The 114,468-nt window shown below is 36.4% G+C and carries 122 protein-coding genes, 3 pseudogenes, 4 riboswitches and 2 other annotated features (2 of these 131 cut by a window edge); of the genes and pseudogenes, 92 read left to right on the forward strand and 33 right to left on the reverse strand.

What is annotated here, in order from left to right:
* From QRE67_RS06385 to phaQ, 6 genes are all read right to left on the reverse strand, one after another.
* Positions 1 to 797: the 5' portion of a TerC family protein gene (locus QRE67_RS06385; RefSeq protein WP_286124062.1), read on the reverse strand. The gene continues 1 nt to the left of window position 1, outside the view; 797 of the gene's 798 nt are visible here — the first part of the coding sequence; its start codon is at positions 795 to 797; its stop codon straddles the left edge of the window (only 2 of its three bases are visible, at positions 1 to 2).
* Positions 798 to 1,094: 297 nt separating this feature from the next.
* On the reverse strand, positions 1,095 to 2,414 hold the full coding sequence (locus QRE67_RS06390; protein WP_286124063.1) for a TrkH family potassium uptake protein: 1,320 nt from the start codon (positions 2,412 to 2,414) through the stop codon (positions 1,095 to 1,097).
* 234 nt (positions 2,415 to 2,648) lie between these two features.
* Positions 2,649 to 2,834 carry an alpha/beta-type small acid-soluble spore protein gene (locus QRE67_RS06395; protein WP_020061915.1) on the reverse strand — a complete coding sequence of 62 codons (186 nt, stop codon included), beginning with the start codon at positions 2,832 to 2,834 and terminating at the stop codon, positions 2,649 to 2,651.
* A 184-nt stretch (positions 2,835 to 3,018) separates the two neighbouring features.
* Entirely contained in the window at positions 3,019 to 3,462 is a 444-nt protein-coding gene (locus QRE67_RS06400; protein WP_286124064.1) for a MaoC family dehydratase, read from the reverse strand.
* A 101-nt stretch (positions 3,463 to 3,563) separates the two neighbouring features.
* Entirely contained in the window at positions 3,564 to 4,088 is a 525-nt protein-coding gene (gene phaP, locus QRE67_RS06405) for a polyhydroxyalkanoic acid inclusion protein PhaP (RefSeq protein ID WP_286124065.1), read from the reverse strand.
* A 42-nt stretch (positions 4,089 to 4,130) separates the two neighbouring features.
* On the reverse strand, positions 4,131 to 4,583 hold the full coding sequence (gene phaQ, locus QRE67_RS06410) for a poly-beta-hydroxybutyrate-responsive repressor (protein WP_286124067.1): 453 nt from the start codon (positions 4,581 to 4,583) through the stop codon (positions 4,131 to 4,133).
* Positions 4,584 to 4,781: 198 nt separating this feature from the next.
* Between phaQ and phaR the strand changes: the two genes are divergently transcribed.
* From phaR to QRE67_RS06435, 5 genes are all read left to right on the forward strand, one after another.
* Positions 4,782 to 5,252 (forward strand): polyhydroxyalkanoic acid synthase subunit PhaR, encoded by a 471-nt coding sequence (gene phaR / locus QRE67_RS06415; RefSeq protein ID WP_286124068.1) that lies wholly within the window; start codon positions 4,782 to 4,784, stop codon positions 5,250 to 5,252.
* A gap of 151 nt (positions 5,253 to 5,403) precedes the next feature.
* Positions 5,404 to 6,147 (forward strand): acetoacetyl-CoA reductase, encoded by a 744-nt coding sequence (locus QRE67_RS06420; protein WP_286124069.1) that lies wholly within the window; start codon positions 5,404 to 5,406, stop codon positions 6,145 to 6,147.
* Positions 6,148 to 6,230: 83 nt separating this feature from the next.
* Positions 6,231 to 7,316, forward strand: a complete 1,086-nt coding sequence (gene phaC / locus QRE67_RS06425) for a class III poly(R)-hydroxyalkanoic acid synthase subunit PhaC (protein ID WP_286124070.1) — start codon at positions 6,231 to 6,233, stop codon at positions 7,314 to 7,316.
* A 93-nt stretch (positions 7,317 to 7,409) separates the two neighbouring features.
* Entirely contained in the window at positions 7,410 to 8,603 is a 1,194-nt protein-coding gene (locus tag QRE67_RS06430) for an NAD(P)/FAD-dependent oxidoreductase (protein ID WP_286124071.1), read from the forward strand.
* 23 nt (positions 8,604 to 8,626) lie between these two features.
* A complete protein-coding gene (locus QRE67_RS06435) occupies positions 8,627 to 9,976 on the forward strand; it encodes a TrkH family potassium uptake protein (protein WP_286124072.1) in 1,350 nt (449 codons plus the stop codon).
* A gap of 33 nt (positions 9,977 to 10,009) precedes the next feature.
* On the opposite strand, the gene QRE67_RS06440 is transcribed toward QRE67_RS06435, so the two are convergent.
* A complete protein-coding gene (locus tag QRE67_RS06440; protein ID WP_286124073.1) occupies positions 10,010 to 10,345 on the reverse strand; it encodes a DUF3905 domain-containing protein in 336 nt (111 codons plus the stop codon).
* Positions 10,346 to 10,515: 170 nt separating this feature from the next.
* Between QRE67_RS06440 and ykzP the strand changes: the two genes are divergently transcribed.
* The 6 genes from ykzP (at position 10,516) to cbpA (ending at position 15,853) form a co-directional block, all read left to right on the forward strand.
* On the forward strand, positions 10,516 to 10,668 hold the full coding sequence (ykzP, locus tag QRE67_RS06445) for a protein YkzP (protein ID WP_286124074.1): 153 nt from the start codon (positions 10,516 to 10,518) through the stop codon (positions 10,666 to 10,668).
* A gap of 117 nt (positions 10,669 to 10,785) precedes the next feature.
* Positions 10,786 to 12,168, forward strand: coding sequence for an IS1182 family transposase (locus tag QRE67_RS06450; RefSeq protein WP_286120780.1), 1,383 nt, complete (start codon positions 10,786 to 10,788; stop codon positions 12,166 to 12,168).
* A 560-nt stretch (positions 12,169 to 12,728) separates the two neighbouring features.
* Entirely contained in the window at positions 12,729 to 12,887 is a 159-nt protein-coding gene (locus QRE67_RS06455; RefSeq protein WP_286124075.1) for an RRXRR domain-containing protein, read from the forward strand.
* A gap of 210 nt (positions 12,888 to 13,097) precedes the next feature.
* A complete protein-coding gene (locus tag QRE67_RS06460) occupies positions 13,098 to 13,880 on the forward strand; it encodes a DeoR/GlpR family DNA-binding transcription regulator (protein ID WP_286124076.1) in 783 nt (260 codons plus the stop codon).
* Positions 13,881 to 14,446: 566 nt separating this feature from the next.
* On the forward strand, positions 14,447 to 15,076 hold the full coding sequence (locus QRE67_RS06465) for a class II aldolase/adducin family protein (protein WP_286124078.1): 630 nt from the start codon (positions 14,447 to 14,449) through the stop codon (positions 15,074 to 15,076).
* A gap of 153 nt (positions 15,077 to 15,229) precedes the next feature.
* A complete protein-coding gene (gene cbpA, locus QRE67_RS06470; RefSeq protein ID WP_286124080.1) occupies positions 15,230 to 15,853 on the forward strand; it encodes a cyclic di-AMP binding protein CbpA in 624 nt (207 codons plus the stop codon).
* 95 nt (positions 15,854 to 15,948) lie between these two features.
* Here the strand turns inward: cbpA and QRE67_RS06475 are convergent, their stop codons facing one another.
* Positions 15,949 to 16,722, reverse strand: a complete 774-nt coding sequence (locus tag QRE67_RS06475) for a divergent polysaccharide deacetylase family protein (protein WP_286124081.1) — start codon at positions 16,720 to 16,722, stop codon at positions 15,949 to 15,951.
* A 604-nt stretch (positions 16,723 to 17,326) separates the two neighbouring features.
* Between QRE67_RS06475 and QRE67_RS06480 the strand changes: the two genes are divergently transcribed.
* On the forward strand, positions 17,327 to 17,608 hold the full coding sequence (locus tag QRE67_RS06480; RefSeq protein ID WP_286124083.1) for an aspartyl-phosphate phosphatase Spo0E family protein: 282 nt from the start codon (positions 17,327 to 17,329) through the stop codon (positions 17,606 to 17,608).
* Positions 17,609 to 17,636: 28 nt separating this feature from the next.
* Here the strand turns inward: QRE67_RS06480 and QRE67_RS06485 are convergent.
* Positions 17,637 to 18,417: pseudogene (locus QRE67_RS06485) on the reverse strand (ATP-binding protein); the annotation flags it as partial.
* Between the two features lie 230 nt (positions 18,418 to 18,647).
* Between QRE67_RS06485 and QRE67_RS06490 the strand changes: the two are divergent.
* The 4 genes from QRE67_RS06490 to QRE67_RS06505 all read left to right on the forward strand — a co-directional run bounded on the left by QRE67_RS06490 (position 18,648) and on the right by QRE67_RS06505 (position 22,386).
* Positions 18,648 to 19,094, forward strand: coding sequence for a MarR family winged helix-turn-helix transcriptional regulator (locus tag QRE67_RS06490; RefSeq protein ID WP_286124084.1), 447 nt, complete (start codon positions 18,648 to 18,650; stop codon positions 19,092 to 19,094).
* A gap of 532 nt (positions 19,095 to 19,626) precedes the next feature.
* Positions 19,627 to 21,321, forward strand: coding sequence for a M3 family oligoendopeptidase (locus QRE67_RS06495; protein ID WP_286124085.1), 1,695 nt, complete (start codon positions 19,627 to 19,629; stop codon positions 21,319 to 21,321).
* A gap of 139 nt (positions 21,322 to 21,460) precedes the next feature.
* Positions 21,461 to 21,994, forward strand: a complete 534-nt coding sequence (locus QRE67_RS06500; protein WP_286124086.1) for a DinB family protein — start codon at positions 21,461 to 21,463, stop codon at positions 21,992 to 21,994.
* A gap of 275 nt (positions 21,995 to 22,269) precedes the next feature.
* Positions 22,270 to 22,386 carry a DUF6254 family protein gene (locus QRE67_RS06505; protein ID WP_286124087.1) on the forward strand — a complete coding sequence of 39 codons (117 nt, stop codon included), beginning with the start codon at positions 22,270 to 22,272 and terminating at the stop codon, positions 22,384 to 22,386.
* A gap of 8 nt (positions 22,387 to 22,394) precedes the next feature.
* On the opposite strand, the gene QRE67_RS06510 is transcribed toward QRE67_RS06505, so the two are convergent.
* A complete protein-coding gene (locus QRE67_RS06510; RefSeq protein WP_286124088.1) occupies positions 22,395 to 23,606 on the reverse strand; it encodes an ATP-binding protein in 1,212 nt (403 codons plus the stop codon).
* A gap of 229 nt (positions 23,607 to 23,835) precedes the next feature.
* Positions 23,836 to 23,879, forward strand: a riboswitch (PreQ1 riboswitch).
* 84 nt (positions 23,880 to 23,963) lie between these two features.
* Here QRE67_RS06510 and queC point away from each other — a divergent pair.
* From queC to queF, 4 genes are all read left to right on the forward strand, one after another.
* The gene (gene queC, locus QRE67_RS06515; protein WP_286124089.1) at positions 23,964 to 24,635 is read left to right on the forward strand and encodes a 7-cyano-7-deazaguanine synthase QueC; all 672 of its coding nucleotides are present in this window, start codon (positions 23,964 to 23,966) and stop codon (positions 24,633 to 24,635) included.
* The gene (queD, locus tag QRE67_RS06520) at positions 24,635 to 25,129 is read left to right on the forward strand and encodes a 6-carboxytetrahydropterin synthase QueD (RefSeq protein ID WP_286124090.1); all 495 of its coding nucleotides are present in this window, start codon (positions 24,635 to 24,637) and stop codon (positions 25,127 to 25,129) included. Before queC ends, queD begins: the two co-directional genes overlap by 1 nt.
* Complete coding sequence (queE, locus tag QRE67_RS06525; RefSeq protein WP_286124091.1) at positions 25,122 to 25,838, forward strand: 7-carboxy-7-deazaguanine synthase QueE; 717 nt, start codon at positions 25,122 to 25,124, stop codon at positions 25,836 to 25,838. Before queD ends, queE begins: the two co-directional genes overlap by 8 nt.
* Before the next feature lie 134 nt (positions 25,839 to 25,972).
* Positions 25,973 to 26,470 (forward strand): preQ(1) synthase, encoded by a 498-nt coding sequence (queF, locus tag QRE67_RS06530; RefSeq protein WP_286124092.1) that lies wholly within the window; start codon positions 25,973 to 25,975, stop codon positions 26,468 to 26,470.
* 46 nt (positions 26,471 to 26,516) lie between these two features.
* Here the strand turns inward: queF and QRE67_RS06535 are convergent, their stop codons facing one another.
* Positions 26,517 to 26,702, reverse strand: a complete 186-nt coding sequence (locus tag QRE67_RS06535) for a YkvS family protein (RefSeq protein WP_000683952.1) — start codon at positions 26,700 to 26,702, stop codon at positions 26,517 to 26,519.
* Positions 26,703 to 26,925: 223 nt separating this feature from the next.
* Between QRE67_RS06535 and QRE67_RS06540 the strand changes: the two genes are divergently transcribed.
* Positions 26,926 to 27,084, forward strand: coding sequence for a hypothetical protein (locus tag QRE67_RS06540; protein WP_286124093.1), 159 nt, complete (start codon positions 26,926 to 26,928; stop codon positions 27,082 to 27,084).
* 107 nt (positions 27,085 to 27,191) lie between these two features.
* On the forward strand, positions 27,192 to 27,794 hold the full coding sequence (locus tag QRE67_RS06545) for a histidine phosphatase family protein (RefSeq protein ID WP_286124094.1): 603 nt from the start codon (positions 27,192 to 27,194) through the stop codon (positions 27,792 to 27,794).
* A gap of 39 nt (positions 27,795 to 27,833) precedes the next feature.
* Here the strand turns inward: QRE67_RS06545 and QRE67_RS06550 are convergent, their stop codons facing one another.
* Complete coding sequence (locus tag QRE67_RS06550) at positions 27,834 to 28,412, reverse strand: GNAT family N-acetyltransferase (RefSeq protein WP_286124095.1); 579 nt, start codon at positions 28,410 to 28,412, stop codon at positions 27,834 to 27,836.
* Between the two features lie 223 nt (positions 28,413 to 28,635).
* Between QRE67_RS06550 and ykzS the strand changes: the two genes are divergently transcribed.
* From ykzS to QRE67_RS06655, 21 genes and pseudogenes are all read left to right on the forward strand, one after another.
* A complete protein-coding gene (ykzS, locus tag QRE67_RS06555) occupies positions 28,636 to 28,830 on the forward strand; it encodes a protein YkzS (protein WP_286124096.1) in 195 nt (64 codons plus the stop codon).
* Between the two features lie 25 nt (positions 28,831 to 28,855).
* A complete protein-coding gene (locus QRE67_RS06560) occupies positions 28,856 to 29,170 on the forward strand; it encodes a hypothetical protein (RefSeq protein ID WP_286124097.1) in 315 nt (104 codons plus the stop codon).
* Between the two features lie 779 nt (positions 29,171 to 29,949).
* Entirely contained in the window at positions 29,950 to 30,309 is a 360-nt protein-coding gene (nrdI, locus tag QRE67_RS06565) for a class Ib ribonucleoside-diphosphate reductase assembly flavoprotein NrdI (protein ID WP_286124098.1), read from the forward strand.
* Positions 30,296 to 31,423 (forward strand): annotated as a pseudogene (locus QRE67_RS06570) (ribonucleotide reductase barrel domain-containing protein); the annotation flags it as partial. The gene nrdI and the pseudogene QRE67_RS06570, both read left to right, overlap by 14 nt.
* A 383-nt stretch (positions 31,424 to 31,806) precedes the next feature.
* A complete protein-coding gene (locus tag QRE67_RS06575) occupies positions 31,807 to 32,757 on the forward strand; it encodes a ribonucleotide reductase barrel domain-containing protein (protein ID WP_353507071.1) in 951 nt (316 codons plus the stop codon).
* Between the two features lie 196 nt (positions 32,758 to 32,953).
* Positions 32,954 to 33,922: a class 1b ribonucleoside-diphosphate reductase subunit beta gene (gene nrdF, locus QRE67_RS06580; RefSeq protein WP_286124099.1), complete on the forward strand. Its 969-nt coding sequence runs from the start codon at positions 32,954 to 32,956 to the stop codon at positions 33,920 to 33,922.
* 504 nt (positions 33,923 to 34,426) lie between these two features.
* Complete coding sequence (locus QRE67_RS06585; protein WP_286124100.1) at positions 34,427 to 35,776, forward strand: APC family permease; 1,350 nt, start codon at positions 34,427 to 34,429, stop codon at positions 35,774 to 35,776.
* Between the two features lie 226 nt (positions 35,777 to 36,002).
* Positions 36,003 to 37,301 carry a Glu/Leu/Phe/Val family dehydrogenase gene (locus QRE67_RS06590; protein ID WP_483298665.1) on the forward strand — a complete coding sequence of 433 codons (1,299 nt, stop codon included), beginning with the start codon at positions 36,003 to 36,005 and terminating at the stop codon, positions 37,299 to 37,301.
* A gap of 18 nt (positions 37,302 to 37,319) precedes the next feature.
* On the forward strand, positions 37,320 to 37,610 hold the full coding sequence (locus QRE67_RS06595) for an SAV0927 family protein (protein WP_286124101.1): 291 nt from the start codon (positions 37,320 to 37,322) through the stop codon (positions 37,608 to 37,610).
* Between the two features lie 51 nt (positions 37,611 to 37,661).
* Positions 37,662 to 37,910: a biotin/lipoyl attachment domain-containing protein gene (locus QRE67_RS06600; RefSeq protein WP_286124102.1), complete on the forward strand. Its 249-nt coding sequence runs from the start codon at positions 37,662 to 37,664 to the stop codon at positions 37,908 to 37,910.
* A 141-nt stretch (positions 37,911 to 38,051) separates the two neighbouring features.
* Positions 38,052 to 40,181, forward strand: a complete 2,130-nt coding sequence (locus QRE67_RS06605) for a sigma 54-interacting transcriptional regulator (protein ID WP_286124103.1) — start codon at positions 38,052 to 38,054, stop codon at positions 40,179 to 40,181.
* A 397-nt stretch (positions 40,182 to 40,578) separates the two neighbouring features.
* Entirely contained in the window at positions 40,579 to 42,051 is a 1,473-nt protein-coding gene (locus tag QRE67_RS06610; protein ID WP_286124104.1) for an aldehyde dehydrogenase family protein, read from the forward strand.
* A 22-nt stretch (positions 42,052 to 42,073) separates the two neighbouring features.
* The gene (locus QRE67_RS06615) at positions 42,074 to 43,456 is read left to right on the forward strand and encodes a putrescine aminotransferase (RefSeq protein WP_286124105.1); all 1,383 of its coding nucleotides are present in this window, start codon (positions 42,074 to 42,076) and stop codon (positions 43,454 to 43,456) included.
* 218 nt (positions 43,457 to 43,674) lie between these two features.
* Positions 43,675 to 44,862 (forward strand): CaiB/BaiF CoA transferase family protein, encoded by a 1,188-nt coding sequence (locus tag QRE67_RS06620; RefSeq protein WP_286124106.1) that lies wholly within the window; start codon positions 43,675 to 43,677, stop codon positions 44,860 to 44,862.
* Positions 44,863 to 44,875: 13 nt separating this feature from the next.
* The gene (locus QRE67_RS06625; protein ID WP_286124107.1) at positions 44,876 to 46,093 is read left to right on the forward strand and encodes an acyl-CoA dehydrogenase family protein; all 1,218 of its coding nucleotides are present in this window, start codon (positions 44,876 to 44,878) and stop codon (positions 46,091 to 46,093) included.
* Between the two features lie 149 nt (positions 46,094 to 46,242).
* Positions 46,243 to 46,620 carry a GntR family transcriptional regulator gene (locus QRE67_RS06630; RefSeq protein WP_286124108.1) on the forward strand — a complete coding sequence of 126 codons (378 nt, stop codon included), beginning with the start codon at positions 46,243 to 46,245 and terminating at the stop codon, positions 46,618 to 46,620.
* Complete coding sequence (locus QRE67_RS06635; RefSeq protein ID WP_286124109.1) at positions 46,620 to 47,318, forward strand: ABC transporter ATP-binding protein; 699 nt, start codon at positions 46,620 to 46,622, stop codon at positions 47,316 to 47,318. Before QRE67_RS06630 ends, QRE67_RS06635 begins: the two co-directional genes overlap by 1 nt.
* Positions 47,315 to 48,106: an ABC transporter permease gene (locus QRE67_RS06640; protein ID WP_286124110.1), complete on the forward strand. Its 792-nt coding sequence runs from the start codon at positions 47,315 to 47,317 to the stop codon at positions 48,104 to 48,106. The genes QRE67_RS06635 and QRE67_RS06640 overlap by 4 nt, the downstream gene beginning before the upstream one ends.
* Positions 48,107 to 48,120: 14 nt before the next feature.
* Positions 48,121 to 49,023: an ABC transporter ATP-binding protein gene (locus tag QRE67_RS06645; RefSeq protein ID WP_286124112.1), complete on the forward strand. Its 903-nt coding sequence runs from the start codon at positions 48,121 to 48,123 to the stop codon at positions 49,021 to 49,023.
* The gene (locus tag QRE67_RS06650) at positions 49,023 to 49,799 is read left to right on the forward strand and encodes an ABC transporter permease (RefSeq protein ID WP_286124114.1); all 777 of its coding nucleotides are present in this window, start codon (positions 49,023 to 49,025) and stop codon (positions 49,797 to 49,799) included. The genes QRE67_RS06645 and QRE67_RS06650 overlap by 1 nt, the downstream gene beginning before the upstream one ends.
* A 693-nt stretch (positions 49,800 to 50,492) precedes the next feature.
* The gene (locus QRE67_RS06655; RefSeq protein ID WP_286125202.1) at positions 50,493 to 51,527 is read left to right on the forward strand and encodes a CPBP family intramembrane glutamic endopeptidase; all 1,035 of its coding nucleotides are present in this window, start codon (positions 50,493 to 50,495) and stop codon (positions 51,525 to 51,527) included.
* Between the two features lie 213 nt (positions 51,528 to 51,740).
* Here the strand turns inward: QRE67_RS06655 and QRE67_RS06660 are convergent, their stop codons facing one another.
* Together QRE67_RS06660 and QRE67_RS06665 are read right to left on the reverse strand one after the other, a co-directional pair.
* A complete protein-coding gene (locus QRE67_RS06660) occupies positions 51,741 to 51,923 on the reverse strand; it encodes a DUF3913 family protein (protein ID WP_286124116.1) in 183 nt (60 codons plus the stop codon).
* Between the two features lie 102 nt (positions 51,924 to 52,025).
* Entirely contained in the window at positions 52,026 to 52,478 is a 453-nt protein-coding gene (locus QRE67_RS06665) for an Lrp/AsnC family transcriptional regulator (protein WP_286124117.1), read from the reverse strand.
* A gap of 123 nt (positions 52,479 to 52,601) precedes the next feature.
* On the opposite strand from QRE67_RS06665, the gene QRE67_RS06670 reads away from it, so the two are divergent.
* The 3 genes from QRE67_RS06670 to QRE67_RS06680 all read left to right on the forward strand — a co-directional run bounded on the left by QRE67_RS06670 (position 52,602) and on the right by QRE67_RS06680 (position 54,116).
* Positions 52,602 to 53,018 carry a carboxymuconolactone decarboxylase family protein gene (locus QRE67_RS06670; RefSeq protein ID WP_286124118.1) on the forward strand — a complete coding sequence of 139 codons (417 nt, stop codon included), beginning with the start codon at positions 52,602 to 52,604 and terminating at the stop codon, positions 53,016 to 53,018.
* A gap of 10 nt (positions 53,019 to 53,028) precedes the next feature.
* Positions 53,029 to 53,607: a cysteine hydrolase family protein gene (locus QRE67_RS06675; RefSeq protein WP_286124119.1), complete on the forward strand. Its 579-nt coding sequence runs from the start codon at positions 53,029 to 53,031 to the stop codon at positions 53,605 to 53,607.
* A gap of 110 nt (positions 53,608 to 53,717) precedes the next feature.
* Complete coding sequence (locus QRE67_RS06680; protein WP_286124120.1) at positions 53,718 to 54,116, forward strand: SseB family protein; 399 nt, start codon at positions 53,718 to 53,720, stop codon at positions 54,114 to 54,116.
* Between the two features lie 237 nt (positions 54,117 to 54,353).
* Here the strand turns inward: QRE67_RS06680 and QRE67_RS06685 are convergent, their stop codons facing one another.
* Positions 54,354 to 55,280: a S66 peptidase family protein gene (locus tag QRE67_RS06685; RefSeq protein WP_286124121.1), complete on the reverse strand. Its 927-nt coding sequence runs from the start codon at positions 55,278 to 55,280 to the stop codon at positions 54,354 to 54,356.
* A 304-nt stretch (positions 55,281 to 55,584) separates the two neighbouring features.
* Here QRE67_RS06685 and QRE67_RS06690 point away from each other — a divergent pair, with 304 nt between their 5' ends.
* Entirely contained in the window at positions 55,585 to 56,664 is a 1,080-nt protein-coding gene (locus QRE67_RS06690; RefSeq protein WP_286124122.1) for an NAD(P)H-dependent flavin oxidoreductase, read from the forward strand.
* Positions 56,665 to 56,699: 35 nt separating this feature from the next.
* Here the strand turns inward: QRE67_RS06690 and dltD are convergent, their stop codons facing one another.
* From dltD to QRE67_RS06715, 5 genes are all read right to left on the reverse strand, one after another.
* Complete coding sequence (gene dltD / locus QRE67_RS06695; RefSeq protein ID WP_286124123.1) at positions 56,700 to 57,872, reverse strand: D-alanyl-lipoteichoic acid biosynthesis protein DltD; 1,173 nt, start codon at positions 57,870 to 57,872, stop codon at positions 56,700 to 56,702.
* Positions 57,869 to 58,108: a D-alanine--poly(phosphoribitol) ligase subunit DltC gene (dltC, locus tag QRE67_RS06700; protein WP_286124124.1), complete on the reverse strand. Its 240-nt coding sequence runs from the start codon at positions 58,106 to 58,108 to the stop codon at positions 57,869 to 57,871. The genes dltD and dltC overlap by 4 nt, the downstream gene beginning before the upstream one ends.
* A 70-nt stretch (positions 58,109 to 58,178) precedes the next feature.
* A complete protein-coding gene (dltB, locus tag QRE67_RS06705; protein WP_286124125.1) occupies positions 58,179 to 59,345 on the reverse strand; it encodes a D-alanyl-lipoteichoic acid biosynthesis protein DltB in 1,167 nt (388 codons plus the stop codon).
* Positions 59,342 to 60,856 (reverse strand): D-alanine--poly(phosphoribitol) ligase subunit DltA, encoded by a 1,515-nt coding sequence (dltA, locus tag QRE67_RS06710; protein ID WP_286124126.1) that lies wholly within the window; start codon positions 60,854 to 60,856, stop codon positions 59,342 to 59,344. The genes dltB and dltA overlap by 4 nt, the downstream gene beginning before the upstream one ends.
* Positions 60,857 to 60,868: 12 nt before the next feature.
* A complete protein-coding gene (locus QRE67_RS06715; protein ID WP_286124127.1) occupies positions 60,869 to 61,015 on the reverse strand; it encodes a teichoic acid D-Ala incorporation-associated protein DltX in 147 nt (48 codons plus the stop codon).
* Positions 61,016 to 61,394: 379 nt separating this feature from the next.
* Between QRE67_RS06715 and QRE67_RS06720 the strand changes: the two genes are divergently transcribed.
* From QRE67_RS06720 to QRE67_RS06735, 4 genes are all read left to right on the forward strand, one after another.
* Positions 61,395 to 62,573, forward strand: coding sequence for an amidohydrolase (locus QRE67_RS06720; protein WP_483298666.1), 1,179 nt, complete (start codon positions 61,395 to 61,397; stop codon positions 62,571 to 62,573).
* A gap of 581 nt (positions 62,574 to 63,154) precedes the next feature.
* Positions 63,155 to 63,601: a flavodoxin gene (locus QRE67_RS06725; protein ID WP_286124128.1), complete on the forward strand. Its 447-nt coding sequence runs from the start codon at positions 63,155 to 63,157 to the stop codon at positions 63,599 to 63,601.
* A 24-nt stretch (positions 63,602 to 63,625) separates the two neighbouring features.
* Positions 63,626 to 64,399, forward strand: a complete 774-nt coding sequence (locus QRE67_RS06730; protein ID WP_286124129.1) for a hypothetical protein — start codon at positions 63,626 to 63,628, stop codon at positions 64,397 to 64,399.
* Between the two features lie 100 nt (positions 64,400 to 64,499).
* The gene (locus tag QRE67_RS06735; protein ID WP_286124130.1) at positions 64,500 to 64,661 is read left to right on the forward strand and encodes a hypothetical protein; all 162 of its coding nucleotides are present in this window, start codon (positions 64,500 to 64,502) and stop codon (positions 64,659 to 64,661) included.
* Here QRE67_RS06735 and QRE67_RS06740 read toward each other — a convergent pair.
* Entirely contained in the window at positions 64,658 to 65,566 is a 909-nt protein-coding gene (locus tag QRE67_RS06740; protein WP_286124131.1) for an aminoglycoside phosphotransferase family protein, read from the reverse strand. The two genes, QRE67_RS06735 and QRE67_RS06740, sit on opposite strands and share 4 nt — an antisense overlap.
* A 173-nt stretch (positions 65,567 to 65,739) precedes the next feature.
* On the opposite strand from QRE67_RS06740, the gene QRE67_RS06745 reads away from it, so the two are divergent.
* Entirely contained in the window at positions 65,740 to 65,901 is a 162-nt protein-coding gene (locus QRE67_RS06745; RefSeq protein WP_286124132.1) for a hypothetical protein, read from the forward strand.
* Positions 65,902 to 65,935: 34 nt separating this feature from the next.
* Here QRE67_RS06745 and QRE67_RS06750 read toward each other — a convergent pair whose 3' ends face one another.
* From QRE67_RS06750 to QRE67_RS06760, 3 genes are all read right to left on the reverse strand, one after another.
* Positions 65,936 to 66,085, reverse strand: a complete 150-nt coding sequence (locus QRE67_RS06750) for a hypothetical protein (RefSeq protein WP_286124133.1) — start codon at positions 66,083 to 66,085, stop codon at positions 65,936 to 65,938.
* 18 nt (positions 66,086 to 66,103) lie between these two features.
* Positions 66,104 to 66,277: a 2-isopropylmalate synthase gene (locus QRE67_RS06755; protein WP_286124134.1), complete on the reverse strand. Its 174-nt coding sequence runs from the start codon at positions 66,275 to 66,277 to the stop codon at positions 66,104 to 66,106.
* Between the two features lie 90 nt (positions 66,278 to 66,367).
* Positions 66,368 to 67,726: an MATE family efflux transporter gene (locus tag QRE67_RS06760; protein ID WP_286124135.1), complete on the reverse strand. Its 1,359-nt coding sequence runs from the start codon at positions 67,724 to 67,726 to the stop codon at positions 66,368 to 66,370.
* 333 nt (positions 67,727 to 68,059) lie between these two features.
* Here QRE67_RS06760 and bacA point away from each other — a divergent pair, with 333 nt between their 5' ends.
* Entirely contained in the window at positions 68,060 to 68,851 is a 792-nt protein-coding gene (gene bacA, locus QRE67_RS06765) for an undecaprenyl-diphosphate phosphatase (RefSeq protein WP_286124136.1), read from the forward strand.
* 28 nt (positions 68,852 to 68,879) lie between these two features.
* On the opposite strand, the gene QRE67_RS06770 is transcribed toward bacA, so the two are convergent.
* Complete coding sequence (locus QRE67_RS06770) at positions 68,880 to 69,434, reverse strand: thioredoxin family protein (protein WP_286124137.1); 555 nt, start codon at positions 69,432 to 69,434, stop codon at positions 68,880 to 68,882.
* 408 nt (positions 69,435 to 69,842) lie between these two features.
* Between QRE67_RS06770 and QRE67_RS06775 the strand changes: the two genes are divergently transcribed.
* The 3 genes from QRE67_RS06775 (at position 69,843) to QRE67_RS06785 (ending at position 73,155) form a co-directional block, all read left to right on the forward strand.
* On the forward strand, positions 69,843 to 70,262 hold the full coding sequence (locus QRE67_RS06775) for a MarR family winged helix-turn-helix transcriptional regulator (RefSeq protein ID WP_286124138.1): 420 nt from the start codon (positions 69,843 to 69,845) through the stop codon (positions 70,260 to 70,262).
* Between the two features lie 545 nt (positions 70,263 to 70,807).
* Complete coding sequence (locus tag QRE67_RS06780; protein ID WP_286124139.1) at positions 70,808 to 70,963, forward strand: imidazoleglycerol-phosphate dehydratase; 156 nt, start codon at positions 70,808 to 70,810, stop codon at positions 70,961 to 70,963.
* Positions 70,964 to 71,811: 848 nt separating this feature from the next.
* The gene (locus QRE67_RS06785) at positions 71,812 to 73,155 is read left to right on the forward strand and encodes a TrkH family potassium uptake protein (protein WP_286124140.1); all 1,344 of its coding nucleotides are present in this window, start codon (positions 71,812 to 71,814) and stop codon (positions 73,153 to 73,155) included.
* 162 nt (positions 73,156 to 73,317) lie between these two features.
* On the opposite strand, the gene QRE67_RS06790 is transcribed toward QRE67_RS06785, so the two are convergent.
* Complete coding sequence (locus QRE67_RS06790; RefSeq protein ID WP_286124141.1) at positions 73,318 to 73,659, reverse strand: imidazole glycerol phosphate synthase; 342 nt, start codon at positions 73,657 to 73,659, stop codon at positions 73,318 to 73,320.
* Positions 73,660 to 74,023: 364 nt separating this feature from the next.
* Here QRE67_RS06790 and ytfJ point away from each other — a divergent pair, with 364 nt between their 5' ends.
* The gene (gene ytfJ / locus QRE67_RS06795) at positions 74,024 to 74,425 is read left to right on the forward strand and encodes a GerW family sporulation protein (RefSeq protein ID WP_353507055.1); all 402 of its coding nucleotides are present in this window, start codon (positions 74,024 to 74,026) and stop codon (positions 74,423 to 74,425) included.
* Positions 74,426 to 74,541: 116 nt separating this feature from the next.
* Positions 74,542 to 74,631, forward strand: a complete 90-nt coding sequence (locus QRE67_RS06800) for a phosphoribosyl-ATP pyrophosphatase (RefSeq protein WP_286124142.1) — start codon at positions 74,542 to 74,544, stop codon at positions 74,629 to 74,631.
* A 385-nt stretch (positions 74,632 to 75,016) separates the two neighbouring features.
* On the opposite strand, the gene QRE67_RS06805 is transcribed toward QRE67_RS06800, so the two are convergent.
* Positions 75,017 to 75,256 (reverse strand): YkuS family protein, encoded by a 240-nt coding sequence (locus tag QRE67_RS06805; protein WP_286124143.1) that lies wholly within the window; start codon positions 75,254 to 75,256, stop codon positions 75,017 to 75,019.
* An 89-nt stretch (positions 75,257 to 75,345) separates the two neighbouring features.
* Complete coding sequence (locus tag QRE67_RS06810) at positions 75,346 to 75,591, reverse strand: DUF3911 family protein (RefSeq protein ID WP_286124144.1); 246 nt, start codon at positions 75,589 to 75,591, stop codon at positions 75,346 to 75,348.
* 416 nt (positions 75,592 to 76,007) lie between these two features.
* Between QRE67_RS06810 and ilvE the strand changes: the two genes are divergently transcribed.
* From ilvE to QRE67_RS06910, 20 genes are all read left to right on the forward strand, one after another.
* Entirely contained in the window at positions 76,008 to 76,904 is an 897-nt protein-coding gene (gene ilvE, locus QRE67_RS06815) for a branched-chain-amino-acid transaminase (RefSeq protein WP_286124145.1), read from the forward strand.
* 76 nt (positions 76,905 to 76,980) lie between these two features.
* Positions 76,981 to 77,209, forward strand: a binding site (T-box leader).
* Between the two features lie 71 nt (positions 77,210 to 77,280).
* Complete coding sequence (ilvB, locus tag QRE67_RS06820; protein ID WP_286124146.1) at positions 77,281 to 78,978, forward strand: acetolactate synthase large subunit; 1,698 nt, start codon at positions 77,281 to 77,283, stop codon at positions 78,976 to 78,978.
* A complete protein-coding gene (ilvN, locus tag QRE67_RS06825) occupies positions 78,975 to 79,487 on the forward strand; it encodes an acetolactate synthase small subunit (RefSeq protein ID WP_286124147.1) in 513 nt (170 codons plus the stop codon). Before ilvB ends, ilvN begins: the two co-directional genes overlap by 4 nt.
* A gap of 27 nt (positions 79,488 to 79,514) precedes the next feature.
* Positions 79,515 to 80,525, forward strand: coding sequence for a ketol-acid reductoisomerase (gene ilvC / locus QRE67_RS06830; protein WP_286124148.1), 1,011 nt, complete (start codon positions 79,515 to 79,517; stop codon positions 80,523 to 80,525).
* A 1-nt stretch (position 80,526) separates the two neighbouring features.
* A complete protein-coding gene (locus QRE67_RS06835; RefSeq protein ID WP_286124149.1) occupies positions 80,527 to 82,047 on the forward strand; it encodes a 2-isopropylmalate synthase in 1,521 nt (506 codons plus the stop codon).
* A gap of 294 nt (positions 82,048 to 82,341) precedes the next feature.
* Positions 82,342 to 83,406 (forward strand): 3-isopropylmalate dehydrogenase, encoded by a 1,065-nt coding sequence (gene leuB, locus QRE67_RS06840; protein ID WP_286124150.1) that lies wholly within the window; start codon positions 82,342 to 82,344, stop codon positions 83,404 to 83,406.
* The gene (gene leuC / locus QRE67_RS06845) at positions 83,406 to 84,800 is read left to right on the forward strand and encodes a 3-isopropylmalate dehydratase large subunit (RefSeq protein WP_286124151.1); all 1,395 of its coding nucleotides are present in this window, start codon (positions 83,406 to 83,408) and stop codon (positions 84,798 to 84,800) included. The genes leuB and leuC overlap by 1 nt, the downstream gene beginning before the upstream one ends.
* The gene (gene leuD / locus QRE67_RS06850) at positions 84,778 to 85,356 is read left to right on the forward strand and encodes a 3-isopropylmalate dehydratase small subunit (RefSeq protein ID WP_286124152.1); all 579 of its coding nucleotides are present in this window, start codon (positions 84,778 to 84,780) and stop codon (positions 85,354 to 85,356) included. The genes leuC and leuD overlap by 23 nt, the downstream gene beginning before the upstream one ends.
* Positions 85,357 to 85,712: 356 nt before the next feature.
* Positions 85,713 to 86,975: an ATP phosphoribosyltransferase regulatory subunit gene (gene hisZ, locus QRE67_RS06855; RefSeq protein WP_286124153.1), complete on the forward strand. Its 1,263-nt coding sequence runs from the start codon at positions 85,713 to 85,715 to the stop codon at positions 86,973 to 86,975.
* Positions 86,951 to 87,586, forward strand: coding sequence for an ATP phosphoribosyltransferase (gene hisG, locus QRE67_RS06860; RefSeq protein WP_286124154.1), 636 nt, complete (start codon positions 86,951 to 86,953; stop codon positions 87,584 to 87,586). The genes hisZ and hisG overlap by 25 nt, the downstream gene beginning before the upstream one ends.
* 13 nt (positions 87,587 to 87,599) lie before the next feature.
* Positions 87,600 to 88,889, forward strand: coding sequence for a histidinol dehydrogenase (gene hisD / locus QRE67_RS06865; RefSeq protein WP_286124155.1), 1,290 nt, complete (start codon positions 87,600 to 87,602; stop codon positions 88,887 to 88,889).
* The gene (gene hisB / locus QRE67_RS06870; protein ID WP_286124156.1) at positions 88,889 to 89,473 is read left to right on the forward strand and encodes an imidazoleglycerol-phosphate dehydratase HisB; all 585 of its coding nucleotides are present in this window, start codon (positions 88,889 to 88,891) and stop codon (positions 89,471 to 89,473) included. The genes hisD and hisB overlap by 1 nt, the downstream gene beginning before the upstream one ends.
* Positions 89,474 to 90,103 carry an imidazole glycerol phosphate synthase subunit HisH gene (gene hisH, locus QRE67_RS06875; protein ID WP_286124157.1) on the forward strand — a complete coding sequence of 210 codons (630 nt, stop codon included), beginning with the start codon at positions 89,474 to 89,476 and terminating at the stop codon, positions 90,101 to 90,103. It abuts the gene before it with no gap.
* On the forward strand, positions 90,076 to 90,795 hold the full coding sequence (gene hisA, locus QRE67_RS06880) for a 1-(5-phosphoribosyl)-5-[(5-phosphoribosylamino)methylideneamino]imidazole-4-carboxamide isomerase (RefSeq protein WP_286124158.1): 720 nt from the start codon (positions 90,076 to 90,078) through the stop codon (positions 90,793 to 90,795). The genes hisH and hisA overlap by 28 nt, the downstream gene beginning before the upstream one ends.
* Positions 90,789 to 91,547, forward strand: coding sequence for an imidazole glycerol phosphate synthase subunit HisF (hisF, locus tag QRE67_RS06885; RefSeq protein ID WP_286124159.1), 759 nt, complete (start codon positions 90,789 to 90,791; stop codon positions 91,545 to 91,547). The genes hisA and hisF overlap by 7 nt, the downstream gene beginning before the upstream one ends.
* The gene (gene hisI, locus QRE67_RS06890; protein WP_286124160.1) at positions 91,544 to 91,849 is read left to right on the forward strand and encodes a phosphoribosyl-AMP cyclohydrolase; all 306 of its coding nucleotides are present in this window, start codon (positions 91,544 to 91,546) and stop codon (positions 91,847 to 91,849) included. The genes hisF and hisI overlap by 4 nt, the downstream gene beginning before the upstream one ends.
* Before the next feature lie 12 nt (positions 91,850 to 91,861).
* Entirely contained in the window at positions 91,862 to 92,185 is a 324-nt protein-coding gene (gene hisE, locus QRE67_RS06895; protein ID WP_286124161.1) for a phosphoribosyl-ATP diphosphatase, read from the forward strand.
* A 174-nt stretch (positions 92,186 to 92,359) separates the two neighbouring features.
* Entirely contained in the window at positions 92,360 to 93,382 is a 1,023-nt protein-coding gene (locus QRE67_RS06900) for a histidinol phosphate phosphatase domain-containing protein (protein WP_286124162.1), read from the forward strand.
* Positions 93,383 to 93,453: 71 nt separating this feature from the next.
* Positions 93,454 to 93,618, forward strand: coding sequence for a DUF4025 domain-containing protein (locus QRE67_RS06905; RefSeq protein WP_286124163.1), 165 nt, complete (start codon positions 93,454 to 93,456; stop codon positions 93,616 to 93,618).
* 161 nt (positions 93,619 to 93,779) lie between these two features.
* Entirely contained in the window at positions 93,780 to 94,751 is a 972-nt protein-coding gene (locus tag QRE67_RS06910) for an NAD(P)-dependent oxidoreductase (protein WP_286124164.1), read from the forward strand.
* A 99-nt stretch (positions 94,752 to 94,850) separates the two neighbouring features.
* Here the strand turns inward: QRE67_RS06910 and pssA are convergent, their stop codons facing one another.
* Together pssA and QRE67_RS06920 are read right to left on the reverse strand one after the other, a co-directional pair.
* Positions 94,851 to 95,558 carry a CDP-diacylglycerol--serine O-phosphatidyltransferase gene (gene pssA / locus QRE67_RS06915; RefSeq protein WP_286124165.1) on the reverse strand — a complete coding sequence of 236 codons (708 nt, stop codon included), beginning with the start codon at positions 95,556 to 95,558 and terminating at the stop codon, positions 94,851 to 94,853.
* A 353-nt stretch (positions 95,559 to 95,911) separates the two neighbouring features.
* Positions 95,912 to 97,798 (reverse strand): LTA synthase family protein, encoded by a 1,887-nt coding sequence (locus tag QRE67_RS06920; protein ID WP_286124166.1) that lies wholly within the window; start codon positions 97,796 to 97,798, stop codon positions 95,912 to 95,914.
* 541 nt (positions 97,799 to 98,339) lie between these two features.
* Here QRE67_RS06920 and QRE67_RS06925 point away from each other — a divergent pair.
* From QRE67_RS06925 to QRE67_RS06980, 12 genes are all read left to right on the forward strand, one after another.
* Complete coding sequence (locus tag QRE67_RS06925) at positions 98,340 to 98,735, forward strand: DUF3888 domain-containing protein (protein ID WP_286125204.1); 396 nt, start codon at positions 98,340 to 98,342, stop codon at positions 98,733 to 98,735.
* A gap of 88 nt (positions 98,736 to 98,823) precedes the next feature.
* Positions 98,824 to 99,005, forward strand: a riboswitch (Lysine riboswitch).
* Between the two features lie 181 nt (positions 99,006 to 99,186).
* The gene (lysA, locus tag QRE67_RS06930; protein WP_286124167.1) at positions 99,187 to 100,503 is read left to right on the forward strand and encodes a diaminopimelate decarboxylase; all 1,317 of its coding nucleotides are present in this window, start codon (positions 99,187 to 99,189) and stop codon (positions 100,501 to 100,503) included.
* Positions 100,504 to 100,623: 120 nt separating this feature from the next.
* A riboswitch (SAM riboswitch) is annotated at positions 100,624 to 100,731 on the forward strand.
* A gap of 71 nt (positions 100,732 to 100,802) precedes the next feature.
* Positions 100,803 to 100,946, forward strand: a complete 144-nt coding sequence (locus QRE67_RS06935; protein WP_003196202.1) for a YezD family protein — start codon at positions 100,803 to 100,805, stop codon at positions 100,944 to 100,946.
* A gap of 83 nt (positions 100,947 to 101,029) precedes the next feature.
* On the forward strand, positions 101,030 to 101,734 hold the full coding sequence (locus QRE67_RS06940) for a phosphoadenylyl-sulfate reductase (RefSeq protein WP_286124168.1): 705 nt from the start codon (positions 101,030 to 101,032) through the stop codon (positions 101,732 to 101,734).
* 43 nt (positions 101,735 to 101,777) lie between these two features.
* Entirely contained in the window at positions 101,778 to 102,914 is a 1,137-nt protein-coding gene (sat, locus tag QRE67_RS06945) for a sulfate adenylyltransferase (RefSeq protein WP_286124169.1), read from the forward strand.
* A gap of 12 nt (positions 102,915 to 102,926) precedes the next feature.
* Entirely contained in the window at positions 102,927 to 103,520 is a 594-nt protein-coding gene (gene cysC / locus QRE67_RS06950) for an adenylyl-sulfate kinase (RefSeq protein WP_286124170.1), read from the forward strand.
* A 14-nt stretch (positions 103,521 to 103,534) separates the two neighbouring features.
* Complete coding sequence (locus QRE67_RS06955; protein WP_286124171.1) at positions 103,535 to 105,157, forward strand: nitrite/sulfite reductase; 1,623 nt, start codon at positions 103,535 to 103,537, stop codon at positions 105,155 to 105,157.
* Positions 105,158 to 105,169: 12 nt separating this feature from the next.
* Positions 105,170 to 105,370 carry a DUF3906 family protein gene (locus QRE67_RS06960; RefSeq protein WP_286124172.1) on the forward strand — a complete coding sequence of 67 codons (201 nt, stop codon included), beginning with the start codon at positions 105,170 to 105,172 and terminating at the stop codon, positions 105,368 to 105,370.
* Positions 105,371 to 105,475: 105 nt separating this feature from the next.
* Complete coding sequence (gene cobA / locus QRE67_RS06965; RefSeq protein WP_286124173.1) at positions 105,476 to 106,252, forward strand: uroporphyrinogen-III C-methyltransferase; 777 nt, start codon at positions 105,476 to 105,478, stop codon at positions 106,250 to 106,252.
* Position 106,253: 1 nt separating this feature from the next.
* Positions 106,254 to 107,006, forward strand: a complete 753-nt coding sequence (locus tag QRE67_RS06970) for a sirohydrochlorin chelatase (protein ID WP_286124174.1) — start codon at positions 106,254 to 106,256, stop codon at positions 107,004 to 107,006.
* Positions 106,981 to 107,595 (forward strand): NAD(P)-binding protein, encoded by a 615-nt coding sequence (locus QRE67_RS06975; RefSeq protein WP_286124175.1) that lies wholly within the window; start codon positions 106,981 to 106,983, stop codon positions 107,593 to 107,595. The genes QRE67_RS06970 and QRE67_RS06975 overlap by 26 nt, the downstream gene beginning before the upstream one ends.
* Before the next feature lie 322 nt (positions 107,596 to 107,917).
* Positions 107,918 to 108,166 (forward strand) — a binding site (T-box leader).
* A 110-nt stretch (positions 108,167 to 108,276) separates the two neighbouring features.
* Positions 108,277 to 109,635, forward strand: a complete 1,359-nt coding sequence (locus tag QRE67_RS06980; RefSeq protein ID WP_286124176.1) for a sodium-dependent transporter — start codon at positions 108,277 to 108,279, stop codon at positions 109,633 to 109,635.
* A 102-nt stretch (positions 109,636 to 109,737) separates the two neighbouring features.
* On the opposite strand, the gene QRE67_RS06985 is transcribed toward QRE67_RS06980, so the two are convergent.
* From QRE67_RS06985 to QRE67_RS06995, 3 genes and pseudogenes are all read right to left on the reverse strand, one after another.
* Complete coding sequence (locus QRE67_RS06985; protein WP_286124177.1) at positions 109,738 to 109,902, reverse strand: hypothetical protein; 165 nt, start codon at positions 109,900 to 109,902, stop codon at positions 109,738 to 109,740.
* 83 nt (positions 109,903 to 109,985) lie between these two features.
* Positions 109,986 to 110,366 (reverse strand): annotated as a pseudogene (locus QRE67_RS06990) (hotdog family protein).
* 307 nt (positions 110,367 to 110,673) lie between these two features.
* Complete coding sequence (locus QRE67_RS06995; protein ID WP_286124178.1) at positions 110,674 to 111,939, reverse strand: murein hydrolase activator EnvC family protein; 1,266 nt, start codon at positions 111,937 to 111,939, stop codon at positions 110,674 to 110,676.
* A gap of 423 nt (positions 111,940 to 112,362) precedes the next feature.
* Here QRE67_RS06995 and gltP point away from each other — a divergent pair, with 423 nt between their 5' ends.
* Together gltP and QRE67_RS07005 are read left to right on the forward strand one after the other, a co-directional pair.
* Complete coding sequence (gene gltP, locus QRE67_RS07000) at positions 112,363 to 113,634, forward strand: glutamate/aspartate:proton symporter GltP (protein ID WP_286124179.1); 1,272 nt, start codon at positions 112,363 to 112,365, stop codon at positions 113,632 to 113,634.
* 64 nt (positions 113,635 to 113,698) lie between these two features.
* The gene (locus tag QRE67_RS07005; protein ID WP_286124180.1) at positions 113,699 to 114,226 is read left to right on the forward strand and encodes a ribonuclease FAU-1 family protein; all 528 of its coding nucleotides are present in this window, start codon (positions 113,699 to 113,701) and stop codon (positions 114,224 to 114,226) included.
* Between the two features lie 144 nt (positions 114,227 to 114,370).
* Positions 114,371 to 114,468, forward strand: a riboswitch (SAM riboswitch); it runs 7 nt beyond the window's last position.

The following is a 114,468-nucleotide window of genomic DNA, read 5'->3' on the forward strand; positions in this document are numbered from 1 at the left end:
TACAGCGCTTTTTCATCCAAATTCTTTTGCTCATGTTGAACAGTTGTATCTTTAGATAAGAACCAACCACCTACACCAATTCCAACTAACACAATCCAGAATCCGATTTTCCATGGAGCTGATTCTGGGAATCCGTGTGGAATAACACCTAAAGCAGGGTGTGCTAATGTATAAACTGCAAGTTTCACACCAACCCAACCAACAATTAAGAAAGCAGCAGTTTCTAATCCAGGTTTGCGTTTTAATAGCTGAACGAAAGCTGATGCAGCAAATCGCATGATTACTAATCCGATAATCCCACCTGTTAAAATGACAAGGAATTGTCCTGTATCAAGTCCACCAACTGTACCAAGATTTGTTTTTGGTAAAGTCACTGCTAATGCGACAGCTGCTAAAATGGAATCAACTGCAAATGCAATGTCAGCAACTTCAACTTTGAATACAGTCCACCAAAAGTTTTCTTGCTTTTTCTTTGCCTCGGTTTCTTCCATTTCTTCAGGTACGTTCTTTTTCACGTATGTTTTGAATAGATGGTTACCAGCGATAAACATTAGGTAAATCGCACCAATTGCCTGCACTTGCCATACATCGACAAGGAAGGAAATGATAAATAATGATCCAAAGCGGAAGACGAAAGCTCCTGCTAATCCGTAAAATAATGCTTTTTTTCGTTTTTCTTCTGGTAAGTGTTTAACCATAATTGCAAGGACAAGTGCGTTATCTGCTGCTAAAATCCCCTCTAGTGCAATTAAAATAAGTAATACCCAACCATACTCCAATAATAATGATACATCCATGTACATTCTCCTCTCATTTGTATAAACTCTAAACAAGTGAAGAAAGCTTCCCCACTGTTTAGTTTCTCCATACTCCAGCCTATCAACGGAGGAATAATTTGGAAGATGCATACAAAAAGACCTTTGCCGTTGATAGGCAAAGGTCTGGCTAGACATATGTAATGACAATGTCAACAAAGCCGGAGGAACAATGTTCCACGTAATGACGACTTTGTTTCCGAGAATATGTTCTCGGACGCTACTCCCCTTTGGAAATATGCTATTGTATTCTCATTATATGGATGATGTTAATGTTTGTCAACCTGTTAAAATATCTTCGTTTGGGTATTTTATCTTTTTTCGTTTTTTACGTGCAAAAGAAAAAGCTAACGTTAAAGGTCCCATTTTTCCAAAAAACATCATGAAAATAATTGTGATTTTTCCAATCACTGTTAATTTTGGGGTAAGTCCCATACTGAGACCGACAGTCCCAAATGCAGAAAATACTTCGAAAGCACTCATTGAAAGGGGAACTTGTTCGGTGATGCTTAAAATTAAAATGGCAAAAAAGATAAATAAAATTGAGATGACTGTAATGGCGAGTGATTTTACAATAAGTTCATCTTTGATTGATTTTTTGAACACGACAATATCATCTTGCTCTTGTAAAAATTTAAGTACCCCTAGCAACATAATTAAAAAGGTTGTTAATTTAATTCCTCCTCCTGTTGAAGCACTGCCGGCGCCGATAAACATAAGGAGCATCATAAGCAAAAGGGATGGTTCTGTTAATTGAGCTATATCTACGGTATTAAAACCAGCTGTACGTGTGGAAATTGCTTGGAAATAAGCAGCCAAACCTTCTTCAAAGGGTGTAAATCCTTTCATAGAAAGAGGGTTATGAAATTCAAATATAAAAATTAAAATCGTAGCAACTATATTTACAATAAGGGTAGAAGAGAGCATAAGTTTGGAGTGCAGTGTAAGACTTTTAAAGTTTCGTTTCCTTTTTATATCCACAACGACAGTAAAGCCAATTCCACCTAAAATAATGAGAGAGGAAATGACGAAATTGACGAGGATACTATGAGAGTGGGACATTAAATTATCACTCCAAATAGAAAAACCAGCGTTGTTAAAAGCAGAAATTGAATGAAAAAAACTATAGTATAATCCACGAAAAACACCGTATTTAGGAATCCATTCGAATGAAAGAAGCATCGTAGCGATGCATTCAATTGTAAAGGAAAAAAGAAATAATGATTTCGCGAGTCGGATAACGCCACCGATATTTGTTTGATTTAACGCTTGTTGTAATAAAAGCCGATTTTGTAGACCGATTTTTCTCCCGAGCATAATGGCAATTAAAATAGCAAAACTCATAATACCAAGACCGCCAACTTGAATGAGTGTTAAAATGACAAGTTGACCAAACAAGGTAAATACTTTTCCGGTATCCACAACGCCGAGCCCAGTAACGGTAAATGCAGAAACCGTTGTGAACAAAGCATCTAGCCAAGAGATAGGAGTTGTAGTGGCAAGAGGAAGTTTTAATAAGCATGTTCCGGTAACGGCTAAAGTAATAAAAGATAAACTAAGGACACGAGGTGGACTCATTCCGATACTGATCCGTTTCATATAATGACACCTTCTTTTTCATTTGCTGTTTATTCCGCTATTTGCGGGTGGTAATACCCCACCTTAAAATTCAGCAAAAAGTAAAGAAACTAGGTGAGGGCTAATAATCAGTGGGGGATGAAGAAAACCACACTAATTAAAGTTTCATTTTATAGTATGTGAAAAAAGTGTGTGTTGTATGTTGACAAAGAAAAGAGGCAGAGTTTATCTGCCTCGAAGCAATAGTGTATAGGATTATCCACGTAATTGTTGCTGCGCTAGGGAAACAAGACGTTTTGTTACTTCGCCACCGACAGATCCGTTAGAGCGAGACGCTGTATTCGATCCTAAATTCACACCAAATTCCTGTGCGATTTCATATTTGAATTGTTCTAGAGCTTGTTCAGCACCTGGAACAAGTAATTTATTTGTTTTAGCCATTGATAACACTTCCTTTTTTGTATTCCAGTTTATCTGGTTTTGGTGGGGAATGGAGAAATAATCCACTGAAAAGTCCATTTTATAAGCTGGTGTAGTTAGTGTATGTGTTATGTTTCTGCTCATACACGGAAGTAATCGGCGAGATTAGAATTTCTTGGATAATAAAAAAAGAGTAGCGTGTTAGCTACTCTTTTTTCAGTATGGTTGCTGTACCTTCTACAACTACCTCTTCCAATTGGTTGTAAACATTTGTTTGTAATGTAATGATTTTCTTATCATCGCGTTTTTTGATGACCTTTGCAACAACACGCAACGTGTCGCCAATTTTCACAGGTGCACGAAAGGATACGTTTTGTGATAAATAAATTGTATTTTTTCCCGGTAATTTTGTTCCCAAAACGGTAGAAATAAAGCTGGAAACGAGCATGCCGTGAGCAATTCGTTCTTTAAATATCGTTGTTTTTGCAAAAGAATCAAGAATATGAATCGGATTTACATCTCCAGTAAGTTTTGCAAACGTGATGATATCCTCATCGGTAATCATTTTTGTTAACGAAGCTTGATCGCCAACTTGAATCTCATCGTAATGAAGCTCCTGAACAGACTGTGCTTCCTGAAATGGATTCATGTTTTCCTCCTTCTTTTCCATATTGAAAAATGTTAGCCATCCTGATGTAATGGGAGGAAGAAAGAGACGAGTCTGTTTTGTAGTAAGTTGCCACATTTTCCTTACTTGATGGAAGTAAATAGATTTTTTGAGTTTTCCTCGAACTTTTTTACGAGGTCCAACTGTGTAGATTTGAATTCGTCCAAAAAACTTTCCAATTGTTTTTGAGCCTCTTCACGTTGTTGTTGCTGTTGTTCGATGAATTGTTTCGTCGTTTCTTCAAATTGTCCACTTGTTTGAGTAAGAATAGACAATGATGTTTTCGATGGAGACAAAGTAAGCTGATGAATATGGTTAGAAAGCTCATTCCATTTTGCTTGCCAATCGTTAATTTGTTCATTTGCAGAATTACCTGTGAATTGTTTCACATATTCTGTATATTGATTGTTAAACTGAGAGGTGAATTGGTGCAGTTCTTTTTCAATTTCATCTACCCCTGCTGTTAATTTATGCAAAGCTTCCTGTTGTTGTTTTAACGTTTCTAAAGTTAGTTGTTCTAATTGTTTCCCTGCTGAAGAAAATAGGGAAAGAGATTGTGACCAATTTTTCCAAAATGCATCGACTAGTTCGTATGGCTTAGTTTCCATTGTTTGACCCCCAAATATTTTTTTGCATATTGTGAACGCAGATCAGTCTGCTGTACCACCAGGTGAAGATGAAGATTTTTTTTCATCCTTTTCTGGAGAAGTAGAAAATGGAAAGAATGCATTGGTGTATAACGTGAAAAATGTCCGCAGCATATTTTGGTAGTGCTCAAAAGAAGTCGCGCATGTTGTTAAATATTGCTCTCCATATTCTGTTAAAGAATAAATTCGTTTTGCTGGACCTCCTTCACTTGTATCCCAAGTGGAAGAAATAAGATTTTCTTTCTCCAATTTACGTAAAGTCCTATAGACATTACCTTGGTCAACAGAAGAAAAGCCAATATCCATTAACATTTGAATAAGCTTGTAACCGTGAAGACTCCAGTCTTTTAGACAGAGAAGTAGGAAAGGAACTAAGAAGTTTTTTGGCATGGAGTTTGGTTGTTTCGTTTGGTTTGTTTCCAAACTTTCTTGTTGTTCTGGTTCATTATGTAGCATGATTGTGCATCACCTCATGAATCAGTTAGATGGAATTTTTTACTTATAAGTGCAATTTACACCTATCTGTTTTTATTGTCAACACATTTGTAAGAATATATAAAAAAATAAAATACATACTTGAAGTTTTATTCAGAATATTAGAAAATAGAGAATAGGTTGAATTGTTTCAAAAACGAATGAAGGAGTGTAGGAGAAGTGATTGATCAAAAATTCGATCCACTACAGGCTTGGAAAGAAGTTTATGAACAGACTGAAACGTTTTGGGGAAAAGCGCTCAATGAAACAATCCAAAAAGAAGAGTATTCTGCATGGATGGGGAGCGTTCTGGATTTAAACTTGTTTTATCAGAAGATGTTGAATGATGTAACGAAGAATTATTTAGAAAAAGTAAACATACCAACAAAAGAAGATATTGCAAGGGTTGCTTCACTCGTTATTAATTTAGAAAATAAAGTTGATAACATTGAAGAATTTTTTGAAGAAAAAACAGATTCTCTTGACCAATCACCTACACTAAAGCGTGATGTAACAAAAGTGAAACAAGATATTCGTACACTGGAAAATAAAATGGATAAAATTTTGGAACTGCTTGAGAAGCAGAATGAAGTGCTAGCAAAATTACAGGAACCAGCGAAAGCGCCGGTGAGAGCAGAAAATAAAAAATAATAGTGAAGTATGTTAATTCGTTTAAAAAGAGGATGGGAGAACCGCTTTTATAAACGATAGCAACATGCAGGTACATTTTGTATGTACGATGTAACGGCATATCATTATGATTCGGCATATAGCTGAAAAATTCAATTAAGGGGGAACAGAAATGGTTCAATTAAATGGTAAAGTAGCGATTGTAACAGGTGGAGCAAAAGGAATTGGTAAAGCAATTACGGTAGCGTTAGCAAAAGAAGGAGCAAAAGTTGTTATTAACTATAACAGCAGTAAAGATGCTGCAGAAAAGCTAGTGAATGAATTAGGTGCAGAAGGTCATGATGTATATGCATATCAAGCTGATGTATCTAAGTTAGAGGATGCAAAGCGCCTTGTAGACGAAGCTGTGAATCATTTCGGTAAAGTAGATATCCTCGTTAATAATGCTGGTATTACAAGAGATCGTACATTTAAAAAGTTAAATCGTGAAGACTGGGAACGTGTAATCGATGTAAACTTAAGCAGTGTGTTTAATACAACGAGTTCAGCACTTCCTTACATATCTGAATCAGAAGCTGGAAGAATTATCAGCATTTCTTCTATTATTGGTCAAGCTGGTGGATTTGGACAAACAAACTATTCAGCAGCAAAAGCTGGTATGTTAGGTTTTACAAAATCGTTAGCACTGGAACTTGCTAAAACAAATGTAACAGTGAATGCTATTTGCCCAGGATTTATTGATACAGAGATGGTAGCAGAAGTACCAGAAGATGTTCGTCAAAAAATCATTTCAAAAATTCCGAAAAAGCGTTTTGGACAAGCAGATGAAATTGCAAAAGGTGTTGTATACTTGTGCCGTGATGGAGCGTATATCACTGGACAACAATTAAACATTAACGGCGGATTATACATGTAATGAAGTAAGAAGAAAGTGCATATCCATAGCAGGAATGCACTTCTTTTTTGAGGAAGAAAATCCATTATAAAGGAGATAGGAAGATGACTACATTCGTCACAGAATGGGAAAAACAATTGGAACTATATCCAGATGAATACCGAAAAGCATATCGTCGTTTTAAAAGAGCAAGTGAAGTTCTATTACGTGAACCAGAACCACAAGTTGGATTAACACCAAAAGAGGTAATTTGGACAAAAAATAAAACGAAGCTGTATCGCTACATTCCAAAACAAGAAAAAACACATTCTGTTCCAATTTTATTAATTTACGCGTTGATTAATAAACCATATATCATGGATTTAACACCAGGAAATAGTTTAGTGGAATATTTAGTAGATCGTGGTTTTGATGTGTATATGCTCGATTGGGGTACATTTGATTTAGAAGATAGTCATCTTAAATTTGATGATTTCGTGTTCGATTATATTGCAAAAGCGGTAAAAAAAGTAATGCGAACTGCGAAAGCGGACGAGATTTCTTTACTTGGTTATTGCATGGGGGGGACATTAACGTCCATTTACGCTGCCCTTCATCCACACATGCCAATTCGTAATTTGATTTTTATGACAAGTCCGTTTGATTTCTCGGAAACAGGGTTATATGGTCCGTTATTAGATGAAAAGTATTTTAATTTAGATAAAGCGGTAGATACTTTTGGAAATATCCCGCCAGAAATGATTGACTTTGGGAATAAGATGCTAAAACCAATTTCAAACTTTGTCGGTCCGTATGTGGCCTTACTTGATCGCTCAGAAAACGAACGATTTGTTGAAAGTTGGAAGCTGATTCAAAAATGGGTAGGAGATGGTATTCCGTTCCCTGGTGAATCCTATCGTCAATGGATCCGCGACTTTTATCAGAATAACAAGTTGGTTAAAGGTGAGCTTGTTATTCGTGGTCAAAAGGTAAACTTAGAAAATATTAAGGCGAATGTCTTAAATATTTCTGCGAAACGTGATCACATTGCACTGCCGTGTCAAGTAGAGGCATTGCTTGATCATATTTCAAGTGTTGATAAACAATATGTGTGCTTGCCAACAGGACATATGTCAGTTGTATACGGTGGTACTGCGGTAAAACAAACGTATCCAACAGTTGGGAATTGGCTTGAGGAACGCTCTAAATAAGTGAAAAACCCAGCTAGTGCAAACTAGCTGGATTTTTTTATGTGAAATAACAAAAAATAGAGAGGTGAAAAAGTAAACTTTAGGAGCATTGTTATGAAGTTAACATTAGGGAAATTGTTTTGGAATGAAGGGGCTTATATGCCTTGTTATCCAGCGCTGGAAAATGATATGATATGTGATGTGCTTATTGTTGGAAGCGGTGAAGCAGGTGCTCATATTGCGTATTTACTAACCACGCTAGGAATGAATGTTATATTAATTGATAAACAGAAAGTTGCAAATGGAAGCACACTTGCAAGTACAGGATTACTACAATTTGTTCATGATAAATCGTTAACATCTTTGATTCATACGTTTGGTGAAGACAAAGGTGTGCGTGCTTATCAACTTTGTTATGACGCATTACAAACATTAGAGCAAGTAATTCCAATGTTAGATATGGATCCTTGTTTTATTCCGAGAGGAAGCCTATATTATGCAAGTCAGAATGCGGATGTTTCATTTCTTCAAGAGGAATATCGTATGTTACAGCGCTACGGTTTTCCAGTTGAATATTTTACGGAATCCGATATTAAGAAACGCTATTCATTTACAAAACCAGCAGCTTTATATACAAAAGGGGATGCGGAAGTAAATCCCTATATATTAACTCACGGTCTTATACATAAAGCGAAGCAACAGGGAACAGCTATTTTTGAAGATACAGAGGTTGTGCACATTAAGTCTGTTCAAAAAGACCTTGTTTGCTATACAAAGGCAGGACAGAAAATTGTAGCGAAGTCGGTTATTATGGCTACAGGATATGAAACACTATTTGGAAAAAAGGAAGTAAACGCAACAATGGAAACTTCGTATGCCATTGTTACAAACGAACAAGAGCATTTTAATGGTTGGTACAATCAATCGTTAATTTGGGAAACTGCCCGTCCCTATGTATATTATCGCACTTATAGGAATCGAATTATTGTAGGTGGATTGGATGAAGCGATGCTATTGCAGAGATTTGGCGATACGAAGTTAATGCATAAGCGTGATTTGCTTGTTGAAATCATTAAAGAAATGTTTCCGAATTTCACCGATGTAAAGGCTGAATATTATTGGGCGGCTATTTTTGGAGGGAGCCGTGATGGACTTCCCAGTTTAAAGGAAGATGAAAAAATCCCTAATCTGTATTACGCATTAACGTATGGAGGAAACGGAACCGTCTATGGAATGGTATTCGCGAAAATATTTCAGAAGTTATTTGCAAATAAAGGGGATAAAGATTTTTCTTTGTTTTATCGATAGAAAAAAGTTAGCGAAGTGATGGAATGAAAAAGATAAAGAAATTTTTACAAAAACTACGTCCGGTACAGCTTATCGTTGTATTTTATTTAATCGCAGTAATTGTTTCAGTCATTTTATTAAGTTTACCATTTGTCATTCAGCCAGGTGTAAAGTGGTCCTTTATTGATGCTTTGTTTATATCCGTAAGTGCTGTGAGTGTCACAGGGCTTTCGGTTGTCTCAATTCCTGATACGTTCAGTACAGCAGGTATTATCGTTTTAGCACTTGTTTTACAATTAGGTGGATTAGGAATTATGGCGCTTGGCACATTTGTTTGGATGTTAACGGGAAAGAAAATCGGTCTGCAGGGAAGAAGATTGATTATGGCGGATCATAATCAAGGGAATTTGTCGGGGCTTGTTGATTTGATGCGTTCTATCTTAATTTTAATCATTTCGATAGAAGTGGTCGGTGCATTGCTGCTAGGAACAAGATTTTTACTGTATTTTCCGACTTGGCAAGAAGCGTATTTTCATGGTTTTTTTGCAGCTGTTAGTGCTACAACAAACGGTGGTTTTGATCTAACAGGTCAGTCGCTTATTCCGTATCAAAAAGATTATATTATTCAAATTATTCATATGCTCCTTATTATTTTAGGGGCAATTGGATTTCCCGTACTGATGGAAGTAAAACAGTATTTGAGTAAGAAAAAGCATCAATTGTTCCGTTTTTCACTCTTTACAAAACTGACGACAACAACATTCTTTTCCCTTGTTGTTGTTGGAACAATTGTTATCTTTTTATTAGAGCGAAATCAATTTTTAGCTGGTAAGTCATGGCATGAAACGGTATTTTATACATTGTTTCAATCTGTTACAACGCGAAGTGGTGGATTAGCGACAATGGATATACGGGAACTTTCACAACCGACGCTTTTATTTATGAGCATTTTAATGTTTATTGGTGCATCTCCAAGTTCGGTTGGCGGGGGAATACGTACAACAACTTTTGCAGTTAATATTCTTTCCTTATATTCATTTGCAAAAGGGGGACGAACGGTTCGTGTATTTAAACGTCAATTACATGAAGAAGACATTTTAAAAGCATCTGTTGTTATGACAATGGGTATTTTATTATGTGCTTCCGCTTTATTTATTTTATGTATAACAGAAAATGCCCCATTTATGAGCTTAGTCGTTGAAGTGTGTTCGGCTTTTGGAACGACTGGATTATCAACAGGTATCACTTCTGATTTAACGAAAATTGGAAAGCTTGTCTTAATTGTTCTCATGTTTATTGGACGTGTTGGCATTTTAACATTCATTTTAGCTAGTGGTGGAAGAGAACAACCACCACGTTATAAGTATCCGAAAGAGCGGATTATTATTGGATAAAACCCATTCTACCTGAAGAGGTAGAATGGGTTTTTAATCGTTAATTCCAAATTGTGGATGCATGAATGTATCTTCTGTTGTATCTTTTTCATTTTCCAACAACTGCCTATTTTCTTCTGCGATCCAACCGATATCATTTGTGGGATGAATCCATTCATCCCCAGCCATGATAGCAGGGTCAATGTCATCACTCCAATTATTGAGTGGACTATTCTTGGAATTATATTGACTATCCCCAATCACAACATCATATTGATTTATAAAAGGCTGTTGCATCTGTTTTCCTGTTCCTTTAAAGGATGGAAAATTCATTTGATGCGGAATGGTTTCATCTAAAACGGGTGAATCAATCTTTTGTTGTTTCTTCAAAGTAATCGTTCCTTCTTTGTTATAATAGGAAATTTAACTTCTTTCCTATATAGTATTTCCATACTTGGACTGTTCTGTACTTGTCAACACTTCCCATCTATAATTTATGAAATTTTTCTTAAACTAATATAGCAAGTGATAGTTCATTTTAGTGAGAGAAGGTATAGTTGATGGTGAAACGAAAAGTAAAACAACATGCAGCTGCCAATCATAATAAAACTCCAAAAGAAAGTCTGCCAGACGCGGAATTTGCGTTAGAGTATGAAAACGAAAATCCGGCGAAATATGCGAATCGTAATTCGAAAAAAGGGAAGAAAAAATGAGGCGTTTTACAAACGTCTCATTTTTTCATACTGTTGAAAAACAATCTAGTCAATAGAAAAAACCTGAAAATTTCGATAAAATCTCCTCGTGAATGAAATGAAGCGAGGAGATTTTTTATGTACGTTACATATTCCATGAAAGAAATTGAAGAAAATCGAAAGTACTATGAAATGATGTATGATGCTTCGCATCATTTAGTAAAGATGGATCAAGTGATGGATTGGGATTTTGTGACAAGGCGATTGGAAGTGTTCTATCCACATCGTATCGGTCGACCAACGAAAGATCCGATTATGTTAGTGAAAATCTTATTAATTCAGTATTTGGAAGGCTTTCGCTCGGTTCGTTTTACATGTAATCAAGTAAAACAGAATGCGACGTATCGTTGGTTTTTAGGGATTTCCTCGAATGAGAAGATTCCAGATCACTCAACAATCTCTAAGTTTCTCTCGCAACGTCTACGAAATGCGACGTTTTGGGAGGAGCTTTTTCAGCATTGCCTTCGTGTGATTCAACAAGAAGGGTTTATCGCAAACGAAACATGGGTGGCGGATGAAACAGAATTAAAAGCGAATGCGAATAAGCGTGTACGCGAAATCTTGGCGGAAGAAAAAGTAATAGAAGAAAAAGATGAGGATTTAGTGATGATTAACGATCACCGTGTGCGTCATGGGAAGAAACCTTTACAAGCGAAAGGCTCAAAAATAGAAGAAAAACAGACAAACATTAGCCCTGTAGATTCTGACGCTCGCTTGTCCGTCAAACACGATCAACGCGGACGCTTTGCCTATTTTGAGCACCGTATCGTGGATTCGCTTCATAACTTTATCATCGCCACAGATGTCACCGCCGCGAATGTGCCTGGGCATCGTAAATTGATCGGACAAGTTGAACGGTTAAATCAATTATTGGGGAAGTATGCGAAAGAAATCGCCCTTGATTCAGGCTACTACAACGCTTCCCTCGCGCGAAGGTTGTTTCAACGTGGCTTCTTCGTCTACATGTCTTATCGTCGATTTACAACGAAGGATCATCCAAAGTGCCGTCGTTATCAATTTAAACAAGTAAACGAGGATCTCTACGCCTGTCCTTGCGGTGTACCGTTTTATTATAAAACAACGAATCGTCAAGGTTATCATGAATTCAGACCACCTAAAGGAAGTTGTCAATCCTGTCCATTTGCGAAAAAAGAAAACCAAGATCGTGTGTTGCGAATTTCTATCCATCAAGAAATTTACGATCAGTTAAGAGAACAGCGCTTATCAATAAGAGGAAAAATTCTCCGTTCCGTTCGTCCGTCTACGGTTGAACTGAGTTTCGCACATAGTAAAGAACTCCACGGTTTGCGCTATGCACGATACCGTGGAGTTCAAAAGGTTAAAGTACAAGTTTTGATGACCGCCATCATACAAAACTTAAAAAAGTGGACCAAACTACGCTCGCTTAAGCAAGTTGGTTTACACCTAACACATCAAATTATAGAAGAAACCATTCTATAAAACAAATAGAAATCAAGAAAATGCCAAAAAAATTCGGCATTTTCTTAACATAATCTTTTTTCAACAACGTGAAAAAATGAGGCGTTTTACAAACGTCTCATTTTTTTGTGGGATTTTTAAGGTTTTTTAAATTATTTGTAAATTTTTTGTCTTCTTGAAGAAGAAAAACATTGAAGTACCAATGTATTACACAAAAACAAACAACAAACAAAATATTAATGTTGGTTTAATACTGCTTTTACACTTTCTGTTTATAGTTGAATTGTATATAAGAAAAACAAAGGAGAGAGAAAACATTCTGTCAACTACCCACCACTTAAACGCTAACGCGTTTTGAAGTGGGGGCTTGTAAAAAGCCCTGGTTGTCTAGCCTCAGCCTTTTGTAGACTACGTTCGTAGGTTGGCATACCCAAGAATGATTCCCTAGTTCTTGGCTCTATGGTGGCGCTGTAACAGTTCTGGTTGGGAAGAAACGGTCAACCACAAGCCTTCTTTCATAAGAAGTTGCTAACACCTACAAACATTGGCGAAGGGAAACAAACTCTTAGGAGGGACAAAACATGCGTGTATTTGTCAAGAATTTGCGAGGAGAGCCGCTCATGCCTTGCAGTACTCGTAAGGCACGACTTCTTCTCAAACAAGGAAAAGCTAAGATTATAAGGGTCACGCGCTTGAAGATGGGGACTTCTTTCGGGAAGTACGTTAAATATTGTTTGTGATTATACAGGAGTCATCATAGCGAAATTATTATTTTAGAAGAGAAATATGACCATGTATAAAGTGAATCTTCTATTAGTGGTGGCTTCATCCCCACTAATGGCTAGTCAAACCAATTGGACTCTAACGGACAGTTATTTCCCACATACATTTCTCTGGATTTTGAGGTGGAGTTTTACTGCCCGTTAGAGCCGGATAAATGAGGTGAAGTCATGTCTGTTGTTGGCGAAGAGAGAAAGCGTAGTATTCTTGAAAAAGTAGAGTTTAAAGGAAAAGTAAAAGTTTCAGAACTTGCAAGGGAGTTTGCTGTATCAACAGAAACGATTCGTAGATATTTAGAAGAGCTTGATCGTGAGAAGAAGTTGAAGAAAGTATACGGAGGTGCGGTTCAACTTCCGGGAGCTGGTATAGAACCATCTATGTTGGAAAGGGAAATGTTATATATAGAAGAAAAGAAAAGAATCGGTTATAAAGCAGCAACTTTTGTAGAAGATGGTGATGTCATTATCATTGATGATGGAAGTACGCCGCTACAAATGGTACCGTATCTTGTTCATCGGAAAAACTTAACTGTTGTGACGAGTTCATTTCCTGTTGCAACGCAGTTGATTTCTTCTATTAACAAAAAAATGTTTGATGGAGAGGTATTGTTTATCGGAGGGAAAGTGTCTCCAAAACATTGTCGCGTATCAGGATCTATTTCTCAGCAGGTCATTCGTCAATTTCATTTTCATAAAGCATTCGTTTCAATTGATGGATTGTTGCCTAGTTTCGGGATTTCAAGTCTCGAATTGGAAAAAGCAAAGTTATCAGAAGCGATGGTTCAACAAGCAGAAAAGACATTTATTTTATGTGATCATACGAAACTTGGGGTAAAAGGAAATTATCGTATCGCAGAATTTTCGGATGTTCAACATGTAATTTGTGATAAAAAGATACCGTATAGTTTTGAAGAAGCAGCTACGAAAAATAATATTTGCTGGACGATTAGCTGAAAATAAGGACTTTCGGTATGCCCGAAGTCCTTATTTTATCCTGCTTTTGCGGGCAGTAATACCCCCATCTCAAAATTCAGCAAAAAGCAAAGAAGTTAGGTGGGGGATGAAGAAAACCTCCACTGATCAAAGTTTCACTTTATATAAGGTATTTTCTAGTCATATCAAAAAAGTTTTGCATCGATGCAAAAAGAGGACACATTTTGAAAATTCTTTCATATAATTTACCAATAGCAAAAAAGTTGGCTGAAGGAAAGTAGGGGGAAGAGGTGACACAACGAATGTATAATAAACTGATATTGTACGCGAATGTATTACAAAAGCTCCGTATTATTAATGAAGAAGAAAAGAGTGCGATGCTTCAAATGGTGAACAAAAAGGCTCTATAAAAAAGAGCTTTTTTGCTATGGGGAATCTGCTTAATTTTTATGGAATTGGAGAAAGCATATTGACAAAAAGGGATTCTCATGTGATAATTCAATTAAATTTTTAGAATAATCAAAAAACATTCCTTTTACATAGAAAAGGCTCAATAACAATAGAGATATTATCATGGGGGTGACGATATGTTATTTTTTTTAAAGAAGTGGAAAGAACTAAGAGATATTAAAATGGAGTTAGCTCTTCGCGATTGGTTTTACGGTACGAAAATCAGTTTATCTATGCGTACGTCGAAAGAGCCGTTAACGTTTTTAGTCAATATAGAAGGAAGAGACAAAGGGGTGTTTGCGGAAGAAGATTTTATTGTAGTGAACAGTACATGTGAGCCTGTATTTGTAAATGATGAAAAACCAGCTATAGAATCGTTTATGCATGCTGATATTTATAAAAAAAGTGATGCAGAATGTATTTTACAAGTTCAAACAGTTGATAGTCATTTAATGTCGGAGCTATATGGAAAAGAAGGAGAAGTTACATTTGAAAAACGTAACGTAGAGCGTGTTTTTGGAAAAGAAGGTATTACAGGGATTACGATTCCGATTGTAGAAAATGAAAAGAAGTTTGCTGATTTGTTAGAGAATCGGGTTCCAAATTTTGCTGAAGGTGGCGGTGCAGTACTCGTTCATAATTATGGACTAATTGTATGGGGAACAACGCCGCAAGAGACGAAAAAATGGTTAGAAGGATTAGAGTATTTAATGAATTATCATGTGAAGTTATTGATGATTAAAGGGACGAAAAGCTCTGTTATGTAAAAAAGAATCTCTCTAGGAAAAAAGCTTAAAGAGAAATGTGTATGAAATGTAAATCAACAAAAATGAAAGCGTTTTAAAAATGATTTCACTCATAAAATATGGGTCTCCTTATTATATATAGATTACATGTCGTCATGTGAGGAGGAACGTATTTTGCGAGTTAAATATCATTTTCTGCCGAAGCAACAGGTGATCTTTTGTAAGGAAGATGATTCGGGAGAACAGGCGTTAAACATGATGAATGAGAACGGTTATAGAGCGATTCCTGTATTAACAGAAGAGGGAAAACAATTTAAAGGAATCATTTATAAAGTGGATATTTTGGAACATAGATGTAATGAGGGTTTGGAAAATATAGATGTTAAAGAAATCATGGAAGATAAATCTGCCTTTATTTTTGAAAGAGATTCTTTTTTTCGAGCCTTTTATGTCATCAGGCGTTTGCCATTTCTAGCTGTACTGAATGATTATCATGAATTTGTTGGTATTTTAACACATTCCAATATATTTGATGTTATTGAAGACTCATTTGGTATGCAAACGGGAGGATATATAATAACAATTGCTACTCAGGATTGTAAGGGAACGATTAAAGAGTTAGGAACATTGTTAAAGTCTTATCATATTGGTAGTTTATTTACATTGGATAATGGTGATCAATATATTCGGCGCGTCATTGTTAACATTACAGATAATTTAAGTGAAAAGGCATTAGAGGTATTGATTGCAAAACTAGAGAAAAAAGGATTTCGAGTTAGTCATGTTGACCGTATATGAAGTTACCCCTCTCTATTTTTTGTACGCTTTAGAAAATAGGGAGGGGATTTGTTGTAGGAGCGGTAAAAAATAGAGAGAGGCCCATGCGCCTCTCTCTATTTTTGTGTGGAAACAGATGGTGGAGATAGTACAAGGTCTGATAAGAAAATGAAATCTGCATGTTCACGTATTTTGGGAACGTGGGATTCGATTACACGGGAAGTAATTTCTCCAGGAGGTCCAACATGTCCGATTGCTACTACGACAGGAGTTTTTTTAATTTTTTGTAACAGTAGCTGTGCTTGTTTTGTAATATGAGATGACGTATACACATCATCAAAGAATAATTGGTTTTCTACAATAGGAACTCCTAATTCTTTTCCGATTTTTGGAACGACGCTTTTGGGATTTGTTTTACTATCTAAATAGAATAAACCATGTTTTTTACATACAGAAAGTATAATCCGCACGATTCTTTCATCAGCTGTCACTTTTGAGCCCATATGATTATTCATCCCTATTGCATGTGGCACCTCTTGAATCGCTTGTTCAATCCGATTTCTAATTTCATCATCGCTTAAATCAGTTGTAATTGCTTTAGGACCGAGCCATTCTTTTTTTCCTTTAATAGGTTCCATTGGCATATGGATAATGACTTCATGTCCTTTTTGATGTGCAGCTGTTGCATCTTGTTTTGTTGATGGAAGAAAGGGCATTACTGCTACGGTAAGGGGAATAGGAAGTGATAACATTTTGTCGGTCCCTTTCATATTGTTGCCAAAGTCGTCAATGACGATGGCAATTTTATTTGTATGAGCATGTGTTCGAAGAGGGAAAATTACAATAGGTAATAAAATAAAAAGAAACAAAGTAACGATATATTTACGCATATAAGAATTTCCTTTCTAAGTAAAGAGATTTGGTAAAGGGACCCTTCTTAAACGGGTATTAATACCATTTGTGGTTTATTTAACTAATTAGGTTCTTGCGTTTATCCTGCTATTTTCGGGCAGTAATACCCCTTACCTTAAAGTTCGGCAGGAAGCAAAGAAGTTAGGTGAGGGCTAATGATCAGTAAGGGATGAAGAAAATCCCCACTGATTAAAGTTTTACTTTATCTAATTTTTTTCCTTCGAGTGGATAGTACTGACCTATTAGTGTGGGATAAATACAAATCTACAGTTATGATTTGCATTTTTGTAAAAAAATAAACGAAAAAAATGTCGAAGTGCTGTAGAGAAAAAAATAAAAAGTGTCGTTTATCTATAGTTTGTAAAAAAATAACATGAAAAAAATGTCTATTATTGCGAATGTATTTACAAAGATAGAATAATTTGTAATAATTCTCAAAGTGAGGATAAAGATTTGTAAATTACAGGGAGAAAATGTTAAAATTTCTGAGTATTCCAATTCGAAGGTAATTTGTATTAAGAAGGTCAATGTATGGATTAAAAATAAAGTAGAGAGTATGGGAGAATAATGAGGGGGATATGGATGTTTACAGTAAAACGGAAGTATACGATGGAAAGGCTTTCGCGTGATATTCATATGAAACGTGAAGAAATGATTCATTTAGGTTTAACAAATGGATTAGATAGCATAGAAACAATTCAAGTAAGTCAAGAATTGGACAAGCTTATTTTACAGTATCAAAGCTATAAAGAAAAACAGAAACCAAGATGGTTAACATTAATTAAAACACCTTTTTTCAAAATAGAATATGGTGAGAAATCAAGTGCTTTTTGGAAAATGTTTGTGACTGATTTGATGAAATAAATATAATTATCCTCTTAGAAAAGGGTAATTATGTTGAATCCACTGGAAGCGTTATATGGACAGTTGTTCCTTTATTTTCTTTGCTATCTATCACAATGTGTCCATCATACATTTCTATAATTCTTTTGCATATGACAAGGCCAAGACCTGTTCCGGTATCTTTATTGGTAAAGGACGGATGAAAGAGGTGCTTTTGAATATGTTTTGGAATGCCTTTTCCTGTGTCAATAATATGTAGTTGAGCGGTATATGTATTACTGGCCACTTCAATTGTTAATGTATCACCGGCTGACATAGCTTCAATCGCATTTTTAGTAATATTCAAAATCACTTGTTTCATATGATCTTTTGAACAGCGGATATAAACAGGATGGCTTGGTCAATGTGAAAAAAATGTAATATTATGCAGATTTGCTTCCGATTGAATGATTAATGAAACCTCTTTTACAATATCTCTTACATCATATTTGTTCTGAGTAATCGCTGTTGAGTTGCCGAGGATAAGAAATTCACTAACAATTTCATTAATGCGTTCTATTTCTTGTTCAATAATTAAAAATTAGAATTGATCTTGTTCCTATTTTTCTTTTAAGAGTGCAACGAGCCCTTTAATACCACGTAAGTGGATCACAGATTTCGTAAGCTGTACTAGCGGCAAAAGTACCAACTAACTCAATTTTTTGTATTTCATTTTGTTGTCTCTGCAGTAGAACATATTGAATAAGCAAAAATAAAATCGTCATTAAAAATAAAGTGACGAGGCATTCTACTATAACAGTTTGATATAAAGTTGTTTTATGAATCTGTATTAAAATTGTAATGTTTTTATTCTGTGTTTAATCGGTAGCTAGTCCTATTCTATATGCCGAGAAGATGGGATAGGAAGCGCGGAAGTACAGAGTCCGATTCATCGGATTGAGCGATCGCTAGGAGACGAAAAACGCTTAACCTATGGTAACATCACTTTATTGACAGTCCTTTTTTTTGTTCGGTATAATGACTCTAATTCCAGCGAATTTAAGAGAAGGGTTGAAACAGAATGATATCTAATTATGAGAGAGAAGAAATTTCTCAATCTTTAAAAGTATTTATTGCATTATCACGTGCTAACCGTTCGGTTATGGATATTACAAATAAATCTATACAACATAATGGACTGAACCCAACAGAGTTTGCCGTGTTAGAATTGCTATATCATAAAGGCAATCAGCCGCTCCAACAAATTGGAGAGCGTATTTTGATTGCAAGTGGTAGCATTACATATGTTGTTGATAAGTTAGAGAAAAAAGGACTCGTCAAACGAAATCCATCCCCAAATGATCGCCGTGTTATATATGCACAATTAACAGAGCGAGGAGAGGCATTAATTGCTTCTATTTTTCCGAATCATGAAAAAGTTATACATGATTCGTTTGAAATGTTAACAATAGAAGAGAAAAATGAGTTGCTATCTTTACTTAAAAAAGTTGGAAAATATGAAAAATGATACTGCCTGTTCTAAAGCTTTGAATGTGAAATCATCAAGGCTTTTTTATTTATCCCGCATTAACGGGCAGTAATACCCCCACTTCAAAATTCAGCAAAAAGCAAAGAAGTTAGGTGGGGGATAGCTCGTCAAAGCCTGCTTGGTCAGGGCTAATAATCAGTGGGGATGAAGAAACCCCCCATTGATTAAAGTTTCACTTTATTATATTTTAAAAGCGAGTATCGTATTATATAAATACAAATTAAAAAACCGACATAAACCCCTTCTTTTTAGGTTGGAAGAGAGCATCCGTTCATGCATAGAAGCGGTCAGATCCTATTCCTGCCCAGACATAGTGAAAACAAAGAGAGAAAACGAGTACAGGTCACCTTTTGTTATTCATAGCCGCGGCTTATATATCGAAAAATCAAAATGGATTTATATAGAAGGGATGTACCATTTCTGATGAATTTTAGTGGGAAGTAAAAGGAGATTGGAAAAAAGAAATGGAACTATAGTAAGAGAACATTTAATAGAGAGAGGTGTCATAGTCATGTCATTTGAAAACTATGAATATAAACGTCCAAATATGGAAGAGTTACAAGAAAAATTTACTGTAGCCTTCGAGCGATTTGGCAGTGCAAAAACAGTAGAAGAACAAAAGCAAGTGATTGGATCGATTAATGAGATTCGAAATGATTTTAGCACGATGTATAATATCTGTTATATTCGCCATTCTGTTGATACAACAGATGTGTTTTATAAGGACGAGCAAGATTTCTTTGATGAACATTCTCCGATTGTACAAGGATATGTAACAAAATATTATAAAGCATTGATGGATTCTCCATTTCGTCAGGAATTGGAAGTACATTATGGAGCACAGTTATTCGCTTTGGCAGAGAGTGAATTAAAAACATATTCAGATGAAGTTGTGAAAGATTTACAATTAGAAAATAAGCTATCTTCACAATATACACAGCTGTTAGCGGCTGCAAAGATTGCGTTTGAAGGGGAAGAAAGAACATTATCACAGCTTGTTCCTTTTATGCAGCATACAGACAGAAATATGCGTAAACAAGCAAGTGAAGCCTATTATGGATTTTTAGCAGAGCATGAAGAGGAGTTAGACAATATTTACGATGAACTTGTGAAAGTAAGAACGAAGATTGCAAAAACACTTGGTTTCCAAAACTTCGTTGAACTTGGCTATGCAAGAATGTGCCGTACTGATTATAATGCCGAAATGGTTGCAAATTATCGTAAGCAAGTACTTGATTATATTGTTCCGGTTGCGACCGAACTACGAAACAGACAGCAAGCACGCATCAGTGTAGAAAAACTTGCCTATTATGATGAGAACTTTGAATATAGAGCAGGTAATCCAACTCCAAAGGGTGATGCTGATTGGATTATCAATCATGGAAAGACGATGTACAAAGAGTTATCAAAAGAAACAGATGAGTTTTTTAATTTTATGTTAGATAATCAATTAGTAGATCTTGTTGCGAAAAAAGGGAAAGCTGGCGGCGGTTATTGTACATATATTGAAAACTATAAAGCTCCGTTTATTTTTTCAAACTTTAACGGAACATCAGGTGATATTGATGTGCTAACGCATGAAGCAGGGCATGCATTTCAAGTATATGAAAGTCGTAAGTACGAAATTCCAGAGTATAATTGGCCGACTTATGAAGCATGTGAAATTCATTCTATGAGTATGGAGTTTTTCACATGGCCATGGATGAAATTGTTCTTTGAGGAAGATGCAGATAAATACTATTTCTCCCATTTAAGCTCAGCGCTTCTCTTTTTACCATACGGTGTATCTGTGGATGAATTCCAACATTATGTATATGAAAATCCAGAAGCATCACCAGAAGAGCGTAAAGCTGCGTGGCGCAATATTGAAAGAAAGTATTTACCACATCGAGACTACGAAGACAATGATTATTTAGAGCGTGGTGGCTTCTGGCAACGTCAAGGTCATATTTATAATTCACCTTTCTATTATATTGATTACACATTAGCTCAAATTTGTGCACTTCAATTTTGGAAACGTGCAAGGGACAATCGTCAAGAAGCATGGGAAGATTATGTGCACCTTTGCAGGCAAGGTGGAAGTCAATCGTTCTTACAATTAGTAGAAACTGCAAACTTAACATCACCGTTTGCTGATGGTTGTGTCCAAGGGGTGATCACTGAGATTCAAGCGTGGTTAAATGGAGTAGATGACACAAAATTGTAAAAATCAATGGCTGTTTTTTACAATTTTACAATCGACACATGTATAAAAAAATGAGATAATAAATGAAAATTCAGATTTTTTAAAAGAGGTGTTTCTAAATAAGGAGCGCCTCTTTTCAACAAAAAAAGGGGGGACAATTATGCTTCAATCTAATATGAATATTGGAATGGAAACATTGCTCCAATCATTGCAATCGACAAGAAACACATTGTTATCAGAAATTGAGATGTTAAATGATACCGAAGTGAATGTGAAACCACGCCGTGATAAATGGAGTATCATCCAAATTCTTCATCATCTGCATCTTATTGAACAATCTGTGACATCAGCCCTTGTATACACACTTCAAAAAAGGGAAAAGAAAGTTGTTCCATTCAAAGACCTTCAGCCTACACTTAATCGAACATATAAGCGAGAAGCTCCTCAACAAATGCAACCAACAGAAACGTTAATGAAAAAACAACAAGGGATTCAATTGTTAGAGCATTCGCGTGAAGAATTGTTACACACGCTCCATAGCATTTTAGATGAGAAAGAATTATTTGAAAATTCATTAAAACATCCTGTATTTCAGGAACTCAATCTATATCAATGGGTTCAATTCCTTGATTTGCATGAACAGCGGCATCTTACGCAGTTGAAAGAAGCAAAATATGCGATTTTGCAAAGATAAAGTGAAACTTTCATGAGTGGGGGATGAATCCCCCACTCATGATTAGCCCTCATTAATTGGGCTTTTACGGGCAGTTATCTCCCAATTACCTCTTGCTAAACTTTGAGGTAGGGTCATACTGCCCGCAAATAGCGGGATAAATGAAAGGAGCAAGCTAAATCTTAGCTTGCTCCTTTCATTTTAAAGTTATATTTGTGCCGAAAACATCTGTATGCATATTTTCACTTCGTATTTTGGAATAATACAGAAGGAAAGTATAAAAAGGAGTTGAGAGAATGAGAAAGAAAACGAGAGAGCAAGAGCGCCAATGGAAGGCACGAAAAGAAAACCAAAAACCACACGGAAAAGTAAAGACTTTTGCAGAGCTTGTTGACGAAACGGAAAAAACGTGATGATTTCATCACGTTTTTTGTATGAATGGAAAAGTTAATAGAAAAGTTGTACCAATATCTTTTTCACTTGTGATGTCAATTTTTCCATCCATTGCTGTTATGACACTAAACACGACCATCATTCCAAGGCCGGTTCCCTTATCTTTTGTCGAATAGAAAGGGGAACCGAGACGTCTAATTTGTTCTGCATCCATGCCAATTCCGGTATCCTTTATGTACAATTGTATATGCTTATGATCTGGTATGAGTGTAAGAATAAGATCCCCACCGTTTGGCATGGCTTCAATACAGTTTTTCAAAATATTTAACAAGCATTGGTTAAACTTCTGTTTTTCACCCGAGATAAAAAAAATTTTGCTTTGTTTTGTATAGGATATACGGACATTTGCCAGGCTGGCTAATGGAGTAATGAGTGTCAGTACATGAAGTAATTCTTCTTCTATTTGTAGTACTTGTTCTTTTTCAATACTTGGTTTGGCGAATGTTAAATAATCTGTGAGTACATGGTTGGCCTGATCAACGCCATGTATAGCAATTTCTGTATATAATTTTCGATCTTCTTCAGAGCAATGTTCTGATTGGAGAAGTTGTAAAAATCCTTTTGTTGAAGTTAAAGGATTGCGAACTTCATGAGAAATGGATGCAGCCATTTCACCAATGAGGTGAAATTTTTCAGCGTTTATAAGTTCTTCTTGTAGACGGATTTGTAACTGTAGTAGGTTCATTAAATAAAGAATAAGAATGGTACCAACAATTGTACATAATTCGTATACAATAATATGGGGCATATAGTAGTGATCATTAGGAACTTCGGCAAGAAAAAAGGGAATCCAGCCAATTCCATATACAAGGCTATATAAAATTGCAAGTGTCACTTTCATATTGTTGTTCCCTTTTTTGAAGAGTCCATATGTAGAAAGCAAAACAACGTATAAGAAAATTGAAGCGATAACGGATGGAAGCACACCGATGCCGCCTAATAAGAAACGATATATATTTAAAACGGCTAAAATGGCTCCGCCAGCTACTGGACCGCCCGTTAATGTACCGACGATTAAAACGATATGACGCAGATCGAATTGAAATCCGTTCCCGATTTTTGCTGCAAATGAAATGCAAAGAATGGTAGCACTGCTGCAAAATAAAATAAATGTAATGGAATTTATTTTAGGGGAATGTTTCCCTTTCAGATTCCAAAACAAGTGATACATAAGCGTCATAACGAGAATAGATAGTATATTTAAAAAGAGGTAAATGATAAAGAGCTTCAGCTTTATGTCCTCCCCTCTACTCGTATATATAATGGTAAGTAAATATAATCATACTATTAAAATGTAAGAAAATGAATCTTTAATTTCTGAAAAGATGGAAAAATTAGATGTTTTTCGCCATTATGCACATTATGTTACAATATGTGTTGACAATGAAAGAAGAAATTCCATGCATGGCATGGGAGAGGTTCGCGAACTCCCTCTATAAAAAACTAAGGAAACAACAATATCCTTACGTATTGTTTTGTTTTTTTATTGTGACAGTTCAAGAACGTTCTTTCTTCCTATTATTATAAGAGAAGGAGAATGAGTGAGATGAAAAAAGAAAAAGCAGTCGTCGTTTTTAGTGGTGGTCAAGATAGTACAACATGTTTATTTTGGGCAATGCAGCAATTTGCAGAAGTTGAGGCCGTGACGTTTAATTATAACCAACGTCATAAGTTAGAAATTGATTGTGCAGCTGAAATTGCCAAAGAGTTAGGAATTAAGCATACGGTACTTGATATGAGTTTATTAAATCAACTTGCTCCCAATGCGTTAACAAGAACGGATATGGAGATTACACATGAAGAAGGCGAGTTACCATCTACATTTGTAGATGGACGAAATCTACTGTTCCTATCATTTGCAGCTGTGTTGGCAAAACAAATTGGAGCACGTCATATTGTAACGGGCGTATGCGAAACTGATTTTAGCGGCTATCCAGACTGCCGTGACGTGTTTGTGAAATCGTTAAACGTTACATTAAATCTATCTATGGATTATCCGTTTGTAATTCATACGCCACTTATGTGGATCGATAAAGCAGAAACATGGAAATTGTCAGATGAACTTGGAGCATTTAAGTTTGTTAGAGAAAAAACATTAACGTGCTATAACGGAATAATTGGTGATGGTTGTGGCGAGTGCCCAGCGTGTAAACTTCGCAAAGCAGGTTTAGATACGTATCTACAAGAACGCGAAGGAGCGAACGTATAATGGAACAGAACTTTTTTGGATTTCGCATCGTAGAAAATTTACAAAAAGTTGATCAAGATATTAAGCGTGAACAACTGAAATATCATAATAAACGAGTTATGGTGAGCAAAGAATTTACGTTCGACGCAGCGCATCATTTGCACTGTTATGAAGGGAAATGTAAAAATTTACACGGTCACACATACAAAGTTGTCTTTGGAATTAGTGGATATGTAAATGAAATTGGGCTTGCCATTGACTTTGGTGATATAAAAGAAATTTGGAAAAATGAAATTGAAATTTATTTAGATCATCGTTATTTAAATGAAACATTACCAGCAATGAATACGACGGCTGAAAATATGGTCGTTTGGATTTATGAAAAAATGGAAGAAGCACTTACAAAAGAGATTCGATCTAATGAGTATAAAGGAGCACGCGTTGAATTTGTTCGTTTATTTGAAACGCCAACAAGTTATGCGGAAGTAAGACGGGAGTGGATGCTCGGTGAGTAGAGTTCCCGTTTTAGAAATTTTTGGCCCGACGATTCAAGGTGAAGGAATGGTTGTTGGTCAAAAGACGATGTTTATTCGTACAGCAGGTTGTGACTATAGCTGTACATGGTGCGATTCTTCTTTTACGTGGGATGGATCAGCGAAAGAACAAATTCGTCAAATGACTCCAGAAGAGATTTGGAAGGAACTTGTAGAAATTGGTGGCGAAAATTTTTCACATGTAACAATTTCAGGTGGTAATCCAGTGTTATTAAAAAATCTTGAGGCTTTTCTTTCTTTATTAAAAGAAAAGCAGATTCGCACAGCCATCGAGACGCAAGGAAGCAAATGGCAAGGTTGGTTGCTTGATATTGATGAAGTGACAATCTCACCAAAGCCGCCAAGTTCACAGATGAAAACAGATTTTGTGATGTTAGATTCTGTTATTGAAAGATTAACAGGAAAAGATTTTAGTTTAAAGGTTGTTGTATTTGATGATCGTGATTTTGATTATGCGATAAAAGTACATGTGCGTTATCCACATGTGCCGTTTTTCTTGCAAGTTGGAAATGATGATACAAAAACAACGGACGATACAGTGTTAATTGGGCGGTTGCTACAACAATATGAATGGCTCATTGAAAAAGCTGTACATTGTAAAGAGATGAATGATGCAAAAGTATTACCTCAGCTTCACGCGCTAGTGTGGGGCAATAAACGAGGGGTATAAAGTGAAACTTTGATCAGTTGGGGTATTACTGCCCGCAAATAGCGAGATAAAGAGAAATACGAACTTGGTGATTGGAAAAGATCCGAGCATGATATAGAGTACATGAAGTATAGGATAGAAGGGATGCATTGAAAATGACAGGAAGATTAGATGAAGATTTAAAAGATGTAACGTTACTTGGAAATCAAAATACAAAATATTTATTTGAATATAGCCCAGAAATTTTAGAGACATTTGATAATAATCACCCAAACCGTGATTATTTTGTGAAATTTAACTGTCCTGAATTTACAAGCTTATGTCCAAAAACAGGACAACCGGATTTTGCGACAATTTATATTAGTTATATCCCGGAACAAAAAATGGTGGAAAGTAAGTCATTAAAATTATATTTATTTAGTTTCCGTAATCATGGGGATTTTCATGAAGATTGTATGAATGTTATTATGAATGATTTAATCAAATTGATGGACCCACGCTATATTGAAGTATGGGGCAAATTCACACCACGTGGTGGTATTTCTATTGATCCATATTGCAACTATGGCCGCCCTGGCACAAAGTATGAAAAAATGGCAGATTATCGCATGATGAATCATGATCTATATCCTGAAACAGTAGATAATCGCTAATGAAAAAGGATCTGTATGTAGCATACAGATCCTTTTTTCTATTATATTATGCATGTTGATTAATAACTGTATAGTTTTTATGATTTACAACTGTAAGAGGTTCCATATCTAGTTCTCTAAAATTCTCCATAATTGTTATATCAACAATAACAGAGTTTTTATTTACTTTTTGAACGCGACCTTGCATTCCACCTTTAAATTCAATGATATCTCCAGTTTCTGCGATTTTCATAAGCAACTCTCCTTGTTACAGTTTTGCGAAAAGAACAAGTTTGTTCTTTTTTATTTCCCTTTATTTTGAACTATATTCCCTTGTTTGTAAATGTTTCCATGAGAAGTTTTCAAAAAATAGACATTTTTCATAAGAAATGTATGATTTTTATATTTTGTGAGGGTATCGTGATAAGGAATGATTATATCAAGATATAGGAGTATAATAAATCAGGGGCGGTAAAATGATATTTAAAATTTTTGGAAGTGTAGGAGTGGTTCTTTTATTTTTATTTTCATATAAGCAATTAAAAATAATTCGTATGCATGAAACCAGTACTTATTTTGATGGGCTAGATGGTGTGCATGCTTCCATAAATCATGGTAGCGGTGCGGATATGTAAAGAGTATGACTTTCTCTTTCTCCGTGGTATGATGACAATAAGAAAAAGCACATAATAAAAAGCACATAATAATACAGGTGATGAGCGTTGAATGGAGAGTGGAGAAAATGCAAATTTCTTTTATTCGTCACGGCCGCTCGAATCGTGTTACAGAATCAATGACAGCTCCAGTGTTTCACGAATGGATGAAGCAGTATGATTTGAATGGTGTGGTAAAAGGGACTGACGTACCAATTGAGACGATCGAAGCGATTGAATCTGCAAAGCTCATCGTAACGAGTGATCAAAAACGAGCGGTACAATCAGCGGCGGAATTAACAGATTCACTTTCTTTTATACAAAGCTCACTTTTTCGAGAGGCAGAAGTACCGTCTAGGTTTCTTGTCCCTAAATGGGTGAAATGTAAGCCTGAAGTATGGATTTTTTTAGGGCGTACATTTTGGATGATTGGATATTCTAAAGATGTTGAATCATACCGAGAAGTACGAGGAAGAGCGAAACAAGCGGCAGATACGTTAGTTGGTTATGCGATGGTACATGCGCATGTTGCACTTGTGGGGCATAGTTACTTTAATATGATGATTGGTGCAGAACTGCGAGCTAGAGGATGGTCTGGACCGCCCATTTTTCATAGGAAACCATGGAGCTGTACAGTATATACATTTCATGAAGCGATGAACGGAAATGTATTGAATACCAATTTCACATAAAAGCACACGATTTAAATAAAGAATCGTGTGCTTTTTATTTTAAGAGACGAAAGCTTTTTTATATAGTGGTTTTACTAGATGAACATAGGGTTCTCCGACAAGCATAACTGTTTTATCTTCTTGGTAGCCAAGCTTTTTATATAAAGAGAAAGCTCGTTTGTTTTCTAAATTTACAAGCAATGCAATTTTCTCATAGCCTTTTTCATATGCGGCAATTTCTGCTGCTTTAATTAGTTTTGATCCAATGCCTTGTCCGCCATATGCTTTTGAAACAGATAATGTATCAATGTAATATTCATCAAGATCGGCTTCTTTTTCTAGTGTAATAGTTGAATCCTGTTGATTCTTTCGTAAGTGTTTGATGATTGGAGTATCCAGTTGCTCTGCATCACTACCATGATAGGCTACGATGATTCCAACTGCTGTTCCATCTTGTTCTTCAACGAAACAGTTCTCATAGCTAAGTCGATTTCCTTTTTTTGAAAACCAAGATTCAAGCCCTGCCAATACTTCCATTTCAGTTGTGCCACCTGTTATTTTTTCAGCAATTTCGTGCAGAGCGTTGTACAATAAAGGTGATATTGCTTTTGCATCTGTCTTTGTTGCTTTCCGAATCATTACTATCCCTCCTAGTTGTCTATTCTTATTGTAACATAAAATAAAATTTCAACCAATGACTCGGAAATTTGTTAAAGTATATAAGATGAACTTGCTATTTCAGTAGTTCGGTGTAGGGGAACTGCTATGTTAGTATATGATAGTTGCTGTAAATGTCAGAAATTTAACATTGTCGACCTGTAGAAGATAAGATACAATAAAATATTGCAGAGAGGTGAAATACATGGATAAACAATTAGCAAATACAATTTTAGATCAACTGAAAAATGGCGAGATAGAAGAGTATGTTGCACCAGAGGATGTATTTTATACATTTCGTGACGTTTTAGTAAATCGAGAAGATTTTAAACATTTTAGTGGAAATGCACAGCGCGGAGGAAAAATTATTTATACATATATGGAAACACCGCGTTCTTAATAGAATGAAAAAGGAGAGGGGATTTATGGGAGAATTTAAACAAGGTATTTTGCCGCATTGGGATTACATGTGGAAAGATGGAACCGGAAGAAGATTTGTAGGGATGGTCATGTTCCCGGAGAAACGTAAGTGTGCGGAAGACGTGGTAGAAAAATTAAAGGTAGCATATGAGCAAGAAACAAAAATTCGAGCATCAGTAAAGTTTCAGCATACATATCAAAATGTAGAGGGAACAGTTGTATATTTTGATGAAGAAGCACCGGTTTTCACAGTTCAAGATAAAGATGAGAATTTCCACCATTTATTTATAAAAGATATTTTACGTGTTGAATATTGTTAATAGATAAGAACGGTCTTTTTATTTTCGGTAATTCTCTATATTTTTGCAATATGTAACGCATTTCTCTTTTAAGCAAATCGTTTTGGTGTTAGGAGGTAAATCCTTCTTGAATTTTTCATAACACTAACAAATAGATGGGTGTGCCATAATCATTCTCCTTTTTCATTGTAATCATATTTTCTTATAGTGTATTAAGAAAAGAAAGCCTATATAAATCTATTTTGATTTTTCGCCATATAGCCGCGGCTATGGATAACAAAAGGTGACCTGCACTCGTTTTCTCTCTTTATTTTCACTATGTCTGGGCAGGAAAAGGATCTGACCGCTTCTATGTATGGCCGGATGCTCTCGCCCACCTAAAAAGAAGGATTTTATGTCGGTTTTTTAATTTGTATTTATATATGTGCTTTTCTATGGATAAATGATGTGTAACCGGTTTCGAACAGATTACAACTTAAAGTCTGTTCTTTTTTGTGTGGTGCTGGAGAAATAAATTTCTCCAGCATTTATCGTTTTTTGACAAAACATATTGTTATCATTTTTGTAAATATGGTTAAATTCGTTGACAAGTTTTCCGAAAAGCACTTTATTGACATGAGTTTTAGAATGTTGTTTCATAGTCTTTGTATTGAAAAAAACGGCTTGTCATGTCGAAAAGTAAAAGTTAAAAAAAGAAAGAATTTATACATACATCTTGTGTCTTGTTTTGAAACGTAATACAATATGTAGAGAAAATATAAATTGATAGAGATATTAAAGATAGAAGGGGAGGGTCGGAAATGTTGGTTGCATATGATTCTATGACAGGAAACGTGAAGCGTTTCATCCACAAATTAAATATGCCGGCCGTTCAAATTAACGATGACCTCATATTAGACGAAGACTTTGTTCTTATTACGTATACAACAGGTTTTGGAAATGTACCGGAACGTGTTTTAGAATTTTTAGAGCGCAATAATGCAAATTTAAAAGGCGTATCTGCAAGTGGCAATCGCAACTGGGGAGATATGTTCGGCGCAAGTGCAGATAAAATTTCATCAAGATATGAAGTGCCAATTGTATCAAAGTTTGAGTTATCTGGAACAAATAAAGATGTAGAATTTTTTAAAGAGAGGGTGCGGGAGATTGCGACACATTGAACTGAATAATGAAATCACGCAAATGCAAGACGGTTTCTATCAGCTTCATAAAGATAAAGAAGCATTAGAGGTCTTTATGGAAGAAGCGAAAGAAAATACCGTTCATTTTAATAGCGTGGCAGAGCGAATGGAGTATATGAAGCAACACGATTACTATTACAACGTTCTGGATGAATACAAGTTGGAGGAAGTAGAAGAAGTATACAACGTTGCATACGGTGAAAACTTCGAGTTCCAATCTTATATGGCAGCATCTAAATTCTACAAAGATTATGCGTTAAAAACGGATGATCAAAAACAATACTTAGAAAGCTACCAAGATCGCGTTTCAATCGTGTCATTATACTTAGGACGTGGCGATGTTAAAAAAGCAAAACAATTTGCAAGCATGATCGTAAAACAAAACTACCAACCAGCGACACCAACCTTTTTGAATGCAGGAAGAAGCAGAAGAGGCGAAATGGTGTCTTGTTTCTTGTTAGAGATGGATGATAGTTTAAATTCGATTGGATTTAATATTAATACGGCGATGCAATTATCGAAAATTGGCGGTGGCGTGGCTTTAAACTTAAGTAAACTGCGTGCACGTGGTGAGCAAATTAAAGGTATCGACAACGCAGCAAGCGGTGTTGTACCAGTTATGAAATTGCTTGAGGATTCATTCTCATATGCGAATCAGCTTGGCCAACGAAAAGGTGCTGGAGCTGTGTACTTGAATATTTTCCATTGGGATATTATTGAATTCCTTGATACAAAAAAAATAAATGCCGATGAAAAGAGCCGTATTCAGTCACTTTCAATCGGAATTATCGTTCCAAGCAAGTTCTTTGAGCTAGCGGAGAAAAACGAACCATTCCATGTTTTTGCGCCTTATACAGTGTATAAAGAGTACGGAAAACATTTAGATGATATTGATATTGATGAAATGTACGATGAACTCATGAGCAACCCAAAAGTGAAGAAGAAACCACTTGATATTAGTGCTCGTGATATGCTTATTAAAATCGCAATGATTCAGCTTGAGTCTGGTTATCCATACTTAATGTTTAAATCAAATGCGAATAAGCAACATCCGTTAAAGGATATTGGAACTGTGAAGATGTCTAACTTGTGTTAATGATCTAGCACCTTCTAGTAGAAATGCTAGTCGAAAACTCCGTTAAACGGGGAAAGCCTCAATTTGAGGTAACCTACCGTGCTAAATCTTATCTTAGAATGAAGCGTATTAGGTTCAGAAGGTATCTTATTATTTTGTATAAGACATAGATTGAAGAACATCATAAAATAATAAGAGACTTTCTGAAAGACTAAGATAAGTAAAAGCCTAACGACTATCCCACATGGGAGTAGGGCGCAAGCAATTGGCGTTCGAAAAGCGGAGCACCTAATCAGATGATGCTGTAGGTGATGATATAGTCTGTCCTGTATGGTGACATATAGCAGTTGCGTAAGCAACGGGCTGAGAGTAGCGACCTCAGTTGAACATTAGAGACTGAAATCTTCCAGTTACAAGAAACATCCGAAATCAATGATTACGGCACAGATGACATTATCCGCCGTGATATTAACTGTAACTTAGGATCGTTAAATATCGTGAACTTAATGGAGAATAAAGAAATTCGTGAAGCAGTTCATGCGGGGATGGAAGCTTTAACAGCTGTTTCTGATATGACGGTTATTCCGAATGCACCGACTGTGAAAAAAGCGAATGATGAGTTACACTCTGTTGGCCTTGGTGCAATGAACTTACATGGTTATTTAGCGAAAAATAAAATTGCTTATGAAAGTGTAGAAGCGAAAGAATTTGTTCGTACATTCTTTATGATGCTAAATTACTACTCCATTGAAAAAAGTATGGGGATTGCAAAAGAAAAGGGCGAAACATTTAAAGACTTTGAAAAGTCCGATTATGCAAATGGCACATACTTTGAAAAGTATGAAACAACAGACTACAGTCCAGCAACAGAGAAAGTACAGCAATTATTTGAAGGAATTTATATTCCGACGCAAGCAGATTGGACAAGTTTAAAAGAACAAGTGCAGAAAAATGGTTTATACAACTCATATAGATTGGCAATCGCTCCGACACAATCAATCAGTTACGTTCAAAATGCCACTTCAAGTGTTATGCCAATCGTAAGTCAAATCGAATCAAGAACGTATGCGAATGCGACAACATATTATCCAATGCCGTATTTATCTAAAGATACGTTCTGGTACTATAAATCTTCTTACGATATGAATCAATTTAAACTGATTGATTTAATTGCTGAAATTCAAGAGCATATTGACCAAGGTATTAGCACAATCCTTTATGTAAATAGTGATATTTCTACACGTGAGTTAGCACGCTATTACATTTATGCGCATAAAAAAGGCTTAAAGAGTCTGTATTATACAAGAACACGTAAGTTAAGCGTGGAAGAGTGCGTTGCCTGCACAGTTTGATGATGTGTTGTTCGCACACAAATTGTCTGAGAAGCATCTAGAATAGAGAGTAAGACACCATGAGCAGGGTTTTTCTGACCCTGCTCATGCTTAATTATAAAATTTAAGATTCTAACGTGCGGTTAGATTTTCATTGCTCAGTGGAAATTTAACCGCACGTTAGAACGGTTTAATGATATAGAGAAGGGGCGATTCAATGCGCGCGGTGAACTGGAATAAAAAAGAAGATGATTTTAGTTTAATGTTTTGGAAGCAAAACATCGCTCAATTTTGGACAGAAGAAGAGATCGCTGTATCTTCTGACAAAAATACATGGGTGCAGTTATCAAAGGAAGAACAAATTGCTTTTAAACGTGTACTAGGTGGTTTAACACTTCTAGATACGAAGCAAGGTGGCGAAGGTATGCCACTTGTTCTTGTTCACCTTGAGAACTTGCAAGCGAAAAGTGTACTAGCTTTCATGGGAGCTATGGAAGAAGTACATGCGAAAAGTTACAGTCATATCTTTACGACATTAGCAAGTGAAGAAGAAATTGATGAGATTTTTGAATGGGTAGATACCCATCCATTGCTTGAGAAAAAAGCAGGCATTATTACAGGCTACTATCGCCGTTTATTAAAGCCGCAAGTAACGAAAAAAGAACTGTACATGGCAATGGTAGCAAGTGTGTTCTTAGAAAGTTACTTGTTCTATAGTGGATTCTTCTATCCGCTTTACTTAGCAGGACAAGGGAAATTAACTGCGAGTGGTGAAATTATTAACTTAATCATACGTGACGAGTCCATTCACGGCGTATTCGTTGGTATTTTAGCACAGCAAATCTTTGCAGAACTTTCTGCAGAAGAACAACAAGAAGTGCAAAAAGAAACGATGGATCTATTAGCGGAGCTGTATGAAATTGAAAAAGCGTATACAGAAGAGATTTATACATCTATCGGTCTTGTGGAAGAGGTAAATCGTTTTGTTCGTTATAATGCGAATAAAGGGCTTATGAATTTAGGCTTAGAACCACACTTTGAAGAAGAAGAAATTAACCCGATTGTATTAAATGGTTTACGTACAGATACGAAAAACCATGATTTCTTCTCTGTAAAAGGGAATGGTTATGTAAAAGCAATGAATGTTGAAAAATTATTGGATGATGATTTTGTATTTAATTTTTAATATAGAGTAGTGAAAAAAGGCGGTCTTTGTTTGAAAGACAGCCTTTTTTGTATGGTGTTAATAGTTTACATAATGTTATTATTTTGGTTACATACAATTGTATGTTTTTTGAAAATGATTTAAATACTATATAAATACAAATTAAAAAACCGACATAAAACCCTTCTTTTTAGGTGGGGGATGAAGAAAACCTTCACTTTATGTTTACCGTTCGTATATGACAGTATGAGAGATTGAATACATTATGTCAAAATGAATAAAGAAATGAGAATAAAAGAAGAAGCAATCCCCACTACAATTCCTCCGTATGCTTAAAAATATATCTATCCTATAGCACTTTTTCACTTATGGAAATTTTGGCTCGAAAATTGCATGAATATTTTGAATGATAAAGGAGGGTTTTTAGGATGAAACATGTAACGGATTTCATTTTGTGAAAGCGTTTTCTGTTGAACTATCAATCTTTACATGCAAATTAGGTATATAAAGTAGGAGGAATGATAAGTGGGAAAAGTAGTTGAGTTAAAACGTTCATTAGGACTTTGGTCAATTGTTATGCTTGGAGTAGGATATATGACACCAATGGTAGGATTTGATACATTTGGAATCGTTTCTGAAAAAACAGACGGACATGTTCCAGGAGCTTATTTGATTGCATTATTGGGGATGCTATTTACAGCTGCAAGCTACGGCAAAATGGTAAAAGTTTTTCCTACTGCTGGTTCGGCTTACACTTATACACAAAAGACAATTAGTGCAAGACTCGGGTTTCTTGTTGGATGGTCAGCATTACTGGATTATTTATTTTTACCGATGGTGAATGCACTATTAACGAGAATTTATATGTCTGCACTGTTTCCTAATGTGCCTGCTTGGTTATGGGTAGTTGGTTTTGTAATGCTTATTACGCTTATAAATATTATTAGCGTGAATGTTACTGCCAATTTCAATACGTTCTTAGTAACATTCCAAGTGCTAGTAATGGTCGTGTTTGTTTTTCTCGTTATAAAAGGACTAATAGCAGGAGAGGGAACAGGAGAAGTTTTTTCCATTCAGCCGTTTTTTCAATCAGATATACAAATATCACCATTAGTTGCTGGAGCTACCATTCTTTGTTTTTCATTTTTAGGATTTGATGCGGTAACGACGTTTTCAGAAGAAACACCAAATGCAAAGAAAACGATTCCTCGAGCTATTTTTCTTACCGCTTTAATTGGTGGTGTGTTATTCATTTCAACTACGTATTTTACACAATCTTTTTTCCCAGATGCATCAGTTTTTAAAGATCAAGAATCTGCAGCTCCGGAAATTGCACTATATGTAGGAGGGAAATTATTCCAAACTTTCTTTTTAGTAGGAACGCTTATGGGGACAATTGCTTCAGGATTAGCATCACATACGAGTGTGTCACGGCTATTGTATGTAATGGGACGAGATAATGTTATCCCTCAAAAGATATTTGGATATATTCATCCGCGTTTGAGAACCCCAGTTTACAATATTATTTTTGTGGGTATTATCTCGTTATCGGCAATGTTCATAGATTTGGAAACGGCAGCTTCACTTATTAACTTTGGAGCGCTTATTGCGTTTACCTTTGTCAATTTATCTGTGATTGCTTACTATGTGATAAAACAAAAAAGATATAAAACGGTAAAAGACTTTTTTAATTTCTTAGTAATGCCTATTTTAGGAGCAGGTACAGTGGCGGTGTTATGGTTTAACCTCAATATCCATTCACTTGTTCTTGGACTTAGCTGGGCGGTTGTCGGAATTGGTTACCTTTTATATATTACGAACATGTTTCGTTCAGCCCCTCCGCAAATGCATTTTGAAGAAGTACAGGAAGTATAACAAAAGAAAAAACACTGGGTTTTCTAGTGTTTTTTTGTTTGCAGATTTTAGAGGTGCAAGAACTATGCAATATTGCATAAGCGATTCAACTATTCATACGAAATGCAAGGGAATTGCATTCATGTTACATCGAAAAGGCTGAAGGAATGTTGTAAAACGATATATTTCCAGTTGGCACAATTATTGCTTTATAACACTAATAACTATATAAAAATGAGGTGTTATTGTGGCAGTTAAGTCAGAAAAAGAAAATGGAACTCAACCTATGCAGGAAAAGATTGAGTTAGAAAATCCTTTAGAAGAATTTCAGGCTATATTAAAAGAAGCACTCCATGTTTTGTGTTATCCGGATGAAGTATTCGAGTTTCTTAAGAAGCCAATGCGCTTTTTAGAAGTAAGTATTCCAGTTCGAATGGATGATGGGACGACAAAAGTATTTCAAGGGTATCGTGCGCAGCATAATGATGCCGCAGGACCAACAAAAGGTGGTATTCGATTTCATCCAGATGTCACATCAGAGGAAGTAAAAGCACTTGCGGGCTGGATGAGTTTGAAGTGCGGAGTTACAGGACTTCCGTATGGAGGGGCAAAGGGCGGGATTATTTGTGATCCACAGAAGATGAGTTTCAGAGAATTAGAGCTACTTAGCCGTGGTTATGTAAGAGCAGTGAGCCAAATTGTTGGGCCTACTAAAGATATTCCAGCTCCTGATATGTATACCAATGCTCAAATTATGGCTTGGATGCTGGATGAATATGATCATATTAGGGAATTTGATTCCCCAGGTTTTATTACTGGAAAGCCGTTAATGCTTGGAGGATCACAAGGTCGAGAAACAGCTACTTCTAAAGGGGTATTATACACGCTCCAATTAGTAAGTGAATTGAAACATATTCCACTTCAAAATATGCGGGTAATCATTCAAGGATTTGGTAACGTTGGAAGTCATTTAGCAAAATATTTATATGATATTGGTGTGAAAGTTGTAGGAGTGTCTGATGCTCTAGGTGGCATTTATAATCCAGACGGTTTAGATGTTCCTTATTTGTTAGAGAATCGAGATTCTTTTGGTGTAGTATCGAATCTTTTTAGCAAAACAATCCCTAACCAAGAATTATTAGAAAAAGAGTGTGATGTACTCATTCCAGCTGCCATTGGAGGAGTTATTACAAAAAATAATGCAGAGCGGCTCGGGTGTAAAATTGTAATTGAAGCTGCAAATGGTCCGACAACGAAAGATGCAATCACAATTCTAGAGGAGAAGGACATTTTAGTTGTTCCAGATATTTTAGCCAATTCTGGAGGCGTTATCGTCTCATATTTCGAATGGTGCCAAAATAACCAAGGATATTACTGGACGGAGCAATATGTTGATCAATGTTTAAAAGAGAAAATTACATCTAGCTTTTCTAATGTATTTAATACGTCGAAGCATTTCGGTGTAAACATGAAAATTGCTGCGTATATAGAAGGCGTTCGTAAAATTGTAGAGGCATCACGTCTTCGAGGTTGGTTGCATTTTTAGTTTTAAGGGAGGAATCATATGAAACTGGATATTTTATTAGAACAAATTGAAAGGCAACCGATTGGCTATTATTGTATTGTGTCGAATCATCATCGATATGATATAGCAGTTACTTACTCACAGCAATTTTTTGGAAAAGCGATGGTCACATCTATTCAAAATGGAAGAATGATTTTATTAAGTCAAGAAGACATCGAAGAAGAGCAATACTGGGCACCTAAGCTAGGAATTGAAATAGAAGATGTAGTGGATTTTCAAAGTTTTTTTTATACGATTCTCCAGTCACAAATGTTGTCTGAGCAGTATTAATATCACGTATAACCGGGAAAGAATATTTGAATGAGAAAGGAATGATATATTTTGTATTATGAGATTGTTATGAGCCCATGTTACGGAACAATTGAAAAGGTATCTATTAATGGAGACTCTCGGATTTATGAGTGGGAACCACTTTTTTCTATAAAAAATATGAATGGTGAGGTAGAAGTGATTAAGATGGGATGTAGCGGAGAAGTACATTCTTTAGAGGTAGAAGAGGGAGATAAAGTGATTCCAGGAATGGTATTAGCTTACGTTCAAGAAGATATTTTGATTGGCGGGAGCGATTAATCTCTCATAAAAAAGGAAGATGAATGAATTCATCTTCCTTTTTTTATGAGAATAAGTAAAAAGGTCATTGTCAGACTAATTAAAAAAATCTGTTTTTAATGATACAATACAAATTAAGCAGTTTAAAGGAGGAATAGCAGAATGTTTTTCATTGCTCATAAAAAAATTAGACCTATTGTTTCTCTATCTATCGATCAATCTGAAAAGGAATGGAATATAGATTTTAAAAAAATGAAAGAATCTTTTTTGTTTTTAAAAAAGCAAGATCAATTATTTGCATACGTCCATGTTAAGGAGCTGTTATTAAAAAGTGAGCAATTAACTCCTGAAACATTACTTTCAAATGCTATTTCACTAGACACAGTATGTCAGCTTAGCAAAAATATCTCTTTACCTGCTCTATTCCAAATTATTGGGGCACCAATTGCTATGGTTAAGAATGAAGACGGAGAGCTAAATGGTTATATAAGAAGAGAAGATGTGTTTGCAGAGCTATTTAAACAAGAAAATAAAAGTGTAGATTTACTGAAAATTATTTTAACGTCTATTCCAATGGGGATTTTTGTTGTGGATCGTGAAAAGAAAATTGTGAATTGCAATGAATCTGGTTTGAAGATGATTAAAGCAAATCAGGAAAAGGTAATGAATGTGCCTGCTGAACACATTTTTAATGGAGAACATATTAATAATGTGTTTGCGACAGGGAAAACGATCTTAAATCAGCTGCAAATAACAAATGAGATGGGAGTATTAGTTGATTACAGCCCTATTCCTAACTTTGATCAACAAATAGACGGAATGGTTATTATCGTGCAAGATCTACCAATGGTTGAGGATATGGCTATGGAAATTGAATATATTAAGGACTTAAATAAAGATTTAAATGCGATCCTATCTAGCATTTATGATGAAATATTAGTAGTCAATCGTAAGGGAGAATTAATTCGATATAGCGAAAGCGTGATTCGTGACTTTTGGGGGAGGGACTTGAAGGAGCTTTTAGGAAAGAGCCTTTTAGAATTAGAGAGCAAAGGGCTATTTAGTCCCTCCGTTACTCGATTAGTGTTAGAGCAGCAGAAAAAGGTATCGATCGTTCAAGAAACAAAAAGTGGCCGGAAAATATTAGCTGTTGGAAATCCTGTATTTGATGACGATGGCAAGATTCACCGCATTATTATTGCATCAAGAGACATTACAGAAGCAACGCGATTAAAAACAGAATTACATGAGATGAAAAAGATATCAGAACAATATAAGAAAGAGTTAGATAGTTTTAAAAATCAGGATCGTTTTCTTAAGAAACTCATTTATTGTAGTCCGAAAATGGAGCAAATCATTAATCAAGCGAAAAAAATAGCTGATTTTTCTTCAACTGTTCTTATTTATGGAGAGTCCGGCGTCGGAAAAGAAGTAATCGCACAAGCCATTCATCAGCTGGGAGGCCGTTCTTCGCAGCCATTTTTGAAATTAAATTGTGGTGCGATTCCAGAACCGTTGTTAGAAAGTGAATTGTTCGGTTATACGAAAGGTGCCTTTACTGGTGCTGATAAAAATGGAAAAGAAGGATATTTTAAACGAGCAGACCAAGGGATTTTATTTTTGGATGAAATTGGAGAAATGCCTTTACATCTGCAAGTGAAATTATTGAGAGTGCTGCAAGAACAAGAAGTGATTCCGATTGGAAGCACTACATCTACGAAAATAAATGTACAAATTATCGCTGCAACAAATAAACGTTTAGAAAAAATGGTGGAAGCGGGAACGTTTCGAGAGGATTTGTTTTATCGGTTAAATGTGATTCCGCTGCATGTCCCACCGTTAAGAGAACGAATGGAAGATGTTTCTGTATTAGCATTTCATTTTCTACAGCAGTTAAATAAAAAATATAGTAAAAACTATCACCTTACTCCTGATGCACTTAATCTATTAGAGTTTTATTCTTGGCCAGGAAATGTACGGGAATTACAAAATATGATTGAACGTTTAGTAGTGTCAGCAGACGATCAAGTCATTGAGGCGGAATTTGTTAGTAAATTTCTTACGCTTGGATATGATTTTAAAAAATCAAAACCCGTTATTACAAGAGTTTTACCATTGCAAGAAGCGCTGCATTCTGTAGAGGAACAATTAATTTTATTGGCGATGAAGCAGTACAAAACAACAACGAAAGCAGCGAAGGCCCTCGGAATCAGTCAGTCTTCAGTCAGTCGTAAATATCAAAAAATTGTGAATGAAAAAGAGATGACAGTTGATACGATTTCATATTTTTAAAAATGAGGGAGCAACCTACATGAGTTGCTCCTTTCATTTTGGCAGTAATTATGCGAAATGTAATAGCTTATGCATAATTGCATAAATTTTGTTGATTCATTTGCTGAAATAGTATGTTCTATATAAATCCATTTTGATTTTTCGACATATAGCCGCGGCTATGGATAACAAAAGGTGACCTGCACTTGTTTTCTCTCTTTGTTTTCACTATATCTGGGCAAGAAAAGGATCTGACCGCTTCTATGCATGGCCGGATGCTCTCTCCCACCTAAAAAGAAGGGGTTTATGTCGGTTTTTAATTTGTCTTTATATAATATGATTTTTATATGTTTCTTACTATTGGCACAATTATTGCTTATAGAATATATGAACGATCGACAAAGGGGGATTATATACAGTGCTAGATTTAAAAATGTATCTAAACGGTGAATGGAGAGATTCTAGTAATCAAGAGAAACGACCTATTATTAACCCTGCAAATGGCAAGGTTATCGCATATGCACCCGAAGGAACGATCGAGGATGCAAAGGAAGCGATAGAAGTAGCAAGAGCGACTTTTGATAGCGGGATTTGGTCAGAAACTTCCGCTGCTGAAAGAGCATCTTATTTATTTAAAATTGCAGATGAAATTGATAAAAATATGGAAGAACTTGCTCGCCTTGAAACGATGGATAATGGAAAAACATATCGTGAGGCAGAAGGGGACATTGGGGATGCGGCAGCTTGCTTCCGGTATTATGCTGGGCTTATTACAAAACCAGATGGACAAACATATCATGTAGCTGATCCGATGCAAGCTATGGTGATCAGAGAGCCGGTTGGTGTTTGTGGATTAATTGTTCCTTGGAATTATCCTTTATTAATGAGTGTATGGAAAATTGCACCTGCCTTAGCAGCTGGAAATACGATTGTATTTAAACCTTCTGAGGTTACACCAATCACTGCAACAAAATTATTCGGAATCCTTGAGAAAGTAGAATTACCAAAAGGTGTTGCGAATATGGTGATGGGTGCTGGGCCAACAGTAGGAAATGAGATTGCAGCAAGTGAGAAAGTAGATATGATTTCCTTCACAGGTGGAACAAAAACTGGAAAGCACATTATGAAAACAGCAGCAGATAATATGAAAAAGATTTCGCTAGAACTTGGCGGGAAATCACCAAATATTATTTTTGAAGATGCAGATTTTGAAACAGCTGTCGATTACGCATTGTTTGGTATTTATGCAGGTACTGGTCAAGTGTGTTCGGCAGGATCAAGAATTCTCGTACAGGAAAGCGTTTACGATAAGTTTGTTACTCGTTTTGTAGAACGTGCAAAGCAAATTAACGTTGGTCCTGGTGATAATCCAGAATCAGAGATGGGGCCACTTGTTAGTCAAGAGCATATGGAAAAGGTATTACGCTATATTGAGATTGGAAAAGAAGAAGGAGCGCAGCTTGCTTGTGGGGGAAATCGAATTACAGCTGATGGTAAAGGAGAAGGATTTTACATTGAACCAACAGTCTTTGTCAATGTAAAATCTAATATGCGTATTGTTCAGGAAGAAATTTTTGGTCCAGTTGTAGTAATTCAAAAGTTCAAAGATGAACGGGAAGCAATTGAACTTGCAAATGGTACAGATTATGGCTTAGCTGGAGGAGTGTTTACAGTTGATGGGGCAAAAGCGATGCGTGTAATTCGTAGACTTCGTGCAGGCATTACTTGGATTAACAGCTATCACCCAACGTATAATGAAGCTCCTTGGGGTGGATACAAACAAAGCGGTATTGGGCGTGGTTTAGGAACATTTGGTTTAGAAGAATTCCAGGAAATTAAACAGATTAATATAAATTTAGAAGTAGAACCAATTGGTTGGTTTGCAAAATAAAAATGATATAGGAGTGGTAGAGATGGGGACGAATGTACAAAGTAAATCTACGGAACAAGATGTGAATTACAATGGCGTTAATGATTATATTACGAAAGTACTTCAATTAATTGAAAAGGATAAAGTATCTGAGGAAGAAGCAAGCTGGATTACAAAAGAAACAGTAGAAGGATTCCGAGAGCACGTAAACCCTGGTTTCCTTGCATATAGAAAAACGGTAACAAAAGATGGACAATTTGCAGCTGTAGAATGGTCTGATGAAGGATCTTGCTTTATGGATATCAATGGTAAAAAGTATATTGATTGTTTAGGTGGATTCGGAATTTATAATGTTGGACACCGTAATCCAAAAGTAGTAAAAGCTGTAACAGATCAATTAAAACGCCAAGCACTTCATAGTCAAGATTTGTTAGATCCGCTTCGGGCTATTCTTGCGAAAATTTTGGCGGACATTACGCCTGGCGATTTAAAATATGCTTTCTTTACAAATAGCGGAACAGAAAGTGTAGAAGCTGCATTGAAACTGGCAAAAATGTACAGTGAACGGACAACTTTTATTTCAACAACACGTGCTTTTCATGGAAAGAGCCTTGGTTCATTATCTGGAACAGCAAAAGGAATGTTCCGTAAGCCGTTCTTACCATTAATTCCAGGTTTTCGCCATGTTCCATTCGGTGATATTGATATGATGAGAAAAACATTTGAAACATGTGCGTTAGTAGGAGAAGATGTTGCCGCTGTTATTCTAGAACCAATTCAAGGAGAGGGCGGGATTATTTTACCTCCAGAAAACTACTTGAAACAAGTGAGAGAATTATGTGATGAGTACGGATCTTTACTTATTTTCGATGAAGTCCAAACAGGAATGGGACGCACAGGGAAAATGTTTGCAGCAGAATTGTACGATGTTGTTCCAGATGTTATTTGTCTTGCGAAAGCCTTTGGTGGAGGTGTCATGCCAGCGGGTGCAATTGTTGCCAAAGAAAAAGTATTTAAAAGTTGGTTTGAAAATCCATTCATGCACACAACAACATTCGGTGGGAACCCACTTGCATGTGCAGCTGCGATCGCAACAATTCATGTTTTATTGGAAGAAAAATTACCGGAAAGAGCAGCGGAAGTCGGAGAATATTTCTTGCAAGGACTGAAAGCGGCAGCGAAAGGACATGAAGATAAAGTATTTGAAATTCGTGGTCAAGGTTTAATGATTGGTATCGAATTCCATAAAGATGAAATTGGTTATGAAGTATCCAAAGCGATGTTTGATCAAGGAATCCTTGTTGCGGGAACGTTAATTAACTCTAAAACAATCCGTATTGAGCCGTCCCTCACAATCAGTTATGAAGAAGTAGATACTGTAATCAATGCATTTAAAGAAGTACTATCTCAAGTGAAAGTACAATAGTTCTCTTATCCTGCATTAACGGAAAGTAAGCCCCCGCTTCAAGATTTAAAGAAATGTATAGAAGAAAGGCGGGGCTTATTCTTAGTAAGGGATGAAGAAAAAGCTCACTGAGAAAAGTTTCACTTTATAAAATAACTTGTAAATACAAACCAGTAAACCATCATGTTGCATTTCTTTATAGTGGGCTTTACTGGTTTTTTACTATAGGAGGAGAGGGAGTGGAAGGAGCATTACAGGGAATCAAAATTGTTGATTTATCTCGCGTTCTTGCTGGTCCTTTTTGTACGATGATTCTCGGTGATTTAGGAGCTGAGGTAATAAAAATTGAGAATGTAGTAAACGGTGATGATACAAGAGAATGGGGACCGCCTTTCGTTGGAGGAGAAAGTGCCTATTTTCTTTGTGCAAATCGCAATAAACAATCCCTTACATTAAATTTAAAATCGGAAATGGGAAAGGATATTTTGAAAAATCTTATTTCTGATGCTGATATTGTCGTGCAAAATTTCAAGCCGGGAACACTTGAGCGAATGGGGCTTGGGTATGAGACGTTAAAAACAGTGAAGGAAGATATTATTCTAGCTTCTATTAGTGGATTCGGGCAGAATGGTCCCGCCTCACATCTTCCAGGCTATGACTATATGATTCAAGCAATGAGCGGTCTAATGAGTATAACAGGAGAAAGTGATAGAGAACCGGCGAAAGTAGGTGTTGCGATTTCAGATGTGCTGACAGGTCTCTTTACGTGTATTGGGATTTTAGCAGCTTTGCAGCATCGAAACCGAACAGGAGAAGGACAAGAAGTTGATATTTCTTTATTTGATTCACAACTAGCTGCATTAGTAAATGTGGCTAGCAATTATTTGTGCACAGGAGAGCTTCCGTTAAGACTTGGTAATCAGCATCCGAATATCGTTCCTTATCAAGTATTTGCGACGAAGAACGGAGACCTTGTGGTAGCGATAGGAAACGACGGACAGTTTCACAAATTTTGCCTCTTGCTTGGTAGACAAGACTTATCGAGTTCGGACCGTTATAAAACAAATGCAGTTCGTCTTCAAAATAAAGAGGAACTTGTAGCCATTATTGCAAAAGAAATGAAAAAGAAAGGAAAAGAGGAATGGAAGAAGCTTTTGGATGAAGTCGGTATTCCAAATAGCCCAATTTTCAATGTGAAAGAAGCATTAGAAACAGAGCAAGCGCAAGTACGAGAGATGACGATTTATATGGAGCATCCAACCATCGAAAACCTTAAACTTGTTGGTTCCCCATTGAAACTATCAAAGACACCAACGCTTATGAGAAAGCATCCACCGCTTCACGGAGAACATACAGAGCGTATTTTGCAGGAATTAGGATATTCTTCGGAAAGAATTGTCGAAATGAAAAAAAATCAATGGATATAAGGAGGCGTCAGAAATGAATTTTTCTTTAACAGAAGAACAACAAAGTGTAAGAAAAGTGGTAAGGGCGTTTGTAGATAATGAGATTATTCCGTATATTAAAGAATGGGATGAAAAAGGGCATTTTGAAGAAAAAATTTTGAAGCGTTTAGCAGAATTACAATTTATGGGCGTTTGTATTCCAGAGAAGTATGGTGGCGTTGGTATGGACTACAACACGCTCGCTATTATTTGTGAGGAATTAGAACGTGGTGATACGGCTTTTCGTACAGCTGTATCTGTACATACAGGACTGAATAGTATGACACTCTTGCAATGGGGAACAGAAGAGCAAAAGCGAAAATACCTCGTTTCACAAGCAAAAGGAGAAAAAATTGGAGCGTTTGGTTTAACAGAACCAAATGCAGGATCAGATGTCGTTGCGATGCAAACAACAGCGGTGCGAGAAGGAGACTACTATGTATTAAATGGATCGAAAACATGGATTTCTTTATGCGATGTAGCAGATCACTTTTTAATTTTTGCTAAAACAAATCATGAATTAAAGCACCGCGGTATTTCTTGTTTTATTGTAGAACGGACATTTCCGGGTGTAACGACAAAAGCAATAAAAGGAAAGCTTGGCATTCGGGCTGGCAATACAGGAGAAGTTTTTTTAGATGACGTTAAGGTACCGGCATCGAACCTTCTTGGTGAAGAAGGAGAGGGGTTTAAAATCGCAATGGCGTCATTAGATAACGGACGTTTTACAGTGGCTGCAGGTGCATGTGGACTGATTCAAGCGAGTTTAGAAGCAAGTGTAAAGTATTGTGAAGAGAGAAAGACATTTGGCAAAGAAATTGGGAAACACCAGCTTGTACAGCAAATGATTGCAAAGATGTCTGCCAATCTAGAAGTATCACGTTTATTGGTTTATAAAGCAGGATGGTTAAAAAATGAAGGGAAGCGTAATACACGTGAAACGTCTTTGGCGAAATGGCTTGCTTGTGATGCAGCGTTCGAAGCAGCAAATGATGCAGTGCAGGTGCACGGTGCATATGGTTATTCGAATGAGTTCCCTGTAGAACGGTATTTACGAAATGCGAAAGCACCGGTTATTTACGAAGGAACACGTGAAATCCACACAATTATGCAGGCTGAGTATGCGCTCGGTTATCGTTCTGATAAAGAGCTTCGCAACATGTTACCGAAATGGCCTTTTGAAGAGAGTGTAGTAGGAACATTAAATAAATAAATAAATAAATAAATGGTACGGGAAGGCAGTGCAATTGAAATTGCACTGTTTTTTATTTTTTAATATATATTTTAAAATTACAAGTATTTACATTTGTTTTGTTTCGGTGTATTATTTAACTAGTACACTAGAACGATAGGAGGGAAGAAATGAAAATTGAGTTTTCTCCCAATATCCCGATTTATATTCAGGTGATGGAATACATAAAAAAAGAAATTGTAACAGGCCATTTACAGCCTGGTGATAAAATCCCCTCCGTACGTGAGTTAGCAAGTGAATTACAAGTGAATCCGAATACGATTCAACGTACATTTCAAGAGTTAGAACGTGATGGTATCGTCGTGACACGTAGAGGAATGGGAAGATATGTGACGAGCGAAGGAGAGAAAATTATGGAGCTGCGTAAAGAGATGTCAAAAGAGTTACTACATTCTTTTATAAACGGAATGGACAATCTAGGGTTTACAGAAGAAGAAATTCTCTCGATTCTCCGTTCTTCATTGGAAGAGAAAAAGGAGGGGAACTGATGGAGGGGTTAGTAAAAATAGAAGGCCTTTGGAAGCGATATGCTTTAAAAGCAGTGATTCGAGATTTGAAATTGACGATAACAGAAGGGAAAATTATAGGTCTTGTTGGAGATAATGGGAGCGGAAAAACGACGTTATTGAAAATGATTGTGGGCCTGCAGCATCCTTCTGAAGGAGAAATTTTGATTGATGGTAAGAAGGTTGGCTTAGAAACGAAAAAAATTGTTTCATTTATGTCGGATCGTCCGATATTTGATGAATGGCTGACTGTAAAAGATGCTTTATTTTTTTATCGTGACTTTTATCAAGATTTTGATATTCAAAAAGCAGTGGATACAATAGCTGAATTCAAAATACCGTTAGAAGAAAAAATTACTTCTTTATCCAAAGGGATGGTCGAAAAACTACAGCTTATTTTAACGTTCTCGCGAAAAGCAAAACTATATGTATTAGATGAACCGCTTGGCGGAATTGATCCTGTTTCACGAGAACATGTGCTAGAGCTCATCCTCCAATTTTATCGTGAGGATTGTACTATTTTAATTTCTACTCATTTAATTGGTGAGATTGAAAATATCTTTGATGAAGTTATCTTTTTAAAGGATGGAGAAATTGTATTACATGAGAACGTGGAAGAACTTCGTTTTCAAAGAGGGAAGGCGGTAAATGAGCTGTTTAAGGAGGTGTTTGGAAAATGAGTCAACTCCTTCGATATTTATATAACTGTAATAGAAAGAAAATATGGGTAATTTATTTCGGATTTATTACTATTTCTTTAATTCTATTATTTAATATGAAGGGATCTTCGAGGACAATGATTCCAAATAGACAAGAAATAATATTAATCATATTTATAATATTATTTTGTATAACTGTATTTTCAATCTTCTTGCTGGCACTCTCTTCTTTTCGAAATATGTTAAAAGGTTCTATGATTCGGTATACTGCAATTCCATCAGAGAAATATATATATGCCAATTTGCTGTTTTTTATAATAATGTTTATTTTGCTATCTCTAATAAGTATTGCTTTTTTACATTTTCTTTCTTTAAATATATATGAGAAAAAGACAAGTGGAGAGATTCAACAAGCTATTAATAGTTTGTATAATTATGGTTTGTTCCATCATTTGTTTTCTATTTTTTTATGGCTTGTAGATTTAATAAATACATTAGTTTCTTTGTATTTCTTAATTGTATTTATAAAACTATTTAATATAAAACCCTCATTAAGTAAGGTACTATTTATATTTTTCTTTTTCATTTTTAGTGGAATTCAGCTTGCAGTAACTAATATTTTAGAAAAAATAGATCGATATATATTTTCTGTAAAAGATGCTGGATTTATAAATAAAAATGGTTTTTTTGAAACATCTTTTTATTTTAGTGATACTTCAAACATTACTTATTTATGTTTTAGTTTGTTGTTAACCTTTCTATTAGTATTAATGACAAGTCATATCATCGACAAAAAACTAGAACTCTAAAGGAGGAACAAGCATTGGGAAACGTAGTAGTAAAATTAGAAAACGTCCATAAAAAAATAGGTAGCACAGAAATTATTCGTGGTCTTTCGTTTGAAGTACAAGAAGGGGAAGTATACGGATTTCTTGGACCAAATGGTAGCGGGAAAACGACGACAATTCGTATGATGACAGGTCTTATTGCCATGACAGAAGGTGATATTACAATTTGTGGTCATAGCGTTCGTACAGAGCGTGAAAAAGCACTAGAGCATATCGGAGCAATTGTAGAGAACCCTGAACTATATGAATATATGACAGGGATGCAAAATTTAAAGCATTTTGCCAATATGGCAATTACGCCGATTAGCAAAGAACGTATTGCTGAAATTGTGAAGCTTGTAGATTTAGAGCATGCCATTCATAAGAAAGTAAAAACATATTCACTGGGAATGAAACAACGTCTTGGAATTGCACAAGCACTTCTACATAAACCGAAAATATTAATTTTAGACGAACCAACAAACGGATTAGATCCAGCTGGTATTCGCCAAATTCGTGATTACTTACAGCGTTTAGCGAAAGAAGAAAACATTGCCGTAATTGTATCGAGCCATCTGTTAAGTGAGATTGAATTGATGTGTGACCGTGTTGTTATCATTAAGAATGGTCAATTTGTACAAGAGTATAACTTGCATGAGCAAGCGAAAAACGATGAAACAGTTGTGGTAACATTTGAAGTGGATCAAGTAGAGAATGCAAATGAAGTGATTAAAGGTAAGGCGCAAGGGAATGTAATTGTTACATCAGTAACGAAAGAGGAGATTCCGCAGCTCGTAAAAAAACTTGTTCATGCTGACGTGCTTGTATATGGTGTAACGGTTCAAAATAAAACATTAGAAGATGAGTTCTTAGCAATTACAGGGGGAGTGGGAGCATAATGATAAAATTAATGCAAAATGAATTGTTAAAGTTACATGCGAAAAAGAGTATGTATATTTTATTAGGTGTATTAGCTGTATTAGAAATTGCAGCAGCAATTATTATAAAAACATGGGCTCCAGCAGATATGCAATTTGAAGGTTTTCTAGTATTTGCAGATGAAATTATGGCAATGGTTATTACATTTGCTACAATTTTTGGGATTACTCTTGCATCTCGTACCATTACAGATGAGTTTCAAAAAGGAACGATTAAGCAATTGCTTATCCGACCAAGAAAACGTGTTACTGTTTTATTTTCGAAATATGTGATAGTCATAGTAGCAGTTCTTCTTATTTGTCTCATTTCTATACCAATTGTTATGCTAATTGGATTGGTTTTCTTTGGTAGTGGAGCAGGTGAAATCACATTTACAGTCATGATAAAACATGTATTGTATAAGATTTTACCGATGTTATTTTACGCAACAGTTGCCTTTTTCCTAGCAAATATTTTTAGAAAATCTGTTTTACCGCTTGTTATTACATTATTCTTATTTTTCTTGGAAGGACTTATTCAAATCGTTTTCTTTCAATTTGCGAAAGGAATTGCAAAATATGTTGTTACATTCCATTTAAATTTAAGTGTGTATGATAGTGATAAATTAATTAGTGGTGGTGCAAAATCGCCATTTACAGAATTTAATTTCACAACATCATTATTGCTTGTGATTGCTTATTTTGCAGTTTTACTCGTTGCATCCAGTGCTTTGTTCCAAAAACGCGATGTACTATAATAATAAAAATCCCCGCGGTAAGCAGGGGTTTTTATTAACCAACTTTTTCTTCTGTTTTTTCACGATCCCAGCACTCCGTGTTTTTTAAACCTGGGATCTTTTTTTTGTTTCATATGGTCTTGCAGGGTAGCGAATGCATATGTATTTAAGAAGATATATAAATCCATTTTGATTTTTCGACATATAGCCGCGGCTATGGGTAACAACAGGTGATCTGCACTCGTTTTCTCTCTTTGTTCTCACTATGTCTGGGCAGGAAAAGGATCTGACCGCTTCTATGCATGAATGGATGCTCTCTCCCATCTAAAAAGAAGGGGTTTATGTCGATTTTTTAATTTGTATTTATATAGTTGTAAAAAATAGACTTCTTAAATACATATTTTAATAGAAATCCAACAGAAGCCTCTTTCCTCAAGCACGTGTAGGGCATAGCCCATGTGGTAGGAAGTGGGTTATTTATCTCGCTATTCAGGGGCAGTAATACCTCCCACCTCAAGACTCCAAGAAATCAAAGAAGATAGGTAGGAAATAATTTCCCGTAAAAGCCTGATTCGTTTAACTAATCATCAGTGGGGGATGAAAAATCCTCACTGATGGAAGTTTCACTTTATTAAAAAGGAACTGAGAAAAATAGGAAGAATTTTCACGATATTCATATTACAATATACATATATCATCTTGGGGGTGTTTTTTATTCAGTACGCATTTTCACGTATACGACTTCGTAGTTTTTTTGTATGGATGATTTTAGGAACAATTGTAACATTAGTACCGTTATCTATTGTGAATGTTCCAGAGAATGTAATAGAAGTTGCGCTACAAACGCTTGTTTTTTTTGTGTTTCCATTGCTCTGGCTTTTCTATAAAACTCGTAACAATAATGTTTTGTTTACGAGTTTCTTTGATAAACCAACAGCATTATCATGGAAGTTAATTATTATTGCAACTGCAATGGGAATGTTTTTTGCATTTGGTATATCTTTTATTCAGTTTTACATATTAGCGCATCTTTTTCCGGACTTCTTAATTGGAATGTTGAGTGAAGATACCATTGATATGAGTAGTCCTTATGCGCTAGTATTTAGTTTTATTTCAGCTTGTATTTTTGCACCAATTATGGAAGAAGTGATTTTTCGCGGTTTTTTCTTAAATCGTATGACCTATAAATGGGGAATTAAGCGAGCAATTATCATTTCTTCTCTTATTTTTGGTTTAGGACATTTTGATGTCATTGGGGCATTTCTATTTGGCGTTATTATGTGTCTTCTGTACATAAAAACGAGAAATATATGGACGAATATTGCTGTGCACGCATTAAATAATTTTATTGCAACAGTTATTCAATTCAGCAGTGGTGAAGGAGCAGATGAGGTGCCTCCTATTGCTGAATTGCAGTCACAAAGTAATTTATGGATTGGGCTCGTTGTGATCCTGATTAGCTTCATATGGCTGATTCCATTTATTCGTCGAAATTGGCGTACTGTAACGGAAGTAGGGGTACCGTGTCTTCGTGTCATTGACGAAGGGAAGAAAATGGTGTCATTACAGAAACAAGAAGCGTATAGTTACAGTCAAGTCATTTTAGCAGAACGACTCATGGCTGTAGAATTACCAGATGAAGCTGTGAATCAGTTAAGATTAGAAGAGAATGATTATGTTAAGGTTGAAGTAGCAGGCGATAAAATTATAATTACAAAAGATGAATCTCGCTATATTAATACAAATTAAAAAAACGACATAAAGCCCTTCTTTTTAGGTGGGAGAGAGCATCCATTCATGCATAGAAGCGGTCAGATCCTTTTCCTGCCCAGACATAGTGAAAACAAAGAGAGAAAACGAGTGCAGGTCACCTTTTGTAATCCATAGCCGCGGCTTATATGTCGAAAAATCAAAATGAATTAAAATAACAGCTCTCCATATTGATATAGGAGAGCTGTTATTTTAATAGATGACAATCTCAACATGAAAATTATTTCCGTTTTTTACATATTTAATATCTGTGACAGTACGAACGGCTTTTAAAATTTCTACTTTTTCCCCAATTCGAGGTATGGTGGGAACATTATCCCAAATGCCAAGTAAATCATCCTCTTGCGTTGTTTTTTCGTAAAACCAGATTTTCACTGTGATGCCCCTTTCTCGAACTTTATGTATTTTAATACATAATAAAACATTTTTATTCTTTTTGTAAGGGGTTTTAAAAGAAATTTTGAATAAAAATTAATTTTACTCTTCTGGGAAAATGTGTTCAATATCAGGAGTAAGAGATACTTCTGATAATACGATATGAGAAACTGTTGTTGCATATGAAGAAACATCATTAATAAATTCTTCAAGCTCGACTAATGAAGGGACAGAGATTTTAACAATATAACAAAGGCTTCCTGTTACGCGATAACAAAAGCTTGCGGTTGGATACGATTGAATAAATTGCTGCATACGAGTTGTATCGCCATTTTTTAATGTGATTTCTAAAATACAGTCTAAAACAAGACCAGCCTTTTTATAATCGATATCAATTGTATACTTTTGAATTACACCTTCACTTTCTAATTTACGCACACGTTCTGTAACAGAAGGAGCGGATAAGTTTACGCGTTTTGATAGTTCGCGCATGGAGAGACGGCTATCATTATATAATTCATTTAAAATTTTACGATCTAAACGATCTAATTGCATATGTAAATATACCCCCAGTAAAATAATAATTATTGTAAAGAAAATCAATCAATAAAGATTCATATGAAATGTAAAGAATACTTTATTTATTTTACAATAAAAGAGTAAGGAATAGGGGGGGAAATGATGGAGAGAATTTCATTATCAGATGTAGGAGAAACAAGATTTCAAAAATTATTAGGGCATTGTCCGGATTTACTACATGATTGGAGTTCATTAGAAAGCACATTATATGAAAAAGGAAGGCTTTCTGCAGAATTAAAAGAGCAAGTGCGAAGAACACTTGCATTTGGAAATGAATGTCCGTATTGCATGGCAAAAGGGAAACCAAATGATATACAAAAAGTAGAAGAGATAGGTGTTGCTGTAACTTTTGCACATCTATTTGTACATAATCGTTCGGCAATAGATGATAAGATGTTTCATGTATTAAAACAATATTGGAGTGAAGCTGAGATTGTGGAATTGTGTGCGTATATTTGTTTTATTTCAGCTTCGCAACAACTCGGATTTTTATTTCAATTACAAGCAGCAGAGTAGGAGGCAGCAAGTGATGCACCAAGTAGCTCTTGTTATAATTGATGTTCAAAAGGCATTTGATTTACCGAATTGGGGGAGGCGAAATAATCCATTTGCAGAAGAGAATATCCAAATTTTATTAGAAGAATGGAGAAGAAAAAAATTACCGATTTTTCATATTCAGCATGTTAACAAAGATAATCCAGAATCTATGTTTCATCCAAATTCAAAAACGATTGCTTTTAAAGAAGAGGTAAAACCAATACAAGATGAGCCAATCATTCAAAAGTATGTAAATAGTGCATTTATTGGAACAAACTTAGAACAACTATTGAAAGACAATCATTGTAACTCGGTTGTTATTACGGGATTAACAACAAATCATTGCGTAGAGACAACAACGCGAATGGCAGGGAATCTAGGATTTACAACCTATTTGGTAAGCGATGCGACCGCTACATTTGATCGACAAGGACCAGACGGTACACAATTTCGTGCAGAAGAAATTCATAAAATGACACTCGTAAATCTTCATGAAGAGTTTGCTACAATTACTACAACTTCTGAAGTATTAGAGAAAGTAAGAAGTAGTTCATATGTAACAATGTAACGTTTTAGCTTGATATTATCGCAATAAAATATATAATAATTATATAGAAAAAAATAAGAATATTTTGTATAATTACAGTACAATTATTTTGAAAGCAGGGGTGGCAGCAGATGGAACAAATTCCATTAAAGAAAATAGAAACGGTACTCGTTTTAGCTGAGGATGATAAACAAAAACAAAAGGAATTTTATGAGTTATTGCTAACAACCCATTTTTATGTTGCTGGATCTGTTGAGGCAGATGTTTCTGAAACAGAAGGAACAGTGCGCCTACGCTATTTCCAAGGTGAAGGAAGATGGATTGTCCCGTTCTTTACACAGTTGGAATTTGTACAAGAAGTGTTGCCGGAAGGAACACCCCTTATTACGATACGAGGAAAAGAGTTGTTTGAAAGCATTGATAAAGAGGCGACAGCCGTATTAAATGTTGGTACTGAATTTAATAAAACGTTTATCCCAGAAGAGATTACTGATATTGCATCAGGAAGAATTTTTAATTATTATAAGTAAAAAATTGTCGCCATTTTCCCTTGTGGTCATATCGTAGACCGAGAGAAGGTGAAGAACATGGCGAAAAATAATAATGCGAAGAAAAAATCATCTTCAAACACAAAACAAAAAAGTAATCAAAACAACAATAAAAGCAACAATAAAAATAAGAATAAGAAAAACAAATAAAAAAGGAGAAGCGATAAAAAGCTTTTCCTTTTTTGAGTTTAATGAATGGCTGGATGTTTTACTTACATGTTATTGCTCATTAGTGCGGGATAGTTTCACACCCGAAGGAATAGCCAATGTATTTTTCTCAGTATTCATTGTGACAGTAATACCAAGTGGAATGCCAATATTAGGTTGAATGTGTCCGATAGGAAAGCCAAACATAACCGGAATATTGTAATGGACGAGATAGTCATACAAAATGTCTTGTAAGGATAAAGAGTGTTTAGAGGCTATACAGTCTTGGCAACTTGTGAAAATCACACCTGCACATTGACTCAGTTTTTCAGTTAAACGTAATTGATTGAACATACGATCGATGCGATATGGTTCTTCGCCGACATCCTCAAGTAATAAAATTTTATTCACTGTATTTACTTCATACGGTGTTCCAAGTGTGCTTGTAAGAACTGTTAAATTTCCACCAATTAACGGTGCAGAAACCGTACATGAGGATGAAGAAGCCAGACATTCTGTTGCTTTTAAAATAGTAGAATAAGGATGAAATAGCTGATTGAAAGAAGATAGAGAGAGAGAATCGAGTCCTTTACCGAGTTCTTCAATCATAGGTCCATGAAATGTAATGAGCTGTGCATACTGTGAAAAAGCGATATGTAGAGCAGTAATGTCACTATAGCCCCAAAAGATTTTTGGATTGTTTCGAATGAGTTCATAATGAATATGAGGAAGAAGACGAGCGCTTCCATATCCACCTCTTGCACAAAAAACAGCTTTCACAATAGGGTTTGCAAACGATTCATGTAAATCGTGAAGACGCATTGCATCATTTCCAGCTAAATAACCATGTTTTTCATAGACACTTTGTCCAACGATAACAGATAGTCCCATTTGTTCTAGTATGTTTTTTCCTGCAAGAATGTGTTCAATTGTTGGTGGACCTGCTGGAGCAATAATCATAACAGTATCGCCTTTTTGTAGAGCATTTGGCTGAAGCATGTAATCTCCCCCTTTACTTTCAATATATTCGTTTATAAGCAGTTCAATCCTTGTAAAAGAAGGGAAAAGTTTGTTGAAACAAGAAGATATTATATAAATCCATTTTGATTTTTCGACATATAAGCCGCGGCTATGGATAACAAAAGGTACCCGCACTCGTTTTCTCTCTTTGTTTTCACTATGTCTGGACAGGAAAAGGATCTGACCGCTTCTATGCATGGTCGGATGCTCTCTCCCACCTAAAAAGAAGAGTTTTATGTCGTTTTTTTAATTTGTATTTATATATATGAAAGGAGAGAGAAGAATGTTTTCAAGCAGAGTAAATGATATATTACAAACACGATATCCGATTATTCAAGCAGGTATGGCAGGGGCGATTACAACACCAGAACTCGTTGCTGCTGTATGTAATAGTGGTGGACTTGGCACGCTAGGAGCAGGGTATATGAGTGCGGAACAAATTCGCCAAGCTATTTGTGATATACGCAAGTTAACAGACCGGCCGTTTGCAGTAAATCTATTAATTACGAAAGAAATACAGGTTGTTGAAGAAAAAGTAAAAGCAGCGAGACTTTTGTTAGAACCGATACAAAAAGAATTAGGAGTAGAAGAGGAAGAACAATCGGTGCAACTTCCGAAGAGTTATAAAGAACAGTTACAAGTTTTAATAGAAGAAAAGGTACCCGTTGTGAGTTTTGCTTTTCAAACGCTAGAGAGAGAGGAAATCACATCATTGAAGCAAGAAGGAATAAAGGTAATTGGAACAGCAACAAATGTTGCGGAAGGAAAGGTACTTGCTGAAATAGGTGTTGATGTTATCGTGGGACAAGGTAGTGAAGCAGGGGGACACCGCGGAACTTTCATTGGAAAAGAGCAAGACTCCATGATTGGAACATTTGCGTTGATTCCGCAACTTGTAGCAGCAGTTCCAGAGATTCCGATTGTAGCGGCAGGAGGGATTATGAATGGACAGGGCGCTGTTGCTGCTTATGCGTTAGGAGCAGAAGGTGTTCAAATGGGTACGGCATTTTTAACAAGTGAAGAAAGTGTTACACATGAAGTACATAAAGAAGCGGTGCTACATAGTACAGATACAAGTACAACTGTGACACGCTCATTTTCAGGTAAATATGCAAGAGGCATTCGAAATGCATTTATTGAACAGCATAAAGGAAGAGAAGCTGAGTTGCCAATGTATCCTGTTCAAAATGTGTTAACATCTAAAATACGTCAGATAGCGGCTAAGCAAAATACGGGAGCATATATGTCTCTTTGGGCAGGACAGGCATCTTCTTTAGCGAGAAGAGAGTCTGCACAGCAAATTGTGGAACGCATAGTGGAAGAAGCTAGAGTAACAGTAGAAAAGCTGCAGATACATGTATAAAAAAGAACGCTTGAATCATTCAAGCGTTCTTTTTCTTAGTTCGTTTTATAAAATTTTTGAACTGCCTCGTCGATGTATACCCAACCTTTCCAACCTAAATGCATATGATCTTTTAAGAAATATTTATCATATTCATGATTAGAAAAATCAGCGATAGGATATCCAGCTTGTTTAATTTGCTCATGAACTTTTTTGTAATATAATTCACGTCGTTCTTTTGGGAAACCTGCATAATCATACCAAGGTCCTTTAACTGGGACAGAAATGAAGAGTGGTTTTGCACCAGTCTGTTTTAACAGATCAAGAACAATTTGTAAATCTTCATATTCTGGAGATTGATCATAAGACGCGCGTGCTAAATAGCCTTTTCGTTGCTGAACATTCTTAATTTTATTATGGAAATAAGAATCATCAATGCCAAATTTATTGGATTTAGATTCAGCTGCACCAGTCTGATCAGCGTGTTTGCGTGCTTCTTCCCAGTTCATGTTTTTCAAAGCAGGATCAAGTTGTTGTTTAGGCGGTTTAATATTGAACATTACTGTAAACAAGTCTTTACGATCTAAAATATTACGATAAATATAAGCAAATGGCTTAGCTGCAATAGCTTTTACTTTATACTTCGTATCATCATAGGCAATACCTTCTAGAGATGTTTTTAGTAATGTTTCTTTTTTTACAATATCAAATTTTAATAAGCGCTTTGCAATGTGTTTTTTCATTTCAGGCTTTAAGTCATTATTGAAAAGAAAATGGTAGCCTTGTTGTTTTGAAAAGTTAGGTGCAAAGTGCAACTCATCAATGCCTTGCGGTACAAACCATTGCGGTGAAAGAACAAAGATCATTTTCTTATCTTTTAAATCGTCCATTGTTGATGCAAAGTTTAATACATGGATAAGGTTTTGTGTTCCGCCACGCCCGAGAAGAAATGGTGTAAAGCCTTCTGGTTTTACTTTAAAGTAGCTGGATGGGTGATAAGCATCCAGTCGTTTAAACTCCGATGAACCATACATCGGAAGGTACTTCGGATCTTCTAGCATTTTTTGCTGTAAAATCATACTTTGTATTTTCTCTTCTGTTACAGAAGTTGCAGCTTGTTCCACTTTTTTATCACTGACAAGAGGTGATAAAAAGCGTATTGGAATAAGTAAGAATACAGCAAAAAGGGCCAATGCTAGGAGCATCGGACCAAAAGTTGCTTTTTTCATCGCATATCTTCCAGTTTCTTAACGATCATGTTCGGTGTTGCCCATTCATCACGATCAAAATCAGAAATAGATACTTCAATTTCTAAACGCTCTTGGAATTCTACTAATAAAGATACTGTACCGAAAGAATCAAGGATACCTTCTTCAAATAATTGTACGTCCGGATTTTCTTTTACAATATCGTTTTCACATACTTCTTCTAAAATATCTAATACTTGCTCTTTAAATTCTGCCATTTTTAAAATCTCCTTTATATCCGAAATATATTATGTGTAACTTCTTAGTTGTAATAAAAGAAGTTATAAACTAAAAGTATCTGTTCAGGTGACCAGAGAAGATTAGGAAACCAAAACAAACAACATGGAACGTAATTACAATTGCAACGACATGCATGATTTTATTATTTGGCCAAAACTTATGCTTTTTGTTTTTTCGTTCGAAAATATCAAAAAAGATAAACAAAGCAGCATGATAGAGACCGTAAATAATATACTGATAAACATTATGACCTGCAATATGCCAAATTCCCATAATGAAAAAGTTTAAAAATGCACCGATGTATGAGATCGTATAGCGATTTTTAATTAATTTTTTCTTTGTTGCGAAAAAGACAAAGCGCATATAAATAAAGTCACGGAACCAGAATGATAAGCTCATGTGCCAACGGTTCCAGAAGTCTTTAATGTTACGACTGATAAATGGTTTGTTAAAGTTTTCTGGCGTTTTAATCCCCATCATATAACTGACACCAATTACGAATGAGCTATATCCTGCAAAGTCAAAGAATAAATATAAACTATAGCCATACATGTATATTATATTGGAAGTAATTGTATCTGCGTTAGCAAATGCTGCGTCTGTTATGTGTTGCTTTAGTAAATACGCAATTATAAATTTATACAGAAACCCTTGGAAAATACGGTTAATCCCTGTATATAGTAGCTTCTGATATTCTTCAGCACTTGGTGGCTTCTGTATATCTTTTTGGAATCTTCGATAACGATCGATTGGTCCAGTTGAGATGGCAGGGAAGAACAGGACGAATTCCCAGAAATTAAAGAAAGAAATTTCTTTAATTAAACCATCACGAACTTCAAAGACCATTTGCACAGCTCTAAATGTTACATAGGACATACCAGCAAAAACAATAAATTTTAAGTCAGGTGCAAATGGTGCGATTTTGGCCAAAACCAATGGTAAAATCGATAAAATAACAGCAATACAGAACGTAAGCGTGTTATTATTTCGTTTTCTTAATAGTAAGTAGCCTTTAATAAGGATGTATTGCCAAATAATAAATGCCGCTAGCATCTTAGCTTGATGTATTTTATCTGAGAAGATAATAACAAGCATGATTAGCGTTAAAACAGCATTATATTTGCGTAACATTTTACCTTTTAATCCAGCTACGATAGTAGGTATCAATAAAATGCCTACTATAGCGAAAAAATAAAATGATCCATATGCGGTCATGCTGTAACCTCACTCAATAATTTTTTGCGATCTACCTTTCCATTTGGTGTCATTGGAATAGAAGATTGGTACATGAATTTTCTTGGAATCATGTAGTTTGGTAATCGCTCATTGAGTTCTTTTTTTATTGCAGATGTTAATTTGAATTCTTTTTCAAATGAATGTTCTCCAGGTACAACAACTGCTAATAAATAATCGTATCGTTCACCTTTTTTTATAGGGATTACAACTGCTCCTTCTACATAAGAGCAAGCACGAAGGTGATGTTCGATTTCTTCTAATTCCATTCGATAACCATGTAACTTAATTTGGAAATCAAGACGACCGTTATAGAAAAGAAGACCGTTTTCTAAATAACCAGCGTCACCTGTTTTGTAAGCACGTTCGCCATCAATAACAGTGAATGCTTTTTCTGTTAATTCAGGGCTTCCTAAATAACCGACGCTTACGCTTGGACCAACAATTACGATTTCACCTTTTTCGCCGTCTGGTGCAACTGTACCATCTTCTTTCATAATAAGAAGGCGACAATCGGATTTGCAGTAGCCGACTGGAAGGGATTGATAGGTATCAACGACTTCTTGTGTAACATGAATGCCTGTGACAGCTACAGTTGCTTCTGTTGGGCCATACGTATTCATAATTGTTGCTTTTGGGAAGCGTTCTAATAGTTTTCTTGCTACATCATTTGATAATACTTCACCGCAGAACAAGAATGTTTTCATATTTGGCAGCATACTTTCAGAGAAGGATGGCTCCATTAAACACATTTCTGCAAAAGATGGTGTTGATGTCCATACACCTATATCTGATTGTTCTAAAGAAGTGAATAAGTCTTTTGGACGTGCAATCATATCTTTATCGATGGCCCAAAGTGTACCACCTGTTACTAACGATGGGTAAACATCCATCACAGATAAATCAAATGAGAAAGGTGCTTGGTTCACAAATACTTGTCCTGTTTGTAAGTTGAAATCTTCAACTGCCCATTTTGTAAAGCTTACAAGACAATTGTACGTAATTTGCACACCTTTTGGATTACCTGTGCTTCCTGATGTGTAAATAATGTAGAAGTTTTCATCATCTTTTACCGCATGTTCAGGATTTGGTGTTTGCCCTTTATGAGTAAAGAGAATATCTTTTAAGTGGTTTTCAGATACGATGCGAACTGGTAAGCCAGCTACGGTCACCTCTGTTGGTGATAAAAGTAGCTTCGCACCGGAACTTTCGGCAATACGTAGTACACGATCAGCTGGTATAGATAAATCCACTGGAATGTAAGCATGGCCAGCTTTTACACACCCTAAAAAACTGACAATCATCTCTGGTTGCATATGGCCATATACCATAATTGGTGAATGATCATCTTCATATTCTGAAGAGATCCAATGGGCTAACGCATCAGAGTCTTCTTTCAATTGTCTGTAAGTAATTTTCGCATCTCGCCAAACGAAAGCGGTTTGGTCAGGCGTTTCAACCGCCCACTTTTCGATTTGTTCTAATAACTTCATAACGTTCCCACCCTAAAATTCATTGTAAATAAATGTGCTTGTGTTTGTATCATGGAATCCATACAACCATAGCAAAGTAAACAAAATTGCAAGGTAATAAAAAGTTTTTGCAAACCATTGTGTGAGTGGTTTAGACCATATCTCTTTTAATCTTTCCATGTCTTTCCCTCTCTTATGAAATAGTAACTGTATGTAGGTATCATATCCTACTTTATTGTGAAAAAAACTAAATTTCCACATTTTAGGTAAATGCAGGGTAAAAAGGCTCTTTTTTGATAGTAGCACTAAATACTAAAAAAGAAAATCCCTAACTTAGTAATTATATTACATTCTGTATAGAATTGTAATCGATTTGTTACCTTTGAAACAAGAAGACAGTTTGGAGTGAATTTTTATCCCGCTATTCGCGGGCAGTAATATCCCAGCCCCAAAGTTCAGCAAAAAGCAAAGAAGTTATCTGGAAATACTTCTGCTACAAGGACATTGTGTAATAACAATGGAATAAAGCTGGTAAGAATTAAAAAGGAGGTTGAAAGGAATGGCGCATATACAAAGGGATTGGTTAGCATATATTTCAGAAGAAAATATTATAAAGTGGCGACGACATTTGCATCAATTTCCTGAATTATCATTTCATGAGAAACAGACTTCGCAATTTGTATACGATACATTATGCACATTTTCTTTTTTCGAGGTGACAAGACCAACGCCATATAGTGTCATGGCAACGAAAAAAGGAAAGAAGATTGGCAAAGTAGTAGCGATTCGAGCGGATATGGATGCACTACCGATTCAAGAGGAAACATCGCGGCCCTATACATCAGTTGCTCCGGGTGTGATGCATGCATGTGGACATGATGCACATACGGCAATTTTATTAGGGACAGCGGAAGCGTTAGCAAAAATGGATGATAATTGGGAAGGGGAAATCCGTCTTTTATTTCAACATGCTGAAGAAGTATATCCAGGTGGGGGCCAAGAAATGGTGCAAGCTGGTGTGATGGATGGGGTTGATTATATTATCGGTTTACATGTGATGTCTGGATTAGAAAGTGGAAAGATTGGGATTGTATATGGTCCCATGATGGCAGCCCCAGATGTATTTACAATTGAGGTGAAAGGAAGAGGGGGACATGCCGCTCGCCCAGAAGAAACAGTAGATCCCATTGCAATTGGGGCACAAATTATTACGAATTTACAACATATTGTGTCCAGAAAAACAGGTGCTATTATGCAAAGAGTTGTTTCAGTAACGCAATTTCATGCGGGGACAGCGGATAATATTATTCCTGATGCAGCACATCTCATGGGAACCGTACGCTGTTTTGATCAAAAGTTGAGAAAAGAAGCGGAAGAGATGATTGAGCAAATTGCAAAGGGAATTACAGGAGCACATGGTGCAACGTATAACTATACGTATCGCTATGGTTATGATCCGGTTATTAATGATGATGTCATTACGAACATAGTAGAGGAAAGTGCAGTAGAGTTGTTTGGGAAAGAGAGAATCGCAATGCTTTCTCCCTCGATGGGTGGAGAAGATTTTTCTGCATATTTGAGAAAATCTCCAGGATGTTTTATTAAATTAGGAACTGGGAATCAGCAGAAAAAGACTGTTTATCCGCATCATCACCCGAAATTTGATGTGGATGAATCGGCTTTAGTTTATGGAGCACAATTATTTTTACAGGCGACAATAAAGCTACTAAAAATCTAAGTAAGGATTGGGAGCAAACATTCACTAAGATTTATCCCGCTACTTGCGGGCAGTAATACTCCACCTCAAAATTCGGCAGGAAGTCAAGAAGTTAGGTGGGGAATAAACTGCCCGTAAAAGCCCGATTGGTGAGGGCTAATGATTAGTGAGGATGAAGCCCTTCACTAATCAAGGTTTCATTTTATATCGTACAAAAAAAGGCAACTGCGATTATCGCAGTTGCTTCTATATTCTTTCCGTTAGAGAGGGTTTTGAGAAAGAACTATGCTCATTTATAGTATATGAACTCCCAACGGACAAGCTTGTACCTTTTCATTATTTTTTTAAAAATAGTTATTGACTTTGATAATTGTTTTCAATTAATCTAATCTTATAATTGGAATTGATAATTATTATCAACTGATTAGAAAGTAGGGGAATGGAAGAGGGAGAGATGAAGAAATTTCGCTTCCAACAAAGAGAAATAAAAAATAAAGATGAACATATAGGGTAGCAGTATCGTGTCATTCGTGATGAATACGTAGAAGAAGACATAGTAAACAAAACAGAAAAAGTGATACATAATCAAGGGAGAGAGTCAAATGAGCAAATTAGTAATGATTTTTGCAAGTATGAGTGGAAATACGGAGGAGATGGCGGATCATATTGCAGGAACTATTCGTGAAACTGGAAAAGAAATTGAAGTCATTGATATGATGACAATGCCGGAAGCATCTGTATTAGAGGGATATGATGGAATTATTCTGGGAGCGTATACGTGGGGGGATGGAGAACTGCCAGACGATTTCTTGGATTTCTATGACGAGATGGAAGAGATTGATTTAGCAGGCAAAAAAGCAGCGGTATTTGGATCTTGTGATTCTGCATATCCCAAATACGGTGCAGCTGTTGATATTTTAGTAGAAAAGTTACAAGAACGTGGTGCAGAAGTTGTACTGGAAGGATTAAAAGTAGAATTAACGCCAGAAGAAGAGGATGTAGAGAAATGTCTTCAATTTGGTGCAGAGTTTGTAAAACACCTTTCTTAATGGCGAGAGGGAGATGAAGAGCGAGTGCAGGGGAAAATCTCAATGAAAACAATGACGGATTATCATTTATATGATTTTATGCGCTGTCCGCATAAATTTTATTTCCGTTATATAAAAAGAAGAGAACCGTCTTTGTTTGAATGGCAGCAAATAGTTCAAGCGATTGTAAATCAAATTATAAGTGACTATTACATGTCACCAGCAGAAAAACAAACAACAGTGCTTGTATTAGAGTTACTAGAAAGACATTGGAGTAAAGTGCGTATTGGAATGTTCTCTTCTAAAGCAGAATATTATATTGTTCTTGCAAAGTTAACTGATCACCTGTTGCGGTATGTAAAAAGTGATTCGGGCAGAACACCACCTTTATTTTTATATGAAAAGTTACAAACATATATGGAAGAGTTGGGTGTGCATATTTCATTAACATTTGAAGTTGGGGAATGGTCTACACAATCATTTGTGATTAAAAAATTTGTTGTCGATGCAAACGAAGAAATGCTTGCTCTTTTTCAAAAGTTAACAGCTGTGTTTTGTTATAAAGCTTTTAGTGTTCTTCCAGAGAAAATTGAAATTATTAATTTAATAGAAGGGACTAGCAGTGAATATGTTCCAAAGCAACAAGATATTATGACGGGAATGAGTGATTTGTATAGGATGAAAGAAATTTTACAGCAACCAGAGCATTATGTAGAAAGAACATTTCACTCTGAATGTATTGGATGTGCCTTTCGTAATGAATGTAAAGTTGATGAAGTAAAAGATGAACCTATACAAAACAATTCTATAGTCCATTAAAAGGGTGCGATTTCGTACTCTTTTTTGCTATTGACATGAAAAGCTTTTCATCATTTACGCTACATGTGCAAGGCGAAAATAGAAGAGGGAGAGATGATTAATGGAAAACGAATTTGAAGTGTTTCAATGGTTAAAAAAACAGCAGGCTCCTTTTTTCGTTCAACTGCAAATTTTTCAAGCGTTTCAAATGTATAAGTTAATCGTAGAAATGGATAAGAAACTGATGATGTATGAGGAAAAGGAAATGAGGGAAAGGGTTTAGCACATTCCCTGAAATATTTGCCCAAGCTCCTTTTGATTTTCTTCAATCATTTTTATATCGTTTATCTCAAAAGCATATATAAGATTATGCAATAGAGGGCTATATTGATAAAAGTGAATGATGCGTTTAAAGAATGATGGATCGCGATGAGGAGCGAGTGTGCGGTATTGTTTATATACTTCATATGTAAATTCACTACCGAAGTCGTTATATAACCCAGCAAAATCAAAGGCAGGGTCTCCAATTTGGGCATCTCCGAAATCTATAATGCCGGCAATCTGATTTCGCTCCTCATGAAATAAAATATGCTGATGTGTGAAATCGGCATGAATAATGGTTTGTGAAAGAGCGGATACATGTATTTGTTCAAAAAAGGCTTCAAAAAAATAATCAAGTGCTTTTCTTTTTGGCGTTGTGAGCGTACTAGAAAGATAATGTTCCAGTTTACTTTGAAGTTGCCGCCAGTATGAGGTAGGATGTTCAACTGGAAAGCCACATTTTATTGCGCTTTCTACCGGAATCATATGTAAAGCAGCAAGAAATGAAGCGAGCTGTGTTATGATTTCATTTTGTTCATGGGATGTTAAGCGTTCTAATGTTTCTCGAGTAAATGGTTCACCATGAATGAGTTTATAATAACCGCATACAGGAATTGTATCTGTTTTCTTTTTATATAAAAGGTGATATTGCGGAATCTTTATATTTTGTAAGGATTGAGAAAGTACCTCGCATAATTGTTTTTCACGGGGTATTTTTTTTGCGTACTCAAGTTTTCGCGGGAAACGAAATAGCCATTCCTGATTGATGATAATAGCTACATTGTCCCAGCCCTTGTCATTTTGTTTACAAGAGTGTATCGTCACATTTTGTAGTGCTCGCTGTACATGTTGCATATAAGAACTCATTTTATTTAACCTCTTTTCGTTTCTTATTTAAAACCTCTTGATAATTTTCTTTCTATTTAATATTATCAGAAATCAAAAAGAGAGTGTATGATGTCTAATAAGAACAAAAAATAGTAATGCTGACACTGGTATTATGTATTTTGTTTTTTTGATTTTATGCCATGGATGCTTTTGTGAGAGTCAAACCAATAGACGACTATCAAGTATTTGAAAATCTAAGTAGTAAAGAAGTGAATCAATTATTTTTTGATGAAATGAAGTTAAGCTATACAATGAAGATTGTAAAAGAAGAGAGCATTTTTAAAATTTGTGAACAGCAACAGAGTGTACATTAAAAAATGTCCCCAGTGTAGGGACATTTTTTTGTTTTCACAAGTTCTCATTTTGTTGACCAATTTCCTTCTTACTTATTTCAAGATTTCCCTGTTCGACTTGCTTTAGTTCATTTACTGAATCGCCAGCATAACCTTTTTGTGTTTTTACCACTCTTTTACGAAATGTTGAGGATTGATTTGTCATACGTAAGCCTTCTTTCATTTAAAAATAAACGAAAATAATGAGTACAAGTAATATTGCTCCGAAAATACCAATCCCGATTAAAAAAGAAGTGTTTTTGTATCGAGGTGGTGTATGAACATCTTGTCGATATCCAGGAGAAATTTCAGGAGCGAACTCTTCATCATAGGAAGAATGTTCTTTCTTTTCATCCATATGTTTGCACCTTTCTTTTTCACTAGGTTGTACGTTACGAAGAGGAACTATGCAGGACGAGGAAAAAAGAAAATAAAAAAGCCGCGAATATTAGCGACTTTTTTGCATTGCATATTTTTTTTGTACTTGAAAGAGACGAATGAGCAGAAAGGCTGCGCCAAATGCTAGACCTAAAATAAGACCGATCCAATATCCTTTTGCTGCCCAAGATGTGTATGTCGCCAGTACATAACCAAGTGGGAGACCAATGATCCAATATGCAATTAGCGTCATAATTAGGGCGACATTCACATCTTTATAACCACGCAATGCGCCTTGTACTGGAGTAGCGATTGCATCGGAAATTTGGAATAAAATCGCAAATATTAGAAACTCTTTTGCTAAATGATGGACAGTTGCATCTGCTGTATAAATAGATGCAATTTGATCGTCGAAGAAAAAGAGGAGAACAGAATAGAATAGGGCAAAAGCAATTGCGAGCCCTATGCCGATAAACCCGTATTGTTTTGCGCTTTCATAGCGCTTTGCTCCAACTTCAAAGCCGACTGTAATGGTCATAGCCATTGCTAAACTTAAAGGCGTCATATATAACAGTGTTGCAAAATTCATTGCTGCTTGATGGGCGGCAATTGTTGTTGTATCAAAGTTGCTCATAAATAACGTAACTGCAGCAAAAATACTCGTTTCGAAAAAGATAGCAAAGCCGATTGGTACGCCGAGTGTTAATAATTCTTTCCAGCTTGAGATAGACAGGCGGTATAAACGCCGAAATATACCGAAAGATGCAAAAGGTTCTTTCGTACGAATAATAATAATGGTGATGAGTAAAATGCACCAATACGTCGCAGCGGAAGCAATTGCTGCGCCAACTCCACCTAACTTTGGAAAGCCAAAATGACCAAAAATAAATACATAATTTAAAATGACGTTAATTGGTAAAGAGAGTAAAGTAATAATCATCGAGGTGCGCGTTTTTCCTAATGCATCGATAAAGCCACGTAATACCGTATATACAAATAATGGAATAATACCGATTGCGATAATACTTAAAAATTGAGCTGCGATACTTTCAACTTGTTCCTCTAAATTCATCGCATGTAAGATTGGAGTAACAGCAAAGTATCCGATGATAATTACAATGAAGCTGACTAGAATCGCTAAGTAAACAGCTTGCATAACAATATGAGGTACTTCTTCTTTTTGTTTGGAACCGACAAGTTGAGCGACAATTGGCGTCGTTGCCATTAAAATTCCTGTTAATCCAGTACTGGCAGGAATCCAGATGCTCGTACCAATCGCAACCCCTGCTAAATCAGTGGAGCTCGCATGTCCAGACATTGTTGTATCAAAAAAGCTCATGGCAAATAAAGACATTTGCGTCACAAAAATCGGGAAAAATAGTAAGAAAAATTGTTTCATTTTCTGTGAGAGTGAAGTTGTTTCTTTCATAAAGACTCCTTTCCATATAAGACCAAACTGCTTTTACCACGCACAAACAGACAGTAACTCTGCTTACAAAATCAAAGGCTAGATAAGGGGGAACTGCCCGTAAGAGCCCGATTGATGAGGGCTAATTATCAGTGGTGGACAAAGAACACCCACTGATAAAAGTTTCACTTTATCATACAATTTAAAGCGAAAATAGAAAAGAAATACATTTCGGGAAAATCACTTATATATTTTGAAGCAACTTGAAAAAAAGATGCACTTTAAAAGAGGATACGGTATTATGAGAAGGTATGAAAAAAAAGTATATGTTAAGGTATTAAGGAGGCACGCCCCGTGGCTGATTGGTTAATTGGTTTAATTATGGGGGCTGTTGAAGGGTTAACGGAATTTTTACCGGTTTCATCAACAGGTCACATGATTTTAACAGGACATTTAATTGGATTTGAAGGGAATAAAGCAAAAACATTTGAAGTTTTTGTTCAGTTAGGATCGATTCTAGCAGTTGTCGTTGTATTTTGGAAACGGTTATGGTCTTTGGTAGGGATTGGAAAAGTGACGCAAGGACCGTCTTTAAATTTACTACACATTATTATCGGGATGATTCCAGCAGGATTACTTGGATTCTTATTTCATAGTAAAATTAAAGAAGTTTTATTTGGAGCAGGACCGGTTGTTATTAGTTTAGTTGCTGGTGGTATTTTAATGATTATTGCTGAGAAGTTTTTAAGACCAAGTACAGCAAAAACATTGGACGAGATTACATATAAACAAGCATTTACAATCGGGATGTTTCAATGTTTAGCACTATGGCCAGGATTTTCACGTTCGGGGTCTACAATTAGTGGTGGATTATTAGCTCGTGTATCTCATACAGCAGCAGCTGAATATACATTTATTTTAGCAGTTCCAATGATGGTAGCTGCAACAGGGTTAGATTTAATTAAAAGCTGGGATGTATTAAGCGTAGCAGATATCCCTCTATTTGCAAGTGGCTTTATTACAGCGTTCGTTGTGGCAATGCTTGCAATTGTTTCGTTCTTAAAATTATTAGCACGTGTGAAATTAACACCATTTGCATACTATCGTTTTATTGTAGCAGCGGTGTTCTATTTCTTCATTATGTAATAAAAAAGACTGCCAAATGGCAGTCTTTTTATTTTGCTATCTTTTCAATCATATTTTCCATCACATGCTCCCAAATTGAGGTGTCAGAAGCTAACGTTTCACGGAATCCAGCATACATTTCTTTTTGCTTTTCTTCAAATTGTGGATCGTCTTTTCCAGGTAATGTGGCACGCATGGAAGTAACTAATTCTTGTATTTTTGGAGCGCGTGGTCCCCAAACTGCTTTTTCGTTTCCAGCTGCGTCAATAAAAATAAAGATTGGAATCGCACGTGCTGTTTCGTTTGTTAAGTATTGATCCATTAACTCCAAGTTTTCATCACGGATAAGAAGGCTCATTTCAATATTCGCAACTTCACAAATGCGCTTCATAACAGGAACGCAAAGAAGAGCATCGCCACACCAGTCGGCTGTTAATGCGATGACACGCCAGCCGTCATTTTGACGATCTTCTAAAACGGGAAGCAATTCGTTTGGAATTAAAAAATTATTATAAATATGTAACAGTTCATATTGGTTAACAGTCATGTTATTTACATATGTATCAAAGGACAAACCTTTTTCAGCCCATTGTTGTAATGTCATATGGAACACCTCTTTCTAATTTGCTTTTATTGTATCAATTTTAGTGCAAAAAAGCTTGTAACTTTACTTCATATATTCAATACACTGTATGAATAATAGATGAACGACCAAAGCAAAAAGAGTGCGGTAAATCGCACTCTTTTTGTGGCTGAAGTGATTATCAGCATGTTAGAAAAGCAACCTTTATCATTTATTTCCAAATGAATAATAAAAGATACATGTTTAAGTGGTTAAAATAGAATTTTCATGAGAGGAAGGTTTTAATTCGTAATGATGGGCTACTAAGCAAATTGAACGCTTAGTGCCTATTAGTATGAGGAAAATAGGTGACAAAATGTGAAAAATAAGGTAATATAATTCATAATGTTTTTATTTAACTATATGAAATAAATGAAGGAGATGTAAACGGTGTCTCAAAATCGTGAACAATTGATGGAGGATTTATCTACACATGTTTTTGCAATGTTTCGCTCGGTGCGTAATGATATTGGAAAAATTTTTGGAGGCTATATTCCATGGAATGAGTTTCTTGTACTTCGTATATTAAGTCGTAATGAAAAAGAGATGGTTTCTCGCGTAGCAAATCAATTACATGTATCAAATAGTCATATTACAGCTGTTACAGAAAAATTAATTAAAAAAGGTTTTGTGACACGTTCACGTTCTACATCTGATCGTCGTGTTGTGTATTTGGAAATTACGGAACAAGGAAAAGAGTTAGTTGCGAAGATGGAAGTCGCGAAAAAACAGTACTTAAAAGAAAAATTTTCAACGCTATCTGAAGAAGAAATGCAAATTATGGTGTCTATTTATAAAAAGCTAATATAGTAAGAAGTGGTACTTATATTTCATATTGTGAAGTGAAAGATAGAAAAACGGAGGGGGTGTTTCATGGAGCATCTAGATCAAAGACGAAAAATAATCAAGGTCTTCACGTTAATGTGAAGACTTTTATGTTTTATCCCGCATTAACGGGCAGTAAGACCCCCACCTCAAGATTTAGAGAGAAACAAAGAAGATAGGTGGGGATAACTGCCCGTAAAAGCCCGATTGGTTCAACTAATAATCAGTGGAGATGAAGAAAACTCCCACTGATTAAAGTTTCACTTTATGCGTGCTGAAGCTGAGTCTCATGATATGAAAAGAAATATAAGCAGGAGCTCGTTAATGGATAAGAAAGAAGTGTGTAACAAGGTGTGTATGTATTACGCAAGAACAGGCGGTCATACTTCTACCTCGAAGTTCCGAAGAATGAAAGTAGTTAGGTGAGGGGAAACTATCCATAAGACCCCAATGGGTGAGAGATTCACCAGTGTAAGAAGTAGCAGGAAAGACAATACTACTACTTATAGAAGATGGAAGGAGGGGGCAAGATGACAAATCGTAACGGTAGTCAAGGAAGTGGCAATCAAGGATCACCGAAAACAGGGCAGTTCCAACAAGAGTTTGGTTCGGAATTTGTGAGTGGTGATGATAATAAAGGGAAGGAATATAATTCGAAAAAAGGAAGTAAATCAAAAAAGGAGTGATACAATCACTCCTTTTTTGATTTATGAAGCTGCCGAGCTGTCTGCATCATATTTTTCTATAGTATGGAAGTGATCTTTACTAGCGTAGTCCTCATGCCTAGTTCTTTTTTTGTAAATGGTTCTGTTATCATTTATTGTTGATTTGCTTATTAAACTAACGGGGGAGGTTAGTTTAATAGGCAGGAAAATTATTGCTAATATCAAAATATACAGTTTATGTATTTTAGAATATGCCTTGTTCAACTATAGGGTGCTTTAGTTCAATAAGACATAAAAAAGGACCAAACCTGGTCCTTTTTTTGCTCGAATTATTAACACTGCTGTTTAAACAGAGCTTTGTAAATAAAAGAAATTATGAAGTATTTCATACGCAGAAAGAAACTTTGTTACATATGTTATTAAAAAAAAAAAGCCACCTTGTCAATGCAAGGTGGCTTGGAAGGGGGACAATTTATGTCAATTTTAATTAGGGATGGAAAGCTGTTCGAGACACTGGGGAATGTCTCATTATTAGGGAGGAACAGCTTCGATAGTTATACTATAAAAGATAGGTGTGAATTCAATGTGAACTTGAAGTGAAAGGGATGGGGATTTTCAAAGTTTTATCCCGATATTCTTGGGCCGTAATACCCTCACCTCAAAATTCAGAGAGAAATATAGGAGTTAAGTGAAGGAGAACTGTCCGCTAGAGCACGATTGTTGGTAGTTTTCTAACGGCGGAAGAGGAAGAAATCTACCATTGATAGAAGTTTCACATTATATGAAAATAAAAGTTGAAATCTATGAAAAAAAGGATTATGCTCAACTATGTTATGAGAGTATAAGGATGTATTAAGGGAGTTAATGATATGGAAGCAGCAAAAAAACAAGGCTTTAAAAATCGTTTGATACGATTAAGTCCGCCGCAAATTTTAGCAATGGGCTTTTTTTGTTTAATTGTTGTCGGAGGATTGTTATTAAAACTACCGTTTGCGACAAAAGAGTCTATTAGTTGGGTGGATGCCTTTTTCACTGCAACATCAGCGGCCACTGTAACAGGGTTAGGTGTTGTGGATACTGCAAGCACTTTTACAATGTTTGGTCAAATTGTTATTATGCTATTAATTCAAACAGGTGGTCTTGGATTAATGACGATTGCAATTTTAATTGTTTGGATATTAGGAAAGAAAATTGGATTGCGTCATCGTCTATTAATTGGAGAAGCGTTCAATCAAACAAATATCGGTGGTCTTGTAAAATTAGTAAAACGTGTCTTTATTTTTTCTATTTGTATTGAACTAGTTGGAGTTGTTTTTTTATCCATTCGTTTCATTCCGGAATTTGGATTTGGGAAGGGACTATATTATAGTTTCTTTCATGTTATAGCAGCTTATAATAATGCGGGATTTGCCCTTTGGCCTGATAATTTAACACGTTATGTAGGGGATCCAATTATTAACATTGGAATTTGTTCTTTAATTGTTACTGGTGGTTTAGGATTTACCGTGTTAATTGATGTATGGTATAGTCGCAGTTTTCAGAAACTATCACTTCATTCAAAAATTATGATTGTTGGAACTATTGCGCTCAATATAATTGCGATGATTGTGATTTTGTTATTGGAGTATAATAATGTAAAAACGTTAGGATCATTATCTATAGGCGAGAAACTATGGGCTTCGTTCTTCCAAGGTATTACACCAAGGACGGCTGGATTTAATACTGTTGATTATGGAAGCATGGAAGAATCATCAATCTTGTTTACGATGATTTTAATGTTTATTGGGGCAGGAAGTGTTTCAACAGGTGGAGGAATTAAATTAACGACATTTGTTATTTTAATTACATCGGTTGTTGCCTTTTTTAGAAAGAAAGAAGACTTTGTTTTATTTCATCGTTCAATCAAAATGTTTACAGTAACAAGAGCACTGGCGATTGCGGTTGCCAGTCAAATTCTTATTTTTGCAGCAGTCTTTGTATTAATGCTGACAGATAACTTTAGTTTTATTCAGTTGCTGTTTGAAACGATTTCTGCATTCGGTACAGTTGGATTAACAATGGGAATCACAGCGAAATTATCAGCTATTGGAAAATGTATTATTATGTTTGTTATGTTCTGTGGATTAATTGGACCTTTAACACTTGTATTTTCCCTAGCACGACCAGCGAAGGAAAAAATTCGTTATCCATCAGAAGATGTTTTCACAGGATAAGGTATCTCGCAAAAAGCGAGATACCTTTTTTCTTTAAGAAGATGTTCCAAAAGTCCGGTACTTGTGTAGTTCCATCTACACTCCGTATCCTCCTGGCTTCCGCGCCTCGAACTGCTCTGCTCTCTTTATCCTTCTTTTTGAACACGTACTTTAATTATTTCTTTAAAAAAGTGAGAACAATAATCCGATAATCGCAGCGCGGAATAAGAGAGCAACAAGTGCTGCAATTCCACCGATAATAGCTGCAATGCTTCCTGTAACGGTAGCGCCACGATTATAAGCATATATACCAAGTAGGACAGAAACAAGTCCAAAAAGTATTGGAAATGTGAAGAGTGATAATACCGCGAGAGCAAGAGCGATAAACCCAGCTGTTGAACCAGCCGTTTTTGATTTTACTTCGTCTTTATCATCATAATTGATGCGCTGGGGTGCAACTTCTGCCGCATACTCTTCTTTATAATCGCCTTCTTTTCTACGATGTTCATCAAATTTATCAGTCAAGGTGATTTCTCCTTTCGTAACAAGGTTCTTTAATAGTATGTATGTATTTTTATTTTTTATCCCGCATGTGCAGTAATGCCCCTCATCTTAAATTTCTGCAAGAAGCAAAGAAGTTAGGTGGGGGATAAACTGCTCGTAAAAGCCTGATTGGTGAGGGCTAATGATCAGTGGAAGATGAAGAAAACCCCACAGATCAAAGTTTCACTTTATCCCGCATGAATGAACAGTAGGCACGACACCGCAAGATTTGAAGGTTGAAATGTGCCAAAAGATAGCAGCTTTAAATGAATTGTAAAACTTGGTATGAGTTCCTCTATTTTGGAAAGGATAAAAAAGAATTAAGAGGAAAAAGGTGGTTTGTATAATGGAACATCCAATTGAAAATTTAATGAAAACGGCAATGACAAACTTAAAAGAGATGGTTGATGTGAATACAATTGTCGGAAGTCCTGTTTCAACAGCAGACGGAAACGTTGTTTTAACAGTCTCTAAAGTTGCTTTTGGCTTTGGTGCAGGAGGAAGCGACTTTAAAGGAAATGCGTCTGTAGGAAAAAGTGGAACAGGGCAGGGGCAACAAAAAGAGGTGAGGCAAGGACATCCATTTGGTGGTGGAAGTGGTGGAGGGGTTTCGATAAATCCGGTTGCGTTTTTAGTGGTAGGAACAAAAGGAGTGCAAGTTTTGCATTTACATAGCGGTACACATCTGATTGAAAAAGCCTTAAATATAGTTCCAAGTACTGTCGATAAGTTCGTAAATGGTCATTAAAAAGCGGACTTGCATTTTTTAGGAATTATGATATATTAGAAAAAGTGTGTTTAGAGACCGATAAATATAACTGGAATATAAATATATATGATTTAAGAAATAAGGGAGAGGTAGTTATGATTAACATCAAGAATTTTACTGTTGGTTTATGCATGTTAGTGAGCGGATTTGTTGTGTATGTAGTTAAAAAAAAAGCACAGTTCTAAAAACAGGTCGATCGTAATGTCTGTTTTTATTTTTGGGAAAACATTTGACATGTTTGCATATTAGTGTTAATATAATATTTCGTGTCTCAGTTACAGCTAGTATGGATTGAATATTTCTTATGGATACAGTATATAAGATTTGCGAAAGATCGGGCAGTTATGCCAACAACTTTTGTAAACAGACCCAAAAAGTTGTATTTATAAGCTTATACACATACTAGTGTATAAGGAGCGGTCATTGGAACCGTATTGATGAGAGAGAGGTAGGGCTTTCATCCAGTATATGTTACTTTCCCATTAGGTGAATATAAAAAAGAGAAGTCTCCTTTTTCATAAGGAGACTTCTCTTTTTTATACATGTTACATCAAATAATTGCATCATCTTTTAAAGACTACTTTCAACTCTTTGACAGATTTCATCAGTTGTTAAGCCACTTGCTTCAATGACAGATCCTTTTAACTCCGCATTTTGAATCCCCATGACATTAGAATCTAGCCCAGTTACGACACAACAATCGCATCCTTGTGCATCATTTTCGGATTGTAATGAGATGATCTCATATCCTTTTTGTTGCAATGCTTGTTGAACATCTGTTAACGAATTTTCAACGCCAATTTTCGCCATACTCTTCACCTCCTGCCATCTAGTAATATGGTCCGTTTTTTTGGAAAATATTCTTATCTTGTAGAAAAGTTGGCAAAGAGGAGACTAAATTAGTCGTTATACACACCTGTTAACATTTGACTTACGAATTGGTTATTTAAGTGTTCTTGGGCGGAATCGTCATTAGAGTGCACATTAATAGATGCGATAAAGCTATTGTTTTGTTTCGGTTCTTCATTTGGATATACTTCTACATAATTGTTAAATTTACAAAGTCCTTTCGTATTCATTAGATCAAATAGTTGTAACATCTCCACCACTTCTTGTCTTGTTCCTTTAATTTGTACACATGCCATATTATTTTCCTCCTTCGTTTGATAAATTGCTTTTTGAAAATAGGATTATGAAAGTAACGTGAAAAATATGATTATTATTTTTATACAATATTCTTTTTCCTATTTTCACTCCTTTTCATTCAAAATTCGCTTTTATTCGCAAATACACGAAATAAGACGTCCGTTTATTGAATACAATAGATTCGCAGCATTTTCTAAAAATCCTTCTTCCTAAACAAATGTTTTTTTAAACGAAAAAAATCGAAAAATATTTTTCTTTATTTTGTAACCGTTAACAATGTTGGTATATCAATATAAACAAGCAAGTACATAAATTTAAAAATTGTAAATTTTCAAAAAAATTAACTTGATTTATTTAAAAAGGAGAGTAAACTAGGAAACAATAAAAACTCACAGAATATAGGGGGCGCTTTCAAGTGAACGAGCAATGGATTTTCTTAAATGGAGAATTTGTTCCAAAAGACGAAGCAAAAGTTTCTGTTTATGATCATGGTTATTTATATGGTGATGGGGTGTTTGAAGGGATTCGTGTCTATAGTGGCAATGTCTTTCGGTTAAAGGAACATCTCATTCGTTTATTCGAGTCAGCAAAATCCATTATGTTAGAAATTCCATATACGTTAGAAGAAGTGACCGGTATTGTTGTTGAAACCATTCGCCAAAATAAGCTTTCTAACGGTTATATCCGTTTAGTAGTATCAAGAGGTGCTGGAAACCTCGGTTTAGATCCCGATTCTTGTTCGAATCCAAATGTGGTTGTAATTGCGGAACAATTAGCATTATTCCCGTCAGAATATTACGAAAAAGGAATTCCGGTTGTGACAGTTGCAACACGTCGCAATCGTCCAGATGTATTAACACCACAAGTGAAATCTTTAAACTATTTAAATAATATTTTAGTTCGAATTGAAGCGAAGCTTGCGGGTGTGCAAGAAGCACTTATGTTAAATGAACAAGGTTATGTTGCGGAAGGATCTGGCGATAATGTGTTCATTGTAAAAGGAAATAAATTAGTTACACCGCCAAGTTCTGCAGGAGCATTAGAAGGAATCACCAGAAATGCGATTTTGGAAATTGGAGAAAAACTCGGATATGACGTAAGAGAAGAATTATTTACACGTCACGATGTATACGTAGCTGATGAAGTATTTTTAACAGGAACGGCTGCTGAGGTTATCGCTGTTACGACAGTTGATGGAAGAATTATTGGTTCTGGAAACCCTGGGCAACATACAAACCGTTTATTAGAAGAGTTTCGTAAATTAGTTGTGGAAGATGGCGAGAAAATTTACGAAGAGAATAAAGTTGGATGATAGAAGAGTAAATGACATTTGTGATTTGTTACGAAGGTTCAAAAAGAGGACTGGATATGTCAGTTCGTTATGAAATTGTAAAGCGTTGATAGGGAGGAGTAGTTGATTGTGAAGCCTCACAGAGAGTCGGTGGTTGCTGGAAACCGATGGTTCACGTTGACGAACATCGCCCTTGAGTGCCAAGCCGAAGCATTTGTCTAGGCTTGGACGGTAGCTCCGTTATTAGCTAGGCTCAATAAAGAGTCTCTGAGGCAAGAAATGTTCTTGCAAAGAAGGGTGGTACCGCGAAATCTTTCGTCCCTTCAGCACATAGCTGGAGTGTGGGCGTAAGATTTTTTTAGTGTATAAACAATTTTAAAGGAGGTTCATAAGAGCGATGTCTTCAAAAACGGAAGAAAAAATGGCAACCGGTGCACAGCTGTTGTTAGAAGCGCTAGGAAAGGAAGACGTAGAGGTTATTTTTGGTTACCCGGGAGGTGCTGTCCTGCCGCTATATGATGCGATTTATGATTGTGAAATTCCTCATATTTTAACAAGGCATGAGCAGGGTGCTATTCATGCGGCAGAGGGATATGCACGAATTACAGGTAAACCGGGTGTTGTCATTGCGACAAGTGGACCTGGTGCCACAAATGTTATTACTGGTCTTGCAGATGCCATGATTGATTCACTACCACTCGTTGTGTTTACTGGTCAAGTGGCAACAAACTTGATTGGAACTGATGCTTTTCAAGAAGCAGATATTATGGGTCTTACGATGCCGGTGACAAAACATAATTATCAAGTGCGTAATGCTTCTGATCTGCCGCGGATTATTAAAGAAGCATTCCATATTGCAAAAACGGGTAGACCAGGACCGGTCGTTATCGATCTTCCGAAAAACATAGTAGTAGAAAAAGGTGAGCGATGTAGTGACGTACAAATGGATTTACCAGGTTACCAGCCGAATTATGAGCCTAATCCACTCCAAATTAACAAATTATTACAAGCGATTGAAGTTGCAGAAAAGCCGTTGATTTTAGCGGGAGCTGGTGTTTTGCATGCGAAAGCTGCAAAGGAATTAACTGCTTTTGCTCGCATGTATCGTATACCAGTCGTTCATACGCTTCTTGGATTAGGCGGATTTCCACCAGCTGATGAATTGTTTCTAGGAATGGGCGGAATGCATGGGTCGTATACAGCGAATATGGCATTGTATGAGTGTGATTTACTCATTAATATCGGCGCAAGATTTGATGATCGTCTGACAGGGAATTTAGAGTACTTTGCAAAAGGAGCTACAGTCGCACATATCGATATTGATCCAGCGGAGATTGGAAAAAATGTGTATACAGAAATTCCGATTGTAGCCAGTGCGAAACAGGCACTAGAAGCACTGCTTGTGTGCAAGGGACGAAAGGAAAATCATGGAGAGTGGTTATCACTGTTAAAGAGTAGAAAAGAAAAATATCCGTTTTCTTATCGTGAAGATTCTGAAAAAATTAAACCACAAGCGGCAATTGATATGTTATACGAAATTACGAAGGGAAAAGCAATTGTAACGACAGATGTTGGTCAGCATCAAATGTGGGCTGCTCAATATTATCCACTTAAGGATCCTGATAAGTGGGTAACTTCAGGAGGACTCGGAACAATGGGATTTGGATTTCCGGCTGCTATTGGTGCACAAATTGCAAAGCCAGAAGAGCTAGTTGTAGCGATTGTTGGTGATGCAGGGTTTCAAATGACATTACAAGAGCTAAGCGTATTGAAAGAGCATTCTCTCCCAGTTAAAGTTTTGATTTTAAATAATGAAGCGTTAGGCATGGTGAGACAGTGGCAAGATGAATTTTATAATCAACGCTATTCCCACTCCTTGCTTTTTTGTCAACCAGACTTTGTGGCACTTGCTCATGCATATGGCATAAAAGGAGTGCGAATTGAAAATGCATTACTGGCAAAACAACAGTTACAAGAAGCGATTGCTTTGCCAGGACCAGTTTTAATTGATTGTCGGGTACTTCAGTCCGAAAAAGTTATGCCAATGGTTGCTCCTGGAAAAGGAGTTCACCAAATGGAGGGGGTGGAGATATGAAACGGATTGTTACGGCAACCGTACGAAATCAGAGCGGGGTACTGAATCGAATTACAGGTGTCATGACACGAAGGCACTTTAATATTGAAAGTATTTCTGTTGGGCATACGGAATCATCGGATATTTCACGGATGACATTTGTTGTTCATGTAGAAAACGAACAACAAGTGGAGCAACTTATCAAACAGCTTCATAAACAAATTGATGTGTTAAAAGTGTCTGATATTACAGAAGAAGCCTTAATTGCAAGAGAGCTCGCTCTTATTAAAGTAGCAACGACAAGTGTATCCAGGTCAGAATTGTACAGTTTAATTGAACCGTTCCGAGCCGCTGTAATAGATGTTGGGAAGGATTCCATCGTCGTACAAGTAACGGGGACGCAAGAAAAAGTAGAAGCGCTTATTGAGCTACTGCGCCCATATGGCTTAAAAGAAATCGCAAGAACAGGTGTTACAGCATTTACGCGCAGCATGAAAAAACAAGATAAGCAAATCATGTTAATTCATTAATCATTTAAATATAGGGGGAGAAAGAAAATGGCAAAAGTTTATTATGAGAAAGATGTAACTGTAAATGTATTAAAAGGAAAGAAAGTAGCAGTTATTGGATATGGATCACAAGGTCATGCGCATGCGCAAAATTTACGTGATAACAGTTTTGATGTGGTAGTTGGACTACGCCCGGGCAAGTCATGGGAAAAAGCGAAAGAGGATGGTTTCTCTGTATATTCCGTAGCTGAAGCAGCAAAATCTGCTGATGTAGTGATGGTGCTTCTTCCAGATGAACTACAACCGGAAGTATATGATGCAGAAATTGCACCGAATTTACAAGCAGGAAATTCACTAGTATTTGCACATGGATTTAACGTTCATTTTGATCAAATTACACCACCAGAAGATGTAGATGTATTTCTAGTAGCACCAAAGGGACCGGGTCACCTTGTACGTCGTACGTTTGTAGAAGGCGCAGCTGTACCAGCGTTGTTTGCGATCTATCAAGATGCAACAGGAACAGCAACTGAAAAAGCATTATCGTACGCCGATGGAATTGGAGCAACACGCGCAGGCGTATTACAAACTACATTTAAAGAAGAAACGGAAACGGATCTATTTGGAGAGCAGGCCGTACTATGCGGCGGTGTGACTGCACTTGTAAAAGCAGGATTTGAAACGTTAGTAGATGCTGGTTATCAGCCAGAACTTGCATATTTTGAATGTTTACACGAACTAAAGCTAATTGTCGATCTGATGTATGAAGGTGGACTTGAAAATATGAGATATTCCGTTTCTGATACAGCACAGTGGGGTGATTTTGTATCGGGACCACGTGTCGTAACAGAGCATACGAAGCAAGCGATGGGTGAAGTATTAACAGAAATTCAAGATGGTACATTTGCAAGAGGATGGATTGCAGAACATAAAGCAGGAAGACCACATTTCCACGCAACGAATGTACAAGAAAATGAACATCAAATTGAAGTTGTAGGACGTAAATTACGTGAGATGATGCCGTTTGTACAACCGAAAGTGAAAGTGGAGGTTAAATAATATGAAACAGGTTTTGTTCATGGATACGACGCTTCGTGATGGCGAGCAATCACCGGGAGTCAATTTGAATGAACAGGAAAAGTTGCAGATTGCTAGGCAATTAGAGAAGCTCGGGATTGATGTGATGGAAGCGGGATTTGCGTCCGCTTCTGAAGGTGATTTTCATTCAGTGAAACGCATTGCTGAAACGATTCAAAATGCATCTATTATGAGTTTAGCAAGGGCCAAGGAAAGCGATATTCGCAGGGCGTATGAAGCGGTAAAAGGAGCGGTATCACCTCGGTTACACGTGTTTTTGGCAACGAGCGATATTCATATGAAATATAAGCTATGTATGTCAAAGGAAGATGTACTAGATAGTATTCATCGCTCTGTAACCTTAGGTAAATCTTTGTTTCCCACTGTACAGTTTTCAGCAGAAGATGCAACAAGGTCAACTTATTCCTTTTTAGCAGAAGCGGTGGAAGTTGCGATTCGGGCCGGTGCAGATGTTGTTAACATTCCAGATACAGTAGGTTATACAAACCCAGAAGAATATTATTCTCTTTTTAAATACTTAAAAGAATACGTTCCCTCCTATGAAAAAGCAATTTTTTCTTGTCATTGTCACGATGATCTCGGTATGGCTGTGGCAAATTCATTAGCAGCGATTGAAGGAGGAGCACTGCAAGTAGAAGGAACGATTAACGGAATTGGTGAACGTGCTGGTAATGCTGCTTTAGAAGAAGTAGCAGTCGCTCTTCATATTCGAAAGGACTATTATGGAGCACAGTCTTCTTTAACATTAAAAGAAATAAAAGCAACGAGCATCCTTGTTAGCCGATTAACAGGCATGATTGTTCCGAAAAATAAGGCCATTGTTGGTGCGAATGCATTTGCGCATGAATCGGGCATTCATCAAGATGGTGTATTAAAAGAAGTAACGACATATGAAATTATTGAACCAGAACTTGTTGGTGAAGCGCAAAATTTATTTGTACTTGGAAAGCATTCGGGACGTCATGCCTTCACTGAAAAAATGAAAGAACTTGGTTATGAGATTACAGAAGAAGAGCGAGACATAGCATTTGGAGCATTTAAGAGATTAGCAGATCGAAAAAAAGAGATTACAGAAGAAGATTTACGAGCGCTCGTATTAGGAGAAACAGCATTTTCAACACAACAGTACAGCATTAAACAGCTGCAAGTACACTTTGTATCAAATAGTACACAATGTGCAACGGTTGCACTGGAAGATGCAGAAGGAAATGTATACGAGGATGCAGCAACAGGTGCCGGTAGTATCGAATCGATTTACAACGCGATTCAAAGAATTCTAGGATTGGAGTGTGAACTAGCAGATTATCGTATTCAATCGATTACGCAAGGCCAAGACGCACTTGCACATGTTCATGTCGAATTAAAAGAAGGAAGGCATCAAGTTTCAGGATTTGGGGTTGCGCAAGATGTACTGGAAGCATCAGCAAGGGCCTATGTGCATGCAGCGGGAAAGTTAAAAGCGTTGCTGTCACTTACAAAGTGAAGCTTCTATAAGTGGGGGATGTATATAAATCCATTTTGATTTTTCGACATATAGCCGCGGCTATGGATAACAAAAGGTGACCTGCACTCATTTTCTCTCTTTGTTTTCACTTAGCATGGGGCAGGAAAAGGATCTGACCGCTTCTATGCATGGCCGGATGCTCTCTCCCACCTAAAAAGAAGGGTTTTATGTCGGTTTTTTAATTTGTATTTATGTAGTTCCCCACTTAACTTTTTCAATTAGAGATTTTACTGCTAGTTAGAGCTTGATAAAAAGATAAAGGGGTGTTGATGAATGGAGAAACGTATCGTTTGTTTAGCAGGTGATGGTGTTGGACCAGAGGTTATGGATAGTGCCAAGCAAGTATTACAAATGGTAGAAAGGTTGTATGGTCATCGTTTTTATCTACAAGATGAACATTTTGGTGGGGCTGCTATTGATTCTTTCGGGCAACCGTTGCCACCAAGAACATTAACAGCATGTTTAGCAAGTGACGCCGTATTGCTTGGTTCAGTTGGTGGACCGCGCTGGGACGGTGCGAAGGAGCGGCCTGAAAAAGGATTACTTGCACTTCGGAAAGGACTCGGAGTATTTGCAAATGTTCGTCCTGTTACTGTAGAAGCAGCGACTTCGCATTTATCACCGCTAAAAGTAGCTGACGCATTAGATTTTGTTGTCGTTCGTGAATTAACAGGAGGTATTTATTTCTCTTTCCCAAAAGAAAGAACAGAAGAGGTAGCGACAGATACACTCACCTATCATCGCCATGAAATTGAACGAATCGTTTCTTACGCATTTCAATTGGCAAGTAAGCGTTGTAAAAAAGTTACTTCTATCGATAAAGCAAATGTTTTAGAGTCAAGTAAACTTTGGAGAGAAGTAACAGAAGAAATAGCACTGCGCTATCCAACTGTTGAACTTGAACATCTTTTAGTAGATGCAGCAGCAATGGAATTGATTCGCAATCCAGGCCGATTTGATGTCATTGTGACGGAAAATTTATTTGGTGATATTTTAAGTGATGAAGCATCTGTGCTAGCAGGTTCGTTAGGTATGTTGCCATCAGCGAGTCATGCAGAGAACGGTCCTTCATTGTATGAACCTATTCATGGATCGGCACCAGATATTGCGGGGAAAAATAAAGTGAACCCAATTGCGATGATGCGCTCGGTTGCGATGATGCTTGGGCAGTCATTTGAATTAAGAAAAGAAGGAGAAGCGATTGAAGAAGCAATTTCTGCGGTTCTTCGCTCCGGAAAATGTACACCAGATATAGGTGGGAATGAAACGACATCTTCGTTTACAAAATGTGTCTTGCAAGAAATGGAAGAGCAGGCGTTGGTAGGGAGAGGGAGATAATGAAGAAAAGGTTACTAGATAAACTGTGGGAACGACATGTTGTTGCAACAAACGAGAATGGATTAGACTTGCTGTATATCGATCTTCATCTCGTACATGAAGTTACATCACCGCAAGCCTTTGAAGGCTTGCGGCTTGCCAATCGAAATGTACGAAGACCTGACTTAACGTTTGCAACGATGGATCATAATATTCCAACAAAGGATGTTTGGAATATTACAGATCGTATCGCAAAACAGCAGTTAGACACGCTTCGTGCAAATTGTAAGCAATTCGAAGTCCCATTAGCAGATATAGGTGATGAATCACAAGGAATTGTGCATGTAATTGGTCCAGAGCTTGGACTTACGCAACCAGGAAAGACAATTGTATGTGGTGATAGCCATACGGCAACACATGGAGCGTTTGGAGCACTTGCATTTGGAATTGGAACGAGTGAGGTTGAGCATGTGTTAGCGACCCAAACACTATGGCAGCGAAAACCAAAAGCGATGGGCATCGAATTGAAAGGGAAATTACCAAAAGGTGTATATGCAAAAGATATTATTTTACATTTGCTAGCTACACATGGGGTAGCAATGGGAACAGGATATGTGATGGAGTTTTATGGAGAAACAATTATAGAAATGGAAATGGAAGAGCGTATGACACTCTGTAATATGGCGATTGAAGGCGGAGCAAAAGCTGGAATTATCGCACCAGACGAGAAGACGTTCGCTTATGTAAAAGGGCGTCAATATGCACCGAAAGATTTTGATCTGGCAGTAGCGAAATGGAGTGAACTTTATACAGATCAGGATGCAATATACGATACTGTTTATTCCATAGATGTTGCCACGTTAGCACCTTATGTAACGTGGGGAACAAATCCTAGTATGGGAATGCGCATTGATGAACGCTTACCGGTCATACGTAATCAAAATGATGAACGAGCTCTTACCTATATGGGGCTTCAGCCAGGACAAAGTGCATTTGAAATTCCAGTTCAGCATGTATTTATCGGTTCATGTACAAATTCTCGTTTATCAGATTTGGAAATTGCAGCAGCTGTTGTAAAAGGGAAAAAGGTAAAAGAAGGTGTGCGGGCACTCGTTGTACCAGGATCAAAACGAGTGAGAGAAGCAGCGATGAAAAAAGGGCTGCACTATATTTTTGAAGAAGCCGGCTTTGAATGGAGAGAGCCAGGGTGTTCCATGTGTCTTGGAATGAATCCAGATCAAGTACCAGAAGGAGAACATTGTGCATCCACTTCCAATCGTAATTTTGAAGGGAGACAAGGGAAGGGTGCGAGAACTCATCTTGTGAGTCCAGCTATGGCAGCAGCTGCTGCACTGTATGGTCATTTTGTTGATGTCAGAAAGGAGAGTTATGATGGAGCCATTTCGTATTCATAAGGGTACTGTTGCTGCATTAATGAACGATAATATTGATACAGATCAAATTATTCCAAAACAATATTTAAAGCGGATTGAACGAACTGGTTTTGGACAGTTTTTATTTGATGAATGGCGCTATCAGAACGATCGTCAAGAAAATCCAGATTTCTCGCTCAATGCGCCGGAACGAAAAGGCGCAAGTATTTTGGTTACAGGTGAGAATTTTGGTTGTGGTTCTTCGAGAGAGCATGCCCCGTGGGCTCTTGCTGATTATGGATTTCGCGCTATTATTGCTGGTAGCTTTGCTGACATTTTTTATATGAATTGTACGAAAAATGCGATGCTTCCTATCGTAATGGAAAAAGAAATACGTGAGAAGTTAGCTGCGGTAGGTCCAAGAGAAATCATAGAAGTAGATTTGGAAAATGAAGTAATAATAACCGAGGCGGATCGCTTTCATTTTACGATTGAAAAAATGTGGAAAGATAAACTATTGAGTGGCTTAGATGAAATCGGAATTACCCTTCAATATGAACAAAAAATTCAAGAGTATGAACTGGAAATAGCTCGCTAAACAAATTTGGCGAGCTGTGATTTTAAAAAACAAAAACAATAATTTTAATTTTGTTTACATTCTGAATTTAATGGTATATACTATGTGAAAACAAGAGGAGAAAGGGAGTAATGGCAATGTTTACATCGCAATCAGTCACTTTACTTACACAACTACATCATCATACATAGCCCTTGAACCTAGCGTGAACAACGTGTAGGTACAAGGGTTATTCCCGTTGTACCTACACTCTTACTAAGAGCCTTGTAGGTATTTTTTCTACAAGGCTCTTTTTATTTTGTTCGTGATTGCGATCAAGGGCATACATTAGAAAGGAAGAGTTTGAATGATTGAAGTTGAAAGGAGAGTGAAACTGCGTGACGAAGTGGAAACGAGCAAATCCAAATGGAACAAGGGATTATGTATTTGAAGAATGTACGTTAATAGAAGAGGTTGAACAAAAGTTACGACGAACGTTTTTAGAAAGAGGCTATGAAGAAATACGAACACCGACGATTGAGTTTTATGATGTCTTTTCTTTTCGTAATCGGCCGATAGATGAAGAGAAAATGTATAAGTTCTTTGACCAGCAAGGACGTATTATCGTGTTAAGACCTGATATGACAATTCCGCTTGCAAGGGTGATAGGAACACATGGCGGGAGAGCGCCTGTGAAATTAACATACAGCGGGAATGTATTTCGGGCAAATGAATCGTTATCTGGAAAATATAATGAAATCATTCAAACAGGTATTGAGATTATCGGTATTGATAATATACGTGCTGAAATTGAATGCATCGTAAGTGCGATACAAGCACTTCAAGGAGTAGGAATTCAGTCCTTTACAATTGAACTGGGGCAAGTTCAATTGTATAAATGCATCGTTAAAAAGCTAGCACTTGAAGAAGATGATGAGTCAACGTTGCGCACGTATATTGAAAGTAAAAATGATGCTGCGTTATCTCATTTTTTAAAAGAGAAGAAATTAGATCGAAATGATAGGACGGTACAGTTACTCGAACGATTGCCGCGGTTATTTGGAAAGTTAGAAGTCATTGAGGAAGCTGAAAAACTTGCTTCAAACAATGAAATGAAAAAAGCAATTGCAAGGGTAAAAGAAATCTATGAAACAATTAAAAGATTGGGCTATGGTTCCTATATTTCGATTGATTTTGGGATGATTCAACATCTTCATTATTATACGGGAGTTATTTTTAGGGGATATATACGTGATGTTGGAGGAGAAATTGTCAGTGGTGGCAGATATGATGAGTTAATTGGAAATTTTGGAGAGGCAATGCCGGCGGTTGGGTTAGCTGTACAAGTAAATCAAATTGTACGTACGCTGCAAGAACATCAAGCGGCTGGCGATAGAAAGAAATTAGATATACTTATCCATTATTCACTCCATATGGTTGCGGAAGCAGAAAGATTATGTGGTTTGCTTCGGAAAGATGGCCGGAAAGTAGAATTATCTATGTTTGAAACATTGCAAGATACATTTCAGTTTGCGAGGGAAAATGAGATTAGGGCAGTGGTTGAAGCATCTCGGGAAACGTTAGTAGAGTACGTGTGGGACGAAAAATGGATTAAGCGGAAAGAAGGGGAAACTTCATGCGTAACATTCAAATTGCGTTAACGAAAGGAAGGTTAGAGAAGCATGTTATTCCACTCTTTGAAAAGATTGGAATTGATTGTTCAGAGCTAAAGGATAAAGGAAGGAGGCTTGTTTTTCAAAGTACAAATGCTAATATTTCATTCATTCTTGTTAAAGCAGTTGATGTTGCAACTTATGTAGAACATGGTATTGCTGATATTGGAATTGTTGGGAAAGATATTTTACTTGAATACGAGAAAGATATATATGAAATGGTTGATTTAGAAGTAGGTTGTTGTAAGTTTTGTGTTGCTTCTATTCCGACATATAACCCGAAAAGTTATCGAAAAAAGAGAATTGCTACAAAATATCCACATATTACTTCCACGTATTTTCGTGATAAGGGAGAAGATGTAGAGATTATTAAAATAGAAGGTTCTGTCGAGATTGCTCCGCTTCTCGGATTAGCAGATGCAATTGTTGATATTGTAGAGACGGGCACAACATTAAAAGAAAATGGATTACGTGTATTTGAAGAAATGTATACGATATCTGCGCGAATGATCGTCAATAAAGCTGCCTTAAAAACAAAAAAAGACGAAATATTCAATATTATAAATAAGATGGAGCGTGCAATCGCTTCGGGTAAATAAAGGGGGGAGTGTAATGGAGGTTATGTATGAAAACTACGCGCAAGCATTGCGGAGAATAAAGCAGTTAAGAGAACAGGCTAATATAATAGAAGAAACTGTGCAATTACGTGTAAGAGAAATTGTCGAACAAGTGAGGAAAAGGAAAGATGAAGCGTTAATTTCTTATACAAAAGCTTTTGATGGCGTAGAAGTAACAAATTTCTGTGTTACAAAGGAAGAAATAGAAAAAGCAAGCGAATATGTGGAAGCTTCATTTCTAGAAGCGCTACAAGAAGCAAAGAAAAATATTATATCGTACCATGAAAAGCAACAAAGACAATCGTTTTTGGATTGTGAAAAGGAAGGCGTGATTCGTGGACAGCTGATTCGGCCACTTCAAACGGTTGGTGTATATGTACCGGGAGGAACTGCGTCGTATCCTTCATCTGTATTGATGAATGTACTACCTGCCAAAATTGCAGGCGTCCAGAAAGTTGTGATGGTTACACCACCAGGAAGAGAGGGAATCAATTCGCATATTTTAGCTGCAGCTGAAATTGCTGGTGTAGATGAAATATATACAGTAGGCGGAGCTCAAGCTATTGCGGCATTAGCGTACGGGACGGAATCGATACCAAAAGTTGATAAAATTGTTGGTCCTGGAAATATATATGTGGCTTTTGCAAAACGTGAGGTATTTGGAGCAGTTCATATCGATATGATTGCTGGACCATCTGAAATCGTTGTAATTGCTGATAAAACGGGGAAGGCACCTTTTATCGCTGCCGATTTATTGTCTCAAGCAGAGCATGATGTTAGAACAACAGCTATTTGTATTACAACTTGTGTAGAACTTGCGAAAGAAATAGAAAGAGAATTAAAGCAGCAACTTGTAACATTACCAAGAAGTGAAATAGCACGTGAATCGATAGAGAGAAATGGAGCCATTCTCGTTGTTCCTTCGTTAGAACACGCGTTTCAATTATCAAACGAAATCGCACCGGAGCATTTAGAATTACATATAAATGAACCGATGAATGCTTTGTCATTTATTCAGCATGCGGGTTCAATCTTCATCGGGCCGTATGCACCAGAGCCGCTCGGAGATTATTTTGCAGGACCGAATCATGTACTCCCAACAAGTGGAACGGCACGTTTCTTTTCACCATTATCCGTGGATGATTTTGTGAAAAAATCGAGCTTCGTATCGTATACGAAAGAGGCGTTGCAAAATGTGCAACATCATATTACAACGCTCGCGGATAAAGAAGGATTGCATGCACATGCCAGGGCTATTCAAATTCGGTTTGAGGAGGGAAAATAATGCGTAAGGCAAGTCAAGCGAGAAGAACAGCCGAAACAAAAATCGAACTTTGTTTACAGTTAGATGAAAGTGAAAATATTTCGATTCAAACAGGTGTTGGCTTTTTTGATCATATGCTTACTTTGTTTGCAAAGCATGGTCGATTTGGTTTGCAAATTGAAGCGGAAGGTGATGTTTTCGTTGATGCGCATCATACAGTTGAGGATGTCGGGATTGTACTCGGTAATTGTTTAAAAAAAGCGCTGCAAAATAAAGAGGGGATTAATCGTTATGGATCGGCATATGTACCGATGGATGAAGCACTTGGTTTTGTAGCCATTGATATAAGCGGAAGGTCTTATCTCGTTTTCCAAGGTGAATGGACAAATCCGAAGTTAGGAGATTTTGATACAGAGCTGACAGAAGAGTTTTTCAGAGCAGTTGCTCATGCGGCGAATATAACGTTACATGCTCGCGTTTTATATGGAAGTAATACACATCACAAAATTGAAGCATTATTTAAAGCATTTGGTCGTGCATTGCGCGAAGCAGTAGATAAAAATGACAAAATTGTCGGTGTAAACTCTACGAAAGGAATGTTGTAATTGATTGCAATTGTAGATTATGGGATGGGGAACATTCGTAGTGTGGAACAAGCGTTAACACGCATTGGAGCAGAGCATATTGTAACAGATGATAGAGAGAAAATATTACGAAGTGATGGTGTGATTTTACCAGGAGTAGGTGCTTTTCCGAAAGCAATAGATGCTTTACAGGAAAAAGAACTTATTTCAGTACTTCAAGAAACGGCGGTACAAGGAAAACCACTCTTGGGGATTTGTTTAGGGATGCAGCTTTTATTTGAAAAAAGTGAAGAGATACAGAGTACAAAAGGGCTAGGTTTATTACCGGGAGTCATTCGAAAACTCAAAGTACCTTATAAAATACCTCATATGGGTTGGAATCCATTAAAGAAGAAACAGGAAATCCCATTATGGAATGATGTAGGAGAAGGTTCATTTGTGTATTATGTTCATTCTTATTATGCGGATTGTCCAAGTGATATTGTATGCGGTGTGAGTGATTATGGTATTGATATTCCAGGTCTTGTTGCAAAAGAAAATATATTTGGGGCACAGTTTCATCCTGAAAAAAGCGGTGATATCGGGATACAAATGTTAAGAAATTTTAAAGGAGTGGTAGAAGCATGGAGATCTTCCCAGCTATCGATTTAAAACAAGGACGTTGTGTTCGACTGTATCAAGGAGAATTTCAAAAAGAAACGCTTATGAATGAAAATCCAGTTGCCCAAGCATTATTATTTGAAAAGTTAGGAGCACGAAAGCTGCACATTGTTGATTTGGACGGAGCGGTTTCCGGTCAATCAATGAACCTTTCTGTAATTGAAGATATATGTAAAGCAGTTCGTATTCCAGTCCAAGTGGGCGGAGGGATACGCTCTCTCGAAACTGTTGAAATGTTACTGTCTGTCGGCGTAGAAAAAGTCATTTTAGGTACGGCAGCATTGTATGATCGTTCTTTTTTAGAACATGCAGTTCGCTTATATGGAGAAAAGATTATTGTTGGCATTGATGCGAAAAATGGCTACGTGGCAACGAGAGGTTGGTTGGATATATCTGAAGTTTCTTACATTGATCTTGCGAAGAGGATGGAAAGTGTCGGCGTACAAACAATCATTTTTACAGATATTGCAAAAGACGGTACGCTTGCGGGACCGAATTTTGAACAATTACAGTCACTGCAAGAGGCGGTGGCACTCCGTATTGTTGCATCGGGCGGAGTATGTTCACTTCAAGATGTACAGAGGCTGAACGATATGAATGTGTATGGCGTTATTATTGGAAAAGCACTATATGAAAAAACAATTGATTTAGAAGAGGCATTGCAGGTGACAAAGATATGTTAACGAAGCGAATCATTCCTTGCTTAGATGTGAAAGCAGGTCGGGTTGTAAAAGGTGTGAATTTTGCCCAGTTACAAGATGTTGGTGATCCTGTTGCAATTGCATCATTGTACGATAGGGCTGGTGCTGATGAACTTGTTTTTTTAGATATTACAGCGACGCATGAAGGAAGAAAAACAATTTTGGACGTTGTGGAACGAACAGCATCACAAGTTTTTATTCCACTTACAGTAGGGGGTGGTATCTCATCTGTTCAAGATATGTATGCATTGCTGAGGGCTGGTGCAGATAAAGTATCTCTCAATTCTGCTGCAGTTCAGAATCCAGATGTAATTCGAGAAGGAGCAGAACACTTTGGTTCACAATGTATTGTTGTAGCAATTGACGCGAGAAAAATAGCGGAAAAGAAGTGGCATGTATATGTAAATGGTGGGCGGATTGATATGGGAATCGATGTTATCGAATGGGCAAAGCGTGCGGAACAGTTAGGTGCCGGTGAAATTTTACTTACAAGTATGGATGCAGATGGAACAAAGGATGGTTATGATCTTTCGTTAACAGAAACGATTTCGCACGCTGTTTCTATTCCGGTCATTGCTTCAGGTGGCTGCGGCAGTGCAGAGCATATTGTAGAAGTGTTTCAAAAAACATCGGCAAGTGCTGCACTAGCGGCTTCCATTTTCCATTACGGTGAAACGACCGTGCAGAAGGTAAAACAAAAGTTACAAGCAGCGGAAATTGAGGTGAGATTATGAAACCGGATTTTTCAAAGGGATTGTTGCCAGCTGTTGTTGTAGAAGAAGATACAAAAGAAATTTTGATGCTAGCATATATGAATGAAGAAGCGTATCAAAAAACGTTAGAGACGAAGAAAACATGGTTTTACTCGCGCTCTAGGCAAGCGTTATGGAATAAAGGAGAAACATCCGGCCACGTACAGTATGTTCAATCACTATATTTAGATTGTGACCAAGATTCGATTGTTATCGTTGTAAAACAGGTGGGACCTGCGTGTCATACAGGAGAAAAAACATGTTTTCATTACAAAGTTATGTAGGGGGAATAAGTGATGGAGAGCGTTCTTCGGTCTTTATATGAAACGATTCAGCAGCGTAAAGAAAATCCGCTTTCAGAATCCTATACAAATTATTTATTTGCAAAAGGAGAAGATAAAATTTTAAAAAAAATAGGAGAAGAGTGTACAGAAGTTATAATTGCTGCAAAAAATGATCATAAAGAAGAGCTTGTAAAAGAAATGGTTGATGTCATATATCACTGCTTCGTCCTACTTGCTGAAAAAAATATTCCGTTAGAAGATGTGTTAGAAGAAGTAAAGGGGCGGCAAGGAAAGCTATCAAAAACAGGGGACCGAAAAGAAATTGATACGTTATAAGTGCTTGTTCAAAAAGGAGGATAAAGAGAGCCGAGTAGTTCAAGGCGCGGAAGCCAGGAGGATACGGAGTGTAGACTGAGCTACATGAGTACCGGAGCGGCGACGTAACGAAGAAATAGGGCGGCTATCTTTACCGGACTTTTTGAACATCTTCTATAAGGGGGAGGTAGGAGAATGAAAGTAGATTATCATCTTCATTTAGAGGAAGGACCATATTCGATGCGCTGGCTGGCAAGAACGAATGAAGCGCTAGAATATTATATGCCACTCCAAGAGGAACGGCATTCTGTAGAATGGATGATGAAAACACAAGAACGTCTGCAAAAGCGAGTAAAGGAAGGTCCTTTTACAGCGGACTGGATTGATTTATATTTAGAGGAAGCAGTGCGAAAAGGAATAAAAGAAGTGGGGATTGTTGACCATTTATACCGTTTTCATGAGGCGAAGGCGTATTATGAGAAATATGTAGATATTGGAGACACGCAACTTGGATGCTTGCAAAAAGAATGGTTATGTCAAGTACGAGTCACATCTATTCATAACTTTACCAGAGCCATCCAAGAAGCGAAAGAACGCTGGGCAAAACGAGGAGTTATATTACGGTTGGGCATTGAAGCTGATTATTTCATTGGCGGGGAACGAGAACTGCAAGAATTATTAGCATTAGGTGACTGGGATTATGTAATTGGTTCTGTGCATTTTATCGATGGATGGGGTTTTGATAATCCAGATACGAAAGAGTATTTTGAAGAACATCAGTTACATACGTTGTATCATACATTTTTTACAACAGTTGAAAAAGCAGTTCGTTCTGAATTATTTGATATTGTAGCTCATCTTGATAATATAAAAGTATTTAATTATCGTTTAGATGAGAATATACAGCTCCCTTATTACGAAACAATTGCAAGAGCATTAGTGGAAACAAATACAGCAACAGAAATAAATGCGGGGTTATATTACCGTTATCCTGTGCAAGAGATGTGTCCAAGTCCACTTTATTTACATGTATTAGCACAGTATCAAGTGCCAATTACACTTTCATCGGATGCTCATTATCCAAATGATTTAGGAAACTATGTAGAGGACAACGTGGAAATATTACGTAATCATGGTGTTTCTCATGTTGCTACATTTGAAAAACGGATTAGAAAGATGCAACTGCTTGAACAGGTATCAACAATTGTTTCGAAGTAGAGGAATGATTTTGTGATGAAAACCTTTCTTTTTGCTCAAAATAAGGAGGAATGAAAAAAGGAGGGTTTAAAATGATAAAACAACAATATAAAGAAAATGCGAAAATAACGAATCAAAGTAATGTAACGCAGAAACAAGATGAAAATCAGTCTGTAACACAGGAGCAAATTAGCGATACGGTAGCAGAAGGAACGATTGATGTAAAGTTAGAACAACAATCTATCGAAGAACAATAAAAAAGGACGAGATGAACGTGTTCATCTCGTCCTTTTTTATGGAAAGAAGTGTCGATTTTCAAAACTGTAATCAAATATCTTGGCTTTTTGGGCGTAGATTTTTTACAATAAGACGTAAGGAAGTTCTTATTTTTAGATAGAAGATGAAAGGGTGCTTGTTCATGGCGAAAATATTAGTAGCAGGAAACATTCCAGAAATCGGATTACAGTTATTACAAAATCATGATGTAGAGATGTATGGCAAAGAAGAATTAATTAGCACAGAAGAATTAGCCCAGTGTGTAAAGGATAAAGATGCTCTTTTAAGTTTACTTTCTACAAAGGTAACAAAAGAAGTAATCGATGCAGCACCCCATTTGAAAATTATTGCAAACTATGGTGCAGGTTACGATAATATTGATTATGCATATGCAGCAAAAAAAGGAATTGCTGTTACAAATACACCGAAAGTTTCAACAGAAGCAACGGCAGAATTAACGTTTGCGATCTTACTGGCAGCCGCAAGAAGAGTTCCTGAAGGAGATACATTGTGTCGTACAGTTGGCTTTAATGGCTGGGCACCGCTCTTTTTCCTTGGACGAGAAGTATACGGAAAAACAATTGGAATCATTGGCCTTGGAGAAATTGGAAAAGCGGTGGCAAAACGTGCAAAAGCGTTTGGTATGAATATTGTATATACAGGACCAAGCCGTAAGCTTGAGGCAGAGCGTGAATTAGAAGCAGCCTATGTAACATTTGAAGAGCTATTACAAACAGCAGATTTTATTACAATTAACTGTGCTTATAACTCAAGTCTTCATCATATGATCGATGAAGAACAATTTAAAATGATGAAAGAAACGGCTTATGTTGTAAATGCAGCACGCGGTCCTATTATGAATGAAGAAGCACTTGCTCATGCACTAGAGACAAATCAAATCGAAGGAGCAGCTCTTGATGTATTTGAATTCGAACCGAAAATTACAGAACGACTAAAAGGATTGAAAAATGTTGTCATGACTCCGCATATTGGAAATGCAACATTTGAGACACGAGATGCAATGGCAGAAATGGCAGTGCGTAACATTTTATCTGTATTAGAAAGCGAAGAGCCATTAACGCCTGTGAATAAAAAAGAATTGGTAACAAAATAAAGTGAAACTTTCATAAGTAGGGTATATGGATTTGTTTCCAAAACTATGTTTTACTTATTGTCAGCAAAAAGAAACCTTCCTGCGCAGGAAGGTTTCTTTTTATTCTTCTTTATTTGCTCGTTTTTTGTGAGACGGTCTTTGTCTAATAAATTGAGATAACATATACAAAATATAAAGCGGGATGGCAATAAACAGAAATTCAGGAATGTTGCCAAAGCTTGTTTTATACATTGTATAAATAATTCCAATTAAAAATAGTGTAATAATAATACTATATCGTGGAATTGGTACATCTTTTAAACTTGGAATGCGAACGCGGCTTACCATCAAAAATGCAAACGTTACAAATACTGTAATCAGAACAATTTTTGGAATGGTGTGTGAAAATAATGTTAAGAAGGCAACGAGTCCTCCAGCCGCAGTAATGGGAACGCCAGTAAAATATTTCATGGAAGTAGATGAAGGCGTCACATTGAAGCGGGCTAAGCGATATGCCCCGAAAAGCGGGAATAGTCCTGCGATATATAGTCCGATAATTCCATAATTAGAAAAAGATGTATAATACATTAAAACTGCAGGAGCGGCACCGAACGTGACAACATCCGCCAATGAGTCAAGTTCTTTTCCCATTTGTGAATCGACACGTAGTAAGCGAGCAACTCGACCATCGAGACTATCTAGCATCATCCCGATTAGTACTAAAATGGCAGCTGACTTATAATAACCTAAAGATGCATAGCCGATTGATAAAAAACCACTATATAAATTTCCGAGCGTAAATAAGTTTGGAATTGCTGCTCTATACAAAATCTGATCCCTTGCTTTCTGTTATGAATTCTTAATTAGTGTATGAAAGTTTATGTATTTTATCATAACATAAATTTCCTCCCCCGTACGAAAAAATTCCCATTTTGCGAAAGATTTCATGGGCTAGTTTGGAAAGAAAATCGATATAAGTGCTTGTTCAAAAAGGAGGATAAAGAGAGCCGAGTAGTTCGAGGCGTGAAAGCCAGGAGGATACGGAGTGTAGATGGAACTATATGAGTACCGGAGCGGTGATGTAACGAAGAAATAGGGCAGCTATCTTTACCGGACTTTTTGAACAGCCTCTATAAGAAAAAGGAACCTCGAATTACTATCATTCGAGGTTCCTGGTTATATTATTCAAATTTTGTTATCATCGTTTCTGTTTTATATTTATTGTGTGAATCAAAGCGTAATAAATCGCCATAGATAAGCTTGTCAGAGTAATTCAATTCCGTTTTTGCTTTTTCTATATACGGCTGGCAAATCGTTGTATCGATAGGTTCGCCGTTGCTTTTGTTGTAACACATATTTTTTGTATAAATGTAATCGTTTGTTACGAAACTACCATCACGCATAATCATAAGCGGATTATCATTTTTCGTAAATAAGTCTGTACCAAATTCAATAGAATGATTTGTTTTAATGCCAAGTAAATGAAGTAATGTTGGCTTTAAATCAATTTGTCCAGATACTTTAGAAATGACTTCTCCTTCTTGACCTGGAACATGAATAATGAGTGGTACACGTTGTAATTGCATAGAATCAAATGAAGTTATGGATTCTTTGCCGAGAAATTGTGCCATAGCAGCATTATGATTTTCAGAAATTCCATAATGATCTCCATAAATAACAATAATTGAATTGTCGTATAATCCTTCTTCTTTCAAACGATTGATAAACTGTTTGAGTGCTTCATCTGTATAACGTACAGTTGGGAAGTAGCGATTTAGGACTTCGCTATCGGAATTATATTCATCGATATATTGATCTTCTGGATTTAAAAGAAATGGAAAATGATTCGTTAACGTAATAAATTTGGTATAAAATGGCTGCGGTAAAGATTTTAGTTTTGAAATCGATTGATCAAAGAACTCTTTATCTTTTAAGCCCCAGCCGACAGACATTTGTTCAGTGCCTGTATAATCTTGTAAATTAAAATAGCGATCGTATCCGAGTGCCGGATACATCAAATCACGATTCCAAAATGTTTTATCGTTAGAATGAAAGACTGCAGAATAATAGCCATACTTTTTCAGTTGTTCGGGTGTTGCAGTATACTCATTGTCTGCATGAGTAAAGAATACAGAGCCACGGTCCAATGGATATAATGAATTTTCAACAATGAATTCTGCATCGGATGTTTTTCCTTGTCCAGTTTGATGATAGAAGTTATCAAAGTAATAGCTATCTTTTATAAACTGGTTTAAAAAAGGTGTGATTTCTTTTCCATTTATCTTTTTGTTTATAACAAAATTTTGTGTTGATTCCATTGAAATTAAAATCACATTTTTTCCTTTTGCAGCACCAAATAAGTCTTTGTTACTTTTTTTATCTTTTGTTTGTACATAATTTTCAATTTCAGAAAAGCCATCTCCACTTGCGAAAACACGTTGCGCGGAAGATTTGGACTGCAGCGCAATATCATATAGATGATACGTGTATAAACCTAAATTTTTCACAACTGTTTGGCGATCAAAAGAATGTGAAAACATCTGTGGCTTATGAATAACCGAAACGATAATTTGTAATGCTAATAGAGCTGTTATACCGCCAAAGAATGTCTGTTTTTCTGAGCGAGATAATGGTGTATCATCACAAAAAATTGGGAATTTACGTAAAATAAACGTTAAAATAATCGCATCTGCAAATAGAAGCAACGTCTTATACGTAAATAATTCTTTAATACTTGTTCCTAAATCTGCCATATTATTTGTTTGGAATAAAACCGGGAACGTGACAAAGTCATTATAAAATCCGTAGAACATCGCATTTCCAAATAAAATAAATGATAGAACAAAGCTGATTCCAATAATAATTCGATTTCGATATTTGGAAGCCAATAACGCTAGGCCGAAAAATAAAAGTAATGAAGCGAGTGGATTAAACAATAGCATGATTTCTTCGGAAATGTTATCAATTTTGATATCGAAGGCTAGCTTGTACACAGTATATGTTTTTATCCATAATAAAACGACTGCAATAAGTGCAAATCGCAGTTTTGGAAATAAATGTTGTAGCATAATAGACTCCTCTCCTACTACATGTGACGGTTCTAGTGACTTTATCCCGCTATTTGCGAGCAATAATACCTCCACTTCAAAATTCGGCAGGAAGCAAAGAAGTTAGATGGGGATAAACTGCCCGTAAAAGCTCGATTGGTGAAGATTAATGATCAATGGAGGATGAAGAAAACACCCACTGATCAAAGTTTCACTTTATATAAATACAAATTAAAAAACCGACATAAAACCCCTCTTTTTAGGTAGGAGAGAGCATCCGGCCATGCATAGAAGCGGTTATCCTTTTCCTGCCCGATGCGAAGTGAAAACAAAGAGAGAAAACGAGTGCAGGTCACCTGTTGTTCTCCATAGCCGCGGCTTATATGTCGAAAAATCAAAATGGATTTATATATATATACGAACTGTCGTGTATCTTTATGATTATTATACTATGTGTACTATTATACGAAAACAAAGCAGAGTTGTGGACGATTTTTATAAGAATTGGTTAGAAAAATTGAAAAAGGAGACAATAACAATATCGTATGATACGGAGGTTATGATGAAAAAGTTATTTTGTTTCATATGTAGCGGTTTCTTTTTATTTTCTACTCCTACAGTTTTTGCTGCACAATATACTCCGCCATTATTGGAAGATGCTCTTTATTCTGTGTTGTTTCCACAAATAAACGCAGCGATTCAAAAGCAATATGGGAAACAAAAACCATATGATTGTCCAAAGATTGTTAGTATGAAAAAACTGTATAGCGGTACATATTTATTTCGAACAGTAATTGAAGTAACGAAATATGAATCAGGTGCAGGGGGAAAGATACTCCCGCCATTTGAAAAAGTGAGTATTACATTTGAAAATGATGAGGGAGAGTGGAGCGTAAAAAAAATAGATGTAAAACGCTTACCAAACGATACGAAGTTAAATTGCAAAAAAGTAATTTAAAAAATTGTTTGACAAATAATTTATTCGTTTGGTATTCTTAAAAGCAACAAAAGATGTTTGAAAATTAAATAGACTTACCTCATCTACTCTCAAAGGTAGAGGCCGCAATAGGAAAAAGTATGCTATAGGAGATTCAGTGGAATCCATGATCATAGTTTGAAAGGGACTATTGCCGAAATATATGGATGACCACATCATTCATATATTGGGACTATGTTGAATAAATGTAGTACTGTCATAAGGTTTATCTTATGGAGAGCTATTTGGAGATGTTGATGCGGTTTCTTATTTGAGAAGATGACAACTCGTTTATTTTTTCATGATAGATTATTCCTAATAAGAAACGCGTGTGAACATTGTTCCGCGCGTTTTTTGTTTATCTAAAAGCGTGCTGCAATGATAGAAAAAGATTGGGGTAATAAGTTTTTGAGGAAATAAGGGAGGAATTTAAATGTATTTACACGGCACAAGTCGAATCAATGAGCAAGGGCACTTAGAAATTGGGGGATGTGACACGACGCAGTTAGCAAAAACATATGGGACACCACTTTATGTATATGATGAGGTTTCCATTCGTGAAAAATGTCGTGCATTTCACCGCGCTTTCCAGGAAAGTGGGTTCTCTTACCAAGTAGCATATGCAAGTAAGGCGTTCTTGTGCATGGAGATGTGCCGAGTAGCTCATGAAGAAAAAATGTCACTAGATGTTGTTTCTGGAGGAGAGTTATATACTGCATTGCAAGCTGGTTTTCCAGCAGCACGTATTCATTTTCATGGCAATAATAAAACAGAAGAAGAAATGGTTATAGCTTTGCAAGCAGATATTGGTTGTTTTGTTGTAGATAATTTCTTTGAATTAGAAGTTTTACATGATTTAGCGGAGCAGCATGGGAAAACTGTAAATATATTAATTCGTGTTACACCAGGAGTGGAAGCACATACACATGAATACATTACAACAGGGCAAGATGATTCGAAATTTGGTTTTGGTGTTTCAACAGGTCAAGCTTTGCAAGCGATCAAAATGGCACTAGAAAAATCAAATTATAACGTGTTAGGTATCCATTCACATATTGGTTCGCAAATTTTTGAAACAGCAGGGTTTGTTCGTGCAATTGAAGTATTGCGTAGTTTCCTAGAGGAGCTAAGAGAACAAACTAGCTATACGGTGAACGTATTAAATGTTGGTGGCGGTTTTGGTATTCGATATACGGAAGGAGATACACCACTTACACTTGAGACGTATGTGCAAGCTGTAACAACTGCAGTGCGAGAACAATTTACTGCATGTGAGTATCCGCTTCCTGAAATTTGGGTTGAGCCAGGACGTAGCATTGTTGGGGATGCAGGAACGACGCTTTATACAGTAGGGGCGGTAAAAGATATTCCAGGAATTCGTAAATATGTGTCAGTCGATGGTGGGATGACAGATAATTTACGACCTGCTTTATATGGTGCACGTTATGAGGCAATGCTCGCAAATCGAGGAAAAGAAGAAGATGAAGAGGTTGTTTCGATTGCTGGAAAGTGTTGTGAGAGCGGAGATATGCTCATTTGGGATATAGAATTACCGAAAGTCGCTTCAGCGGATTTGTTAGCAATATCTTGTACGGGAGCATATGGGTATTCAATGGCTAATAATTATAACCGAATCTGTCGTCCAGCCGTAGTATTTGCAAAAGGTGGAAAATCACAAGTTGTTGTTGACCGTGAAACATATGAAAATATAATTGGGAACGATCGCATACGTATTAAAGAGCTTGTATAACGGAAAAAAGGAGTTGCTTAAAGTGAGCAGCTCCTTTTAAAAAAATAAAAAATATAAAATATATCGGAAAACTAGGATTGAAAAAAATCTGAATTATGATAAAATACAAATACAAAGAATAGCTTATCAAGAGAAGCGGAGGGAACTGGCCCTACGAAGCTCGGCAACCTGCTTATAGAAGCAAGGTGCTAATTCCAGCAAAATGGCATCCATTTTGAAAGATAAGGTAAATATATTACCGAACAGTCTTTTCGAAATGGAAAAGATTTTTTTTATGAATGAAAAAAGGGGGGCTGTTCGTGGGAGTGCGTGGACATTTTGACGAAGTAGCTGAGAAAATTCAAACAATGCTTGCGGATATGAAATATGGCTCAATTACAATTGTTGTGCAAGATGGCAAAGTGATTCAACTTGAGAAAAGTGAAAAAGTACGCTTAAAATAAAAGCGCTGACTAGAAAAACTAGAGGCGGTTTTAACCTATGTAATAGGTTAAAACCGTCTTTTTGCGTTACAGGGGGAAAAACAATGTTAACGTACGAAGCATGGAAAGAAGATGTCATTTCTTTTTCTGAGGAAGACGAAACAAAAGGCGCATTACAAGTATTACGTTGGGCGTATGAACAGTATGGGGAGGAAATCGTGTATGCGTGCAGCTTTGGGGTGGAAGGAATGGTGCTGTTACACCTTATAAACCAAGTAAATCCATCTGCGAAAGTTGTATTTTTAGATACGAACGTTCATTTTCAAGAAACGTACGATTTAATTCAGCGAGTGAGAGGAAGATTTCCTGATTTGAAAATTATTAAAAAACAACCTGCTTCTACACTCGAGGAACAAGCAAAAGAGCATGGAGAAAAGTTGTGGGAGCGTAATCCGAATCTTTGCTGTAAATTAAGAAAAATTTTACCGCTAGAAGAATCTTTAAAGGGTGGAAAAGCGTGGATATCAGGATTAAGAAGAGAGCAATCTGAAACGCGTAAACATACACAGTTTATAAACCAAGATCATCGCTTTCAATCTATTAAAATATGTCCGCTTATTCATTGGACATGGAAGGAAATATGGCGCTATGTATATAAGCATAGTTTGCCATATAATCCGTTGCACGATGTTGGATATCCAAGTATTGGGTGTGAAAAATGCACATTACCTGTGGAAGTGGGAGGAGATTCAAGGGAAGGTCGATGGTCTGGAAAGATGAAAACGGAATGTGGCCTTCATGATCAATAGGGTTATGAACATTCCTAATATAAATAAGAAGGAGTACAGAAAAATGAGTGATACAAAGGTATTAGTAAATCGAGTTGATGAAACATATGAAACAGGACATATTGTAAAGGAAATTGAATTGGACAAAATTTCTTTAAGTGATTTAAACCTTCTTGCAACAGGTGGTTATACTCCGCTTGTAGGATTTTTAGGAAAAGATGATTACCAATCTGTTGTAGAAAAGATGCGTTTGACAAGCGGTGATGTATGGAGTATTCCCATTACGCTACCAGTAACAGAAGAAAAAGTAACAGAATTACAAATTGGGGAAGAAGCTCGTCTTGTAAAAGAAGGACTCACATATGGTGTGATTCAAATAGAAGATATCTTTGTTCCAGATAAAGAGAAGGAAGCGTTATTTGTCTATAAAACAACTGACACTGCACATCCAGGAGTAAAAAAATTATATGACCGTCCAAATGTTTATGTTGGAGGAACGATTATACTTGTGAAGCGTTTTGAAACTGGGAAATTCGCTTCGTATCATTTAGATCCAAGTGAAACACATGCAGAATTTGCAAAGCGTGGTTGGAAAACAGTAGTCGGCTTCCAAACAAGAAATCCGGTTCATCGTGCACATGAATATATCCAAAAATCAGCGCTTGAGATTGTAGATGGACTCTTTTTAAATCCACTTGTTGGTGAAACGAAATCAGATGATATTCCAGCTGATGTTCGTATGGAAAGCTATGAAGTACTTTTGAAAAATTATTATCCAAATGATCGCGTCTTTTTGAGTGTTTTTCCAGCTGCGATGCGCTATGCCGGACCACGTGAAGCGATATTTCATGCACTGGTCAGAAAAAATTTCGGTTGTACACACTTTATCGTCGGTCGTGATCATGCCGGGGTAGGTGATTATTACGGTACGTATGAAGCACAGGAAATCTTTGCGAATTTTACAGTAAAAGAGTTAGGGATTACACCGCTCTTTTTTGAACATAGCTTTTATTGTACGAAGTGTGAAGCGATGGCTTCAACGAAAACATGTCCGCATGGAAAAGAGGATCATGTCATTTTATCAGGTACGAAAGTGCGAGAATTATTAAGAAATGGTGAGATTCCACCAAGTACATTTAGCCGGAAAGAAGTAGTGGAAGTACTAATTCGCGGTTTACAAAAAGAAACTGTTACAAAGTAGGGAGAGAATAGAATGGATTCAAATATTACTTGGCACATTGCATCCGTTTCAAAGGAAGAGCGTAGGAAACAAAATGGGCATTATAGTTTTGTCCTTTGGTTTACAGGATTATCAGCTTCTGGAAAATCAACGGTAGCAAATGGAGTTGCCCGAAAATTGTTTGAAAGAAATATTGGGAATTATGTACTGGACGGCGATAATATTCGTCACGGTTTAAATAAAGATTTAGGATTTTCCGAAAATGATCGTACAGAAAATATTCGCCGCATTGGTGAAGTGGCAAAATTATTTGTAGATCAAGGAACAATTGTATTAACAGCATTTATTTCACCATTTCGAGAGGATCGCGGGCAAGTGCGAGATATTCTTGAACAAGGCGAATTTATAGAAGTATTTGTAAAGTGTCCAATAGAAGAATGTGAGAAACGTGATCCGAAAGGTCTTTATAAAAAAGCAAGACAAGGAGATATTAAGCAATTTACTGGTATAGATTCGCCTTATGAAGAACCTGCTCAAGCAGAAATCGTTGTAGAAACGCATCTGCATTCCATCGAGCAATGTGCGGAACAAATTATCGGTTACTTACAAGAACGTAGCTTTATATAGGGGGGAAATAAACGATGAATTATGAAAAAGTATGGGCAGACAATGAAAAATTAAATTTATCAGAAAAAAAGAAATTAGAAAAAGATGGTTTAGAAATTTTTAAAGATATTCCGTATTACGCTGAAAATGGATTTGACTCCATTCCGAAAGAAGAATGGGATTCATTTAAATGGGCGGGATTATATTTACAACGTCCGAAAGAAGCGGGATATTTTATGATGCGTGTCAATATCCCTTCTGGAATTATTACAAATGAACAAGCTGAGGCACTTGCATCAATTGCTGAAGATTATGGACGTGATGTTTTAGATATCACAACGAGACAAGCGATTCAGTTTCATTGGTTAGAAATTGGGCAAATTCCAGATATTTTTAAAAGATTAGAGAAGGTAGGATTATCTTCAGCTGGAGCGTGCGGAGATATTACACGTAATATCACAGGGAATCCACTTGCTGGAATTGATGCCAATGAACTGTTTGATACAGCACCAATTGTACAAGAGGTGTATGAATATTTTCAGCATAATGAAGAGTTCTCAAATCTACCACGTAAATTTAAAATGTCCATTAGTTCAAATATCTATAATTCAGCAAATGCTGAAATTAACTGCGTTGCGTTTACGCCGGCAACAAAAGAAATCGACGGAGAAAGTGTTGTAGGATTTCATATAAAAGTAGGAGGTGGCTTATCTGCCCGTCCATATTTAGCGGAAGAGTTAGATGTATTTGTTTTACCAGAACAAGTGAAGAGTGTAGCAATTGCAATTGCTACGATTTTTCGAGATTTTGGATATCGTGAAAAGCGTCATTTAGCTCGTTTGAAATTTCTTGTTGCAGACTGGGGTCCAGAGAAATTTAAAGACAAATTAGTAGAATATACAGGGCCTTTACAGGGGAAAGGAGAGAGTGCTTTAAAAGGCTGGAATGCAGGATACTTTTACGGCGTGCAAGATCAAAAGCAAAATGGTTTACATTACGTTGGTTTTAACGTACCGGTAGGTCGTTTACATGCAGAGGAAATGTTTGAGATTGCAAGGATTGCAAAACAGTACGGAAATGGAGAAATACGTACATGTAACTCACAAAATTTTATTATTCCAAATGTTCCTCCAGAAAATGTCGATAGTTTGTTAAAAGAGCCATTATTTGAATCTATATCTGCAAATCCAAAATCATTCATTGGTTATGCGGTTTCTTGCACTGGTATTGAATATTGCAATCTTGCATTGGTAGAAACAAAAGAGAGATTGCGTAGGATTGCAGAATACTTAGATACGGAACTCGTTCTTGATGTGCCAGTTCGCATTCATATGATAGGATGCCCAAACTCATGTGGTCAACGTCAAATTGCTGACATTGGCTTACAAGGAGTGAAATTGAAAACGAAGGAAAAAGGAATTGTTGAAGCGTTTGAGATCTATGTAGGTGGGACCCTCTTAGATGGCGGAACGTATAATCAAAAACTAAAAGGGAAAATTGATGGGGCAGATTTGCCGAATGTTCTTACATCATTTTTAACGTACTTTAAAGAGCATAAACTTCCAGCAGAAACATTTTATGAGTTTGCTGGACGTGTGGGCATTGAAAGCTTACAAGCGGTATTAAACACAATTTTAGAAGAAGTGATTGCATCATAGGGAGGGAACAATATGGATTTATATCGTTTTGAAGTTGTGTTAGAAAACGCTGTTGTTCCTGTAGTGGTAGTTGCACAAAGTGAAGAACAAGCATTTAGGCTTGTGGAAGTCGAATTAGAGAAATATTTTTTACCGTTGCCAGAAGTGAAAGAAATCTCTCTATATGAAAAAAAGAAGATTCGAAAAGGTGCGGCATTTGTAATTCATGAATAGGAGATAACTGCCCGTAAGTGCCCGATTGGTTTAACTAACCATCAGTGGGGGATGAAGCTCCCGACTGATGGGAATTTCACTTTATCGTAGAAATGAGGAGAGATGATGGGAAAAGTATATATTGTTGGGGCGGGACCAGGGGATCCGGATTTAATTTCTGTAAAAGGAGTAAAGTGCATTCAGCAAGCTGATGTTATTTTATATGACCGACTTGTCAATAAAGAGCTGCTTTCGTACGCAAAACCAGAAGCAGATTTAATTTATTGCGGAAAACTACCAAATTATCACACGATGAAACAAGAAACAATTCACGCTTTTCTAGTGAAATATGCAAAAAAAGGAAAAGTTGTTACAAGGTTAAAAGGAGGAGATCCATTTGTGTTTGGTAGAGGCGGTGAAGAAGCGGAAGTGTTAGCGAAGTATGGTATTCCATTTGAAATTGTACCTGGTATTACAGCTGGTATTGCCGCCTCTGCATATGCTGGTATTCCTGTTACGCACAGGGAAGCGAGTGCAAGCTTTGCTGTTGTGACAGGGCATCGTAAAGATGGTGCTGAAGAAGAGGTGAAATGGGAAAACCTAGCAAAGGGTGTGGATACACTTGCTGTTTATATGGGAGTAAGCAATCTTCCTTACATATGTGAGCAGCTTTTGAAATATGGAAAAGGAGAAGAAACACCAGTTGCTATTGTTGAGTGGGGTACTACCTCATCTCAGCGAACAATTACAGGAACGCTAGGAACAATTGTTGCAATTTCTGGAAAAGAGAATATTCAAAATCCGAGTATGATTGTAATTGGGGAAGTTGTCCGTTTCCGTGAAAAAATTCATTGGTTTGAACAAAAAATTGAAAATACGTATCCAGTAAGTGGAGTACTATAAAATGAAGGCAGTGTTATATATATGCCATGGAAGTAGACTGCAAGCGGCAAAAGAGGAAGCAGTAACTTTTGTATCTTCTTGTATGAAACGGGTATCAGCCCCTATTCAAGAACTATGTTTTTTAGAGTTAGCAAAGCCTTCTATTAGTGAAGGCTTTGCTGCTTGCATTAGAGGAGGAGCAACAGAAGTTATTGTTGTTCCTGTCTTTTTATTAGCAGCAGGTCATGTGAAAGAGGATATACCGCAAGAGTTAAAAAGATTCCAAAGCAGTTATCCTCATATTTCTATTACATATGGAAACCCATTTGGTGTGTCACAATCACTTGTGTCGGCTACGTATGAAGGAAGTGGTATCAATGAGTTTGAAAATGGAGTGACCCTCCTGCTCGTTGCGAGAGGAAGTAGTGATCCACAAACGTTACAGGATATGCAGCATATTGCTTCAATGTTTGAAAAAGAAGTGAAAGTCAGTAAAGTAGAAGTGTGTTATTTGGCGGCAGTAGAGCCTCGATTTGAGGAACAATTAAAGGAAGTTGTGGAAAGAGAGAATGAGAAGATTGTAGTTCTGCCTTACTTGTTATTTACAGGGCTATTAATGAAACATATTGAACGAGAAGTTCGTAAATATAATCAGTCTAATATATATATAAGTCCTTATTTAGGAAAGAATCTTGTATTTCAAGAAATGCTGATTCAAAAAACAGAAGAAATATTAAGGGGAGATGAGTGTGTATCCACTTACAGTACGAATTAAAAATAAACATGTCGTTGTAATTGGCGGTGGTCGAGTCGCGTCGTTTAAAATAGCTCCTTTATTTAAAGAAGGAGCGAATATAGTTGTAGTGAGTCGTGAACTAGATGCAAGTTTAGTAAAGCTTGTCGAAGCGAAACAGATTCGTTGGTTTCAAAAAGAGTATGCGAAAAGTGACTTAGAAAGCGCATTTTTAGTAGTGGCAGCTACAAGCGATCCATTATTAAATGAACGTATCGCACAAGAGGCATCGTCAAATCAGCTCGTCAATGTAATTACCAATCCAAAAAGCGGGAATGTGCATTTTCCAGCGACTATCCATCGCGGAAAACTTAATGTCGCCGTTTCTACTGGAGGTGCAAGTCCGAAGCTTGCGAAAAAAATTCGTGATGATATCGCAGCGAAATACGATGAGGCGTATGAAGATTATCTTGATTTTTTATATGAAGTAAGAATGAAAGTGAAGCAATTGTCTCTAGAAAAAAGACAACAGAATATTTTATTACAAGAAGTGTTGAAATCTGAGTATATTCAAAATCAGCAAAAAAGGGTAACGTTTTTACAAGAGTTAGATGAAAGAATTATCGTATAATAGAAGGCTATTACATGTATATGATATTTGACGTATTAAAAATGTACACTTGTTTATGTAGGAAATATATATAAATCCATTTTGATTTTTCGACATATAAGCCGCGGCTATGGATAACAAAAGGTGACGTGCACTCATTTTCTCTCTTTGTTTTCACTATGTCTGGGCAGAAAAAGGATCTGACCGCTTCTATGCATGGCTGGATGCTCTCTCCCATCTAAAAAGAAGGGTTTTATGTCGGTTTTTAATTTGTATTTATATAAATGAAATTCTTCTTTACAAATATAGTAATCTACTCTATAATCACAAGTGACTTCAATACATGAAATCGATGAGCAAGAAAAGTACGTATATTGGATGCGTTCAGAGAGCTGGGGTAAGGTGTGAGCCCGGTACGATAAAATATACTGAATGGGCTTGCGAGAGGTATGCTGAACTGTTTAGTAGGCAACCCGGGTTCCGCCGTTAAAAGGATAGGGTATCGGACTTTTTCCCGTACCTGAAAAAGTGGGATTGTTTTTATCCAATTGAGGTGGTACCACGGTATTATATTACATATATCGTCCTCTACATGCAGAAATGCGTGTAGGGGACTTTTTTTATTTTAAAGGAGGTGGGCGAGTATGAAATGAAAGTGTATAATTGTGAAAGGTGGAAAAATTCAGAAAAGGAGAATAGACAATGAAAGAAACACAGCAATGGACGTCGAAAATTGGTTTTGTACTCGCAGCAGCCGGAGCCGCAGTAGGACTTGGTGCAATATGGAAGTTTCCATACGTTGCAGGTAATGGTGGAGGGGGAGCGTTTTTTCTAGTCTTTTTATTATTAACTTTATTTATCGGTATGCCCCTTCTTTTAGCAGAGTTTGTCATTGGTCGTAGTACACAGAAAGAAGCAGTTACTGCATATAAAATGTTAGTGCCGAATAGCAAATTATATCCATGGATTGGTCGTATGGGTGTTGTAACCTGCTTTAGTGTATTATCCTTTTATAGTGTTGTTGGTGGTTGGATCTTATTATATTTATATTATAGCGTGACAGGTAATTTCTGGAGTGGAACAGTTGAATATGGAAAATTGTTTGAGCAAACCATTTCAAACCCAGCGAGTGCAGTAGGAGCGCAACTGATATTTATGCTTTGTACTATCTTTGTTGTAAGTAAAGGTGTAGAAAAGGGAATTGAAAAAGCTAGTAAGTATATGATGCCGCTCTTATTTATTTTATTTATTGCGATCATTATTCGTGCTCTTACGTTAGAGGGGGCATGGGCCGGAGTTGAGTTTTTCTTAAAACCTGATTTTACGAAGTTAACAGCTGATACTGTTTTATATGCGATGGGACAATCGTTCTTTTCGTTAACAGTGGGAGCATCGGTTATGGTAACGTATAGTTCGTATTTAAAGAAAGAAGAGCATTTAGCAAAATCGGCAACATCTATTGTAAGTTTAACAGTGTTTATTACAGTACTTGCAGGGTTAGCAATCTTCCCAGCTATTTTTGCTCTAGGTGTGAAGCCGACAGAAGGACCTGGTTTACTATTTATTGTTCTTCCAGCTGTGTTTGCGAAAATTCCATTTGGACAGTTTTTCTTTATTATGTTTTTAATTTTATTCTTCTTTGCAACATTAACTTCTGCAATTTCTATGCTTGAAATTGTTGTAGCTTCTGTAGCGAAAGATAATGAGAAGAAACGTCCTTCTGCATCGTTTATTATTGGATTACTGATTTTTGCGGTTGGAATTCCAGCTGCATTATCCTTTGGTGTGATGAGTGATGTAAAAGTATTCGGAAAGACATTTTTTGACTTAGTAGATTTTGCGGTAAGTAATGTATTACTTCCGTTAGGGGTACTAGCAATCTCATTATTTGTACCGAATAAAATGAGTAAAGAGTTACTGATGAAGGAATTAGAGGTTACAGAAACGAAGGGGAAAACATTATTTAACATTTGGTTTTTCTTACTACGTTATATTATTCCGATAACAGTAGTCATTGTATTTTTAAATGCAATTGGTATATTTAAGGTTTTCGCAAAATAAAAAGGCGAGGGGGGATTCCCTGCCTTTTTATTTTATCCCGCTATTCGCGAGGGCTAATAATCAGTGGGATATGAAGAAAATCCCACTGATTAAAGTTTCACTTTATTGTGATGTAGGTGTTTTTAATAAACGATTATATGTTTTATAAGCTGTAACAACTGCGATGAAGGAACCGATTAAAAATATAGTTGAACCACCAAACGTAAATAGTCGGCCGATATATGTTTCTCTTGCCTCTTTTATTACTTCTTGTAGTTCTGTATTCATGTGTCTCCCCCCAGATGAATAGGCATTTTGTTTTAGTCTATGTAAAATGCCTACAAAGTGTTAAAAATGAAGGAAGATGAGGATTAAGAGCTTCTAATAATACCTTTACTTGTTCCAATTAAAACATCTTTTCCATGTTGATTTTTGTATATGAACGCTATAGAAATTTTTTCGTATCCTTCCATTGATGTAACTTCAGTGATTGTAAGCTCGCAAGTAATCGTATCGTCCGTAAAGACAGGTCTAATAAATTCATTATTCATTTCCCGTGCAATATAATGTAAATCTCCGCCGATTTTTGTCCCGATACTGGCTGTCAATAAACCATGAACCATGTAACGTCCATTTTCATCTGGTTCCATATGGTGTCGTCCCTAATCACCAGAAAGTAGTGCGAATTGTAATATTTCTTCTTTGTGAAAGGTTCTTTTTGTAGTAAATGTGTCTCCAATCTTCAAGTTTATCTCTCCTTATCCTGTAAAATATATAATGGGTGATGATTCACTTATTATATATTTTACAGAAAATTCTTTCTTTTTTAAAAGAGAATTGAGAAGTTCAACATCGCGTAAATAGCTAGTAAGAGACTCTGTTTTGGCATCTTGTTTTATCCCGCTTGCAGGCAGTAATACCTCGGCCTCAAAATTTGGCAGGTTAGGCCGGGGCTAATAATCAGTGGGGGATGAAGAAAACCCCGCTAATTAAGGTTTCACCTTATCGTTGTTTCTATGCAAAATTAAAAACTCGGCATGTGCCGAGTTTTTAATACAGTTAAATATAAGGTGCCGGATCTACTGCGTTTGTTTTACCAACATTCCATTCGCCAATATGGATTTCGAAATGCAAATGCTGTCCGGTAGACTGACCAGTATTACCCATAAAGCCTAATTGTTGTCCTTGTGTTACTGTTTGTCCAACAGATACAGAGCGGCTACTCATATGAGCATATACAGTTGTGTATGTTTTGCCGTTCATACGGTGTGATAAGTACACAACATTACCGTAACTGGATGACATATCAGAGCGGATTACGACACCATCAGCGGCTGCGATAATTGGTACTGTACCAGAAGCTGCGATATCTAAGCCTGCATGATGACCACGGGAAGGGTCGTTAAATCCTGAAGAAAATCCTCCTGCAGCTGGTTTAATAAACCCACTCTTGTTTCCGTCCTGCGGTGTTGTAGCTGGAGTAGAAGCTGCTGAAGCGGGTTGTGCAGCTTGTTTTTGAGATTCTGCTTTTTTGATTTCTTCCGCTTTACGAGCTTCTTCCGCACGTTTTTCTTCTTCAATTGCTTTTTGAACGGCTTGACGTTGATTTTCTAAAATTTCTTTTGATTCTTCTAAACTTTCAATTTCAGAATCTACTTTTAATACTTTGGCGTGCAAATCGTTAATTAGTGTTTGTTGTTGTTGTTGATTTGCTTGTAGTTCTTGTTGTTGTTGTTGTAATTTTTGTTCGGATTCTTTCAGTTGTTGTTCTTTCTTTTCAATAGCTTCTTTTTCTGTTTTTACAGTCTCTTGATCGTCTGTTTGTTTTTTTACGATGTCTGTATCGTTATTTAAAATTAAACTGACAGAATACATATTTTCAATGAGGTCTGCGAAGTTATTTGAGTTTATCAATACTTCTGTCACGATATTTGTACGCGGCTTTTCTTGCATGGATTGCAAGCGTTGTTTGATTACATCTTGACGTGTGTCGATTTGTGTTTGTAATTGCTCGATATGTTTCTTTTTCTCGGTAATCATTTTTTGTGTTGTACTAATTTCTTTTTTTGTAGTGTTCAAATCAGCTTCATTTTTATTGATAGAATTTGTTAATTCGTCGATTTTTTTTTGTAATTCTTGTATTTCTTTTTCAATCTGTTCTTTCTCTGCTGATTTAGTATGTAATTCTTGTTGGTTACCCTCTAATTCGGTTTGAATGTTCGATAATTTATCTTGACTTGTTTCTGCGTATGCTGGTGAAAGCAATGGAGAAACAAGAAGAGTTCCTGCTGCCAATACACTAAAAGCTACAAATTTCTTTTTCATAGGTGTCTAGCTCCTTTCCCTATGATGTATATATCATAAGAAGAAGAACGATGTCTATTGTTGTAATAATAATGTAAAGAAAACTTTATAAATATACTGTGAATTGTTGGAATTACGGTTATTTCCGCATATTATGTTGATTACTGTGTTAGAATTGAATGGATGAAAAAAAGTTGATATATAACACATGGAATCGTTCTCATGTTAGGTTTTCTGACATGAGGTTTATCTTTGTCAAGAAAATTATTTGTATTCAGACAAACTTATTTTGTTGTCAGATTTCATTTTTTGATTTATCATTTTTAACAGGGGAGAAAATGTAGGGAATTGTCGAATAATATACAATACTCTTATTTTCTTTATTTCATAATATCTTTAAAAAATATAGAGATATAAACATCTGAGAAGGGGGTTGCTGCAAGTATGAAAAGAATTGGACTTGCGTGGCAAATTTTAATAGGGCTTGCACTTGGTATTGCAGTGGGAGCAATCTTTTATGGAAATGACACAGTTGCAGGGTATTTACAACCAATTGGTGACATCTTCATTCGTTTAATTAAAATGATTGTTGTACCTATTGTGGTAGCTAGTATCGTTGTTGGTGTAGCTGGCGTAGGTGATGTAAAGAAACTTGGTCGATTAGGTGGAAAAACGATCCTTTATTTTGAAATTATTACAACTATCGCCATCGCTCTTGGTTTATTGATAGCGAATATTTTCCAACCAGGAAAAGGCGTGAATATGGATGAATTAACAAAGACTGATATTTCTAAATATACAGCGACAACAGAGCAAGTGCAGAGTCATTCATTTGCAGATACATTTGTGAATATTGTCCCAACGAATATTATGAAGTCGTTAGCAGACGGTGATATGCTTGCGATTATTTTCTTCTCCGTATTATTTGGTTTAGGAGTTGCAGCGATTGGGGAAAGAGGAAAACCAGTTCTTCAATTTTTCCAAGGTGTAGCTGATTCGATGTTTTATGTTACAAACCAAGTGATGAAATTTGCACCGTTTGGTGTATTTGCGTTAATTGGTGTAACGGTTTCTAAGTTTGGTATAGCATCATTAATTCCACTTGGAAAGTTAGTTATTGTGGTGTATGGATCAATGATTTTCTTCGTTGTTGTTGTATTAGGGCTGACAGCGAAACTATTTGGAATTAATATTTTCCAATTCTTTAAGATTTTAAAAGACGAGCTTATTTTAGCATATTCTACAGCAAGCTCAGAGACGGTTTTGCCGAAGATTATGGAAAAGATGGAGAAATTCGGTTGTCCAAAAGCCGTAGCATCTTTCGTTATTCCAACAGGTTATTCATTTAACTTAGACGGATCAACATTATATCAAGCAATTGCGGCTATTTTCTTAGCGCAAATGTATGGTATTGATTTGTCCATTACAGAGCAACTTACATTAATGCTTGTGTTAATGGTAACATCTAAAGGAATTGCGGGTGTACCGGGTGTATCGTTCGTTGTATTATTAGCAACGCTTGGTACAGTAGGTATTCCAGCAGAAGGTTTAGCATTTATCGCTGGTATTGACCGTATTCTCGATATGGCACGTACAGCAGTTAACGTAGTTGGTAACTCATTAGCAGCTGTTGTTATGTCTAAGTGGGAAGGTCAATATGATGAAGAAAAAGGACAAGCTTATTTTAAAGAAATTTCAGAGAAACAAGCAGCTTAATGAATGATAGAGCCCTCACGGAAGACGTGGGGGCTTTTCTGTATAGAAAAGGGGTTGTAGTGTGATGAAAAGGAAATATGGAGATGGATCTTCATGGGAACGGTTAATAGATAAAACATATTCGGTGAAACAGGTACAAGAGGGGATGCTAGGTATACTACATATGAATGAAGTGAAGGCTCCTAGTTATAAACAATATAATGATCGGAAGCTTTGTATTGTAGATGCAGGTTATACTTGGATGCAGTATTTTATAAACGGGAAAAATTTTGCGATTACAGCGATGTTGAATGAAAAAAAAGAGCTTGTGCAGTATTATATTGATGTTGCAAAAGAGTATCAAATAGATGAAAGGGGAATGCCTTATTTCGATGATTTATATTTAGATGTTGTGTTGTTACCGAATGGTGATATATATTTGCTTGATGAAGATGAGTTAGAGGAAGCATATAGGGATAAAGATGTTTCTAAAGAAGAATATGATGTAGCTTGGACTACGGCAAAATGGCTTATAGAGACGATGAAAAAAGAAACGCTTTCCTGGTTTGCAGTTTTAGAAACAGAAATTCAAAAAACGAAATGTAACGTTTGATCCTATGAAATGTTTGGTGTATTCGTAATTTTGTATAAATATCAAAAAAATACCAACTATTTTTATAGAAATAATAATTGACTTTTGATTTGTAAACGAGTAAAGTTAGGAAAGAATTCCTTACAAAAAATAAAATATGAAACCTTCTTATAAAGAGAGGCGGAGGGACTGGCCCTACGATGCCTCGGCAGCGGACTCATCATAGAGTGCTGTGCCAAATCCAGCAAGTGTATGCTTGAAAG

The organism is Bacillus sp. DX3.1, assembly GCF_030292155.1.
Lineage (GTDB): Bacteria > Bacillota > Bacilli > Bacillales > Bacillaceae_G > Bacillus_A.

Excerpts from the sequence above, each read along its gene's own strand:
- hisB (WP_286124156.1), top strand. The coding sequence starts at position 88,889 with ATGCGTAAGGCAAGTCAAGCGAGAAGAACAGCCGAAACAAAAATCGAA.
- QRE67_RS06540 (WP_286124093.1), top strand. The coding sequence starts at position 26,926 with ATGATATTTAAAATTTTTGGAAGTGTAGGAGTGGTTCTTTTATTTTTA.
- QRE67_RS06685 (WP_286124121.1), bottom strand. The coding sequence starts at position 55,280 with ATGCTTCAGCCAAATGCTCTACAAAAAGGCGATACTGTTATGATTATT.
- QRE67_RS06735 (WP_286124130.1), top strand. The coding sequence starts at position 64,500 with ATGGAAAACGAATTTGAAGTGTTTCAATGGTTAAAAAAACAGCAGGCT.
- QRE67_RS06500 (WP_286124086.1), top strand. The coding sequence starts at position 21,461 with ATGCTTCAATCTAATATGAATATTGGAATGGAAACATTGCTCCAATCA.
- QRE67_RS06805 (WP_286124143.1), bottom strand. The coding sequence starts at position 75,256 with ATGGCGAAAATTGGCGTTGAAAATTCGTTAACAGATGTTCAACAAGCA.
- dltC (WP_286124124.1), bottom strand. The coding sequence starts at position 58,108 with ATGGCAGAATTTAAAGAGCAAGTATTAGATATTTTAGAAGAAGTATGT.
- QRE67_RS06430 (WP_286124071.1), top strand. The coding sequence starts at position 7,410 with ATGAAGTTAACATTAGGGAAATTGTTTTGGAATGAAGGGGCTTATATG.
- QRE67_RS06750 (WP_286124133.1), bottom strand. The coding sequence starts at position 66,085 with ATGACAAATCAATCCTCAACATTTCGTAAAAGAGTGGTAAAAACACAA.
- QRE67_RS06450 (WP_286120780.1), top strand. The coding sequence starts at position 10,786 with ATGTACGTTACATATTCCATGAAAGAAATTGAAGAAAATCGAAAGTAC.
- QRE67_RS06435 (WP_286124072.1), top strand. The coding sequence starts at position 8,627 with ATGAAAAAGATAAAGAAATTTTTACAAAAACTACGTCCGGTACAGCTT.
- nrdF (WP_286124099.1), top strand. The coding sequence starts at position 32,954 with ATGCGCGCGGTGAACTGGAATAAAAAAGAAGATGATTTTAGTTTAATG.
- hisG (WP_286124154.1), top strand. The coding sequence starts at position 86,951 with ATGCGTAACATTCAAATTGCGTTAACGAAAGGAAGGTTAGAGAAGCAT.
- QRE67_RS06770 (WP_286124137.1), bottom strand. The coding sequence starts at position 69,434 with ATGACATTACAACAATGGGCTGAAAAAGGTTTGTCCTTTGATACATAT.
- QRE67_RS06970 (WP_286124174.1), top strand. The coding sequence starts at position 106,254 with ATGAAGGCAGTGTTATATATATGCCATGGAAGTAGACTGCAAGCGGCA.
- QRE67_RS06960 (WP_286124172.1), top strand. The coding sequence starts at position 105,170 with ATGGATTTATATCGTTTTGAAGTTGTGTTAGAAAACGCTGTTGTTCCT.
- phaP (WP_286124065.1), bottom strand. The coding sequence starts at position 4,088 with ATGGAAACTAAGCCATACGAACTAGTCGATGCATTTTGGAAAAATTGG.
- QRE67_RS06925 (WP_286125204.1), top strand. The coding sequence starts at position 98,340 with ATGAAAAAGTTATTTTGTTTCATATGTAGCGGTTTCTTTTTATTTTCT.
- ilvB (WP_286124146.1), top strand. The coding sequence starts at position 77,281 with ATGTCTTCAAAAACGGAAGAAAAAATGGCAACCGGTGCACAGCTGTTG.
- QRE67_RS06810 (WP_286124144.1), bottom strand. The coding sequence starts at position 75,591 with ATGGCATGTGTACAAATTAAAGGAACAAGACAAGAAGTGGTGGAGATG.
- dltB (WP_286124125.1), bottom strand. The coding sequence starts at position 59,345 with ATGACCGCATATGGATCATTTTATTTTTTCGCTATAGTAGGCATTTTA.
- QRE67_RS06690 (WP_286124122.1), top strand. The coding sequence starts at position 55,585 with ATGTTTTCAAGCAGAGTAAATGATATATTACAAACACGATATCCGATT.
- ilvC (WP_286124148.1), top strand. The coding sequence starts at position 79,515 with ATGGCAAAAGTTTATTATGAGAAAGATGTAACTGTAAATGTATTAAAA.
- hisA (WP_286124158.1), top strand. The coding sequence starts at position 90,076 with ATGGAGATCTTCCCAGCTATCGATTTAAAACAAGGACGTTGTGTTCGA.
- dltA (WP_286124126.1), bottom strand. The coding sequence starts at position 60,856 with ATGAAGTTATTAGAACAAATCGAAAAGTGGGCGGTTGAAACGCCTGAC.
- QRE67_RS06905 (WP_286124163.1), top strand. The coding sequence starts at position 93,454 with ATGATAAAACAACAATATAAAGAAAATGCGAAAATAACGAATCAAAGT.
- QRE67_RS06670 (WP_286124118.1), top strand. The coding sequence starts at position 52,602 with ATGATGGAGAGAATTTCATTATCAGATGTAGGAGAAACAAGATTTCAA.
- QRE67_RS06595 (WP_286124101.1), top strand. The coding sequence starts at position 37,320 with ATGAAACTGGATATTTTATTAGAACAAATTGAAAGGCAACCGATTGGC.
- lysA (WP_286124167.1), top strand. The coding sequence starts at position 99,187 with ATGTATTTACACGGCACAAGTCGAATCAATGAGCAAGGGCACTTAGAA.
- QRE67_RS06495 (WP_286124085.1), top strand. The coding sequence starts at position 19,627 with ATGTCATTTGAAAACTATGAATATAAACGTCCAAATATGGAAGAGTTA.
- ilvN (WP_286124147.1), top strand. The coding sequence starts at position 78,975 with ATGAAACGGATTGTTACGGCAACCGTACGAAATCAGAGCGGGGTACTG.
- QRE67_RS06505 (WP_286124087.1), top strand. The coding sequence starts at position 22,270 with ATGAGAAAGAAAACGAGAGAGCAAGAGCGCCAATGGAAGGCACGAAAA.
- QRE67_RS06460 (WP_286124076.1), top strand. The coding sequence starts at position 13,098 with ATGTCTGTTGTTGGCGAAGAGAGAAAGCGTAGTATTCTTGAAAAAGTA.
- sat (WP_286124169.1), top strand. The coding sequence starts at position 101,778 with ATGAGTGATACAAAGGTATTAGTAAATCGAGTTGATGAAACATATGAA.
- QRE67_RS06985 (WP_286124177.1), bottom strand. The coding sequence starts at position 109,902 with ATGAATACAGAACTACAAGAAGTAATAAAAGAGGCAAGAGAAACATAT.
- queF (WP_286124092.1), top strand. The coding sequence starts at position 25,973 with ATGACAGGAAGATTAGATGAAGATTTAAAAGATGTAACGTTACTTGGA.
- QRE67_RS06760 (WP_286124135.1), bottom strand. The coding sequence starts at position 67,726 with ATGAAAGAAACAACTTCACTCTCACAGAAAATGAAACAATTTTTCTTA.
- nrdI (WP_286124098.1), top strand. The coding sequence starts at position 29,950 with ATGTTGGTTGCATATGATTCTATGACAGGAAACGTGAAGCGTTTCATC.
- queC (WP_286124089.1), top strand. The coding sequence starts at position 23,964 with ATGAGTGAGATGAAAAAAGAAAAAGCAGTCGTCGTTTTTAGTGGTGGT.
- QRE67_RS06680 (WP_286124120.1), top strand. The coding sequence starts at position 53,718 with ATGGAACAAATTCCATTAAAGAAAATAGAAACGGTACTCGTTTTAGCT.
- QRE67_RS06785 (WP_286124140.1), top strand. The coding sequence starts at position 71,812 with ATGGAAGCAGCAAAAAAACAAGGCTTTAAAAATCGTTTGATACGATTA.
- ykzP (WP_286124074.1), top strand. The coding sequence starts at position 10,516 with ATGGTGAAACGAAAAGTAAAACAACATGCAGCTGCCAATCATAATAAA.
- ykzS (WP_286124096.1), top strand. The coding sequence starts at position 28,636 with ATGGATAAACAATTAGCAAATACAATTTTAGATCAACTGAAAAATGGC.
- QRE67_RS06740 (WP_286124131.1), bottom strand. The coding sequence starts at position 65,566 with ATGAGTTCTTATATGCAACATGTACAGCGAGCACTACAAAATGTGACG.
- QRE67_RS06615 (WP_286124105.1), top strand. The coding sequence starts at position 42,074 with ATGGGGACGAATGTACAAAGTAAATCTACGGAACAAGATGTGAATTAC.
- gltP (WP_286124179.1), top strand. The coding sequence starts at position 112,363 with ATGAAAAGAATTGGACTTGCGTGGCAAATTTTAATAGGGCTTGCACTT.
- hisD (WP_286124155.1), top strand. The coding sequence starts at position 87,600 with ATGGAGGTTATGTATGAAAACTACGCGCAAGCATTGCGGAGAATAAAG.
- QRE67_RS06630 (WP_286124108.1), top strand. The coding sequence starts at position 46,243 with ATGAAAATTGAGTTTTCTCCCAATATCCCGATTTATATTCAGGTGATG.
- dltD (WP_286124123.1), bottom strand. The coding sequence starts at position 57,872 with ATGAAAAAAGCAACTTTTGGTCCGATGCTCCTAGCATTGGCCCTTTTT.
- ytfJ (WP_353507055.1), top strand. The coding sequence starts at position 74,024 with ATGGAACATCCAATTGAAAATTTAATGAAAACGGCAATGACAAACTTA.
- QRE67_RS06755 (WP_286124134.1), bottom strand. The coding sequence starts at position 66,277 with ATGGATGAAAAGAAAGAACATTCTTCCTATGATGAAGAGTTCGCTCCT.
- QRE67_RS06725 (WP_286124128.1), top strand. The coding sequence starts at position 63,155 with ATGAGCAAATTAGTAATGATTTTTGCAAGTATGAGTGGAAATACGGAG.
- QRE67_RS06420 (WP_286124069.1), top strand. The coding sequence starts at position 5,404 with ATGGTTCAATTAAATGGTAAAGTAGCGATTGTAACAGGTGGAGCAAAA.
- leuC (WP_286124151.1), top strand. The coding sequence starts at position 83,406 with ATGAAGAAAAGGTTACTAGATAAACTGTGGGAACGACATGTTGTTGCA.
- QRE67_RS06550 (WP_286124095.1), bottom strand. The coding sequence starts at position 28,412 with ATGATTCGGAAAGCAACAAAGACAGATGCAAAAGCAATATCACCTTTA.
- QRE67_RS06835 (WP_286124149.1), top strand. The coding sequence starts at position 80,527 with ATGAAACAGGTTTTGTTCATGGATACGACGCTTCGTGATGGCGAGCAA.
- QRE67_RS06780 (WP_286124139.1), top strand. The coding sequence starts at position 70,808 with ATGACAAATCGTAACGGTAGTCAAGGAAGTGGCAATCAAGGATCACCG.
- QRE67_RS06390 (WP_286124063.1), bottom strand. The coding sequence starts at position 2,414 with ATGAAACGGATCAGTATCGGAATGAGTCCACCTCGTGTCCTTAGTTTA.
- cysC (WP_286124170.1), top strand. The coding sequence starts at position 102,927 with ATGGATTCAAATATTACTTGGCACATTGCATCCGTTTCAAAGGAAGAG.
- leuD (WP_286124152.1), top strand. The coding sequence starts at position 84,778 with ATGGAGCCATTTCGTATTCATAAGGGTACTGTTGCTGCATTAATGAAC.
- leuB (WP_286124150.1), top strand. The coding sequence starts at position 82,342 with ATGGAGAAACGTATCGTTTGTTTAGCAGGTGATGGTGTTGGACCAGAG.
- cobA (WP_286124173.1), top strand. The coding sequence starts at position 105,476 with ATGGGAAAAGTATATATTGTTGGGGCGGGACCAGGGGATCCGGATTTA.
- QRE67_RS06455 (WP_286124075.1), top strand. The coding sequence starts at position 12,729 with ATGCGTGTATTTGTCAAGAATTTGCGAGGAGAGCCGCTCATGCCTTGC.
- QRE67_RS06490 (WP_286124084.1), top strand. The coding sequence starts at position 18,648 with ATGATATCTAATTATGAGAGAGAAGAAATTTCTCAATCTTTAAAAGTA.
- QRE67_RS06980 (WP_286124176.1), top strand. The coding sequence starts at position 108,277 with ATGAAAGAAACACAGCAATGGACGTCGAAAATTGGTTTTGTACTCGCA.
- QRE67_RS06605 (WP_286124103.1), top strand. The coding sequence starts at position 38,052 with ATGTTTTTCATTGCTCATAAAAAAATTAGACCTATTGTTTCTCTATCT.
- QRE67_RS06535 (WP_000683952.1), bottom strand. The coding sequence starts at position 26,702 with ATGAAAATCGCAGAAACTGGAGATATCATTGAATTTAAAGGTGGAATG.
- QRE67_RS06395 (WP_020061915.1), bottom strand. The coding sequence starts at position 2,834 with ATGGCTAAAACAAATAAATTACTTGTTCCAGGTGCTGAACAAGCTCTA.
- QRE67_RS06800 (WP_286124142.1), top strand. The coding sequence starts at position 74,542 with ATGATTAACATCAAGAATTTTACTGTTGGTTTATGCATGTTAGTGAGC.
- hisE (WP_286124161.1), top strand. The coding sequence starts at position 91,862 with ATGGAGAGCGTTCTTCGGTCTTTATATGAAACGATTCAGCAGCGTAAA.
- QRE67_RS06560 (WP_286124097.1), top strand. The coding sequence starts at position 28,856 with ATGGGAGAATTTAAACAAGGTATTTTGCCGCATTGGGATTACATGTGG.
- QRE67_RS06400 (WP_286124064.1), bottom strand. The coding sequence starts at position 3,462 with ATGAATCCATTTCAGGAAGCACAGTCTGTTCAGGAGCTTCATTACGAT.
- hisI (WP_286124160.1), top strand. The coding sequence starts at position 91,544 with ATGAAACCGGATTTTTCAAAGGGATTGTTGCCAGCTGTTGTTGTAGAA.
- queD (WP_286124090.1), top strand. The coding sequence starts at position 24,635 with ATGGAACAGAACTTTTTTGGATTTCGCATCGTAGAAAATTTACAAAAA.
- QRE67_RS06480 (WP_286124083.1), top strand. The coding sequence starts at position 17,327 with ATGTTTACAGTAAAACGGAAGTATACGATGGAAAGGCTTTCGCGTGAT.
- QRE67_RS06910 (WP_286124164.1), top strand. The coding sequence starts at position 93,780 with ATGGCGAAAATATTAGTAGCAGGAAACATTCCAGAAATCGGATTACAG.
- QRE67_RS07005 (WP_286124180.1), top strand. The coding sequence starts at position 113,699 with ATGAAAAGGAAATATGGAGATGGATCTTCATGGGAACGGTTAATAGAT.
- hisF (WP_286124159.1), top strand. The coding sequence starts at position 90,789 with ATGTTAACGAAGCGAATCATTCCTTGCTTAGATGTGAAAGCAGGTCGG.
- QRE67_RS06995 (WP_286124178.1), bottom strand. The coding sequence starts at position 111,939 with ATGAAAAAGAAATTTGTAGCTTTTAGTGTATTGGCAGCAGGAACTCTT.
- QRE67_RS06650 (WP_286124114.1), top strand. The coding sequence starts at position 49,023 with ATGATAAAATTAATGCAAAATGAATTGTTAAAGTTACATGCGAAAAAG.
- QRE67_RS06900 (WP_286124162.1), top strand. The coding sequence starts at position 92,360 with ATGAAAGTAGATTATCATCTTCATTTAGAGGAAGGACCATATTCGATG.
- QRE67_RS06920 (WP_286124166.1), bottom strand. The coding sequence starts at position 97,798 with ATGCTACAACATTTATTTCCAAAACTGCGATTTGCACTTATTGCAGTC.
- QRE67_RS06475 (WP_286124081.1), bottom strand. The coding sequence starts at position 16,722 with ATGCGTAAATATATCGTTACTTTGTTTCTTTTTATTTTATTACCTATT.
- QRE67_RS06510 (WP_286124088.1), bottom strand. The coding sequence starts at position 23,606 with ATGACGCTTATGTATCACTTGTTTTGGAATCTGAAAGGGAAACATTCC.
- QRE67_RS06545 (WP_286124094.1), top strand. The coding sequence starts at position 27,192 with ATGCAAATTTCTTTTATTCGTCACGGCCGCTCGAATCGTGTTACAGAA.
- QRE67_RS06635 (WP_286124109.1), top strand. The coding sequence starts at position 46,620 with ATGGAGGGGTTAGTAAAAATAGAAGGCCTTTGGAAGCGATATGCTTTA.
- QRE67_RS06940 (WP_286124168.1), top strand. The coding sequence starts at position 101,030 with ATGTTAACGTACGAAGCATGGAAAGAAGATGTCATTTCTTTTTCTGAG.
- QRE67_RS06715 (WP_286124127.1), bottom strand. The coding sequence starts at position 61,015 with ATGGAAAGATTAAAAGAGATATGGTCTAAACCACTCACACAATGGTTT.
- QRE67_RS06720 (WP_483298666.1), top strand. The coding sequence starts at position 61,395 with ATGGCGCATATACAAAGGGATTGGTTAGCATATATTTCAGAAGAAAAT.
- QRE67_RS06665 (WP_286124117.1), bottom strand. The coding sequence starts at position 52,478 with ATGCAATTAGATCGTTTAGATCGTAAAATTTTAAATGAATTATATAAT.
- QRE67_RS06465 (WP_286124078.1), top strand. The coding sequence starts at position 14,447 with ATGTTATTTTTTTTAAAGAAGTGGAAAGAACTAAGAGATATTAAAATG.
- phaC (WP_286124070.1), top strand. The coding sequence starts at position 6,231 with ATGACTACATTCGTCACAGAATGGGAAAAACAATTGGAACTATATCCA.
- QRE67_RS06640 (WP_286124110.1), top strand. The coding sequence starts at position 47,315 with ATGAGTCAACTCCTTCGATATTTATATAACTGTAATAGAAAGAAAATA.
- QRE67_RS06625 (WP_286124107.1), top strand. The coding sequence starts at position 44,876 with ATGAATTTTTCTTTAACAGAAGAACAACAAAGTGTAAGAAAAGTGGTA.
- phaQ (WP_286124067.1), bottom strand. The coding sequence starts at position 4,583 with ATGCTACATAATGAACCAGAACAACAAGAAAGTTTGGAAACAAACCAA.
- QRE67_RS06955 (WP_286124171.1), top strand. The coding sequence starts at position 103,535 with ATGAATTATGAAAAAGTATGGGCAGACAATGAAAAATTAAATTTATCA.